An 86,467-nucleotide genomic window follows, 5' to 3' on the forward strand; every position below is an offset into this window, starting at 1 on the left:
GTGGACGGCGGTGCGAACGCGGGGCTCGTGTGCGTGCCGGTCGCGCACCGGCTGCGCGCGCGCGGCGGCCGCGTGTACGCATTCGAGCCGCAGCGCACGCTGTTCCATGCGCTCGGCGGCACCATCGCGCTCAACGAGCTCGACAACCTCCACCTGCTGAACATGGGGCTGGCCGCCGCCAACGGCACGATGAAGGTGCCCGATGTCGACTACGGGCAGGATGCCGATTTCGGTTCGGTGTCGCTCGTCGACGGGCAAACGTCAGGCGGCACGCCAACGCCGGTCGTCCGGCTCGATTCGCTCGGCCTGCCGCGCCTGGATTTCCTGAAGCTCGACATCGAAGGAATGGAGATCGACGCGCTGCGCGGCGCGCGGCGGCTGATCGAGACGCATCTGCCGTGGTGCTGGATCGAATACTGGAAAGTCGGCGAGGCGCCGATCATCGATACGTTCGCCGGTCTCGACTATACGTTCTACCGGATCGACGGACTGAACATGCTGTGCGTGCCGAACGCGCGCTGGGACCGGCAGCGCCTGCTGATCTCGGGCGACCCGCTCGCCGTCGGATCGGCGACCGGAAACGGCGCGGATCGCGCGGCGGCCGCGCCCGCCGACGCCGACGCGCCCGAAACGAACTGGAACCGCGCACTCGACCACGAGTCGCGCGGCGAGTGGGGGCATGCGATCGATCGCTGGCAACGCGCACGCGGCCGCGGGCTCGACGACGATGCGATCGCGTTGCAGCTTGCGTCGTGCTACGGCTTCGCCGGCGCACCCGAGGCCGGGCTTGCGGCACTCGACCATTTCGGGGACCCGGCCGCACTGCCCGACGCGGCGCGCGGGCGCATCGAACTGGCGCGCTCGGCACTGCTGCTGCGCGCCGGCCGGCGCGACGAGGCCGCGCGCGCCACCATCGACAGCGAAAACGTGCTGACGTCCGCACAGTTCGGGCTGCCGACGGAGCGGCTCTACCAGGGCCAGCCGCTGCACGGCAAGCGGCTGCTCGTGCTCAGCTACGGCGGCATCGGCGACCAGCTTCAGTACGCCCGCTACCTGCATGCGCTCGACGCGCTCGGCTGCGCCGGCGTGACCGTGGTCGTGCCCGACGCGCTGGCCGGCCTGCTGCGCCATACGTTCCCGCGTATCGAATTCGTCGGCGCGCACGGCGCGTGGGTCGACACATCGCAGATCGCACACGACTACTGGTGTTCGTTCCTGATGCTCGCCGCGCAGTTCGGCTACGCGCCGGCGCCGGACGGTGCGCCACCCGCTTACCTGGCGTGTCCGCCCGCGCATGCCGACGCATGGCGCGAGCGCGTGGCGCGCGACGGCCACGCGGCCGGTACGCGCCGCATCGGGCTCAACTGGCGCGGACGCGACGAAAGCGACGCACGCTTCCATCGCGCGGCCAGCCTGCGCGACTTCGCCCCGCTTGCCGGGATGCACGGCTACGCCGCGTACTGCATCAACCGCGACCTGTCCGCACAATCCGAACAGTCGGACCTGCCGGTCACCTTCCCGCATCAGGCGATCGGCGATTTCAGCGATCTGGCCGCGCTGATGCTCGCGATGGACGCCGTGGTGACCACCTGCACCGCGCACATCCATCTCGCCGGCGCGCTCGGCGTACCGGCCGTGCTGCTGCTCAGCCCGAAAGCCGACGCCCGCTGGGAAACCGGTTCGCGCAGCGCGCTCTATCCGGGCATCCGGATCGTGCGCGCCGCGCACGTCGGCCGATGGGACGATGCAGTCGACCGCGCGATGGCGCTGGTGCTGGGCGGTTTCGGAAAGGATTGACCGGCTTGACTGGCCGCGCGACCGAGCCGCCGCGGCGCAGCGGGCCCGCACGCGCGGCGGCTGCCCTACACCGGCACGCGATCGCCGCTTTGCGCGGCGAACACGCGGCCATGCCGCCGTCCCATGCGGGCGAGCACGGCAAAACAACGGACCGCCTGCCCGCTTGCACTGCCGGATTGCCTGGCGAGGCTGTCGGACACGCCGCGCGCGATCGCCGAATCGTCGCCGCACGCGCCGGCGATGACGCCCGCGTAATAGTGCCGCGCCGCCAGCTCGCGGCCGTTGGCATCGATCGGTTTCATCCGCTGAATGCGACGCGCGACGGCCTTCAGGCCGTCGAGGTACGGCGCGACATCGATCGGCACATCGGTCGACTCGGCGCCGAGTTGCCACAGCATGTCCGCCAGTTCGGCGATCGCGACCAGGTCGCGCGCATCGGTTGCCTGCGTGCCCGTTCCGGCTCCGGCCTTCGTCCCCGCCATGCCACACCCCTTTGCGATTCGTCTCACCCTCGCCCGGCACCGGCGCGTCGTGCACGCCGCCCCGCCCGTTCCCGCGCCGTCACACGGCGGCCGGCGACCGCCATGAAAAGCGGATGCCCTGCGCCCAGGCGACACCGGCATCCACAATGATCTGCCGGTCGATCTCGCTCTCCACGCCTTCGACGACGACGTGCCGCGCGCCTTCGTGCGCGAACGCGATCAGCCTGCGGAACTGGTAACGCCCGATCGCGTTGCGCTTGATCATCGACAAGACCGACCGGTCGAGCTTCACGATGTCGGGATTGCCGACCACCAGATTGTTCAATGCGCTGAAACCGACGCCGAAATCGTCGATCGCGATCCGGCAACCGGCCTGCCGGAAGCGGTTCACGAACGACCGGCCCGCGACGGGGTTCAGCGGCCCCGTCTCCGTGATCTCGACCACCAGCCGCGCCGCCACCGACGGCTCGCGCTCGAGCCGCCTGAAAATCGCCAGCCACGCGTCGTCGACGACCGCGCTCGCCGCCGCGACGTTGCAACCGAGCACCGCGGCCGGATCGGCGCGCAGCGCGTCGATCGTCCGGCCGACCACCAGCCGGTCGAACCAGCGCATCAGCCCGAGCGCCTCGAGGCGCGGCAGGAATGCGAGCGGCGGCAGCGCATCGCGCTCGCCCCAGCGCAACCGCGCCAGACGCTCCTGATACAGCACACCGCCCGACAGGTCGGCCCGGCACACCGGTTCGTGCGCGAACCCGAGCCGGCTTTCCACGAAACTGCGTACCGACGCGAGGTCGGCATGATCGTCGGGGGCGCCGAACACGAGATCGATTTCGTCACGATTCGCTTCCCGATTCGCCTCCAGGCGAGCTTCGACCGCATTCATCCGGCGCTCCGGCAAATGGCGAGCCGCCGATCGCGGCTCGACCTCAACAAACACGCGGAGCAAACCTACCCTGACGCGCTCCGCCGCCTACCCGGCCCATCCTGTTATGACGATTTTTTCCGGGAGCGTACTTTTCGCTTCGGCGCGCCGTCAAATTCGATATTTTCAGTGATATTCAACTACTGCCAATACACCATGCACGCATCATGCCGACAGTGCGACAGGTTACACAACACAAAATACGGAACCTCGAATCCAGCTCGCTTATCTTCATCGCCCGGACAGTTTTATCCGAATCGATTTCTTTCACGACATTACGGGACTGCAAATCGAAAAATCGTTAATTGATCAGACTAAAGCAGATGCACGAATCACCGTTTTCCATTGATGCACGGGCCCGCGACGCAGGCCCTCGACCCGGGCAGCCATCCGCCGGAAACCGGCCGCCGCGCATCATTCGATCACCGCAGCATTCAATTTTCTCGCTGCAAACGACATTATTTAATCTCGAAACAGAATTCACCGCGTCAAATCAATAATATCAAGTTTTATTTATATGATGATTATGAATTGAACCATATTTAACAATCTTAAAGACTTGTTAACCTATAAAATTGTTTCCGACGGACTTCCCTCGGAGCCGTCAATTTCGTGCCTTCAAAACCGTCGAACCGATCGGGTTCGGCGGTTTCTTTTTTAACGGCACCATTTCGTCAGACATTAGGGCGGGACAACCCCGATGGCGGCCGACGGCGTCATGAAAGTACGCCGTGGAAAATCGGGCCTTATGCGGCCGGCGTGCCGATCAGGTTCGCGAGCAGCGCGTCGTACTCGGCGACGAGCGCCGGATTCGCCGACGTATAGCGGCCGAGGATCTCCCGCTGGCGCCGCGTGTATGCTTCCCAGTCGTCGTCGTGCGTATGCAGCGCACGCAGCAGCGCGTCGGCGCCCTGCTGCACGTCGTTGTCCGGATAGTAGTAGCCGAGGTCGGGCGCGAGGCTCGCGTTGTGCACGAGCGGATAACCCTGCCAGCACACGTCGAAATAGAAGTAGTTCAGCGGGTTCGACCATTGGTGCGACACGACGATGTCGGTCAGGTCGGCCAGGAACACCGGCGTGTCGAAGCGACCGACGAAGCTCGCCTTGCCCGCGCGCACGATGTCCAGGTAATTCATCAGCATCACGAACTCGGGGCTGTCGTGCGCGAGGCGATCGGCGTTCGTCACGTGCGTGAAGCAGATCGCGTCGGGGTCGCGCCGATACGCTTCGTCGATGATCAGCATCGGATACACGCAGAACTTCACGACGTTGTGGTTCGGCTCCATCACCGTCAGCCGCTTGCCGGGCTCGCTGCGTGGCCGGTATTCGCCGTGCTCGGGCAACGTCTGCGCGCGTGCGGTGAGGAACATCGGATCCCACACGAACGGCACGACGCGCCCCGGGCAGCGGCGCAGCGACTGCAGGAACGGCAGCGACGAAGGCGCGATCTGCGGAATCGCCCATACCTCGTCGTAGCCGCGGTTGATGAACAGCGAATCCCACAGCCGGCGGCCGAACAGCATCGACTCCATCGCGTTGATGTACTCGACGCCGCAGCAATAGCTGACGAGCTTCGCGCCGCGTGCTTTCAGGTAGGCCGTCTGCTCGCCGTCGATCTGGCCGCCGAGCTCGATCACCACGTCGAGCGCATCCTTCATGTCGGCGAACGCGCGCGTGTCGTACACGTTGCGGTCCCACGGCAGCGCGTCGGTGAGCGGCACGTCGGTGGTGTTGACCAGCGTCACGCGGTAGCCGTGCGGCGACGCCATCAGCAGCTTCGCGAGAAACAGCGCGTTCTGCTTGATGCCGTTGATCCACAGGCTTTCGTCAGGGGCACGCAGTCCGATCGTGATACCGATGCGCAGGCCGTTCAGGACAGGAGACGTCATCGTCGGCAGGATGGAAGGTTGAATGGGAGCGGCATGGCGCAGTGTAGCGCGCGGAGCGCCGCCCGCGTCAAGCGGCGGCGGCCAACCCGGCATTCTAGCGGAGCGCCGTCCGCACACTGTCAGACATGGTCAGCGCCCGCCGCGGCCGTGCAAATCCGCCGGATCGTTATGCGATACTCATGCCACCCGCTGCGCCACCGGCCGGCAGGCTTTTCCGGGGTATTCGAGCGGGCACGCACACGACCACGCCGCACCTCGATGACAAGAAAGGCTGACAGAATGGACCACGATGCCGCGCAAGTCTTCCAGAAGATCCACGACGAACAGGGGTGGCACTCGCAGGAAAGCGTGTCCGGGTGGGGTTCGGAGCTGAAAAACACCGTGCAGGTCATTCGCGAGCTGCCGGGATTGCTGCGCCGCTTCGGCGTGCGTTCGATGCTCGATGCGCCGTGCGGCGATTTCAACTGGATGCGCCATGTCGACCTCGACGGCATCGACTACATCGGCGCCGACATCGTGCAAAACCTCGTGGTGGCCAACCAGGCAACGTGGGCGGCGCCGAACCGCCGGTTCGTGCATCTCGACCTGTTGCGGGATCCGTTGCCGGATGCCGACCTGATCCTCTGCCGCGACTGCCTGTTCCACTTTTCGCACGCCGACGTGTTCCGTGCGTTCGAGCGTTTCGCCGCGACCCGCGCGCGCTATCTGCTGACCACGACCTTCATCTATCGCAGCTATCCGCGCAACGCGGCAATCGCGACCGGCCAGTGGACGCCCATCAACCTCGAGATGCCGCCGTTCGACCTCGCCCCGCCGCTGACGCTGCTCGTCGAAGGCAGCAACGAATGCATCATCTACGGGGGCGACATCGGCACCGTGCCGATGTCCGATCGCTGCCTCGGGCTCTGGAACATGGAGAGCGTTCGCGAACGCTTGCGGCGCAGGCCGCTTCCCGGCCTGCGGAGCGCGCGATGATCGTCCTCAGCCATTTCAGCCAACCCGCGCCCGCCAGTCTCGAGAATCACCGCTGGTACGCGCAGGCGCACGGCTATCGTCACGAGATCGTCGATGCGTCCGCGATGCCGCAGGCGCTGCCGTTGCGGCCGCTGTATCGCTACGAATCGCTGCTCCACGTACTGCGCGGCGCGCAGCCCGACGCACTCGTGCTGCTGCTCGGCGAAGACGCGGCGATCATCGAGCCCGTCGCGCTCGAACGCCTGATGGCCGGGCGCGACATGCTGCTGGTCGACGCGTTCGCGCCGCCGCTGCCGCAGGTCGACGTGCAGATCTGGCGCAACACGGCGGACGTGCGCGCGATCGTGATGCAGCTCGTGCAGCGCTGCAAGCTCGGCAGCGCGCCGAAGCTGACGTCGGAGGCCGCGCTGTTCGACGGGCTCGACACGCATCGCTACCTGGAATTGATCGACGGGTTGTACGCCGTCATGCCGTGCGGCCCCCATCTCGATCCGATGTGGAGCCGCGAGCCCACCTTCGCGATCAGCATCGACGACACGCCGCACGATCCCGCGCGCAAGGGCGCGACGCCGCGTTTTCGCGACACGCTCGTCGCGTACGTCAATCGCTGCCGCGCCGCCGGCCGGCCGATGTTCTCGTTCGATCATGCCGCGGCCGCACCGGACGAAGCCACCGAGCGCTGCACGTACAATCCCGGCCGGCCGATTGCGCTGATGATGCTGTACACGCCGAACATCGGCAGCTACGCCCGCGTCGCCGAACGCAATTTCCGGCGCTACTGCGACACGCACGGCTACACGCTCCACGTGCATCGCGACATCCCCGCGGAGATCGGGCTGAACGCAACGGGCAACTGGTTCAAGCCGTGGCTGCTGCACGCGTACCTGCAGCATCATGAATGGGTCGTGTGGCTCGATGCCGACGTACTGATCGCGAATCAGCAGCAGCCGCTGGAACCGTTGCTCGACGGGCGCGACTGGCTGCTCGCGCAGGATATCGGCCAGTGGGCGTTCAACTCGGGCGTGATGGCGTTCCGCCGCACCGAACGCAACGACGCGATGCTGCGCGACCTGATGACGACGATCGCCGCGCTGCACGACCGGTCGAGCGTCTACGCGAGCGACGGCGACCAGCTGCATTTCATTCGCGCGATGGAGCGCGACGGACAGCTGCACGGCGAAGGCGTGGCCGATCTCGTCAGCCTCAACACGCCCTGGCTGTTCCGCCGCGCGGACAGCTACATCGTGCACTACTACGGCATGTGGTCGGCGATGCGCGCGCTGATGATGGCGCATGACGACGGGCTGCCGGGCTGACACCGCCGCTTCGGCATCGAACCCGCAAGGACGACGCGCCGGCCGGCTCCTGCCGGCCGGTGCGTCGTCGCACCGGATACCGTCAGATCGGCGTGATCGTCGGCGCGACGGCCGCCGGATCGGTGACGCTGGCCCTGCCGGTTTCGACGTGCCCCGCGATGCGGCGCGTCCAGCCCGCGTTGCCGGCCACCGCGAACTGCAGGTCGTACCACTGGCTGCTGCACGACAGGTCCCAGCGCGCTTCGATGCGCTGCCCGGCGGGAATCGTCAACGTGCGCGCCGCGCCGCCGTACGCGACATCGGTCGCCGTGACCGTGAGCGTGCCGGTGCCCGCATTGGCGATCGTGACATAGACGTCGCCGTTCGCCACGTCGTAGCACGGCGTGATTTCAGGCTTCGCGGCGGCATCCGCGGCGGCCGAACCCGCAAAGCGCCGGAAATAGCCGTTCGGCCCCCACACGCTCACCAGGTAGTTGCCGTTCGCGTCGAGCGCCCACGTGTCGGTCAACTGCTTGCCGGCCTCGACCGTATAACGGCGCGGCATCGCGGTCGGATCGCCCGTATAGACCCAGAAGTGCGCGCCCTGCGTGCCCGAATTGGCGAACGTCACCGCATAACCTTGCGCCTGGAGCCGGCCCGTCACGTGCAGCTCGTACGGCAGCGCGCGAGCCGGCCGCGTGCCGGGTTCCTGCGCCGTCACGACCTGCTGCGCGGTGCTGGCCGGCGCCGTCTGCGACGACGCGCGCGAGCATTGCAGGTCCGCCTGCGCGACATATGCCTGCGTACTCGGCAACGTCGGCAGCGTGGCATCCGATCTGGAGAAATCGAGCGCCGACGTCAGGTCGCCGCAGATCGCGCGGCGCCACGGCGAGATGTTGGTTTCGATCACGCCGAAGCGCTTCTCGATGAATTGCAGCACCGACGTGTGATCGAAGACCTGCGAGCACACGAAGCCGCCCTTCGACCACGGCGACACGACGAACATCGGCACGCGCGGACCGAGGCCGTACGGCAGGTTGTCGGCCGTATACGTGCCGGCCTGCGTCGACGTCACGACATTGTGCCGCTCGAGCGACACGTCCACCGTGCTCATGCCCGAGCCCGGCAGCGTCGGCGCCGACGGCGGCACGACGTGGTCGAAGAAGCCGTCGTTCTCGTCGTACATGATCAGCAGGACGGTCTTGCTCCATACGTCCGGGTTCGACGTCAGCGCATCGAGGATCGTCGACAGGTAGTACGCGCCGTACAGCGGCGTGAACTTCGGATGCTCCGAATACGCGGCGGGCGGCAGCAGCCACGAGACCTGCGGCAGCGCGTTGGCCTGCACGTCGGCCTTCAGCTGCGTGATCGGGCGCGTGCTCATCCCGCGCGTCTGCAGCGACGAACCGGCCGGCGCATTCACGAAGTTGTTGAAGCACGCGAGCATGTTCGTGCCGTAGTTGCCGGTGAAGTTGTCGAACCCGGTGCCCTGCTGGTAAATCTGCCACGAGATGCCGGCCTTCTCGAGCCGCTCCGGGTAGGTCGTCCAGCTGAAGGGCGGCAACTGGACCTTGTCGAACGGGTTGTCGATGTAGTCGGTGTTGTCGAGCAGCGGGCCGCCGCCCGTGCCGAGCGGATCGACCATGCCCGTCATCAGGTACATGCGGTTCGGGTGCGTGTTGCCCGGAATCGAGCAGAAGTAGTGGTCGCACACCGTGAACGCATCCGCGAGCGCGTAATGGAACGGGATGTCGTCGCGAACGTGATAGCCCATCGTCATGTTCGACTTCTGTACGGCCCACTGATCCGCGCGGCCGTTGTCGATCGCGCCGTGCGTCGTCGCCCACGTATGCGGCAGGCCGCCGATACATTGCGCGTTGACGCCCGGGTTGGTCGTGTCGTAGCGGAACGGCGCGATCACGCTCGTCTTGTCCTCCTGCCGCGGCTGGAACCACACCGGCTTGCCGTTCGGCAGCGTGACGGGGAAGCGATCGTTGTAGCCGCGCACGCCGCTCAGGTGGCCGAGGTAGTGATCGAACGAGCGGTTCTCCTGCATGAACACGACGATGTGCTGCACATCCTGGATCGTGCCCGTCACGGAATTCGGCTCGATCGCCAGCGCCTTGCGGATCGACTCGGGAAGCAGTGCGGTGGCGGCGGTCGCGCCGGCGAGACCGGCGGAGAACTTCAGAAAATCGCGTCGCGAATGGTTGGCCATGCTGGTTGCTCGTGATTGGATTTCTGGTGAAAACAGCCGGTATCAGGAAGCGGGCGACGATGCCGGTGCGGTGAAACCCGGCGGGCAATGCATCTGCGCGGTGGCGACGACGGCGCCGCCGCACGCGGCCTTCTGCTGCGCGACGGGCGCGGCGGGTGCGGTCAGGTCGTCGTTGCAGGCGCCGAGGAGGGCTGTCAGCGCGATCAGGCCAACGACCGCGAAAGGCCGCAGGGCCGACTTTCGCATAACGGTTCTCCGTGGGGGTGATGACGTGACACGGACGCGAACCCGCGTCGGTCATATCGACGCCGAGATGCTATGTTCGACTTGTTACACGACGGTGTCGAGTAAAGGGAGATCGACGCGCACGCGGAGCGCGGCACGTGGTGGCCTGGCCGGAATGACGCGATTCGTAAGTCGTTCGAAAGATTGATGTTGGCTGAACGTGCGGCTTCGCGGGCCGACGACATCGGGGCGGCGCGGCCTAAACGGCGCGCGCACCGTGATTCGAGAAGCATTCTTGTGCGGGCCGGCCGCAGCGCGGCCGGCTTGCACACGGCGTGCAGACTGGCGTCAGCCTTCCGCCATCATCAGCAACTGCGCGCCATCCGCGACCTGGTCGCCGACGCCGTACAGCACTTCCGCGACGACGCCCGCGCTCGGCGCGCCGATCGTGTGTTCCATCTTCATCGCTTCCATCACGATCAGCGGCGTACCGGCTTCGACCTTCTGGCCCGGTTCGACCAGCACCGCGATCACCTTGCCCGGCATCGGCGCGGTCAAACGTCCGCCGCCCTGCTCCGCATCGCCCGCATGCGCGAGCAGGTTGCGCCATTCGAACGTCTCCGAGGTGCCCTGCGTGAACACATGGAACGTGTCGCCGTCCGCATACACGCGGCCGCTGCCGCGCACGCCACCGAGTATCACGTCGAAATCGAGCGGCGTGGCGCCGCGCGTCCATGCGAACGGTTGCGCGGCGTCATCGCCGGTCGCGAGTCGCGCGCCGGCGCCGTCGTCCTCGTAGGTGACCGTCACGTCCGCTTCGCGATCGGCCGCATGCCATTCGAGCGTGCGGCGATAGCCGCCGTTCAGCCGCCAGTCCGGCAAGGCGCCCCACGGCGACGCACCTTGCGCGGCCGCGCCGCGTTCGCGCGCGAGCAATGCCGCGCACGCAAGTGCAAGCGCCGCGCGCGGCGGCTGTTGCGGCGCGAACAGCGCATCGTGGTTGCGCTCGATCAGCCCCGTGTCGAGATCGGCCGTCGCGAACGGTTCGCACGCGACGATCCGCTGCAGGAACGCGGCGTTCGTATGCAGGCCGACCACCTCGCACGCACGCAGTGCACGCAGCATCAGGCCCAGCGCTTCCGCACGGTCCGCGCCGTGAACGATCAGCTTCGCGATCATCGGATCGTAGAACGGCGTGATCGCATCGCCTTCGCGCACGCCGCTGTCGACGCGCACCGCCGCGCCGATGTCGAACTCGACGCCGGCCGGCAGCCGCAGGTGCTTGAGCGTGCCCGTCGACGGCAGGAACCCGCGCGCCGGATTCTCCGCATAAAGACGCGCCTCGAGCGCATGGCCCCGCACGCGCAGATCGTCCTGCTGCAGCGGCAGCGGCTCGCCGGACGCGACGCGCAATTGCCATTCGACGAGATCGAGCCCCGTGACCATTTCGGTGACCGGATGCTCGACCTGCAGGCGCGTGTTCATTTCCATGAAGTAGAACGCGTCGCCCGTCATGATGAATTCGACGGTGCCCGCGCCGACATAGCCGACCGCGCGCGCTGCCGCGACGGCCGCTTCGCCCATCGCGCGGCGCACGTCGTCGGGCAGGCCCGGCGCCGGCGCTTCCTCGAGCACCTTCTGGTGACGGCGCTGCACCGAGCAGTCGCGGTCGAACAGGTACACGGTATTGCCGAGCGTGTCGCCGAACACCTGCACTTCGACGTGACGCGGGCGCGTCAGGTATTTCTCGATCAACACGCGGTCGTTGCCGAAGCTGCTCGCGGCCTCGCGCTGGCACGACGCAAGCGCCGCCGGGAAATCGTCGGAGCGCTCGACCACGCGCATCCCCTTGCCGCCGCCGCCCGCGCTCGCCTTCAGCAGCACCGGATAGCCGATTTCGTCGGCTTCGCGATGCAGGTTGCCGGCATCCTGGTCGTCGCCGTGATAGCCGGGCACGAGCGGCACGGCAGCCGCATGCATCAGCGCCTTCGCGGCGGCCTTCGACCCCATCGCCGCGATCGCGTCGACCGGCGGCCCGATGAACACGATGCCGGCCGCTTCGCACGCGTGCGCGAAATCTTCGTTCTCCGACAGAAAACCGTAGCCGGGATGGATCGCCTGCGCGCCGGTCGCGCGAGCGGCTTCGATGATGCGCTCGATGCGCAGATAGCTGTCTGCCGCTGCCGATCCGCCGATGTGCACGGCTTCGTCGCACGCGGCCACGTGTTTCGCGTTCGCGTCCGCGTCGGAATAGACGGCGACGCTCGCGATCCCGAGACGTTTGCACGTCGCGGCGACGCGGCACGCGATTTCGCCGCGGTTGGCGATCAGAATCTTGTCGAACATGGCTTCGATGTCGTCCGGAGAGTGGGGGTCACGCGATCATTCACGCCACGACGGCGTGCGCTTTTCGAGGAAGGACGCGATCCCTTCGCGCGCTTCCGCGCCGGCACGGGTCCGCGCGATCCAGTCGGCGGTCTGCTCGATCAGCGTCGCGTCGAGCGGGCGGCCGGCCACGTCGGCGACGAGCCGCTTGCACGCCTTCACCGCGTCGGGACCGTTCGCGACGAGCGTCGCGGCCAGCTTCGCGACCGTTTCGTCGAGCGCATCGGCCGGTACCGCGTCGTGAATGAAGCCGAGCGACGCGGCCCGCGCGCTGTCGAACACCTCGGCCGTCGTGAAATAACGGCGCGCCGCGCGTTCGCCCATCGCCCGCACGACGTACGGCGCGATCGTCGCGGGGATCAGCCCGAGCCGCGCTTCCGACAGGCAGAACTTCACGCCGTCGGCGGCGATCGCGATGTCGGCCGCCGCGACGAGGCCCACGCCGCCCGCATAGGCGTCGCCGTGCACGCGCGCGATCACCGGCTTGCCGCAGCGATGGATCGCCTCGAGCATCCGCGCGAGCTTGCGCGCATCGGCACGGTTCTCGTCGTCCGAGTAACCGGCCATCTTCTTCATCCAGTTCAGGTCCGCGCCCGCGCAGAACGCGGCGCCTTCCGCCGCGAGCACGATCGCGCGCACGCCTTCGTGCGCATCGAGCCATTCGAACGCGGTGGTCAGCTCGGCGATCGTCGTCTCGTTGAACGCGTTGCGCACGTCGGGGCGTGCGAGCGTGACGGTCGCCACGCGGCCGGCTTCGCTTACCTTGATCGTTTCGTATCGCATCGGTCGGTCCTCCCGGGCGTTACATGCGGAACACGCCGAAGCGCGTGTCTTCGATCGGCGCGTTCATCGATGCGGCCAGGCCGAGGCCGAGCACGTCGCGCGTCTGCGCCGGGTCGATCACGCCGTCGTCCCACAGCCGCGCGCTCGCGTAATACGGATGGCCCTGGCGCTCGTACTGGTCGCGGATCGGCTGCTTGAACGCTTCCTCTTCGTCGGTCGACCACGACCCGCCCTTCGCCTCGATGCCGTCGCGACGCACCGTCGCGAGCACCGACGCGGCCTGCTCGCCGCCCATCACCGAGATGCGCGCATTCGGCCACATCCACAGGAACCGCGGGCCGAATGCGCGACCGCACATCCCGTAGTTGCCGGCGCCGAACGAGCCGCCGATGATCACCGTGAACTTCGGCACCTTCGCGTTCGACACGGCCGTCACCATCTTCGCGCCATGCCGCGCGATGCCTTCGTTCTCGTACTTGCGCCCGACCATGAAGCCCGTGATGTTCTGCAGGAACACGAGCGGGATCTTGCGCTGGCAGCACAGCTCGATGAAATGCGCGCCCTTCACGGCCGATTCGGAGAACAGGATGCCGTTGTTCGCGACGATCCCGACCGGATGGCCCCAGATGTGCGCGAAGCCCGTGACGAGCGTCGTGCCGTAGCGCGCCTTGAATTCGTCGAATTCCGAATCGTCGACGATGCGCGCGATCACCTCGCGCACGTCGAACGGCTTGCGCGTATCGACGGGGATCACGCCGTACAGGCTCTTCGCATCGTAGCGCGGCGGCTTCGGCTCGCGCAGCGCCACCGGCGACGCGATCTTCGGCGCGAGATGATCGACGATGTTGCGCGCGATCGACAGCGCATGCGCGTCGTTCTGCGCGAGATGGTCGGCCACGCCCGACAGGCGCGTGTGCACGTCGCCGCCGCCGAGATCCTCGGCGCTCACTTCCTCGCCCGTCGCGGCCTTCACCAGCGGCGGGCCACCGAGGAAAATCGTGCCCTGGTCCTTCACGATGATCGACTCGTCGCTCATCGCCGGCACGTAGGCGCCGCCGGCCGTGCACGAGCCCATCACGACGGCGATCTGCGCGATCCCCGCCGCCGACATCGTCGCCTGGTTGAAGAAGATGCGGCCGAAGTGGTCGCGATCGGGAAACACGTCGTCCTGGTTCGGCAGGTTCGCGCCGCCCGAATCGACGAGGTAGACGCACGGCAGCCGGTTTTCCGCGGCGATTTCCTGCGCGCGCACGTGCTTCTTCACGGTGATCGGGTAGTAGGTGCCGCCCTTGACCGTCGCGTCGTTGCACACGATCACGCATTCGCGGCCGGCGATGCGGCCGATCCCGGTGATGACGCCCGCGCCCGGCGCGTCGTCGTTGTACATGCCGTTCGCCGCGAGCTGCGACAGCTCGAGGAACGGCGCGCCCGGATCGAGCAGTTGCGCGATGCGATCGCGCGGCAGCAGCTTGCCGCGCGACAGGTGCTTGTCGCGTGCGGCCTGGCCGCCGCCCTGCGCGAGCTGTTCGATCTTCGCGCGCAGGTCGGCGACGACCGCCTCGAGCGCGGCGGCATTCGCGCGGAAGTCTTCCGAACGCGGGTTCAGTTTCGATTCGATGATCGGCATCGACGAGGCTCCGTTCGCGTGACGTGGGGCGTTACATCGTTTCCGCGAACAGCTCGCGGCCGATCAGCATCCGGCGGATCTCGCTCGTGCCGGCGCCGATCTCGTACAGCTTCGCATCGCGCCACAGGCGGCCGACCGGATATTCGTTGATGTAGCCGTTGCCGCCGAGGATCTGGATCGCCTCGCCGGCCATCCACGTCGCCTTCTCGGCCGTGTAGAGGATCACGCCCGCGCAATCCTTGCGCACCTGGCGGATATGGTCGCTGCCCGCCGAGTCGAGATGGCGGCCGACCGCGTACAGGTACGCGCGGCACGCCTGGAACGTGGTGTACATGTCGGCGACCTTGCCCTGGATCAGCTGGAATTCGCCGATCGACTGGCCGAACTGCTTGCGGTCGTGGATATACGGCACCACGGCGTCGAGGCACGCGGCCATGATGCCCGTGGGGCCGCCCGACAGCACCGCGCGCTCGTAGTCTAGGCCGCTCATCAGCACCTTCACGCCGCCGTTCAACTGGCCGAGGATATTCTCTTCCGGCACCTCGACGTCCTGGAACACCAGCTCGCCCGTGTGCGAGCCGCGCATGCCGAGCTTGTCGAGCTTCTGCGCGACCGAGAAGCCCTTCATCCCCTTCTCGACGATGAACGCGGTGATGCCGCGCGAGTGGGCTTCGACGTCCGTCTTCGCGTAGACGACGAGCGTGTCGCAATCCGGGCCGTTGGTGATCCACATCTTCGTGCCGTTCAGCACGTAACGATCGCCGCGCTTGTCGGCACGCAGCTTCATGCTGACGACGTCGGAACCGGCGTTCGGCTCGCTCATCGCGAGCGCGCCGATGTGTTCGCCCGACACGAGCTTCGGCAGGTATTTCCGCTTCTGCGCTTCGGTGCCGTTGCGGTGGATCTGGTTCACGCACAGGTTCGAGTGCGCGCCGTACGACAGGCCGATCGACGCCGAGGCGCGCGAGATCTCCTCCATCGCGACCATGTGCGCGGTGTAGCCCATGTTCGCGCCGCCGTATTCCTCGGCGACCGTCATGCCGAGCACGCCGAGATCGCCGAACTTCTTCCACAGATCCATCGGAAACTGGTCGGTGCGGTCGACCTCCGCCGCGCGCGGCGTGATTTCCTTCGCCGCAAACGTCGCGACGGCGTCGCGCAGCATCTCGATGTCTTCACCGAGCATGAATTGCACGCCGGGCAGGTTGATCATGTCTCCTCCGTCTCCAGAAAGTGTGTCGCACTCATCTATTTCTGAGTTTCGCTCAAATCGAATGAATGCACCAATTCATTAACCAATAAAGCGGAAATTTTGCACAGTTTCGCGCCTCGCCGGGTTCGGCGTCAATAGTTTTTTGAGTGACACTCAGATATCATGCGGACATGACAGCCGCTCCCGCCGACACCATGACCGACACCGCCAAAGCCGATCGCGCCGACGCGCCGCGCGCGCCCGCCGGGCGCAAATCCCAGCAGCGCGTGCAGGACATTCTGCGCGTCGGCCGTGAAGTGTTCGCCGAAAAAGGTTACGAGCATGCGACGGCCGCCGAGATCGCGCAGCGCGTGGGCGTGTCGGAGGCGACGGTGTTCAGCTACTTCCGCGGCAAGCGCGAGCTGTGCGCGCGCGTGATCGCGGACTGGTACGACGAAATCATCGCGGCGTTCGAGCACGGCATGCCGCGGGATGCATCGGTGCAGCAGCAGTTCGCGTTCATCGTGCGCACCCACCTGCGGCTGATGCTGGTGAACGGCACGGGGCTGTGCGCGCTGGTGCTGTCGGAAGGCCGCGCGAAGCAGCATGCGCTGAGCGACGAGCTGACCGCACTGCAGCGCCGCTACACGGCGCCGCTGATGGACGTGCTCGCGCGCGGCCAGGCGGCCGGGCAGGTGCGTGCGGACCTGCCGCTGAGCCTGTTGCGTTCGATGGTGTTCGGGCCGATGGAGCACGTGCTGTGGGATGCGATCCTCGGGCACCGCAAGCTCGATACGGAAACGACGGCCGCGCAGCTGATCGACATGCTGTGGGCCGCCATGCAGCCGCCGGCGCCGGAACAGGCGGCGCTCGTGCGTTTCAGGAATGAAGTCGTGGAAGCCGTGCGGCGGCTGGAAGACGAAAACGCGCGCGCGTGACGCGCGGCGGGCGGCGCGCCCCCCCCCCGGTGCCGCGCGCTGCCGGGCGAGCTCGGCGCCGCTACGACTCCTCGCCGACGCGCAGCGGCGCCCGGCTTTGCTCGTTGTTCAAATGGACGAATTTGCGCAACAGGCGCATCAGTTCCTGCGAATCGTCCTCTCCCATTCCGTCGAACAGGCCGGCCCGCAGCTCCTTCACCGACGGAATCAGGTGCGTGAGCAGTTCGACGCCCGCCGGCGTCAGCAACAGGCGGCGCTGACGTCGCGGCAGCACTTCGCGCACGATCAATCCTTTCGCTTCGAGCCGGACCGCGAGATCCGCGGTCGTCGACGTATCGAGCGCCACCCGCTGCGCGAGCGTCACCTGATCGAGCCCCGGGCTCTCGTAGAGCATCCGCAGCACCGCGTACTGCACCGGCGTCACGTCCCGGCCCAGCTTCTCGTAGAACATCGCAACCGCGATCTGGTGTGCGCGCCGGATCAGGTGCCCGGGTTCGTCGTACAGATCGAGCGGGAAAGCCGGCGCGACGGCGGGATTCGTTTTTTCCATGAATGAGTCGATGACATAGGCGACGCGCGCCGGTTGCGCGCGCCGACGGCATGGCGCTGCCTCGCGCCATTTCCCGGGAAAACCAGTATACCGCCCGCCTTGCTCCAGCCAAGCTCGATGAGTACACTGAATCTCATTCAGTACACGGAATGAAGAGATGCCGCGTACCCGCGGCATCGACCTGAAGGAGACGACGAACGTGTTTCTCAAGAATGCTTGGTACGTGGCGTGCACGCCCGATGAAATCGACGGCAAGCCGCTGGGCCGCACGATCTGCAACGAGTCGATGGTGTTTTACCGCGCGGCGGACGGCCAGGTCGCCGCGCTCGAGGATTTCTGCCCGCACCGCGGCGCGCCGTTGTCGCTGGGTTTCGTGCGCGACGGGGTGCTCGTGTGCGGCTATCACGGGCTGGAAATGGGCTGTAACGGCAAGGCGGCCGGCATGCCGGGCCAGCGCGTCGGCGGCTTCCCGCCGATTCGCAGCTTTCCGGCGGTCGAGCGGTACGGCTTCATCTGGGTCTGGCCGGGCGATGCGGCGGCGGCCGATCCGGCCAAGCTGCCCGCGCTGGCGTGGGCCGAGGATCCGGCCTGGGCCCACGGCGGCGGCCTGTATCACATCCGTTGCGACTACCGGCTGATGATCGACAACCTGATGGACCTCACGCACGAAACCTACGTGCATGCGACGAGCATCGGCCAGAAGGAAATCGACGAAGCGCCGCCGAAGACGACCAGCCACGGCGACGAAGTCGTCACGCGCCGCTTCATGGAGAACGTGATGCCGCCGCCGTTCTGGCGGATGGCATTGCGCGGCAACGGGTTGGCCGACGACGTGCCGGTCGACCGCTGGCAGATCTGCCGCTTCTCGCCGCCGAGCCACGTGATGATCGAAGTCGGCGTCGCGCATGCGGGCCACGGCGGCTACGACGCGCCGGCCGACCTGAAGGCGTCGTCGATCGTGGTCGACTTCATCACGCCCGAGACGGACACCTCGATCTGGTACTTCTGGGGCATGGCGCGCAACTTCCGGCCCGACGACCCCGCGCTGACCGCCGAGATCCGCGAAGGCCAGGGCAAGATCTTCGCCGAGGATCTCGAGATGCTCGAGCGCCAGCAGCGCAACCTGGAGAAGTGGCCCGATCGCACGCTGCTCAAGCTCAACATCGACGCCGGCGGCGTAATGTCGCGCAAGGTGATCGAGCGGCTGCTCGCCGACGAGAACGCGTCGACCCCGCAGCGGCCCGTGATCCCGGTCGCGCCCGTCAAGGCGGCGTCATGAGCGCCGCGACCCTGACGGTGCGCGTCGCGCGCAAGTGGCAGGAAGCGCGCGACATCTGCGGCTTCGAATTCGTCAGCGACGACGGTGCGCCGCTGCCCCGCTTCGACGCCGGCGCCCATATCGACGTGCATCTGCCGGGCGGCCTCGTGCGCCAGTATTCGCTGTGCAACCACCCGGAGCACGGTGATCGCTATCAGATCGCCGTACTGCGCGACGCCGACGGGCGCGGCGGGTCGCGCGCCATTCACGACGAAGTCCGCCAAGGCGACATCGTACGGATCGGCGTGCCGTGCAATCAGTTTCCGCTCGCGCCCGACGCGCCGCACCACCTGCTGCTCGCGGGCGGGATCGGCGTCACGCCGATCCTCAGCATGGCGGAACGGTTGTTCTCGTCGGGCCAGCCGTTCGACATGCACTACTGCGCGCGTTCGACCGATCGCATGGCGTTCGTCGCGCGAATCCACGCAGCCGGGTTTCACGATCGCACCCGCTTCCACGTCGACGACGGCGACCCCGCGCAACGCTTCGATCTGGCCACCGTGCTTGCCGCCGCGCCGGAAGGCACCCACCTGTATGTATGCGGCCCGCGCGGCTTCATGGACGCGGTACTGAACGCCGCGCGCGCGCGCCACTGGGACGAAGCGCGGCTGCACTACGAGTTCTTCGGCGGCGCGGTTGCGTCGTCCGGTGCGGACCGCGCGTTCCAGGTCCGGATCGCGAGCAGCGGCCAGGTGATCGACGTGCCGGCCGAATGCACGGTCGTCGCGGCGCTGGCGGCGAACGGCGTCGACGTGCTGACGTCGTGCGAGCAAGGCGTATGCGGCACCTGCGTGACGCGCGTGCTGCAAGGCGAGCCCGATCATCGCGACTCGTATCTGACCGAAGAGGAACAGGCGGCCGGCGACCAGTTCATGCCGTGCTGTTCGCGATCGCGAAGCGACCTGCTGGTACTCGATCTGTAGACGGACCGCCCGATCCGCGGCGGCCAACCACAATACTGGAGACGATCCATGGAGCAACGTGCCCGGCCACCGGTCACTACCACGCCCTTCCCGCTCGACCGATGGTGGGTCGCCGCGCTGTCGTCCGAACTGACGGACCAACCCGTTGCCCGCACGCTGCTCGGCCGTCCGGTCGTCCTGTTCCGGTTGCCGTCCGGGGAAGTCGGCGCGCTGGAGGATCGCTGCTGCCACAAGTCGCTGCCGCTGTCGTGCGGCTCGCTCGAAGCACGCGGCCTGCGCTGCGGCTATCACGGCCTGCTGTTCGACCGCGGCGGTGCATGCATCGAGATCCCCGGCCAGGACCGGGTTCCGGCGAAAGCGTGCGTGTCGTCGTATCCGGTGCAGGAGCAGGATGCGATCGTGTGGATCTGGATCGGCGCCGACGCGCACGCGAAACCGGCCGGCGCACCGCCGCGCTACGCGTTCCACGCGGATCCGCAATACCGGTTCGGCGGCGGCAACTACCATTACGATGCGCCGTATCAACTGATTCACGACAACCTGATGGACCTGAGCCACCTCGGCTATGTCCATCTGAAAACGATCGGCGGCAACGCGTCGCTGCACATGGGCGCGGAAACCCGCGTCAGCAGCGACGGCGACACGGTGACGCTGGTTCGCCGGATGCCGGATTCCGACCCGCCGCCGACCTACACCGCCGCCTGGCCGTTCGCGGGCCGCGTCGATCGCTGGCAGGAAATCGAGTTCCACGTGTCGCACATCCGGATCTGGACCGGCGCGATGGACGCCGGCACCGGCGACCTGCACGATCCGGCGCGCGGCGGCTTTCACATGCGCGGCTTCCACGGCATCACGCCCGAGACGGAAACGACGACGCACTACTTCTGGACCGTCGCGACCAACCCGCAACACGACGTGGAGCGCGTCGCGCAAACGGTCATCGAGCAGTCCGCGGCGACGTTCGACGAAGACAAGACCGTGATCGAAGCGCAATACCGGAATCAGCTGCGCTTTCCGGGCAGCCGCCAGATCGACATTCATGTCGACGCGGGCCCCAATCGCGCGCGGCGCGTGATCGAGCGGCTGCTGCAACCGGAACCCGCGTAAGCGTCGCGCCGGCGCGCGAATCACGCCTGCCGGACACAACGGGCGTTCGCCGGAAGGCTCGTCCGCCCAGGCATTCGCTTTCGTCCCATTCGTTGCCGCCGGTTTCGATTTCATCCCATTTAATTAGTCATACTATTTTTCAAGGATCTTTGACGTGAGCGCAAGTATCCGCAATACGATCGACGAATCTCCGATGAGCGTGTTCCAGACGATGGCGGTCACGGCCTGCGTCGTGCTGAACATGCTCGATGGCTTCGATGTGCTGGCCATCGCGTTTGCCGCACCGCATCTGGCGGCCGAATGGAAACTGAGCGGCAAGGAAATCGGCCTGCTGCTGAGTGCCGGGCTGGCCGGCATGGGAATCGGCTCGGTGCTGATCGCGCCGTTGGCCGACCGCGTCGGCCGCCGCCGCATCATCCTGCTCTGCCTCACGGTGATCTCGACCGGGATGCTCGCCTGCGCGGCCACCCACAGCACGCTGCAGCTCGCCGTCGCGCGCGCGTACACGGGGCTCGGCATCGGCGGCATGCTGGCGAGCCTGACCGTCATCAGCGGCGAGTACGCGTCGAACAAGTGGCGCAGCGCCGCGATCGGCATGCAGTCGACCGGTTATGCGATCGGCGCCACCGCCGGCGGCGTCGTCGCCGGCTACCTGCTGTCGACGTGGGGATGGCGCAGCGTGTTCGCGTTCGGCGGCATCCTGACCTTGCTGGCGATCCCGATGGTGCTCGCGATGCTGCCGGAATCGCTCGACTTCCTGCTGGCGCGGCGTCCGGACGACGCGCTGCGGAAAATCAACCGCATCCTCGCGCGAATGAAGCGCTCACCGATCGCCGCGCTGCCGCCCTCGTCCATCGACACGGCAAGCCCCGCGTCGGGCTGGACCGCCGTGCTGCGCGCACCGCTCGCGCGCCGCACGATCGCGTTGTGGATCGCGTTCTTCCTCGTGATGGGCAGCTTCTACTTCGTCGTGAGCTGGACGCCGAAGCTGCTGGTCCAGGCCGGGCTGTCGACATCGCAGGGCGTCACCGGCGGCGTCCTGCTCAACCTCGGCGGCATTGCGGGCGCGTCGCTCTTCAGCCTGCTGTCGACAAGGTTCGGCCTGCGCAACCTGCTCGCCGCGACCCTGCTGCTCGGCGGCGCGCTGATGGTCGTGTTCGGCGCGAACACCGGCTCGCTCGGCATCGGGATGATCGTCGCGGTGTTCCTCGGCGCCGTGATCAATGCGTGCGTGGCCGGCATGTATGCGCTGTCGCCGACGCCGTACCCCGCGGAAATCCGCACGACCGGCATCGGCCTCGCGGTCGGCATCGGCCGCCTCGGCGCGATCCTGTCGCCGATGACCGTCGGTGCGCTGCTGGACGACGGCTGGTCCGTCTCCCATCTCTACCTCGCGTTCCTCGTACCGATGGCCGGCGCGGCGATCGCCGTCGCCGTGGCGGGCACGCGCGCCGCGGCACCGCGCCGGCAACGCGACCCGGCGCTGTCGTAACACGGAACGCCCGCAGTCCTGCCGATACCCGTCGGCCTCCCGGACACGCCCGGGGCACTCAAAAAATCGATAAGCATATCTACATACTGTTTGGAGACAGCCATGAAAACGAAACTGGGCGGCGCACTCGCGACGGTGATGGCGCTGGCCGGGCCGGCCTGCGCGCAAAGCAGCGTCACGCTGTACGGGATCATCGATACCGGTGTGTCCTACTACAACAACGCCGCGCACGGCGGATCGTTCACGGGCATGCCGACGCTGACCGGCGAGGTGCCGTCACGGTGGGGGCTGAGAGGCACCGAGGATCTCGGCGGCGCCTACCAGGCCTTCTTCGTGCTCGAGAACGGCTTCCAGCCCGGCACCGGCGCGCTGAATTACGGCGGGCGCCTGTTCGGGCGACAGGCGAACGTCGGCGTGAGCGGCCCGTTCGGCGCGCTGACGCTTGGCCGCCAGATGAACATGTCGATGATCGTGCTGACCAATGCCGACGTGATTGGCCCGTCGATTCACTCCATGGCGGATTTCGACTCCTATCTGCCGAACGCGCGCAGCGACAATGCGATCGGCTACAAGGGCACGTTCCACGGCGTGACGCTCGGCGCCACCTACAGCTTCGGCCGCGACGCGGCCGGGCCGGCAGGGCCGTCGGCGACAGGCTGCGCCGGGCAGGTGCCCGGCGACATCGTCGCCTGCCGCCAATACACGGCGATGCTCGCGTACGACGCGAGCCATTTCGGGCTCGCCGCATCGCACGACGTGATGCGCGGCGGCGGCGGCGCACTCGCGCCGCTGAGCAATCCGGCGTACACCGACACGCGCGACATCGTCGCCGGCTACGTGAAGATCGGCCCCGCGAAACTGGGCGCCGGGTGGATCCGCCGCAACCTCGCGGCGGCCGAGCACCTGCAGGCCGATATCGTGTTCGCTGGCGGGACGTATTACGCGACGCCCTACCTCGCGCTCGATCTCCAGGGCGTACGCTACCTGCAACGCCGCGAAAACAGCGAAGGCGGCACGAATGCGACGCTGCTCGTCGGCCGCGCGAACTATTTCCTGTCGAAGCGGACGACCGTCTATACGTCGGTGGGCTACATGTTCAACAGCGCGCTGGCCGCGAACGCGGTCGCCGCCGGCGGGACGGTCGGTACCGGAATGAACCAGCTCGGCGTGATGGCCGGCATCCAGCAGAAGTTCTGAACGCCGGACGCCGCACCGGCGCCTCGTCAATCGGCGAGCCGGCAGTGCGAGAGCTTCAACCCCGGCAATACGGGCGCATCGATATAGCCTTCGTTCACGCAGCTGAACCGGAACGCCGCCGACGTGACGAACGGCTTGATCTCCCCGCCGGGGAATTTCGGCTTCAGCGCGGCCTGGTCGGCCACGTCGAAATGCGTATCGAACTGCTCGCCGTCGGCCGTCAGCGCGCCGAAGTACGTGCCGGCCGGGTCGCTGCCCATCCGGATCACGGCGCCGACGAACACGAGGCGCCGGCCGTCGTATTTCGTCTTCGCGGCGGCCATGTCCTGCGTATAGGCCTCGATCACGGCGCCGTAATGCGCATCGATCGCGGGTTCGGCGGCCGAAGCCGCGCAAGCGGCCTCGTGAACGCCCGCCAGCAGCGCGCAGGCCGCAAGCGCGGCCGCCGCGAACGGCGCGGAAATCTTCTTCATCGGTGGTCTCCCGTCCAGCGTGGTGGTTGAAGTCGTCGAAGCCCGGCGCTTGCGCCGGTTGCATTCGCTTTCGTTGCTTTAATCGTTCGAATGGCGGAACACGGCTGCGATCACTTCATCACGCGCAGGGTCGTGCGCGGTGCACGGCGCCGCGCGGAACGCGACGTGACTGGAAGATGACATGGTGCGGCCCCCGGCTCTCTCGTTGATTTTTACTGCGTCTGATTTTGGCCGCTACGGTAGCAGACGGTCGATGGCCCGGCAACTGGGTCCCGTGCGTTGCCGGCCATCCCATTACAATTGCAAATGATTCTCATTAAATATATCATGCGCAACCTGGCCGCAACCAAACGCCGCGGCCCGCAACACGATCCTTGGTATTCCTCCTGCCTCGATTCATGCCATCCCGTCGAACGCCTCGCCGTGCCCCGACCCAGCGTCCGTGGCGCACCCGCCTGCCTGCCCTGCTCACCCTTTGCGTCGCGAGCGGCGTGCATGCGGCCAACGCCGAACCCGTCACGCCCGCATCGACTCCCGCGACGCCAACCGAACACGAACTCCCGGCAATCAGCGTCAACGCGTCGGCAACGGCCGATCCGACGGTCGGCTATCAGCCGCGCACCACGCGCATTGCGGGCGGCGACGACCGTTCGCTGAAGGAGATTCCGCAATCGGTCGCGGTGGTCAGCAGCAGCGTGATGCAGGACCAGCAGGCGCGCTCGCTCGACGACGTGCTCGGCAACATCAGCGGCGTCACGCAGACGAACACGCTCGGCGGCACGCGCGACGCGTTCATCAAGCGCGGCTTCGGATCGAACAACGACGGCTCGGTGCTCGTCGACGGCGTGCGCACGCCGGTGCTGCACAGCTATCTCGCGACGATCGATCGCGTCGAAGTGCTGAAAGGGCCCGCGTCGCTGCTGTACGGGATGCAGGATCCGGGCGGCGTGATCAACCTCGTCACGCGCAAGCCGGAAGACACGTTCGGCGGCTCGATCTCCGCGTCGCGCACGAGCCATGGCGGCAGCAGCGCGCAGTTCGACCTCACGGGCCCGCTCGGCAAGCCGGGCCAGGTCGCGGGCGGCACGCTCGCGTTCCGGCTGACCGGCGAATACGACACGAGCCGCTACTGGCGCAGCTTCGGCCGCGAACGCAATGCGCTGATCGCGCCCGCGCTGTCGTGGCACGACGCGAACACGTCGATCGACGTCAGCTACCAGTACGTCGACTACACGACGCCGTTCGATCGCGGCACCGTGCTCGTGAACGGCCAGCTCGACGATACGCTGCGTTATCGCCGCTACGAGGAAGCGTGGTCGCAAAGCAGCGGCATCCAGGAAACGCTGCGTACGCGCATCGAGCACCGCTTCTCCGACGCATGGCGTGTACGCGCGACCTACGGCTGGGGCCGCGACCGCTACGATCAGTACATTACGCGCGCCACCGCGTTCAACAGCAGGACCGGCGCGCTGACGCGCTCGTCCGACGCGAACCTGGGGCGCAACGATTCCGACCAGATCGCGACGCTCGGCCTGCTCGGCAACGTGACGCTGGCGGGGATGAACCACGCGCTCTACATCGGCGGCGAATACGAGCGGCAGCGCAGCTTCCGCGGCGACACGATCCGCGGCAAGGCGACGACCGGTTTCAATCTCTACGATCCCGTGTACGGCCTGCTCGCACCGGGCGGCACGCCCAACGCGAAGCAAAGCGATTCGCGCTCGGTCGTGCATGCGTATTCGACGATCGTTCAGGATACCGTGAAGATCTCCGACCGCCTCACGGCAGTGGGCGGGCTGCGCTGGGAAAACTGGCAGCAGGAATCGGGCATGGGGCGCCCGTTCGTGTTCGCCGACCGGTCGCGCGGCAGCGTCTGGCTGCCGCAGTTCGGGCTCGCCTATGCGCTCACGCCCGAGCTGACCGCGTATGCGAACGTGAGCCGTTCGTTCAAGCCGAACGTCGCATCGAACGTCGCGGCACCGCTCGCGCCGGAATACGGCCGCGTGCTCGAGGCCGGGCTGAAGTTCAGCCTGAAGCCCGCGATCACCGGCACGCTCGCGGTCTACCAGATCGACAAGCGCAACGTCGCGGTCACGGTCGGCGACCTCACGTCGACGATCGGTACCGCGCGCTCGCGCGGGATCGAGCTCGACGTCGCCGGGCAGATCACGCGTCACCTGAGCGTGATCGGCAGCTATGCGTATACGAACGCGAACGATCGCGACGGCAACACACCGCTCGTCAACGTCGCACGCCACACGGGCAGCCTGTTCGCGGTGTACGACACGGCCATCGCGAACCTGCCGGGCCGCTGGCGCTTCGGCGGTGGCGCGCGCCTCGTCGGCGCACGCCCCGGCGATACGGCGAACAGCTTCACGCTGCCCGGCTACGTGACCGTCGATGCGTTCGCCGCCTACGAAACGACGATCGGCAAGTTCCCGACGCGCTTCCAGCTCAACGTGAAGAACCTGCTCGACAAGACCTACTACTCGTCGAGCAACAACAACCTGATCGTCGCGGTCGGCGAACCGCGGCTCGTCACGTTGACGACGACGGTATCGTTCTGACGCAACGGGATGGCCGGCGCGGTCACGGGCGCCAGCGATAAACGACGATGTTCGACCCGTTGTAGTTGTCCTTCGTGATCACGTACTCGCCGGTCGAGCGCAGGTAGGCACGCACGCCGTACATCGAATCGACGTCGTTGCCGACGTCCATCGCCGACGTGTTCGAATTCGTCAGCGTCGTGACGAGCGCGCCGGTGTTCAGGTCGAACACGTCGATGTTCGGCACCGTGTGCACGTAGCCGACGAACAGGTAGTGGCCGGCCGCCGCGATCGATTTCGGGTTCGCGCTCGTCAGGTTGATCACCGGGTTCGGCGCGCTCGTGTTGCCGCTCTTCCAGCCGTGATAGACCTCGATGTGCCCGTTCATCGCGGTCCAGTCCCAATTGCCCGCGAGGCCCTGCGCGAGGATCATCGTGTCGCTGTCGGCCTGGTAGATGATGCGCGTGACCGGCGCGACGCCGGTCGGCACGGGCGTCGTCGTCGGCTTGCCCCACGACGGCTTGCCGGTCGCGTCGAAGCCCGTCATCGGGTAGCGCGCGATCACGTTCGATCCGTTCAGCCCGGCCCACACGTCGCCGTTGCCGTCGATGTCGAAACCGGCCGTCACCTGCAGCGTCGTGTTGAACGGCTTGCCCGGCAGCGAACCGGCCGGGATCGCGATGTAGCCGCTCGCGGTGTTGAAGTAATAGAAGTTGAAGTTGCCCGGGTTCTGGCCCGACGCGACGAGGATCCGGTTGCCGCCGACGTTCACAAGCTGGCCGAAGTGCTGGCCGCGCTGATAGTCGTTCATGTCGAGGCGCGGGTCCTTCGGGTAGGTGAACGGGTCGACCGTGTTCGCGACGAACGTGCCGCCCGCGGTGCCCGTATACACGTTGTTGCCGCTGAAGAACAACGTGCCGTCCGTCACCGGATCGGGCGCGGCGATTCCCTCGAAGTTCAACGCCTGCAGCTTCCATTGCAGCGTGCCGACCGGGCTGTACGAATGCAGATCGGTGCTGCCGTTGCGGCCGAGATCCCAGCCGCCGCCCCACGCGTTGTTCAGCACGTACAGGTTGCCGGCCGCATCCTTGCCGAGCGCCGCGACGCGCGTGAAGCGCTTGTCGCCGACCTGCCCCTTGATGCCCGTCGTCGTGTCGAGATAACCGCCCTGCACGCCGAACGTGCCGACCTGCACCGGCATCCCGGGCAGCCCGCCGTACACCTTGATGTTCATGTCGGGCCCTTCGTCGCCCACCATCAGCTGGCCCATCGACGCATCGAAGTACAACGACGCCGGCCGCGCGCCGGCCGCCATCTGAAGCGTGTTCATCGCCGCCCCGGCCGCGCTGAACTGCGCGACGACACCCGCGCTCTTGCGCGCGACCCACAGATTGCCGGCCGCATCGAGCGCCAGCGCGCCCGGCCCCGATACGCCGATGTCGCGCTGCCACACGCCGTCGGTCGTATAGACGCGCACGCGGTTGCCGTAGAAGTCGCTCACGTACAGCAGGTTGCCGCCCGTCGCGAGGCCCGTGATCACGTCCGCGTACTGGATGCCCGTCCACGTGCTGACCGGGATGCGCAGGTCGCGCTGGTTCGAGCTTCGGTTGTAGCGCCCCACCGAGCCGCTGCCGAACGTGCGGTTGTAGCCGAGCGCGACGAACAGCGACGTGGCATTGCCGGTGATCGCTCCGCCCTGGAATTCGTCGTGGATGCCGATCGTGCCGAGCGGCTGGCCGTTCTGGTAGATCGCGACGCCGCCCGCGTTCTCGTCCCAGCGCGACGCCGTGTAGATCACGCCTTCGGGCGCGACCCACATCGAGCGCGCGCCGTTGCCGACGTGGGCGGCCAGCGTGCCGTACGTGTTCGCAAGCCAGTCGGTCGAGTATTGCGCCTGCGCGTGGCCCGCCGGCGCCAGCAGCGCCATGCACATTCCCAGCAACGCCGCGCGGATTTGTTTCATTGACATGAATAATGCTCCCAGACGAACAATGGTCGACACTGTAAATCGCGGCGCATGAAATATTGGTGATTCAGGCAAATGCGCATTCGCCGTTACTCCGAATTATTCACTCCACGCCTTTTGCCGTCCGGCGCTTTTTCGTCAACGATCGCAAAATCTGCAAAACCGCGCCACGACGGCCTGACGGTCACGCGATCTCGACGTATGCGCCGGCATTTTCTTCCGGGTCATCCGATACAAATGCGTCATTTTTTCTTATATGACCGTATTGCCTTTTCATCCCGGAATTCTTTTCGATTATTACAAATGGAAATTAAAATGAAAGGAGAAAAATATTATTCGACGCGATCGGCTGTTCGCGATTTCGCGCGCGGAAGGGAAAGCGGGAGGGAAAGGAGGAATGCGGCGGGAAAAACCGCGCGCCGGCCGGACCGGCACGCGGCGGCGATCGCTCAACTTGCCGGGTCGAGCGTCAGGCCGCCCCAGCCGTCGACGTATTTCGGCAGCGCGTCGGCGACGTCGATCACGCGTGGCCCGTAGAACAGGGGCATCGACGGTTGCAAGTGGTCCGGCAGCGGCCCGCCATGCGCACGCGCGGTCAAGCTGTTCGGCACGACGCGCATGCCGGGCCGGTTCGTCCCGAACACGATCTCGCCGCGCGATGCGCACCACGCCCGTGACATCGACATCGACATCAACGGATGCGGGAACGTCGCGTGACCGCCGTCGATCGTCACCTGCTCCGGCGGCCATGCAGTAGCCGACAGCATCGGCGTGCCGTAAAAATCGCGGCACGTCGCGCAATGACAGTTCGCGCGCGCCGCCGGCTCGCCGCACAGCGTGACCGTCACGGCACGCACAGGCAGCGCGCGGAAAGCGTTCGGGTCATGTCGTCTCCTCGAAAAGGGAGGCGACGGTATAGGAGCATGCCGGCAACGATGCCCGCAGCAGCAGCACGCCCCGTTGCACGCGCAACGATCGCCGCGTCAGAACTTCTGGCGCAGCCCGAGGCTCACGATCGCCTGCGATCGCGAATCGGACGAATGACCGTTCGCCTTGTCCGACACCGACGCGGTCGCGGCCACCGGCCGGCCGAGTGCGTCGAGCGTCGTGCCGGACGCATGCTGGTACGCGCCGAGCAGGTACACGCTGGTGCGCTTCGACAGGTCGTACACGGCGCCGAGCGTGACGTTGTGATACTGCGCACGGTTGTCGATGCCGTCGACGTCGCTGCCGCGCGTGTAGCTGTAGCCGGCAAACAGCTGCGTCTGCGGCTGCACGTTCCAGCGCGTGAACACGCCGGCGACGTTGAACGTCGCATGCCCGGAGAACAGCGACTGCGCGCCGCCGCGGTACTGCACGTTGCTGTAGTTCACGCCGACGACGGCCGGGCCGAAGTCGTACGTCGCCCCCGTCGCGATCACCTGCTGCGATTGCGCGCTCGCATAACCTTCGTTGATCGACGAATTGAACAGGCCGTCGTCGGTGCTCTGCCACTTGCCGGCCGTCGGGTCGGTCGCGCCCGTCTTGCTGTTGTCCGAGCGCTCGTAGCCGACGCCGACGCGCAGCGGGCCAGCCGCGTACGCGGCGCCGACGCTCCACGTGTTGCGCTGCTTCATGCTCCCCGGCTGGCCGCCGAAGCCGTACAGCGCGCCGAACGTGAAGCCCGAGTAGTTCGCGCTCGTGTACTTGATCGAGCTGTCGACGCGGGCGGTCTGGTCGAGATCGTCGATGTCGCCCGGGTGCGCGCCGAAGCCGCCGATGAACGACGATGGGCCGACCGGGCTCACGAAATCGTCGAGCGACGTGTACTGACGGCCGAGCGTGATCGTGCCGTAGCGGTCGCTGCCGACGCCGACGAACGCCTGGCGGCCGAACTGGCGGCCGCCCTGGCCCGACGTGCCGTTCGCGATGTCGAAGCCGTTCTCGAGCACGAACAGCGCGCGCATGCCGCCGCCGAGATCCTCGGAACCCTTGATGCCCCAGCGGCTGCCGGACAGGTTGCCGGTCGTGAGACCGACGCTCGAATGGCCGGTGTACGCCCCCGCCGAGCCAACCCGTTCGTTGCTGCGGTAGGTCACGCCCGCGTCGACGATGCCGTACAGCGTGACGGAGCTTTGCGCGGCGGCGATACCCGCGAGCGAGAGCAGCAGCGGCGCTGCGATCAGTTGCTTGTTCATGATGTTATGTCTCCGGGCGTCGAACCCGTTGTTCTGGCTGACTGTTGCGAGTAGCGCGCACGGGCGCCGACATCCGCCGGCGGTGCGAGGCCGGCCGCGTCCGCGCGCGACGACGCGGCGGGCATGCCCGCTGCGGCCGCCATGGTAGTTGGAACCGGTTCCGACCCAAAGCGGAATAATGACAACAGTTTTTTGCCAAAATCGAGATAGTCGCGACACGGCCGTCGTTGATCGCTGCCGCGCCTGTACAGCACGGGGCGGCGCCCCCGATAATCGAACGCACCCTTTCCCCAGGAGTGCCGTCATGCATGAAACGACCCTGCTGATCTTCGCCGCCGTCGCGTTCGTCGGCATCGCGACACCCGGCCCGACCGTGCTGCTCGCGCTGACCAACGGCTCGCGTTACGGCGTGCGCCGCGCGGCCTATGGCTTCGCGGGCGCGATGCTGTCCGATGTCGTGCTGATCGTCGCGGTCGCGCTCGGCCTCGGCGCGCTGCTGATGGCATCGGCGTTCTGGTTCTCGGTGGTGAAATGGCTCGGCGCCGCGTACCTCGCGTATGTCGGCATCCGGCTGCTGATGTCGAAGGGTTCGCTCGACGTCGCCGCCGCGTCCGCCGGCGCGGCGCCCGATCGCAACGCGTCGATCTTCGCGAAGAGCTTCCTGACCGCTGTCACGAATCCGAAGGGCTATCTGTTCTTCTCCGCGTTCCTGCCGCAGTTCCTCGATCCGTCCGCGCCGCTCGCGCCGCAGTACGTCGCGCTCGCGGTCACGTTCGCGCTGCTCGACGGCGCGGTGATGTTCGGCTACGCGCTGCTCGGCGCCCGCGCGGTGCGGCTGCTGAAACGCGCGGGCGCGCTGTGGCTCGAACGCTCGTGCGGCGCGATGCTGCTCGCGCTCGCCGGGTCGCTCGCGCTGTACCGGCGCCATGCGGCATAGAAGCCGGTTGCGATGAAAATCGATCGACCGCCCCGCTCCGGCTTCCCCGGCCTGTCGCTCCGGCAACTCGACCGCGCGGACCTCGACGCGTGGTACGCGTACCTGTCCAACCCCGACGTCTTCCGCCACACGAGCTGGAACCTGCGCGCACCCGACGATCTGCTGCCGCTGTTCGACAACATCGAATCGGCCGACCCGGATTCGATCCGGCGTCTCGCGATCGTCGACACCGCATCGGGCACGCTCGCCGGGACGGTCGGGCTGCATACGGTGTCCACCGTGAACCGCTCGGCGGAGATCGCGTACGACCTCGCGCCGTCGCACTGGGGGCGCGGCATCGCGAGCGCCGTGTGCGAAGCCGTCACCGCATGGGCGTTCACCACGGGCGGCTTCATGCGGATGCAGGCCGTCGTGCTGACCAGCAACGCGGGCTCCGCGCGCGTGCTGCAGAAGTGCGGCTACCGCTACGAAGGACTGTTGCGCGCCTACAAGATGGTGCGCGGCACGCCGGGCGATTTCGCGATGTACGCGCGCCTCGCGACCGACTGACGCACCGTACGCGGCATCGCGCGCCGGTGCCATGATGCGATTGTTGGACGACCCGCGCCGAATTGGCGACAATCGCCGTTCCCCTCATCGACGCTCCGCCATGAAGATCGCCGCGCTTTCCGACATCCACGGCAACCTCGCCGCGCTCGACGCGGTGCTCGACGACGTCCGCCGCCGCGGCGCCGACGTGATCGTCAATCTCGGCGACATCGTGTCGGGCGCGCTCCATCCGGCCGAAACGGCCGACCGCCTGATCGCGCTCGATCTGCCGACCATCAAGGGCAATCACGAGCGGCAGTTGCTCACCTGCGACCGCGCAGCGATGCGGCTGTCCGATCGCTGGGCGCACGACACGCTGCGCGACGACCAGCTCGACTGGATCGCCGCGCTGCCCGAACGCATGATGCTCGACGACGACGTATTGATGGTGCACGGCACGCCGGCCAGCGATCTCGTCTACTTCCTCGAGACGGTCACGCCCGACGGCTGCCGCGCGGCCACGCCCGACGAAGTCGCGCGGCGCGCGGGCCACGAAGCGGCGTCGCTGATCCTGTGCGGCCACACGCACGTGCCGCGTACCGCGAAGCTCGACGACGGCCGGCTGATCGTCAACCCGGGCAGCGTCGGGCTGCAGGCGTACGAGGACGACCTGCCGCATCCGCACCGCATCGAAACAGGCTCGCCGCATGCGCGCTACGCGATGGTGTCGCGCACGGCGGCCGGCTGGAGCGTCGAATTCCATGCGGTCGAATACGACTGGCACACGGCCGCCGTCACCGCGGCCTCGCGCGGGCGCGACGACTGGACCGTCGCGCTGCGCACCGGCCGGTGCTGAGACGCACGCGCCGCGCCGCCCTGCTTCACGTCCCTTTCAGGAAAACCGAACGCCATGCCCGTTCCGTCGCAACTGCTCTTCCTGCCCGGCGCATCGGGCAGCACCGCTTTCTGGCAGCCGCTGGCCGGCCTGCTCACGCATCCGGCCGAACGGCGCATCGTCGCCTATCCGGGCTTCGGCGACACGCCGCGCGATCCGGCCGTCGACGATTTCGACGGCCTCGTGCGCGATGTCCTCGAGAAGATCGACCGGCCGACCGCCGTGATCGCCCAGTCGATGGGCGGCGTGATCGCGATGCGCGCGGCGCTCGACAAGCCCGGGCTCGTCACGCACCTCGTGCTGACGGTCACGTCCGGCGGGCTCGACATGGAAGGGCTCGGTGCGCAGGACTGGCGGGCCGGCTTCGCCGAAGCGAACCCGCAGTTGCCCGACTGGTTCCTGACGTTCCGCGCGGACTTCTCGCGGGACATCGGCCGCATCGCACAACCGACGCTGCTGCTGTGGGGCGACGACGATCCGATCAGCCCCGTCGCGGCCGGCCGGCGCCTGCTCGAACGGCTGCCCGATGCGCGGCTGCATGTCGTGGCGGGCGGCCGGCACGACCTCGCGGCCGTGCATGCGCAAGCGCTCGCCCCGCTCGTCGACGCGCATCTGCAGCGCACGTAACGTCGCGCGCGCCGGCATCCGCTTCCATCCACGCTTCAGCTTCGGCGCGCACCCGGCACCGCGACGCTCACGCGCCGCGTCGGCTCACCCCGCGCGCCTCAGCGTGAGCCGTGCTTCGAGCCCGCCGCCATCGGGCCGGTTGTTCAGCGTCAGCGTGCCGCCCATCGCGAGCGCGAGTTGCTTCGCGATCGCCAGACCCAACCCCGTGCCGCCCGTGTCGCGGTTGCGCGACGTCTCCACGCGCCGGAACGGCTCGAATACCGCGTCGAGCTGATCGGCCGGAATGCCGGGCCCGCGGTCGAGCACGGCAATCACCGCGCCGCCGTCCGGCGCGGCCTGCACGTCGATCTCGGCCGCGCCCGCGAACTTCAGCGCGTTGTCGACGAGGTTGCCCACGATGCGGCGCAGCGCCTTCGGCCGCGTGACGAGCGCGAGCGGCGCGCGGCTGTGCAGCGCGACGTCCTGTCCCGCATCCGTGTAGTCGCACACGATGCTGTCGAGCAGCGCGTCGAGATCGATGCGGCGCGCGGCTTCCTCGGTGCCGTGCAGCGTCCGCGCGTACGCGACGCCCTCCTTCACCAGGTGCTCCATCTCGATCAGGTCCTGGCGCAGCTTCGCGCCCTGCGTGTCGTCGTCCATCACGTCGACCCGCAGCCGCATGCGCGTGATCGGCGTCTGCAGGTCGTGCGAGATCGACGCGAGGATCTGCATGCGCTCGGCCATGTACTGCGCGATGCGGTCCTGCATCGCGTTGAATGCCCGGGCGGCACGCGCGACCTCCGACGGCCCGCCTTCGTCCAGCCGCTCGCCCTTCAGGTCGGGGCCGAGCGCGTCGGCGGCCTGCGCGAGCTGCTTGAGCGGCCGCGTCGCGAGCCGCACCGCGAGCCAGCAGCACGCGGCCAGCACCGCGAGCTGCAGCACGAGCACGACCGGCAGCCAGCCCGACAGCGGCACCGTCGACATCGGATGAATGTCGATCGTCAGCGGCGACCCGTCGGTCAGGCGCAGGTGCACCTGCAGATGTTCGCGATCGCCGGGGATCGCGTTCGCGGTCAGCGGGTAGTCGCCGCCGATGCCGTCCGAGATCGAACGCTCGACGCGCGCCGACAGCCGCGCTTCCGGCGGCGTGCCCGTCTCGCCGGGCCCGAGGATGAACGCATAGCTGCGCCGCGCGAGACGCGGCAGCCACGCGGCGCGCTCGGCCGGCGGCAAGTGGTCGAGCAGCGCGACCGAACTCGCGACCTCGCGCTCGATATAGCCCATCATCAGGTTGGTGGTCGCCTGGTCGCGCTCGGTGACGGTGAGCCAGAACGACAGCGTCTGCGCGAGCGCGAGGCCCACGCACAGGATCAGCGCGAGCCGCGCGAACAGCGAGCGCGGCCAGTGCCACGGCGTACGCGCGCTCATGGCGTACCGTCGACGGCGGTCACGGCCGACGAGAACACGTAGCCCTCGTTACGCAGCGTCTTGATGTAGCGCGGTTCGCGCGCGCCGTCGCGCAGCCGCTGGCGCAACCGGCTCACGAGCAGGTCGATCGAGCGGTCGAACGGGTCGGACTGCCGCCCCTGCGTGAGGTTGAGCAACTGGTCGCGCGTCAGCACGCGCTGCGGGTTGTCGAGGAACACGCGCAGCAGCCGGTATTCGGCGCCGCTCAGCGCGACCAGCGTGCCTTCGGCGTCGAGCAGGTGGCGCCCGGTCGTGTCGAGCCGCCATTCGCCGAACGCGAGCATCTCGGCCGTTTCCGTCACCTGCATGCCGGGCGGCAGCATGCGCGCGCGGCGCAGCACCGAGCGGATCCGCGCGAGCAGTTCGCGCACCGCGAACGGCTTGGCCAGGTAATCGTCGGCGCCCATCTCGAGGCCGATGATGCGGTCGGTTTCCTCGCCGCGCGCGGTCAGCATCAGCACGGGTACCGTGCGGAACTTGCCGGCCCGCAGGTCGCGGCACAGCGTGAGACCGTCCTCGCCCGGCATCATCAGGTCGAGCACGATCAGATCGGGCGCGCCGTCGTCCAGCACGTTGCGCATCTCGCGGCCGTTCGCGGCCAGCGACACGCGCATGCCGTTCTTCTCCAGGTAGTCCGCGATCAGTTCGCGGATCGCGCGATCGTCGTCGACGATCAGCACGTGGTCGATCTTGTCCATGAGTCGTGGTCGGTGTCGTGGTTCGGGCAGGCGATGTCCGCTGTTATACCGCATGGCAGGCGCGCGTTTGTATCCCAATGTATCGCGCGGCCGCGGCGACACACAACATTGCACACGCGCCGCCGGCCGGACACATCGCGGATACGTCGGCGCCGCCTAATGGGGCCTGTCGAAACCCGTCCGGCCGCCGCCGTCCAGCCGCGGCCACCCCGCTCAGGAGAACGCCATGCTGCCCCGACTCAAGACCGCCGCCATCGTCATCGCCCTCGCCGCCACGGCCGGGCTCGCCGCCTTCGGCGGCACCCGCGACGATGCGGGCATGCCGGCGTCGCTGGCCGGCACGCCGGCCCCCGATTTCACCGGCATCGACCGCTGGCACAACAGCGCGCCGCTGACGCTCGGCCAGTTGCGCGGCAAGGTCGTGCTCGTCGATTTCTGGACGTACTCGTGCATCAACTGCATTCATACGATTCCGTACGTGAAGGAATGGGACCGGAAGTATCGCGACCAGGGGCTCGTCGTGGTCGGCGTGCACACGCCCGAATATCCGTTCGAACGCGATGCGAAGAACGTCGCCGAGGCGGTCAAGCGCTTCGGCATCTCGTACCCGGTCGCACAGGACAACCGCTACGACACGTGGCGCGCATACGGGAACCAGTACTGGCCCGCGCTGTACCTGATCGATGCGAACGGCAAGGTCGTCTATACGCGCTATGGCGAAGGCGGGTACGACAAGACCGAGGCCGCGATCCGCGGGGCGCTCGCGCAGGCCGGCACACCGGCGAAGGATGCGACGCGCACGCAGTGACCGGCGCGGCGGGCGCGGCGCGCATCTGCACATGCGTGCACGCCCGTCATGCGCTCACTCGCTCACGTGCGTTTCGCGTCCGCCGCCGCGAGCATCGCCTCGCCGATCGCGAGGTTGCCGTCCGCGATCAGCGCTTCACCGGCGCCCCGGATATCGGCCCCGGCCTTGTTCTGCCCGAGCTTGCGCTTGCCGACGAGCCGCGTGATCTCGATCCGCAGCCCGACGATCGACTGCACCATCGTGTCGATGTAGTCCTTCGGCGCGTCGCCCATCTTCCACGGCACCGGCTGCGACGCCTCGTGCGTGCGCGTCAGCCGCGCGACCACGCCGCGCACGAACTTCTCGTCGTCGCGCACCGTGATGCGGCCGTGCGCATGCACGACCACGTAGTTCCACGTCGGCACTTGCCGGTGCGCGACGTGCTTGCTCGGGTACCAGTTCGGCGAGATGTACGCGTCGCCGGCGCGGAAAATCACGAGCACCTCGTCGCCGTCCGCGACGTCCCGCCAGACCGGATTCGCGCGGGCGACGTGCGCATGCAGTTCGCCGAGCCCGCCATCGTCGGGCAACAGCTCGAACGGCAGGTGGTTCGCGTCGAGCCCGTTCTTGCCCTGCGTGATCAGGCTGCCGAACGGACGCTGCACGATCAGCTCGCGCAGCGCGTCGGGATCGGGCTCGTTGAAATCGGCGGGGACGTACATGTCGGCTCCACGGTCGAACGGGATGGGAAATGGCGCGGGCGCAGGCCCGTCATGCGGCGATTGTGACGCCAAACTGGTTTATGCTGTAGAGCCGGTTTGGAACAATTTCAGCAGACCAGAATCATGGCAAGAACGGCCCGGATCGTCGAAATCCCGTCGCTCGGCACGCTCGACCGCGCGGCCGGCGACCTGAGCCGTCAGCTCGCGCAGGCGCTGCGCGACGCCGTGCGGCGCGGCGACGTCCGGCCGGGCGACGCGCTGCCGTCCACGCGGCTGCTGGCGGCGGCGCTGCAGCTTGCGCGCGGCACGGTGGTCGATGCGTACGCGCAGCTCGTCGCCGAGGGCTTTCTCGAGTCGCGCGGCGGCGCGGGCACGCGGGTCGCGAACGCGCTCGCGGAACCGCCGTCCGGCGACGCGCCCGCACCGCCCGCGCGACGCCAGCGCCCGACGCACGCCGGCCTGCCCGAGCCCGCCGCCACCTTCGCGCGGATCGCCCGCGAATTCAGCCCGCTGCCGGCCATGCCGTTCGCGATCTCGGTGCCGGTCGGCCTCACCGCCCCCGACGACATCTGGCGCCGGCTCGGCAACCGCCTGCGCGCCCGCGGCGCCGGTGCGCCGTCCGGCTATGCCGATCCGCAGGGCGCGCTGCCGCTGCGCGAAGCGATCGCCGACTACGTGCGCCGGTCGCGCTCGGTGCGCTGCGATGCCGGCCAGGTCGTGATCACGAGCGGTACGCAGCAGGGGCTGCATCTCGCGCGCCAGGTGCTGCTCGGCGACAACGACCGCGCATGGGTCGAGAATCCCGCCTATCGCGGCATCACCGCGCTGCTCGAAAGCACCGGGCGGCGCGACGCGATGGTGCGCGTGCCGGTGGACGCCGACGGCCTCGACGTCGACGCCGGCATGCGGCTCGCGCCGGAGGCGCGCGCCGCGTTCGTCACGCCGTCGCACCAGTACCCGCTCGGCATGCCGTTGAGCATGGCGCGGCGCAACGCGCTGCTCGCCTGGGCGCGCGCGCAGCGCGCGTGGGTCGTCGAAGACGACTACGACAGCGAGCTGCGCTATGAAGGCTACCCGTTCCCGTCGCTGCAAGGGCTCGCCCCCGATCGTGTGATCTACCTCGGCACGTTCAGCAAGATCCTGTTTCCGTCGCTGCGGCTCGGCTACGTGATCGCGCCCGAGGATCTCGTGCCCGCGTTCTGCGGCGCGCGCGTGCTGATGGATCGCCATGCGCCGACCGCCGATCAGCACGTGCTGGCCGCCTTCATCGCGGAAGGCCATCTCGACCGCCACATCCGCCGTGTGCGCGGCGTGTATGCGGAACAGCGCACGCTGCTGATCGACACGCTCGGCGCGCGGCTGCCACGCGAACGCGCGTGGGTGCAGCCGGGCGACCAGGGCATGCACGTCGTGCTGTGGCTTGCCGAAGGCATCGACGATCTCGACGTGGTCGCCCGTGCCGCGCAGGCCGGCGTCGCGGTGCGCGCGGTGTCGCCGATGTTCGCGCCCGGCACGGCCCGCCCGGGGCTCGTGCTCGGCTTCGGCGGGTTCGACCGCGCGCAGATGGAAGCCGCCGCGCAACGGCTCGCGGACGTGGTTTCGTCGGCGCAATCGCGGCCGCGCGCACCTTAAAAGGTTGTCGGCGGGCAACAAACGTAATCGTCTGTAAATCCTGCAAGCAAACGGCCGTTTCTGCCGCCGGCGTGCGGGCGCCGTTTGCTAGGATCGCGCGTCTTCCATCCGCCCTTGCCGCCTTGAATCGCTTCGTGCCGTTTCTCCGAGATGCGTGGCTCCGTTGCCGCGCCCGTGTCGCACCGCTCGCCGCCGCCTGCCGCGCGCGCCTGCGCACGCTGTGCGCGGCCGTGCTGCATCGCCTGCGCCATCCGACGCGGCGCGGCGTGGCGCTGACGCTCGCCGCGATACCGGTGCTGGGCCTGCTGGTCCTGCTCGCGTTCGTCCCGTTCACGCCGAGCATCGGCGACATCCGCAAGGCGCGCATCGACCGCCCGGCGCGTGTGCTGTCCGCCGACGGCCAGCTGATCGCCGAGTTCCGGCCCGTGAACCGCGAATGGGTGCCGCTCAAGCAGATCTCGCCGCACATGGTCGACGCGCTGATCGCGACCGAGGACCATCGCTTCTATTCGCATCACGGCATCGACTTGCGCCGCACGCTCGCCGCCGGGCTGCATACCTTCTCGGGCAACCGCCAGGGCGGCTCGACGATCACGCAGCAGCTCGCACGCAACCTGTATCCGGACGAAGTCGGCCGCGCGCCGACGCTCACGCGCAAGGTGAAGGAGCTGATCACCGCGTTCAAGATCGAATCGGTGTACAGCAAGGACGAGATCCTCGAAACCTACCTGAACACGGTGCCGTTCCTGTACAACGCGTACGGCGTCGAAATGGCCGCGCGCACCTACTTCGGCAAGTCGGCGGACCAGCTCGACATCGCGGAAAGCGCGACGCTCGTCGGGATGCTGAAGGGCAACAGCTACTACAACCCGGTGCTGAATCCGGAGCGCGCGGTCCAGCGGCGCAACATCGTGCTCGGCCGGATGGCGCAGATGGGCATGCTCACGCCGCCGCAGCTCACGAAACTGCAGCGCCAGCCGCTGCGCGTCGACTTCGAACCGCAGACGGCGCAGCCGAGCCTCGCGCCGCACTTCGCGGTACAGCTGCGCAAGTGGCTGATCGCGTGGGCCGACCGCAACAACTACGATCTCTACGCCGACGGCCTCGTCGTGCGCACGACGCTCGATGCGCAATTGCAGGACATGGCCACGCAGGCGCTGACGCGGCAGACCGAGCGGCTGCAGGCGGTCGCCGACGGCGCATGGCGCGGCCCGTCCGGCTGCGGGTTGCGCAACGACCTGTTCCGCGGCTTCATCCGCCAGACGCCCGAGTATCGCCAGGCCCGCGACACCGGGCTCGCCGACGTGCCGGCGCTGAAGCAGCTCGGCGCCAACCGCGCGTTCATGCGCGCGCTGTGCGAACGCAAGACGCAGGTGCAGGCCGGTTTCGTCGCGATCGATCCGCGCAACGGCGCGATCCGCGCGTGGGTCGGCAGCCCCGATTTCGGCAGCGAGCCGTTCGACCACGTCTTCCAGGCGCGGCGCCAGCCGGGTTCGACCTTCAAGCCGTTCGTCTATGGCGCGGCGTTCGCGGACGGCATGCGGCCCGACGATACGTTCGTCGATCGTCCCGTCGCGATTCCGGTCGACGGGCGCGCCGTGTGGCGCCCGACCGATGCGGAACCGCCGACCGGCGAGCCGATGACGCTGCGTGACGCGCTCGCGCTGTCGCGCAACCGCGTCACCGCGCAGGTGATGCAGCACGAAGGCGCCGCGAAGGTCGCGCAGCTGGCGCGCGCGATGGGCGTGCGCGACAGCCCGCTCGATGCGGTGCCGTCGCTCGCGCTCGGCACGAGCCCCGTGACGCTGAAGGAGATGGTGTCCGCATACGGCACGATCGCGAACCGCGGCGTGTACGTCGCGCCGCAGATGATCACGCGCATCGAGGACCGCGACGGCAAGGTGCTGGCCGCGTTCGGCAGCGCGCAGCCCGAACGCGCGCTGCCGGCGCCGGCCGCGCAGACGCTCGTCGACGTGATGCGCGACGTCGTCGATCGCGGCACCGGCGCCGACATCCGGTCGCGCTACGGGATCCGTGTCGACGTCGCCGGCAAGACGGGCACGACGCAGGACAACGCGGACGGCTGGTTCATCCTGATGCATCCGCAGCTCGTGGCCGGCGCGTGGGTCGGCTTCGACGACGGCAGCGTGACGCTGCGCAGCGACTACTGGGGCGCGGGCGCGCACAGTGCGCTGCCGATCGTCGGCTCGTTCTACGAGGCGGCGCTGCGGGCGCGCGCGATCGATCCGCACGCGCAGTTCTCGCCCGATTTCCGGCCACGCAGCGCGCCCGCGCCGAGACGGCGCGTGCAGCATCCGGGCCTGTTCGACTGGCTGAGATTCTTCCGCTGATCGCGGCGCCCGCGGCCCGTTTTACCGGCGCGTCGTCAGCGCCCGGCGACCGGCGTCACGGCGCCGGCGGCGACTCGCCGCTGCGCGCGACCGGATGAAGCTCGATGCCGTCGACCTGAAAGCCTTGCACGATCAGCAGCAGGACGCCCGTGGTCGAATGCTTCGTCGTGAAACTGCTGCCGGTGATCGACGTGACCTGATAGGGCGAGCCGATCGGCATCCGGATCAGTTGGCCGCCCGGCACGTCGAGCACGCACGCGTCGGCGGGCGGCTTCTCCGGACCGTCCATGTCGAGCTCCGCCACCTGCGCCGGGGCCGTTTCGACGCTCCAGCGGCCGGCTTCACGCGCGCGCAGCACGAAGTCGTCACCCGCCTTCTCGACGCGCAGGGTCGCGGGTTTGCCGGCGGCCCGCGCGTAATCGCCGAGCAGCCCATCGCAGGCACTGCCGGCTCGCGCGGACAGCGAGACGCACAACATCAGACAGAAAACGGGAATGCGCACGGCGGGCCTCTCAGCGTTCGTATTGTTGTCGGAATGCCGGCGCGGGCGCGCGCGGCGGCGGCGACACGATCGGGCGCCGCCGGGCGCCAATATAGCGAACGCGACCGAGGTATGCCAGCCCGCGGCGCACAGCGGCCCGGGAAGACGCCGGGACACGTGCGCGGCATCCTGCTTCGGCCGGGCACGGCCTGAACCCATCCGGACGAAGCGCCGACCGGTCGAGCTACCGGCCGAACAGCGTGCGCGCGCGTACTCAGCCCGCCGCGAGCGTGGCGGCCAGCGCGTCGAACTCCGGCGCCCATGCGGCGCGCCACGCAGCCTTCGTCACGTCATCGACCCACGCGCCGTCGATCCCGTTCAGCATGAACTGCTTCAGGTCGGCCACGGTGAAGCCGAAATGGCTGAGCATCAGTTCCCACGCTTCGCTCGGATTGACCTTGTGAAGCGTCGGGTCGTCGGTGTTCGGATGGATCTTCAGCCCGAGGCCCGGCATCTTGCGCATCGGATGCCGTTCCGCCCATTGCTCCGGCGGCAGCGTGCGCAGATAGTACGAATTCGTCGGCACGACGGTGAAGACGATCCCGCGCTCCGCATAGCGCGCACACAGGTCGGGGTTGTCGACGATCGTATAGCCGTGATCGACGCGATCGACCTGCAGCAGATCGACGGCCGTCTCGACGTTGCGCCACGGCATCCCGAACTCGCCCGCGTGCGCGGTCGTGCGGAAACCGGCCGCACGTGCATTGCGGTACGCCTTCCAGAACAGTTCCGGCGGCCGGTCGTTCTCGCGATAGTCGATGCCGACCCCCGCGACTTCGTCCGCGCGATTCGCCTTCATCCACTCGACGATTTCGACCGCCTCGTCGGGATCCTGCTCGCGGTCGATGCTCGGGATCAGGCGCGCGCCGATCCCGAAATCGCGCGCGGCATCGCGGATCGCCGTCACGATCGCGGCCTGCGCATCGGCATACGCGATGCCCGACACGCGCACCGTACCTGTCGGATTCCAGAAGAATTCCGCATGCCGGACATGGTGCGCGGCCGCATCTTCCAGATACTCGTAAGCGATCCGCCGCAAATCGTCGGGCTGCGTGAGCAGATACTTGTCGAGCGCCCGCAGCACGTGCAGCACGCCGACCGGCTTCTCGCCGCGTGCGTAGAACGCATCGATCTCCGCGCGCTCGATCGGCGCGCCGCTGCGCGCCGCGAGCGCGACGAACGTGTCGTGCCGCACCGCGCCGAGCAGGTGGCAATGCAGCTCGACCTTCGGCAGCGCGTGGAAGAAGGCCCGGTGGGCCGGCGTGATCTCGATGCCCGTGCGCGCGGGCGGGACGTTGCCTGGTGTTCCCTTCATGTCAGTCTCTTTTTTTCGGTAGTGCCTGTGCGTCGCGAAAGCCGTCCCTCAGTGCGGCTTCACGACGGTCCAGAAGTAATAGCCGAGCGGAATCGCGAGCACGACGAGCCCCCACGACACGTCGCGCCAGCGGCCGGCCAGCAGCTTGACGAGCACGTAGCACAGCAGCCCGCCCGCGATGCCGGTGCCGAAGCTGTTCGACATCAGCGTGAGCAGCACCATCGACATCACGGGCAGCGCATCGGTGAAATCGTCGAAATGCGTATGGCGGATCGTCGCGAACATCGACAGCCCGATCAGGATCAGCGCCGGCGCCGTCGCCTCCTTCGGGATCGCGAGCGCGACCGGCACGAACAGCAGCATCGCGGCGAACAGCACGGCAGCGGCCAGCGACGACAGCCCGCTGCGGCCGCCGGCCTCGACGCCCGCGGCCGATTCGATCAGCGCCGTGAGCGCCGGGATGCCGAATACGGGCCCGAGCGTCGCGGCGAGCGAGTCGACGAGGAACGGCCGGTTGATGTTCGGCAGGTTGCCCTGCTCGTCGAGCAGGTTTGCCTTCGCGCCGACCGCGAGCGCGGTGCCGAGCGTCGAGAAGAATTCCGCCGCGAAAAACGCGAACAGGTACGGCGCGGCCGCAAGGCTCAACGCGCTGCCGATATCGAGCTTGAACGCGATCGGCGCGATGCTGTGCGGCAGCGACACGAACGACGCGGGCAGGTGCGTGACGCCCAGCGGCACGCCGGCCGCGGCCGCGGCGAGGATCGCGATCAGGATCGCACCGGGCACCTTGCGCGCCTGCAGCACGATCGCCACCGCGAGGCCGGTCAGCGCGACGAGCGCGCCCGGCCGCGAGAAGTCGCCGAGCGCGAACGCGTTGGTCTTCGCACTCGCGACGACCATCCCCGCGTTGCGCAGCCCGAGCATCGTGACGAACAACCCGATCGACGCGCCGAGCCCGAGCTTGATCTGCACCGGAATCAGCCGCACCACCACGCCGCGCGCGCCGAGTATCGTCAGCAGGAAGAACAGCACGCCCGACACGCATGCGATGCCGAGGCCCGTCTGCCAGCCGACGTGTTCCGTCGTCGCGAGCGTCACGCCGATGATCACCGAGCCGCCGATGCCGGGGCCGACGAGGAACGGCAGGTTCGCGTAGAGCCCCATCAGCGTCGTGAACAACACGAACACGACGATGGTCGCCGTCGTCGCCGCGCCGCGCTCCATCCCGCCGGTCGCGAGCAGCGACGGAATCACGACGAGCAGGTACGCGGCCGCGAGGAACGACGTGACGCCGGCGATCGTCTCGGTGCGCACGCTCGTGCCGCGCGCGGCGAGCGCGAAGCGGCGTTCGAGCCAGTTGGCCGGCGCGCGCGCCGGGATCGTGTCAGTCGCTGACATGGTGGTTCTCCTGTGATTCCGAATATTGTCCGGTGTCGGTTCCCGCGGCGCGGTCTTATACTGCCGCGTACCGCATCCCGACCGTTATTGCCCGATGTCGTCCGACCGCTCGTCGCTGCTGCCCGCGCTCACGCTGCGGCAGGTCCAGCACTTCGTCGTGCTCGCCCACGCACGCAGCTTCACGCAGGCCGCGCAGGCGCTGTCGCTCACCCAGCCCGCGCTCACCGCGTCGATCCGCCAGATCGAATTCCTGCTCGGCGGGCGCCTGTTCGCGCGTACCGCGCATCGCCTTACGCTCACCACCGCGGGCGAAGCCGTGCTGCCGCTCGCCGAACGACTGCTCAACCAGGCCCGCGGCACCTTCGACGACATGACGCGGCTCATCGGCGAACGCATTCAGACCGTGCGCATCGCGTTCATCCCGTCGGTCGCGGGCCGCCTGCTGCCCGCGCTCAACACGCTGCGCGGCACGCGTCCGACGCTGCGCTTCACGCTCACCGACCTGCCGAACAGCGCGCTCGTCGAAGCCGTGCGCGACGGCGTCGCGGATCTCGGCATCGGCGTGCGCGAGCCGGACAGCGACGACGGCACGCTGCGCTACCAGCAGCTGTTCGAGGACGAGATCGTGATCGTCGTGCGGCACGACGATCCGCTCGCCCGCGCGAAGAGCGTCACGTGGGCGAAGCTCGTCGATCGCGAGCTCGCGGTGTTCGTGCGCGGCAGCGTCAGCGAATCGCTGCATCGCACCGGCGGCGCCGGCAAGTTGCGCCTGAACGTCACGTACCGGATGGAATACACCGAACCGCTCTACGCACTTGCGCGCAACGGCCTCGCGACCGCCGTGCTGCCGAGCCTCTACACGATGCATCTGCACGATCCCGAACTCGTCGCGCTGCGCGTGGACAAACCGCGCGTCACGCGAGCGATCTCGCTGATCTCGCTCGCCGCCGACGATCGCGGCCCGCATGTGCGCGCGTGCCGCGAGTGGATTGCGAAGCACATCTGATCGCGTTCACCGCGCGGCGCCCTGCGCGCTGCGCTCAAGGCAGCTTCGCGATGCGCTCGACGAGCGTCGCGTAGAAGCGGTCCGCATCGACCTCGTTGATCCACGTTGCATTCGCCGCACGGCCGCTGCGCCCGTTCCAGTCGACGATCGTCTCGCCGAGCGTCCACTGCCCGGTCGTCTCGACCACCACGTTCACCTTGCGCCCGCCGAACAGCGTCGGATCGACGAGATAGCCGACGGCCGTCGGGTCGTACATCGGCGCCTCTTCGACGCCACGCCGCTTCTTGTTGTATGCGAGCTCGGCATCCATGATGTCCGCGACGATCGCGCCGCAGCGGTTGCCGAGCGCGCGGAACGGCGCGACGCGCGCCGGCGTGATCGGCGCCTTCACCGCGACGTCGCGCGGCAGCACGACGATCGGCACGCCGCTGCCGAACACGACTTCGGCCGCCTGCGGATCGACGTAGATGTTGAACTCGGCGGCCGGCGTGATGTTGCCGCGCTCGAAAAACGCGCCGCCCATCAGCACGATTTCGCGCAGCGCGCCGCGAATCCGCGGCGCCTCGACCAGCGCGGTCGCGAGGTTGGTCAGCGGGCCGAGCGCGCACAGCGTCACGCTGTTCGGCGCCGCGCGGCTCAGCGTATCGACGAGGTACGACACGGCGTGGCCGGCAGCAAGCGGCGCGCGCGGCTCGTGCAGTTCGACGCCTTCGAGCCCCGTCCTGCCGTGCACGTTCGCGGCCGTCACGAGATCGCGCACGAGCGGGCGCGGGCAGCCCGCATAGACCGGCAGCGTCTTCGTGCGGCCGGCCCAGTCACGGATGATCCGCGCGTTGCGTTCGGTCAGGTCGAGCGGCACGTTACCCGCGACGGCCGTCAGCGCTCGCACGTCGAGCCGGTCCTGCGCGCCCAGCGCGAGCAGGATCGCGATGGCGTCGTCCTGCCCCGGGTCGGTATCGATGATCACCGTGCGGCGCGCAGCGTCGCCGCCGGCCGCGAACGCGCCCGCCTCGGGCAGCAGCGCGGTGCCGGCCAGCGCGGCGGACAGTTTCAGGAAGGTGCGGCGGGATGCGATCGGATGAGTCATGGTCGGGCTCTCGAGAAAACGCCGGGCCGCCCCACGTTTTCCTGCCTCCGGGGGGGGCCAGGCGCGAGGCGGCAGGATTGGGGGCGCTCAAAATACGTGCCGGACGCCGAGCGTCGCCATCATCTGGCGCGTGCCGGTCGAGCGCGCGTACGCGAAGATCTGCGCGTGGTCCGCGTCGCCGGCCGCCTGCTGCGCGATCACCGTCAGCGCGACGTCGGTGCGTTTCGACAGGAAGTAGTCGGCCTGCAGGTTCACCTGATGCCATTTCGGACGCTTGTCGATCACGTCGTACTTGCCGTTCGTGAACGCGTACGCGGCGCCGAGGAAGAGCTGCGGCGTCATCGTGTAGACGACGTTCACCCCCAGGTTCTGCAGGTGCAGATGCGAATTGTCGAGGTAATCGTAGCGCACGTCGGTGAACATCGCGGCGAACTGCGCGCGGCCGATCGTGTAGAAACCGCCCGTGCCCGCGATCCGCTGCCGGCTGGCATACGCGGCCGGCGACATCGCGCTCTTGCTGAAGATCAGCAGCGGCGACGCATAGTCGTTCGCGATCGCGCCGTCCTGGTTCGTCGCGCTGTACGGATGGTTATACTGCGCATAGACGGCGCTCCAGCGCAGCGCGCCCTGCTCGTAGCCGAGCCCGAAGCTGTACGCGCTGTTGTTCGCGAAGCCGGTCGCGTTGCTGAAGCCGTACAGCGCGGTGAATTTCAGGCCGTAGTAGACGGGACTCACGTACTTCACCGAGTTCTGCACGCGGATGTCGTTGTAGCCGTTGTCGTTGTCGCCGATGTTCACGCCGTTGCTCGCGATGATCACCGGCCCGATGTAGTCGTGGATCGCATCGTACTGGCGGCCGAACGTCAGCGAACCGTAGGTGCGGTCGGCGAGGCCGACATAGGCCATGCGCCCGAACTCGCGGCCGTTCTGCGCGGCCGTGCCCGTCATCACGTTGAAGCCGTTCTCGAGCTGAAAGACCGCGGACAGCCCCTGCCCCAGATCCTCCTTGCCCTTCAGCCCCCAGCGCGGGTTCTGGTTCGTGCCGGACAGCGCCTGCCAGGCGTTCTTGCCGCCCTGGTTGGTCGCGAACCCGACGCCGGCCGAGATGAGACCGTACAGCGTGATGCTGCTTTGCGCACCGGCATGGGTCGCGAAGGCGCCGAGCATCGCGAGCGGAGCGAGCTTGTAGAGAGTTTTCATGCGGGTCGTGTGGTCGGTGGTGGGCCAGGCGCGGCGGGGTTCCGCGAAACTGGACTCGACTATACGAACCCGGATCGGATAATAAAAGTTTGCTTTTCTTATGTATCAATAAAACGGATTTATTCTCATCCCTGCATTCCCTCCGCGTTCGGCGGCCGGCGATCAGTCCGCCGTGTCGCCGCCCTTCGGCACCTTCGACCATGCGTTGCGCCCCGGCATCGGCGCCCAGGCCGGGCGCGCCTTGCGCGCGCTGTCGATCACGACCAGATAACGACCCGCGATCGGCGTGATGTCGCGATCGCGCGGCAGCACCCACAGCGACTTGCCGGCTTCGACACGCGCCTGGTAATCGTCGTCGAGCAGGCCGTGGTGGTCGAAAAATGCGTTCAGCGACGCGGGAATCCGCACGCAGCCCTTCGAATGCCGGATGCCGAGCAGCGCTTCGAGGCGGTCGGGATCGGTCGCATGCATCTGGAAGCGCATCGGCGACACGCCGCCCTTGCCCCAGCCGCGTTCTCCGTCCACCCAGCCGAAGTCGTAGATGCGCATGTCGCGGCGGCCATAACCGCGAATGCCGTTCTCGTTCGTCGTGCCTTCGGCGCGGAAATCCATGTTGTCGGGCGAGTGATGGAACACGCCGAGCGGCGTCAGGAAATGGTCGTACTTGCCCGGCAGCCCCGTGCCGACCGGCGAGGCGCCGATCATCAGCCACGCATTGGCCGGCGTGGCGCGGAAGTAGATGAACAGCGCCTGCACGTTCGGTGCGCGGTCGACCATCGCGACGTATTCGCCGGCGAGGTCGCCGAGGTCCGCTTCGGCGAGCGCCTTCTGGAGCCGCTCGCCGTAGGCGCGCTGTTCGCTCGCGGGCACGTTCAATCGGCGGGTGACTTCCTGCGTGAAGCGCTTGCGCATGTCGACGGCGCGCGCCGTCGCGTTCTTCGCTTCCTCGGCCGATAGGGGCGGATGCCGCCGCGGCGGGGTCGGCGCGGGGGCTTCGGCCTCGCTGGCGGTGGTGGCGGATGCGGCCGATGCGGGTTCGGCTGTAGAAGCTGCGGAAGAAGCGCCGGAAGCGGCCGATGCCGCGCTGGCCGGCGCTGCATGATGCACGTGCGATGCCGCGGGGGCGGACGGTGCGGGCGATGTACCTGGCAACGCATGCGCGGACGAGCCCGGGTGCGCATGAGAAGCCGTCGACGCGGGCGATGCCACTGATGAGGATGACGGAGCAACGGACGACGAAGCGTCGGATGCGGCGAAGGCAGGCAACCCGGCAAGACTGGAAACGGGCAGCACGACAGCGAGCGACGCATACGCGGCGACTGTGCGGGTACGACGGCGCGACTTCGAAATTCGCCGCGACAAGCTGGAAAGCATCATACGTTCGAAGCCATCGGCCGATCCGGCCGCCGCGTGGTGCTGTTGCGAGCGGCGCATCTTCCGCGCAAGCCATCGACACGTCTGGCGCATCATGCGCGCCCGGCGCCGACGCCTCTTCGCGGCGGAGCCGTTCGCTGATGCAACGCGTGCGGTCCGATGGCGGCTAATGAGTCGTCAGGCCCTTCATTTTACGCGCCGACGGAAGAATCGGCAGCGACGGAAGTCGTGGTTTGGCGGTGGATTTGCGCTTCGTCACGCTTTGTTTCAACTCGTTGCCGTTTGCGGCTTCGTTGCGTGTCACGCTTGTGAATTCGGCGGTTCGGCGCGTTCGATATGAAACGACTCCCCGTCAAATCAATTTGCATGCCAAATCATCCCGGCGACGCGTTGTCCCCATCGAAACCGTATTGCACGCATGTCGCACAAACGAAGCGACACGCGTGCGTACCTGCCGACTACTTCGAAATGGTTTCGAGCGCGATGCCCTTCGTGCGCGGGCCCATGAACCCGATCGCGACCATCACGATCACCATCGCGCCCGCGATGAACGCGAACACGCCGAACGTGCCGAAGCCTTTCAGCACGGCCGCGATCACGAACGACGAGAAGATCGCCGAGAAGCGGCTCCACGAATAGACGAAGCCGACTGCCCGTGCGCGAATCGACGTCGGGAACAGCTCGGCCTGGTATGCGTGGAAGCTGTACGACATGATGTTGCTCGCGAGCGTGAGGCCAATGCCGAGCACGATCAGGAACGCGCCCACCGTCGTCTGGCTGAACAGCAGCCCGCAGACGACGATCGCCGCCGCCATCGCGACGATCACCGACTTGCGCTCGAAGCGGTCGGCGATCACGAGGCCGATCAGCGGGCCGATCGGCGCCGCGAGCGCGATCACGCTCGAATACATCAGGCTCGACGTGATCGTGATGCCTTGCTTGATCAGCAGCGTCGGCACCCAGTTCGCGAAGCCGTAGAAGCCGACCGTCTGGAACACGTTGAAGATCGTCATCATGATCGTGCGGCTGCGATACGGCTGCACCCACATGTCGCGGAAGCTGCCGCGCGGCGGCACGGGTTCGGCCGGCGCGGGCGGCGGCAGCGGCCGCCCGTATTCGGCTTCGACCTTCGCCTCGAGCGCGCGCATGATGCGGTCGGCTTCGTCGACGCGCCCCTGCTGCGCGAGCCAGCGCGGGCTTTCCGGCAGTTCGCGGCGGATCCACCACACGAACAGCGCGCCGTGCGCGCCGATCAGCACGACCCAGCGCCAGCCGTCGAGGCCGAGCGGCGCATGCGGCACGAGCAGGTACGCGAGGAACGCGACCACCGGCACCGCGACGAAGCCGACCGCCTGTTCGCACGCGAACGCGCGGCCGCGGATCTGCTTCGGCACGAGCTCGGAGATGTACGTGCCGATCGTCACCATCTCGACGCCGAGGCCGAGACCGACGACGAAGCGCCAGAAGTTCAGCCCGGCCGCGGTGTCCTGGAACGCCATCACGACGTTGGCGGCCGTGTACCACAGCAACGACCACGTGAAGATCGCGCGGCGGCCGAAGCGGTCGGCGAGGAAGCCGCATGCGATCGTGCCGATGAACAACCCGGAGAACAGCGCGGCGATGAAGCTCGCGACGCCCGTGGTGCCGAACAGGCCGTGCGTCGTCGCCGACAGGATGCCGCTTTTCACGAGCCCGGGCGCGACGTAGCCGCTGTACAGCAGGTCGTAGAGTTCGAAGAAGAAGCCGAGGCTCAGCAGCACGACGAGCTTCCAGACGCTGCGGGTCGGCGGCAGGCGGTCGAGGCGCGCCGAGATGGAGCCGGGGTCGATCGCCGCGGGGCGGGCGGCGCCTGCTGCCGTGAGCGGGTCGGGCTGGGTGGATGCCATGGTGGCGAGTCTCCGGATTCTTGATTGTCGTTGGCGCCAGCAGAGGGGAACTGGCGAGCGGCTTCGCGCATTTTAGCGAGGCGGGGGGCTGAGCACATCAATCAATTGACGCACGGGCGCATCGGCCGCATTGGAACAGATGTAGCGAGCCGGTTCGTTATAGCTGGCTGACCGGGCACAACGTCGAACAAGATTCCCTATCGTCCAATCGACGTTGCCAGAAGCGGCCGCGCCGTGAGGCGCATGGGCGCCAGTACGGGCGGAAATGGAATCACGCCGATCAGGTTGATCGCGAGTCCGAGATAGTCGAGCAGTTCGCCGCCTCGCTTGCGGATGATCGAGACGATGTCGGTGAGCGCATCGGCCAGCGCCATCAGGTTGTGGAGCACCGGAATCATGCTCGCGACCGTTTTCAATCGATCGACGTCCACGTAGCCATGCGTCACGCTGATCAGCCACGCGTTGAAACCTTCACCGGATGCGACGACGTCGTCCGGATGAACATCGGTCAGCCATGCTCTCAGGATTTCTTTTCGTTATTCGTTTTTCGCCGCGCGGCAGGCGGCCCACCCTTCTCATGTCCCGGACGCCTGCCAGCGACCCGCGGCATTTTACCGACGATGAAGCGACAGGGAAATGAAAGCTCAGCATCGGCAGCGTATGCCGCCATGACTCGCGCCCCAATTAGCACGAACCGCCGTCGGGCCAACTTCATGTAAATTTCGTAACCATCTGTCCGGCCGCCTGCCGCGGCTGAACGGCAACATCGCGCGGTTTCGGACGCGATTCGGTCGGCACACCCTTAACAAGACAGGGGCGAGCAGGATTTCCCGCGGTCGGCCCCTCCTGCCCGGCGCCGAAACGTCGCCCATGCGGATTCGGAAATCGATGGCCCGCGCCCCGGTAACATGCAGTCGGGCCAACCACCGGCTTCCGGCTGCTTTTCGGCATCCGGCATTGTCGGCAAATCGTAAGAATCCATGTCCATACAACGACTATCCACGTACGCCTGCCGAATCGCGCTGATCGCGCTGCTGCAGTTCGCGGCGGTCGCGACCGCGTCGGCATTTCCGTCGGCCGCTTCGGCCCCCGGCGCAAGCGGCGTCGGCGCCCCCGTCCCGGCCATCTCGCTGAACGACGCCATCGCGCAGCTCAAGCAGATGCAGGTCGAACTGGACCGCATCAAGCAGCAGACCTCGACGACGTCCAACAGCAAGGAACTGGACGCGCTCGACGACTCGGCCCAGGAACTGAGCACCGATATCGCGAAACTGCAAAGCGATCTCACGCCGCAACGCGCGCAGATCCAGGCGCAACTCGACGTGCTCGGGCCGCCGCCTGCCGAGGGCGCCGCGCCGGAAACGGCGGCCGTCGCCAAACAACGGGCCACGCTCGACGCACGCAAGACGCAGATCGATGCGGCGCTGAAGCAGGCGGCCGACCAGAAGGCCAGCCTCACGAACCTGACCGAGCAGTTCGCGAAACTGCATCGCAGCCTGCTGAAGAACCAGCTCGCGTTCCGTTCGGGCAGCATCTTCAGCGCGCAGTTCTGGCTGCCGCTGTTCCACCTTTCGCCGGACGATCGCCAGCGGCTCCAGGATTTCGACGACGAGCTGCTCGACATGCTGCATTCGTCATGGGTACCCGGGCAGCGGGCGCTCACGACGGTGCTGCTGATCGCCTCGTTCGCGGCGTGGCTCGGCGGCCGCCGGCTCATCGAGCGCGGGCTCGCGTGGATCGCGCTGAACCGTCTGCCGCCCACGCGCCTGCGCCGCAGCGCGCTGGCGCTGTCGACCGTGCTGTCGACGTTCCTGGCCACGGCCATCGCCGTTCAGATCCTCTACCTCGCCGTCGCGCGCCGCTACGAGCTCACGCCGTCGCTGACCGATCTGTGGGACCAGTTCGCGAAGCTCGCCGCAACCTGCGCGCTGATCGCCGGACTCGGCCGCGCCCTGCTCTGTACGAAGCATCCGTCGTGGCGACTGCCCGCGCTCGCCGATCCCGTCGCGCTCGCGATGAAACCGTTCCCCAGCATCCTGGCCGCGCTGCTGCTGGTGTCCGGCACGCTCGAATCGATCAACCGGATCGTCGACACGAGCCTGTCGGTCACGCTGTTTGGCCGCGGCATCGTCTCGCTCGTCGTGGCGCTGACGGTCGGCGCGTCGCTGTTGCGCGCGAACCGCGCACGCAGCGCGCTCGCGGCGGCCGGCGAAGCGCCCGAGCAGCGCTCGACGCTCGCGGGGCTGATCCATGCGGGCGTCACGCTGGCGATCGTCGTATCGTTGATCGCACTCCTGATCGGCTACATCACGGTCGCGCGCTTCATCACGTACGAACTCGTGTGGTTCGAGATCGTGCTGTGCGCGACCTACATCCTGATCCAGCTGACGCGCGATGCGAGCGAAAGCCTGTTCTCGTCGGGCCTGTCGACGGGCCAGCAGATCAAGCACCTGTTCGCGCTCGAGGACCGCCACCTCGATCAGGCGCGCACGGTCCTGTCCGGCTTCGGCACGAGCCTGCTGATGCTGATCGCGGCCATCGCGCTGGTGACGGGCGGCTTCGGCACGACGCCGGGCGACCTGCTCGACAGCGCGGTCGCGATGATCGGCAGCCAGCGGCTGCAGAGCCTGAACATCATGCCCGACCGGATCCTGAACGCCGTGATCGGGTTCGCGATCGGCTTCTACCTGCTGCGCTCGCTGCGCCGCTGGCTCGACAGCGAGTTCATGCCCGCGCTCGGCATGGATACGGGCATGCGCGTGTCGCTGATCACGCTGTTCACCAACGTCGGTTACGTGCTGCTCGTGCTGATGACGCTCGGGCTGCTCGGCGTGCGGTGGAGCAACCTCGCGTGGATCGTCAGCGCGTTGTCGGTGGGGATCGGCTTCGGCCTGCAGGAGATCGTGAAGAACTTCGTGTCGGGGCTGATCCTGCTGACCGAACGCCCCGTCAAGGTGGGCGACATGGTCAGCATCGCGGGCGTCGAAGGCGACATCCGCCGCATCAACGTGCGCGCGACCGAGATCCAGCTCAGCGACCGCTCGACCGTGATCGTGCCGAACTCGCAACTGATCTCGCAGAACGTGCGCAACGTGACGATGGGCAACAGCACGCAGGGCGTCGCGACGCTGGTGCTGACGTTCCCGCTGAACACCGATCCCGAGCAGGTGCGCGACCTGCTGCTCGACGCGTATCGCGAGCATCAGGCGATTCTCGAGAAGCCGGCGCCGTCGGTGACGTTCAGCCAGCTCACGCCGGACGGGATCACGCTGAGCGTGACGGGCTACGTGTCGAGCCCGCGGATCGCGAGTTCGACGAAGAGCGATCTGCTGTTCGAGATCCTGAAGCAGCTGCGCGCGGCGGGGATCACGCTGTCGAGCCCGCAGATGCTGGTCGTGCAGAACATGCCGGCGGCGGAGCAGTGAGCACGGCCTGAGCGGGCTTGTCATCGACGATGGCACCGCCTGCGCCGAAACACGAAGGGCCGGTTACCGCATCCGCGGCAACCGGCCCTTCTCACTCATACATGGTGCCCCATTCGGGCAACCGACATCAAACGTCGAACTTCACGCCCTGCGCCAGCGGCAATTGCCGGCTGTAATTGATCGTATTCGTCGCGCGGCGCATATAAGCCTTCCATGCATCCGAACCCGACTCGCGCCCGCCGCCCGTTTCCTTCTCGCCGCCGAACGCGCCGCCGATTTCCGCGCCGCTCGTGCCGATGTTCACGTTGACGATCCCGCAATCGCTGCCCGCCGCCGACATGAACTGCTCGGCCTCGCGCATGTCGTTCGTGAAGATCGCCGACGACAGCCCTTGCGGCACCGCATTGTGCAATTCGATCGCATCGTCGAAGTTGTCGTAGATCATCACGTACAGGATCGGCGCGAACGTTTCGCGCTCGACCACCGCCGACTGCTTCGGCATCCGCACGATTGCCGGACGCACGTAGTACGCATCCGCATGACCGACGTCGACGCGCTCGCCGCCCTTCACTTCGCCACCCTGCTCGCGTGCATCGGCCAGCGCCTTCTGCATCGCGTCGAACGACGCACGATCGACCAGCGGGCCGACCAGCGTGCCTTCTTCCAGCGGGTTGCCGACCTTCACCGACGTGTAGGCCTTCTCGATGCGCGGCAGCAGTTGCTCGACCAGGCTGCGATGCACGATCAGGCGGCGCAGCGTCGTGCAGCGCTGGCCGGCCGTGCCGACCGCCGCGAACGTGACCGCGCGCACGACGAGATCGAGATCCGCGCTCGGCGCGACGATCATCCCGTTGTTGCCGCCGAGTTCGAGGATGCCGCGCGCGAGACGCTGGCTCAGCACCTTCGCGACTTCCTGGCCCATCCGCACGCTGCCCGTCGCGCTGACGACCGGCACCTTCTTCGACGCCGTCAGCACCTCGCCGACATCGCGCATGCCGAGCACCAGCTGGCTCAGTTCCGCCGGCGCGACGCCCGGATGAGTCTTCTCGAACTCGCGGATCGCCTTCTGGAGCAGCACGTGGCACGCGATCGCGGTGAGCGGCGTCTTTTCCGACGGCTTCCACACGACCGAATCGCCGCACACGAACGCGAGCGCCGCATTCCATGCCCACACGGCAACCGGGAAGTTGAACGCCGAGATCACGCCGCACACGCCGATCGGGTGCCACGTTTCCATCATCCGGTGGCCCGGGCGCTCGGATGCGATCGTCAGGCCGTAGAGCTGGCGCGACAGACCGACCGCGAAATCGCAGATGTCGATCATTTCCTGCACTTCGCCGAGGCCTTCCGACGTGATCTTGCCGGCCTCGAGCGTGACGAGACGGCCCAGTTCGGCCTTGTGCTCGCGCAGGACATTGCCGAACACGCGCACGAGTTCGCCGCGCACCGGCGCCGGCACCGTGCGCCACTTGAGGAATGCGTCGTGCGCGGCATCGATCTTGCGCTCCGCGTCGGCCGGCGTGTCGACAGCCAGCGTCGCGAGCGTCGCGCCGTCGAGCGGCGAACGCGCGGTCAGCGCATTGCCTTTCCACTGGGCGAGATCGATATCGAGCGCGGCAAGAATGTCGTTGAATTGCATCACTTCCTCTTCAGGGACAGATTGATCGGTGCGGCGGCAGCGCCGCCCGCGTGATTCGATTGGAGCGCGTTCGCGCGCCCTGTGCAAGCGGATGGGCCGCGTGGCCGGCCCGGTGCGCCGCATACGGCGCATCGCGCCGCGCCGCCGCCGGAAGCCCGGCCGGACGGCGCGCCCCAGCCTCGCGAGGCACGATCCATGAAACACATTGTCGGTGGCCACAAGTCGGGCCGCTATTGATATTAACTCACGACTTCATTCCCAAAACGCAACACCCTGGCAGGAAGAACGCGTGCGCTCCCGTCCCGATACGAGACTTTTCCAAGGCTCGTGACCGGGCCATGGGACGCGTCCCGACGTGGCGCGAGTTGATGACGAAGCTGCATCACCCTGTTCGGAAATATCGTTTGCCGCCCGTACATCGGGCACCCACAATCGGGGCGGCGTCGAGGTGCCATGCACCCGGCGCGCCGCCGGCCGCCATGACAAGCGGCCGGACGCCCGACGAAGGCGACACGCCCCGCGGCCCGGCTCATCGGGCCCCCGGCGGCCCGTTTCGCACCGCATCACCGCTGCCCCGGCCCGCGTCCGGCAACGCGTCGCGCTTCGTCACCGAAAAAACAATCCCGGAGACAGCGCCCAGCGCCCGCCATGCATTCAGACGCCCGCCCCGATTCGCCCCGTCCGTCCGGCTCGCCGCCCGCGAAGCCGTCCCTTCACCGTGCGCTGCAGGCCCGTCATCTGCGGATGATCGCGATCGGCGGCTCGATCGGCACGGGCCTGTTCGTCGCATCCGGCGCGTCGATCTCGCAGGCCGGCCCCGGCGGCGCGATGATCGCGTACATGGTGATCGGCCTGATGGTCTATTTCCTGATGACGAGCCTCGGCGAAATGGCCGCGTTCATGCCGGTGTCGGGCTCGTTCGCGACCTACGGCGCGAAATTCGTCGACGAAGGCTTCGGCTTCGCGCTCGGCTGGAACTACTGGTACAGCTGGGCCGTGACACTGGCGGTGGAACTCGTCGCCGCGCAGCTCGTGATGCACTACTGGTTCCCGCATGTGCCGGGCGTCTGGTGGAGCGCGCTGTTCCTCACGCTGATCTTCGCGCTCAACGCGTTGTCGGTGCGCGGTTTCGGCGAAGCCGAATACTGGTTCGCGCTGATCAAGGTGCTGACGGTGCTCGCGTTCGTCGGCGTCGGCCTGCTGATGATCTTCGGGATCATGCAGGGCGGCCCGAGCGCCGGCTGGAGCAACTTCACGATCGGCGACGCGCCGTTCGCCGGCGGCTGGGCAACGATGCTCGGCGTCGCGATGATCGCGGGCTTCTCGTTCCAGGGCACCGAAATGATCGGCGTCGCGGCCGGCGAATCGGAGAACCCGCGCACGACGATCCCGCGCGCGGTGAGCCAGATCTTCTGGCGCATCCTGCTGTTCTACGTGCTCGCGATCTTCGTGATCGGCGTGCTGATTCCCTACACCGACCCGAGCCTGCTGAAGAGCGACGTGACCGACATCGGCGTAAGCCCGTTTACGCTCGTATTCCGCCACGCGGGCCTCGCGTTCGCGGCCGGCGTGATGAACGCGGTGATCCTGACGGCCGTGCTGTCGGCCGGCAACTCGGGCATGTACGCGTCGACGCGGATGCTCTACACCCTCGCGGTCGAAGGCCGTGCGCCGAAGATCTTCGCGAAGCTGTCGCGGGGCGGCGTGCCGCGCAATGCACTGTATGCGACGACGGCCGTCGGCGCGCTGTGCTTTCTCACGTCGCTGTACGGCGACAAGACCGTGTATCTGTGGCTGCTGAACACGTCGGGCATGGCCGGCTTCATCACGTGGCTCGGCATCGCGGTCAGCCACTACCGGTTCCGCAAGGGTTTCCTGAAGCAGGGCTACCGGCTCGATCAGCTGCCGTACCGGTCGAAGTGGTTCCCGTTCGGCCCGCTGTTCGCGTTCGCGCTGTGCGCGGTCGTCGCGCTCGGCCAGGACTACCAGGCGTTCCTCTCCGACAAGATCGACTGGGCCGGCATCGCCGCGACCTACATCGGCCTGCCGTTCTTCGTCGCGATCTGGCTCGGCTACGCGCTGGTGCGCAAGTGCCGCCTCGTACGCTACGAAGACATGGAGATCGCGCCGTGGATCGAACGCAACGCTCCGCCCGAAACGGCCCCGCAGGCCGACATCGGCTACGCGGGCTACGTCGCGCGCCCGGCCAACCCGACGCCGGGCGCCTGAAGCCTGAAGCCTGACGTCACGCATTGCGCCGGCTGCCGCCCGAACGCGGTGGCCGGCGCCCTGACAAGCGCCATTCGACGCGGCGCACGCGTTCAGGCAAGATCGACGCGCGCCGTCCGTTTTCCCGTCGTCACGAATCAACGAAATCGCATGCAGAACTTCTACGAAGCCACCGTTACCCGCCAGCCCTACCCGCAACTGACCGGCACGATCGACACGCAGGTCTGCATCGTCGGCGGCGGCCTCGCCGGCCTGTGCACGGCGCTCGGCCTCGTCGAGCGCGGCGTGCGCGACGTCGTCGTGCTCGACGGCGAACGGGTCGGCTTCGGTGCGTCGGGCCGCAACGGCGGCTTCGTGTTCGGCGGCTACAGCCTCGACAATGCCGACCTGCTGCGCACGCTCGGCCGCGACGAAGGGCGCCGGCTGTACCGGCTCACCGTCGATGCGGTCGACCTGATCCGCGCGCGGATCGCCCGCTACGGGATCGACTGCGACATCGTCGACCAGGGCGTGATGCTCGCGAACTGGTTCGACGATCCGTCGCGGCTCGACGGCGTGCGCACGCTGATGAAGCAGGAACTCAGCGTCGACTGGGCACCCGTCCCGACCGGCGCGCTGCGCGAGCGGTTGAAGACGCAGCGCTATTACGGCGGCCTGTTCGAGCCGAACGCCTTCCACTTCCATCCGCTCAAGTACGTGCTCGGCGTCGCGGCGGCCGCCTCGCGCGGCGGTGCCCGCGTGTACGAACGCTCGGCCGCGCTCGGCATCGCGCGCGAAGGCGCCGGGTACGTCGTGCGCACGGCGCAGGGCGCGGTGCGCGCGAAAGACGTCGTGTTCGCCGGCGGCGGTTACGCGCGCGGCGTGTCGCCGCGCATCGAGCGCGCGGTGCTGCCGATCGCGACCTACGTGATCGCGACCGAGCCGCTCGGCACGCGGCTGCCCGACGCGATCGACGCGCCGTACGCGATCTACGACACGCGTTTCGCGTTCGACTACTACCGGCCGCTGAAGGACACGCGCATCCTGTGGGGCGGCCGGATCTCGGTGCTCGACCGCGGCCCCGATGCGATCGCGCGCCTGCTGCGGCGCGACCTGCTGCGCGTGTATCCGCAACTGGAAGGCGTGAAGGTCGACTACGCGTGGGGCGGGCTGATGAGCTACGCCCGGCACAAGATGCCGCAGATCGGCCGCGACACGGACGGCGTATGGCACGCGATCGCGTTTGGCGGCCACGGCATGGCGCCGACCACGGTGGCCGGCGAAACGCTCGCCGCCGCGCTGGCCGAAGGCCGGCCGGTGCCGGACGGCTTCGCCGCGTTCGGGCTCACGCGTACGTTCGGGCTGGCCGGCCTCGCCGCCGCGCAGCTCACGTACACCGCCTACCAGGCCCGCGACGCGCTCGCATCCTGCCGCCGCCGAGCGGGCGCGGCGGCCGAAACGGCCCCGCCGGACGGCGTGGCCGATTAGAGCGGAAGGTCGGCCGGGCGGGCATTTCCCACATGCTAGAATGCCTTTTCCTAGCCGCCGCGAACCCAAAACAAAGTCACATGAAAGCAGGAAGCAAGGCCGCCACGTCCGACACCCGAGCGCTTGCGTCCGAAGCGCGGCGCAAATACGATCCCGAGCAAACCAAGCGCAACATTCTCGACGTCGCCACGCAGGAATTCTCCGCGATGGGCCTCGCCGGTGCGCGCGTCGACGCGATCGCCGAGCGCACGAACACGACGAAGCGCATGCTCTATTACTACTTCGAAAGCAAGGAAGGCCTGTACGAGGCCGTGCTGGAGAAGGTGTACGGCGACATCCGCGCGCTCGAGCAGGAACTGCACGTCGGCGACATGGAGCCGCGCGAAGGCATGCGCCGCCTCGTCGAATTCACGTTCGACTATCACGACAAGCATCGCGACTTCGTCCGCCTCGTGTCGATCGAGAACATCCACGGCGCGAAGTATCTCGAACAGCTGAAGTCGTTCAAGAACCGCAACGTCAGCATCATCAAGACGCTCGAGGAACTGGTCGAGCGCGGTGCGGCCAGCGGCGCGTTCCGCAAGGACATCGATGCATTCGACCTGCACCTGCTGATCAGCTCGTTCTGCTTCCACCGCGTGTCGAACCGCTACACGTTCGGCGCCGCGTTCGGCCGCGATCCGTCGGCGCCGCGCCTGCGCACGCGGCATCGCGACACGATCGCCGACGCCGTGCTGCGCTACGTCGCCGCGTAAGCGGCGGCGGCCGGCCGGGGCACGCACCTGCCGTGCCCTTCGCACTTCGGTGCGTCAGTTGGTCGGCGCGGTCGACGCCAGTGCGATCCGCGCCTTTTCTTCCGGGCTTCCCTGCACGTAATACTTCCTCGCCCAGCGCGAATCGGGCGCGAGCGCGAGCCGCGCATGCGCGCCCGTCCCCGCGTCCGGGCCGTGCCGCTGCGCATCGATCGCCAGCGCCCGTGCGCGATAGTGCTCGTAAAGCCGCAGGAATTCCGCGAGATAGATCGCCGCGACCCGCGTGTCGCGGATCTCGAGCAGGTTCTCGTCGTTGTACTGCTCGGAATTGCGGCTCATGTTCGCCGAGCCCGTGTACACGACCGGATTCGCGCCTTCCGCATCGATCACGATGAACTTGTGATGGATCACGACGGGCGGAAAGGCCGGCGCCGGCTCGCCCGGAAAGAGCCGCAGTTCCGGCGTGAAGCCTGGCGGCACGGTGGCCGGCGAGAAATACGCGGCATCGATCACGTCGCGGTTGTCGCGACTGCGATGGTACAACTCGAGGTTCGCGAGCGTGGCCGCATCGAGCGTCTGGCCTGCCTGCCGCGCGGTATCGGCCTTCGTCGCGCTGCCGACGCTGATCCGGTTCACCAGCCCGAACATCATCAGCCCGCGGTCGCCGGCCGCGAAACAGGCATCGCGCAGCGCCGCGTCGGTCGGCATGAACAGGCAGAACGACACCGAATGCTTCGCGGCCGCGATCGCGGCGACGATCGTGTCGATCTCCGTACGCTGCCCCGCCGGCTCCGGCGAAAACGCGACGCGCACCTGCGCGCTGCCGATCGTCATCGGCGCCGACCAGCCCGATGTCAGCTGCGCCGTCTCGGCAATCGAAGGATTGCTCGCGAGCGCATGCGCGCGGTCGTTGTACAGCGCGGCGAGCACGGACGAGTCGAATGCGTGCAGCACGTTGGCCTGCTCGGTCAGCCCCTCGGTCGTGAAGTTCGCGGAACCGGTCAGCACGCGCGCGGGCGCGGGGTTCGACGGCGCGTCGGTCACGATGAACTTGTCGTGCATGATGTGCGTCCTGTCGCGCGGCGCGAGCGTCGCGAGGCCCTGCAGCGCGTCGACGGCCGGCTGGTTCGGTGACGGCAGCGGCGGCTTACCCTTGCGCGCCGTCGTGTGCGCGTCGTAGACGATCGCGAGCGACGCTTCGCCGTGCTTGCGGCCGAACGCTTCGAATGCGGGCAGCGCCCACAGCGTGTCGGTCAGGTGATAGACGGCCGACGCCGCGCGCGACGCCGGGTCGAGCATCTCCGCGAACACCTGCTCCATGTCGTTCGCGAGCCACGTGCGCAACTTCAGCGCCTGTGCGTCGCTCGGCGCCTCGTTCGGCGCGAGACTCAGCGCCGCGACCTGCCTGGCAAACGCCTGCGAGCTGACCACCGCGCGGTTGAACCACGTGCCGATGCCGTCCTCGATGTGCGCGGGCAGCACGACGTCGCATACGCCGGCCTCCGCGTCGAGCACCTGCAGGTTCGCCGGCGTGCCGACGACCGGATAGACGTCGTAGCGGAACGATGCGTCGCGGTCCTGAGGATCGATGCGCGCATCCCACCACATGAATTTCTGGATCGGCGCCTGGTCGGTCGGCGCATCGCCCTGCGTGTCGGCGGCCGGGCCGTCGAACGTCAGGCGGTTCGGCAACCAGCTGTCCGGCGCACGCGTCTTGCCGTCGGCCGACCAGAAGCCCGGCGTGCGCCGGATCGCGAAGCCGAGGAAATCGGGCCGCGCCGCCGCATCGGGCCAGTCGAAGGCCAGCAGGACCAGGGTGGGGGAAAGATAGCTGCGCACGCTGACGGTCATTCATTGCTCCCTGGCCTGACGGCCGGTCGAGGTGAATGGGTCAGTGTCGGCGGCGGGTCTTCCCGTGGAATGACGCTTCGATGAACCTTGTATGTCGGACGCGCGTCAGTCGCACACGAGCAGTTCGATCCCGCGCGCGGTCAGCGCACGGCGCACGGCCTTGTCGGGCGCGCGCTCGGTCACGAGATAGCGGGCGGCGGCCGTGCCGTTGATGCGCACCGGCGTCACGCGGCCGAATTTCGAATGGTCGGCGACGATGATCGCCGTGCCGGCCGCCGCGATCATCCGGCTGCGCACCTCGGCCGCGAGCCGCGAGTAGTCGGTACATTCGCCGTCGGGCGTGATGCCGCCGGCGCCGACGAACGCGAAATCGACGTGGTATTGCGCGAGCTGGTGGATCGTGTCGAGCCCGAAGGTCGCATCCTCGTCGTCGGACAGCTCGCCGCCGAGCAGCGTCACGCGGTTGCCGTTGCGCCGCGCGAGCACGAACGCGGTACGCCAGTCGTTCGTGTAGATCGACAACCGGTGCCGGTCGGTGAGCGCGAGCGCGACCGCATGCGGCGTGCTGCCCGAATCGATCAGCACCGATGCATCGTCGGGCACGAATTCGGCCGCGCGCCGCCCGATCGTGCGCTTCGCTTCGGCATTCGCGGCTTCGCGCTCGGACAGGCTCGGCTCGCGGCGATCGGCGGCCAGCGCGCCGCCGTGCGTCATCACGAGCAGGCCGCGCGCGGCCAGCGCATTCAGGTCGCGCCTTACCGTCTCGCGCGACACGTCGAGCGAACGGACGAGTTCCGCGACCGACAGCGCGCCCGACCGCCCGAGCTCCGACAGGATGTATTGATGACGTTGTTCCGCCAGCATCGCGTGTGCGCCCGAGGCGACTGTAATGGGTGAGCCGGCCATTGTATTACGGCCGTTTGACCGGCATTTGACGGCGGCGGGAAACGCGGCTGGCCGCGTTTCCCGAAAGCGAAATTCTGTATTGCCTCATGCGCGCGAATCGGCGCGACGCCGGTTGCTACACTCTGCGTTTCGCCGAATGACGGATCAAGCAAAGGGGCTCGCGCCATGTATCGCAAAGGCAGTGTGATCGAAATCCAGTTTCCGCCCGAACGCCTCAACGACGCGGCCGGCGATCCGTACTGGATCGACCTGACGCTCGACGAGGCACGCCGGCTCTATGAACAGCTCGCCGCGCGCTTCGCGACGGATGCGCGCGCCAACCAGCCGCTCGACACGTTCTCGATCGACTGATCCGGCCGATCGCCGCAGCTTCACGCCCGGCCGCGCCGCATCGCGCCGCGCGGCCCCCTCCCTTTCCGCGCCGCAAACCCGGCGCACGTTGACGACCGGCACGGCCACGCCTCGCCCGGCATGAGTGCAGGATTCGACAAGACGCCGGCCCCGCTTCCCCCGATACTGGCCGACTTTCCGATTCTGTCCGGCCAGCTCGTGGCCCGTCACGCATGCTTACCTCGATCGTCGCCGCCGCGTTCGTCGCGCTGTGGTCCACCGGCTTCATCGTCGCGCGGGCCATCAAGCCCTACGCCGATCCCAACCTGTTCCTGCTCGCGCGCTTCGCCGGCACGGCCGCGCTGTTCGGCGTCGTGGCGCTCGCCGCGCGCGCACCGTGGCCGGCCCGCCGCGAATGGCCGCGCCATCTGATCGCGGGCGCGCTGCTGCAGGGCGTCTATCTGGGCGCCAGCTACTGGGCCGTCGCGCAAGGATTGAACGCGGGCGTCATGGCACTGCTCGGCGCGCTGCAGCCGCTCGCCACCGCCGTGCTCGCGGTCCCGCTGTTCAACGAGCGCCTGCCCGCGCGCGGCTGGCTCGGGATGGCGCTCGGGCTCGTCGGCGTCGCGCTCGTGCTGGCGCCGAAGGTCGCGGGCGGCGTCGCGTCGCCGCCGGGTGCGGCGCCCGAGTGGCTGGTCGTCGCCGTATCGGTGCTGGCGGTCGGATCGATCACGGCCGGCTCGCTGTACCAGAAAGGCAAGCTCGCGCAGAGCGACCTGCGCACGGCGGTGGCCGTGCAGAATTTCGGCGCGGCGATCGTCGCGACCGGCTTCATCGCGCTGCTTCACGAAACCCGCTGGATCGGCGCGCCGGCGCTATGGGTGTCGCTGGTGTGGGGCGTCGTGTTCCTGTCCGGCGGCGCGGTCACGATGCTGATGTGGATGCTGCGCCGCGGCAACGCGGCGCGCGCGACGTCGCTGCTGTTCCTCGCGCCGCCGCTGGCCGCGCTGCAAGGCTACTGGCTGTTCGGCGAAACGCTCGCGGCGATCCAGCTCGCCGGCTTCGCGCTCGCGCTGGTGGGCGTCGTGCTGGCGCGGCGCTGACGCCGGCCATCCGGCGCGCATCCCGTCGGCGGGGCGAGCGCGCATGCCGTTCGCCCGGCATCCCGCACCCGCCCGGCGCACCGTGCACCACGGCGACGCAGTACGTCTCGCCGAAGCAACGCGAAGCCTCCGGAACGCACGCCCGGCGCGGCACCGCGCCGCGATTGCGCTTATGATGGGCGCCTTGCATTTCGTTCCGGAACTTTCTTCATGACATCCGCCGATTACGCCAGCCGCCAGCGCGCGATCATTGCCGAACTGAACGTTGCCCCGCACTTCGACGCCGAGGCCGAGATCGACCGCCGCATCGATTTCCTCGCGCACTATCTTCGTTCGACCGGCCTGCGGTCCTACGTGCTCGGCATCAGCGGCGGCGTCGATTCGTCGACGGCCGGCCGGCTCGCGCAGCTGTCGGTCGAGCGCCTGCGCGCCGACGGCTACGATGCGCGCTTCATCGCGATGCGCTTGCCGAACGGCGTGCAGAACGACGAAGCCGATGCCCAGCGCGCGCTCGCGTTCGTGCGCGCGGACGAGGTGCTGACGGTCGACGTGAAGCCGGCCGCGGATGCGATGCTGCGCTCGCTGGTCGCATCCGGCCACGCATTCGACACGCCGGCGCAGCAGGATTTCGTGCACGGCAACATCAAGGCGCGCGAACGCATGATCGCGCAGTACGCGGTGGCCGGCGCGCGGCGCGGCATCGTGATCGGTACCGACCATGCGGCCGAGTCGCTGATGGGTTTCTTCACGAAGTTCGGCGACGGCGGCGCGGACGTCCTGCCGCTCGCGGGCCTGAGCAAGCGGCGCGTGCGCGCGGTCGCGCGTGCGCTCGGCGGCGAGGAAACGATCGTGATGAAGGTGCCGACGGCCGACCTCGAGGAACTGCGTCCGCTGCGGCCCGACGAGCACGCGTACGGCGTGACCTACGACGAGATCGACGATTTCCTCGAGGGCAAGCCGGTCGAAGACCGCGTGTACGAAACGGTGCTGCGCTTCTTCGACGGTTCGCGCCACAAGCGCGCGCTGCCGTACACGCCGTTCGACTGGCGGCCCGCGTAAGCCGGCCGCCGCAACCGGCATACCGCGCGCGAGCCGTCGAGGCCGCGCGCGGCACGCCCACCACGGGCAGCGCTATGCGTGCCCGCCCGCCTTCTTCGCCTGCAACGCGCGAATCCGCAGTCGCGCACCCGTATCGCTGACCGTCGCGTCGTACATCGTCGCGAGGTCGCGCTTGAGCGCGGTGCGCGAGCCGCCGTCGAGATACACCATGTGCCCCGACGGATAGAACCGCGCCGACAGGTTCTGCCGCACCTTCAGATCCTCCAGCGGCATCTGCTGCAGGTCGATCACGGTCTGGTAGAACGGCGTGACGAAATCGTACAAGCCGTTCGCCGACAGCACCTTCAGGTCGACGTTCAGCGCCATCACCGCGGCGAGATCGCCGGCCGTATAGAGAATCACGTTCCCCTGCGCATCGATGCCCTGCTGCGCGCCGGTCGGGTCGATGTGGCCGAAGTCCCAGTTCCGGAACGCCTGGTCGTTCAGGTCGGTGAACGCGGAATTCGACGTGAACTTCAGCTGCTCGTTCAGGTAGCTGTTCCACATCGCCGTATAGACGCCCGTCACGGCCGTCATCGTCGGATCGTTGCCGCCCGAGTTCGGATCGATCTTGCCGGCGATGCCCGACGAGATTCCGGTCACGCGGCCGTCGTACGAACCGAGCGCGAGCCCCTGCGCATGCAGCAGCGTCGTCAGGAACAGCGAATTGCCGCGCGTGTCGTAGCCGGCGATATCGAGGCTCCACGATTGCAGCGTCGCCGCATCGATGCCCGTGTATTGCGACAGTTTCTGCACGGCCGCCGGATCCGCATGCGGAAGCGTGCGCAGCGCCTTCAGGTAGTCGGTGCGCGCGAACTGCGCGACCTCCTCGACGAACGCGCCGAGATCGGTCGGCGCGGGCGTGACGCCGAGCTTCTTGTGATACCACGCGTCGGCCGCGGCGGTCGGCAGCGCGCCGACCGGGTTGCCGGCCTGCCGGTAGTCGAGGATCGACGACTGCAGCGTGACGCCGTTCAGGTCGACGCCGTCCTCGTGCAGCTTGTACGCGAGCACGCAGCTGCGCGCTGTGCCGTACGATTCGCCGAACAGGTACTTCGGCGAATTCCAGCGGTTGTTCTTCGTCAGGTAGCGCTTGATGAACTGCTTCAGCGAATCCGCATCCTGGTCGACGCCCCAGAAATTGCGGTTCTTGTTCGGCGCGACGGCCGCCGAATAGCCGGTGCCGACCGGATTGATGAACACCAGGTCGCTGTGGTCGATCATGCTGTCCGGGTTGTCTTCGATCTGGTACGGCGCGGGCGGCGTGAAACCCGGCATCGACGTCTTGATGCGCTTCGGCGCGAACGAGCCGAGCAGCACGAACACCGACGACGAACCGGGGCCGCCGTTATAGAAGAACGTCACCGGGCGCGTTTCTTCCTTCGCGCCGTCGGCCGTGAACGCCACGTAGAAAAGCTTCGCGGCCGGCTGCGAACTGCTCGGGTCGACCGTCACGAGATGGCCGGCCGTCGCCGTGTACGCGATGCGCTTGCCGTCGATCAGGATGGTGTGATGCGTGATCGCGGCCGCCTCGGTCGTGTCGGTCACCGAGTCGTCGGGGCCGTTGCCGTACGCGACCGGGTCGAAGAACGGCTGGTCGCGGCCGCGGCTCAGCGCGACCGGGTTGACGGTCGGCGGCACGCCATGCGAATTGTGGTCGCCGTGATGCAGCGGATACACGCCGCCGGAAGATGCGGAATCGATGCCCATCGTGCTGCTCCTGGAGGTGAAAAAAGACGCGGGCAGGACACCCGCGTCGAACGGAAAGGCGTGGGCCCGCGCGTCAGCTCGACGGCTTGCGCGCGAGGATCGCGGCGAGCTGCGCGCCGTTCGGGCTGCCGAGCCCCGTGCACGCGTCCCAGCCCGAAGCGGCCGCATAGGTGCCGTTCGATCCTTTCGTGATGTCGCGCAGCGCGCCCGGATGCTTGTACAGCACCGGATTGACCCAGCCGGCCGACGCGCCGGCCGCCGCATTGATCCGTGCGATCAGCGCGGCCCACAGCGGTGCGACCGCGCTCGTGCCGCCCATCACCGCGGCGGTGCCCGCGACCGATACCTCGTAGCCCGTCTGCGGCGACGCATCGCCGGCTACGTCGGGCACGCCGCGTTTCGCGAGCGGCGTGCGGCTGCCGTCGGCGAGCGTCACGGCAAGCCCCTGCTGCCACGCCGGCACGTCGAACAGCGTGCTGACGCCGCCGCCGCCCGCGCCGCCGCCGGCCGCCTCGTCGTTCCACGTGACCTCGCTGCGGATGCCCTGCCCCGGCAGCGCATCGAGCTGCGTGCCACCGCAGCCGAGCACGTACGGGCTCGACGCGGGGAAATCGACGTGATCGGTGCCGTCCTGCAGCCCGTCGCCCGAGCCGCTGTCGCCCGACGCCGCGCACACGGTAATGCCCTGCGCGGCGGCCGCCTGCAGCACGCGGTTGAACGCCTGCGCCGACTGCGCCTGCCAGATGGCTTCCGGGCCTCCCCAGCTGATCGAGATCACGGAAGGTTGGTTGGTCTTGTCGGTCACGGCCGCGTTCACGGCCTGGATGAAACCCGCGTCGCTGTTCGGCGCGAAGTAGATGGCGAGTGTCGCGGCGGGCGCGATCGCGCCGGCGATCTCGATGTCGAGCGCGACTTCGCCGTCCGGGCCGTTCGGGTCGCCGGTCGGCGCATTGCGGCCGGCGCCGACGTTCACGTCGACGAGCGTCGGCGGCGTCTTGAGCCCGAGCCCGTGGAAATATTGCTGGATGTCGGCCGCGCGATAGCCGCCGCCGAGTTCGATGATCGCGATACATTGGCCGGCGCCGTCACCGGCCGGAAAATCGTACAGCGACGCCAGCTGGACCGGCGTAAACGTCACGCCCGCGGCACCGCGCGCAGGCTTGAACGGCGGACGAAACCGGAAATGCGGCCGCGCCTGCGGGCGGCTGTCGAGGCCGAGCACGGCCGTGACGGCGTCGCCGAGATCGTCGGGTAGCGCGATCGGGCCCGAGCGGCCGCGATACTGGCCGATCGACCGATGCTCGAATCGTTCGAGCTTCACGCCGAATGCGGTTTCGAACTGTGCGATCGTCCCGGACAGCACGACGACGCTCTCGACCGGATCGACGCGATCGACCGTCAGCTGATGACGATGCGCGAAATCCTCGGTCTTGCGAATGTCGTCGGGATTGGCGGAGAAACGCTGCGCGAACGCTTCGCGCGACAGCGGCTTCGCCTGTGCGTCGCCGGTGGCGAGCTGGTGGACCAACGTATCGAGTTGCCCTTCTTCCTGCCGCCGCAACATGATCGTGACGTGGATGCGTTCTGCCGGATCGCACGCGCCGAGACATTTGGACTCGGCGACGATTCGGGGTTCACGGTCGGCGTGAAGATGCCTTGCCATGTTCAGACCCTCCTTGGTACCGCGTTGCACGGAACAGCCAGGAAATCGGACACAGCCGGCGGAAGTCGGTTCCGTTCGGTCAGTCGATTCGCTTGCGCGAAGTTAGAGGAAGTTTAGAACAGTCAGACGATTTGCGCGTCCCCCCTTCTGCAGCAAGGCACGCGCGCGAAGGCCGGCATTGCGCGCGGCCAGTCGGGCTGCGCGGCAACGGCGCGGGGCCTCGTTCAGTCCATTGAAAGGCGCAGCGCGAATCCGATCAGTGCCGCCGAAAACGTCCAGCGCTGCACGGTCTGTGCGAGCGGATGCGCACGCATCCACGCCGCGATGCGCGACGCGCCGAACACGCACGCGAGATCGAAGCACACGCCGGCCGCGACCAGCAGCGCGCCGAGCTCGAACATCTGCCAGACGACCGGCCCGGCCTCGGGTCGCACGAACTGCGGCAGCAGCACCGAGCAGAACAGCAGCGCCTTCGGGTTCAGCAGGTTCGTCAGCAGCCCCTTCACGAATGACTGCCGCAGCTCGCCGGCCGTCGCCGCATCGCCGTCGCCGAGCGCGAACACCGGCGAGCGGAACACCTGGATCGCCACATACGCGAGATACAACGCGCCGCCATAGCGGATCACCTCGTACAGCCACGGTGCGCCGCGGATCAGCGCCGCGACGCCGCAGGCCGACAGCGTCACGTGTGCGGTGCGCGCGAGCGACAGCCCGGCTGCCGCCGCCATCCCGGGCCGCACGCCACGGCCGATGCTGGTCTGCAGCACGAGCGCCATGTCCGGCCCCGGCACCGCATAAATGGCGGCCAGCGCGGCGAGATAAATCAACAGCAAATGCGTGGAAATCATGGTCTGCCCCGTCCTTCAATGACGATATGTTGCCGCTGAAGAAGGAGGGATTATTGGCCATCTTTGGCTCTGGATTGGCAATCCTTAGGGGAATCCGCCACAATCACGAAATCGATACAAGGATTCCGCCAACATGACCGAGCTCGACAAAACCGACCGCGCCATCCTCGCCGCGGTGCAGCGCGACGGCCGCATGCCGATCGCCCGCCTCGCCGAATCCGTCGGCCTGTCCGAGACGCCCTGCGCGCGGCGCCTCAAGCGGCTCGAAAGCGACGGCTACATCGAGCGCTACCGCGCGCAGCTGTCGCGGCAGGCGCTCGGCTTCGGCGTCGTCGCGTTCGTGCTCGTGCGGTTCGCGACGCACGACCGCAAGGTCGCCGACCGGTTCGAACGGGAAGTGCTCGGCATCGAGCGGATCCTCGCGTGCCACAACGTCGCAGGCACGGCCGACTACCTGCTGCAGGTGGTCGCGCGCGACCTCGACGACTACGGCACGTTCCTGCGCGACTCGCTGCGGATGCTGCCGGGCGTGACCTCGATCGAGTCGGCGCTGTCGCTACGCGAGGTGAAGCACGACGCGGGCTTGCCGGTACCGTGAGGCGCGGCTGCGCCAGCCGCCCCGGCGTAACGCTGGTTCACATGGTTGGCGCCCGCGGCGTCATGCCGCGTCGGGCGCCTGATGCGCGCGTTCGAGATCCTCGAGAAACGCCTCGACCAGCGGATTCCCGCGCCCGTTGCGCGCGACGACCATGTGGAACGTCACGTCGTAGCGCAACGCCTCCGGATTGAGCGGGGCAAGCAGCCCCTGCGCGACGTACGGCGCCGCGAAGTGTTGCGGCAGGTAGCCGAGGTGGTGGCCGGACAGGATCAGCAGCGCGACGGCTTCCATGTTGTCGGCCGTCGCGGTCACGCGGTCGGGCGTGGTCGACAACTGCGCCTCCGGCAGCGGATACGAGCGCCACGCCCATTCGAAGCCCGCGACGTCGGCCGGCGTCAGCATGCCGGCCCCGTCGAACAGCGGATGACCGCGCCCGCAATAGGCGACCTGGCGCTCGATGAACAGCGGCGTGTAGTGCAGCGACGGCACGCGGTGCCAGAAGTAGCCGACCGCGATCTGGATCTCGTCGCTCAGCAGCTTCTCCTCGAGATCGCCCGGCGCGCGCACCGAAATCGAGAAACGCACGGCTTCGTCGCGCGTGCGGAACGCGGCGATCGCCTCCGCGATCCGCGCATTCTGGCTCACCGGCGTATGGCCGATCAGGCCGATGTTCAGCGTGCCGACCAGCTGGCGGTCCATGTGCCGCGCGGCCATCCCGAATTCGTCGAGCGCCGCGAGCAGCTTGCGGCTCATCGCGTGGAACCGCTCGCCCTTCGGCGTGAGGCGGAAGCCGCTACGGCCGCGCTCGCAGAGCCGGTAGCCGAGCCGCGTCTCGAGCGACGACAGCTGCGCGCTGATCGTCGACTGCCCGACGTTCAGCACGGCCTGCGCGGCCGATACGCCGCCCGCGTCCGTGACCGCGAGAAACACGCGGATCAACCGTAGATCGAGGGTCGACAGATTCCCCAGCACGTTCATCCCCTTCCATACATCGATGAAAATCGATGTTTACGTCGATATCTTCGCATTCTTCTTTCCCGGCGGAGCGCGTAAAACTGTGCGCCAGGCCGCGTCGCATGATACGGCAACCCCACACCGGAAGAGACAGCCATGAACGACCACCCCCATTTCCAGCCGCTCGGCGGCAATGAAATGCCGCGCTGCGGCGGTATCGCGACGATGATGCGCCTGCCGCACGTGGCGAGCGCCGAAGGCCTCGACGCCTGTTTCGTCGGCGTGCCGTTCGATCTCGGCACGTCCAACCGCACCGGCGCACGCTTCGGCCCGCGCCAGATCCGCACCGAATCCGTGCTGCTGCGCCCGTACAACATGGCCACGCGCGCCGCGCCGTTCGATTCGCTGCAGGTGGCCGATATCGGCGACGTCGCGATCAACCCGTACAACCTGCACGATTCGATCGCGCGCATCGAAGCCGCGTACGACGCGATCCTCGAGCACGACTGCAAGCCGATCACGCTCGGCGGCGACCACACGATCGCGCTGCCGATCCTGCGCGCGATCCACCGCAAGCACGGCAAGGTTGCATTGATCCACGTCGATGCACACGCCGACGTGAACGACACGATGATGGGCGAAAAGATCGCGCACGGCACCCCGTTCCGCCGCGCGGTCGAGGAAGGCCTGCTGCACGGCGACAAGGTCACGCAGATCGGCCTGCGCGGCACCGGCTACGCGGCCGAGGATTTCGACTGGTGCCGCGAGCAGGGTTTCCGCGTCGTCCAGGCCGAGGCATGCTGGAACAAGTCGCTTGCGCCGCTGATGGAAGAAGTGCGCGCACGCGTCGGCGACACGCCCGTCTACATCAGCTTCGACATCGACGGCATCGACCCGGCCTACGCACCGGGCACCGGCACGCCGGAAATCGCCGGCCTCACGGTGCCGCAGGCGCTCGAGATCATCCGCGGCGCGAAGGGGCTGAACATCGTCGGCTGCGACCTCGTCGAAGTCGCGCCGCCGTACGACCCGTTCGGCACCACGGCGCTGCTCGGCGCGAACCTCGCGTACGAGCTGCTGTGCGTGCTGCCGGGCGTCGCGTACCGGGACTGATCCCGCCCCCCCTATTCCAAATCAGAGGATTCCAGAGGAGCACATATAAAGATGGGGACTTCCGTCAAGCAACCGAAGCGGGCGGCGCTCGCTTCGTTCGTCGGCACCACGATCGAGTGGTACGACTTCTATAGCTACGCGACCGCCGCCGCCATCGTGTTCGGGCCGCTGTTCTTTCCCGGCGAAAACCGCTTCATCAGCCTGCTCGCGTCGTTCGGCTCGTTCGCGGTCGGTTTCTTCGCACGGCCGCTCGGCGGCGTGATGTTCGGCTATCTCGGCGACCGCTTCGGCCGCAAGCGCTCGCTGCTTGCGACGCTGATGCTGATGGCCGTGTCGACTGTCGCGATCGGCCTGCTGCCGACCCACGCGCAAGCCGGCGTGATCGCGCCGATCCTGCTCGTGCTGATGCGCGTGCTGCAAGGCATCGCGGTCGGCGGCGAATGGGGCGGCGCGGTGCTGCTCGCCGGCGAGCATGCGCCCGAAGGCAAGCGCACGTTCTTCGCGTCGTTCGCGCAGCTCGGCAGCGCCAGCGGCCTGATCCTGTCGATGCTCGCGTTCGGCGCGATCAGCACGCTGTCGAAGGACGACATGATGAGCTGGGGCTGGCGCGTGCCGTTCCTCGCAAGTTCCGTTCTGCTGATCGTCGGCTTCGTGATCCGCGCGAGCGTGTCCGAGTCGCCCGAGTTCGAGGAGGTCAGGAAGAGCGGCAACATCGCGCAACAACCGCTGCGCGAGGCGCTCAAGTACTGGCCGTTGCTGCTGCTCGCGATCGGTGCGAACGTATACGGCATCGCCGGCGTGTATTTCAGCAACATCTTCATGATCAGCTATGCGACGCAGTTCCTGTCGCTCGACCGGTCGATGGTGCTGCATTGCATGACGATCGTCGCGGTGCTGCAGTTCGTCGTGCAGCTCGCCGCCGCATTCCTCGCGCAACGCTTCGGCACCACGCGCGTGCTGCTGATCACCGGCGCATGGGCCGCGCTCGTCCCGTTCGTGATGCTGCCGCTCGTGCACATGGGCACGCCGCTGTCGATCACGGTCGGCGTCGGCCTCGCGACGCTGGCGGAATCGGGCTACTACGCGGTCGTCGCGGGCTTCGTCAGCGGCATCTTCGTCGCGCGGATCCGCTACACGGCGATCTCGATCGCGTACCAGGTGTGCGGCGCGCTCGCCGGCGGCCTCACGCCGCTCGTGGCGACCATCATTGCGCAGAACACCGCGCCGCAATGGTGGCCGCTGGCGCTCCAGTACACGGGTGCGGCCGTGCTGTCGTCGCTGTGCGTGTGGCTGATCTCGCGCCGCGTCGGCATCGACGATGTCGGCGCGCCCGGCAAGACGAACGCGGCGCTGCCGCGCGGCGTGCGCACCGCGTAGCGTCCGCACGACGGGCAGGCGCTTCGCCTGCCCGTTTTTCATCGGGCGGCGCGTCGCACCGCCCGCTGCTTTCCCCGCCCTTGATTGCCTGCCGCAACGGCGTCGCGGCAGGCACGCGCACGCGGTCGCATCGAACGACCGCGCGACCCTGGAGACATTGCCGTCATGAACCGCCCCGACACCCTCGACGTCGGCCGCGCCGAACCGGCCGGCCTCACGATCGAGCACCATTCGATCGACTACATCCCCGAACACGAACGCCATGCGAAGCTCGCCAGCCAGGGCCCGTTCTGGTTTCTCGGCAACTTCCATTTCTTCACGATCTCGATCGGCTTCGTCGGGCCGGGCATGGGCCTGTCGGCGGGCTGGACGACGCTTGCGGGCGCGCTCGGCATCATGTTCGGCACAATCTTCATGGCGTTCCACGGCTCGCAGGGGCCGGAGATGGGCCTGCCGCAGATGATCCAGTCGCGCGCGCAATTCGGCTATCGCGGCGTGATCGTCGCGCTGCTCGCGACGCTGTTCGTGTTCGTCGGCTTCAATGTCGTCAACGTATCGCTGATGGTCGACGGCGTGCACAGCGTATTCGGAATCGACGGCGGCTTCGTCGCCGTCGCGGCCGTGGCAACCGGCGCACTGCTCGCGATCTACGGCCACGACCTGATGCACCGGACCTTCACGTGGGCGCTGATCGCGACGCTGCCGCTTTATGCGCTCGTCACGCTCGCGCTCGTGTTCGGCCATGCGGCGCCGCCCCATGCCGCCGTTGCGCCGGCCGCGCCGGGCTTCAACGGGATCGCCTTCGCGACGCAGTTCGCGATTGCCGCGAGCTACAACATCTCCTATGCGCCGTACGTGTCGGACTATTCGCGCTATCTGCCGAAGCACACGAGCCGCGCGAAGCTGATCGCCGTGATCTTCGCCGGCGCGTCGCTGTCGGGCACCTGGATGATCGGCCTCGGCGCATGGCTCGCGCAGAAGCTGCACGCGGCCGATGCGCTGGTCGCGATGAACGACGTCGGCTCGTCGCTGGTGCCGGGCCTCGGCAAGCTGATCGCGATCGTGTCGCTGGTCGGCTTCCTGCCGATCATCGCGCTCAATGCATACAGCGCGATGCTGACCGTCCTGACCGCCGCCGATTCGATCGTGCCGATCCGGCCGACACGCCGCGCGCGCGTCGCGTCGATCGTCGCGATCAGCACGTTCGTGCTCGCCTGCGTGTTCGCGATCCGCGGCAACGGCATCGCACTGCTGCAGACGTTCCTGACGCTGATGCTCTACTTCCTCGTGCCGTGGACCGCGGTGAACCTCGTCGATTACTTCTTCGTGCGGCGCGGCCGCTACGCGATCGCGCACTTCTTCACGCCGGACGGACTCTACGGCGCGTGGCAGCCGCGCGGCATCGTCGCGTACCTGGCCGGCTTCGCCGCGATGGTGCCGTTCTTCTCCATCTTCGATGCCGAAGCGAACCGCGAGGTCTTCGTCGGCCCGTTCGCACGCATGCTGGGTGGCGTCGATATCGCATGGCTCGTCGGGCTGGCCGTCGCGGGTGCCGTGTATGCGGTGCTGTCGCGTTCGCTCGATCTCGAACGCGAACGACGCGTGATCGCCGACGCACGGTCTCCCGAAACGCTCGCCGACACGCCCCGTCACGAACACGCGTGACGGCGCGCGCGGCGCATCGCGGCGCGCAGGTTGCCTGCCGGGTCATCGATCCCGGCGGCAAGCGCGCAGCATGCGCTACGTTACCGCGCCTGGGCGCGCAACGTCTTCGCGGCGGCGACCATGTTCGTCAGCGCCGGAATCACCTCCGCCCACTGCCGCGTTTTCAGCCCGCAATCCGGGTTCACCCACAGGCGTTCCGCCGGAATCCGTTCGGCCGCCTTCTTCATCAACCCGACGATATGATCCTGCGTCGGGATGTTCGGCGAATGGATGTCGTACACGCCCGGCCCGATTTCGTTCGGATACCTGAAATCGTCGAACGCGTCGAGCAGCTCCATGTCCGAGCGCGACGTCTCGATCGTGATCACGTCCGCATCCATGTCGGCGATCGACGCGATGATGTCGTTGAACTCCGAATAGCACATGTGCGTGTGGATCTGCGTATCGTCCCGCACGCCGTTCGCGGTGATGCGGAACGACTCGACCGCCCACTTCAGGTATTCGCCCCACTGCGCGCGGCGCAGCGGCAGCCCTTCGCGCAGCGCGGCCTCGTCGATCTGGATCACGCGCACGCCGGCCTTCTCGAGATCGAGCACTTCTGCGCGGATCGCGAGCGCGAGCTGGTAGCACGACACCGAGCGCGGCTGGTCGTCGCGCACGAACGACCAGTTGAGGATCGTCACGGGGCCGGTCAGCATGCCCTTCATCGGCTTGTCCGTCAGCGACTGCGCGTACGTGATCCATTCGACCGTCATCGCCTTCGGGCGGCTGATGTCGCCGAACAGAATCGGCGGCTTCACGCAGCGCGACCCGTACGACTGCACCCAGCCGAACTGGCTGAATGCATAACCGTCGAGCTGCTCGCCGAAGTATTCGACCATGTCGTTGCGTTCGGCTTCGCCGTGCACGAGCACGTCGAGTTCGAGCGATTCCTGTTCGCGGACGCTGCGTTCGATCTCGGCCTGCATCGCCGTGCGGTAGCCGGCTTCGTCCAGCGCGCCGGCCTTGAACCGGCTGCGCGCGTGGCGGATTTCGGCGGTCTGCGGGAACGAACCGATCGTCGTCGTCGGGAAGGCCGGCAGGTTCAGGCGCGCCGACTGCTTCGACGCACGCTGCGGATACGGGCTCGCGCGGTTGCCGAGCTGCGCATCGATACGCGCGATCGCGGCCTTCACCGCCGGGTTGTTCACACGCGGCGAGCGGCGGCGCGAAGCGATCGCGGCGGCGTTCGCGGCGAGCGCCCCGGCCACCTTGTCGCGGCCCTCGTTCAGCGCGGTCGCGAGCACCTTCAGCTCATCGAGCTTCTGCAGCGCGAACGCGAGCCACGAACGGATTTCCGCATCGAGCTTGTCCTCGCTCGCCAGATCGACCGGCACGTGCAGCAGCGAGCACGACGGCGCGAGCCACAGGCGATCGCCGAGCTGCTTCGCGAGCGGCTCGAGCCAGTCGAGCGTCGCATTCAGGTCCGTCTTCCAGATGTTGCGGCCGTTGATCGCGCCCACCGACAGCACGCGTTCGGCCGGCAGCTCACGAACCAGCGCGTCGATTTCGGCGCGGGCGTTGATCGCGTCGACATGCAGGCCGTCGACCGGCAGCGACGCCGCGAGCGTCAGGTTGTCCTGAAGCTGGCCGAAGTACGTCGCGAGCAGCAGCTTGATGCGGCGCGTTTCCAGCACCGCGTAGACGGTGCGGAAGGCCTGGCGCCATTCGGCATCGAGTTCGGTCACGAGAATCGGCTCGTCGATCTGCACCCATTCGACGCCCTGCGCGGTCAGCGTGTCGAGCAGCGCGCCGTACACGGGCAGCAGCTTCGGCAGCAGCGCGAGGCGATCGGAATCGTCCTTCGCCTTGCCGAGCCACAGGTACGTGACGGGGCCGAGGATCACCGGCTTCGCGTTCACGCCCTGCGCGGTCGCCTCGGCCAGTTGCCGCAGCAGGCGCGACGGATCGAGCGAGAAGTTCGTGTCGGCGTGGAATTCCGGGACGATGTAGTGGTAGTTCGTATCGAACCACTTCGTCATTTCACCGGCCGCGACGCCGCCGCAGCACGCCGCGTGTTCTTCAGCCGATTGCGCCGACCGGCCGCGCGCGACGCGGAAGGCGTTGTCGAGCGCGTCACCGTGGAAGTCCTGCACGCGCTTCGGCAGATTGCCGAGCGTGAAGCTCATGTCGAGCACCTGGTCGTAGAACGAGAAATCGCCGATGGGCGCCAGGTCCAGGTCGCGCTGGTCGTGCCAGTGGCGCCGGCGCAGCTCGGCGCCGAGCGCCTTCAGCGCGTCGCGCGACGATTCGCCCTTCCAGTAGCGCTCGAGACCGAACTTGAGTTCGCGCTTCGCGCCGATGCGCGGGAAACCGAGATTGTGTGTCGTGACCATGAAGCTGCCGTCCAGAGAAAAATTGAAGATCCGGCAGTCATCATAGGGATTTCAACACATGAAATAAAATGGCATTATTTCATTCATCCATCAAATTTGTTCATGCATTCATTGCGTGACCCCCATCCATGCTGGAACGATTCCATCTCGTCGTCATTCGTGAAGTCGAGCGCCAGGGCTCGCTGACCGCGGCCGCCAATGCGCTGCACCTCACGCAATCGGCGCTCAGCCATACCGTCCGGAAGATCGAGCAGCAGCTCGGCACGCCGATCTGGGACCGCGAAGGCCGCGGCCTGCGGCTCACGCAGGGCGGGCACTACCTGCTGAAACTGGCGAACCGGCTGCTGCCGCAGTTCGAACTCGCCGAGGAGCGGATGAAGCAGTACGCGAAGGGCGAGCGCGGCACGCTGCGCATCGGGATGGAATGCCACCCGTGCTACCAGTGGCTGCTGAAGGTCGTGTCGCCGTACCTGTCGCGCTGGCCCGACGTCGACGTGGACGTGAAGCAGCGCTTCCAGTTCGGCGGCATCGGCGCGCTGTTCGGCCATGACGTCGACGTGCTCGTGACACCCGACCCGTTGAACAAGCCGGGGTTGCGCTTCGATCCCGTGTTCGATTACGAGCAGGTGCTGGTGGTCGCCGACTCGCACCGGTTCGCGAACGCCGACTACGTCACGCCCGAGCAGCTGACCGACGAGATCCTGATCACGTACCCCGTCGAAACCGACCGGCTCGACATCTACAACCAGTTCCTGACGCCGGCCGGCATCGTGCCGAGGCGGCACAAGTCGATCGAGACGACCGACATCATGCTGCAGATGGTGGCGAGCGGGCGCGGCGTGGCCGCGCTGCCGAGATGGCTGGCCGACGAGTACGCCGACCGGATGCCGGTCGTGCCGGTCAAGCTCGGCAAGAAGGGAATCGCGAAGCAGATCTTCCTCGGCATCCGCGAGGCGGATGCATCGATCGACTATCTGGCCGCGTTCGTCGCGCTGGCGCGCGAATCGACGTGGAGCGCGCCGCGCATGCTGCGCTAGGCGCGCTCGTCCGGCATGCGCGTCAGGTGGCGCGCATCGCGATGCGTTCGCTGCGTTCGACCCAGGCGCCGAACAGCAGGCCGATCGTCGTCCACATGATCGCCTGCATCCCGAGCGCGGCGACGCGGAACTTCCACAGCAAGGCAGCCGGGAATGCGGCCGGTACCTCGTCGAACGACGGCAACCCCAGCTGCACGGCCGCGATGATCGCGACGAACACGAGGCCCGCGACGATTGACGCGTTCCATTGACCGAGCTTCGCCAGCAGGTGGCGGCGCACGCCGACCGAGAACACCATCGTCGCGATCGAGATCGCGATCATCAGGAAGAACAGGCCCGTGCGCTGGCCGATCGTATCGGGGTCGCCGACCGCCGGCGGATTGGCCGGGTACTTGATGTTCGGCACGATCACGAGGGCGATGAACGCCCCCAGCGCGAGCCACGCGGCGAGTTGCCGTGCCGGCAGGCGGCCGCCGCGCCCGTACGCATAGGCAAAGACCAGCGAGAACAGTCCGCCGAAAGCCGCGCCATAGGTCACGACGCCCGTCAGCAGGCCGAGGCCGGCCTGGGTGTGGCGGCTGACCAGTTCGACCTCGTGATCGTGATCGTGCCCGGGCTCGTCGCCCTTGGCGGCATCGAGTTTTTCTTCAAGGGAGATCGCCCGATCGACTTGCGGTTCGCCGACGATTTTCGCGAAACCGAACGTGATGAGGCCCGCGGCGATGCCTGCGAGCATCCCGCGCATGAGCAGCTTTCCGACCATCGTGTGCTCCGCGTCAGTGGCAGGGAAAGCCGAGCAGATGGCGGCCGTCGTGGACGAACTCGTGGACATACATGCCCGGCACGAGCGACGTCGCGCCTTGTTCCGCGCCGACGAAATACAGGGCGAGCAACAGGATCAGGCCGACGAATACGGCCCAGGGCAACAGTTCACGGACGGGGATGGGGGCCGGCACGACCGCCGGCTTCAGCACTGCTTCGCTCATGGATGCACCTCAGGGGAATCGCGCCCCGACAAATGATGGATGGGTACGAAGGCAGGTCTGGCTTCCGGGATCGTCGATTCTCCGGTTACAGTGGCGCGACCGCGCCGGAATTGCACCGGCTTCCGCGTTTCGTATCGGGCGAATTGTACGCGCGAACGGGCGCGTATTGAAGTGATCGCGCGGTGACAATCACGTCCCGTTCCGGATCATCCGACCATCGACATGACCCTGCATGCCTCGCTGCGCCTGATCGCACACGCATCGACCCGGGCGATGCGCACCGGCACGTTCCCCGACGACGATCCGCTCGACGCGCGCGGGCTCGCCGAAGCTGCCGCGTGGCGCGGCCGGTGGTCACGCGCCGGCGGATCGCTCGTCGTGCTGTGCAGCCCTGCATGCTGTGCGCGGCAGACCGCCCATGCGCTCGGGCTGCGCGCCGACGTCGACGACGCGCTGCGCGACATCGACTACGGCAACTGGCGCGGCAAGCGCCTGAGCGACCTCGCACGCGATCTGCCGGGCGAACTTGCCGCGTGGATCGGCGATCCGTCCGCCTCGCCGCACGGCGGCGAATCGTTCGCAGCCGCCGCGCATCGGGTCGGCACATGGTTGAACGCGCTGCCGCCCGGTCGCGACGTGATCGCGATCACGCACGCGCCGCTCGTCCGCGCGGCCCTCGCGCATGTGCTGCGGATGGATCCGGCGGCGGCCGTGCGTCTCGACATCGCGCCGCTGTCATGCACGACGTTCGCCGCTTCGCCGGACGGCTGGTCATGGGTCGCGCCGGATGACGACCGACGCGATGCCGGTGCGTCAACCACCGTTGCGCCCACTATGTGAGCGATCAGGGCGATGCAGCGCCGAGCATTCGGCCAATCAGCTTACATCCCGTAAGACACGCCGTTCGTGGTCCCGACTGTCATCAAACTGACTGCTGGTCACCGCTAGGATCGGACGCGGTTCCCTCACGAGATGCCGTCATGAATCAACCTGCTTCGTCCGCCCCGAACAACGCCGGCTCCATCGAACGTACCAGGCAGATCGGCTATGCCGTGTTCCTGCTGGTGCTCGTGCTCGGCGCCCTCTATATCGGCACGCACCTGTTCGACGATCTGTCGCCGGTCCGCGAAGGCTCGCTGTTTCCGTACCTGTTGCTCGGCGCGGCATTGCTGATCGCGCTCGGCTTCGAATTCGTCAACGGCTTCCACGACACCGCGAATGCGGTCGCCACCGTGATCTATACGCATTCGCTGACGCCGAACGTCGCGGTGATCTGGTCGGGCATGTGGAACTTCCTCGGCGTGATGGTCTCGAGCGGCGCCGTCGCGTTCGGGATCCTGCAGTTGCTGCCCGTCGAGCTGATCCTGCAGGTCGGCAGCGGCGCGGGCTTCGCGATGGTGTTCGCGCTGCTGATCGCCGCGATCGTGTGGAACCTCGCGACCTGGTATTTCGGGTTGCCCTCGTCGAGCTCGCATACGCTGATCGGGTCGATCATCGGCGTCGGGCTGATGAACCAGCTGATGCACGGGCCGTCCGGCACGAGCGGCGTCGACTGGGGTCAGGCGCTCGGCGTCGGCAAGTCGCTGCTGGTCTCGCCGATCGTCGGCTTCCTGTGCGCGGCGCTGCTGCTGCTCGTGCTGAAAGCGCTCGTGCGGATTCCCGAGCTGTACAAGGAGCCGCCGAAGGATCAGCCGCCGCCGTTCTGGATTCGCTGCCTGCTGATCCTGACCTGCACGGGCGTATCGTTCGCACACGGGTCGAACGACGGACAGAAAGGGATGGGCCTCATCATGCTGATCCTGATCGGCACGGTGCCGACCGCGTATGCGCTGAACAAGGCCGTCACGCCGGCCGAATCGCAAACCTTCGTGGCGGTCGCGAACCAGGCGGCCGCGACGTTCGGCAAGTACACGAACGGCGTCGCGCCGTCCGCGAACCCGCGCGCCGACGTCGAGCACTACGTTCAGCATCGCGAACTGACGCCCGCCGTGCTGCCGGCCGTGCAGCAACTGTCGACGTCGCTCGCGACCGCGGTCGGCGCGTCGGGCTCGATGGCGGCCGTGCCGCAGCGCGACGTCGACAACGTGCGCAACACGATGTATCTCGTCTCCGAAGCCATCCGCCTGATCGAGAAGTCCGGTCAGCCCGCGTTCGCCGCCGACGACAAGCTCGCGATCGACAACTATCGCAAGCAGCTCGACCACGCGACCAAGTTCATCCCGACCTGGGTGAAGGTCGCCGTCGCGATCGCGCTGGGCCTCGGCACGATGGTCGGCTGGAAGCGGATCGTCGTGACCGTCGGCGAAAAAATCGGCAAGCAGCATCTGACGTATGGACAGGGCGCATCGGCCGAACTCGTCGCGATGCTGACGATCGGCGCCGCCGACGTGTACGGCCTGCCCGTGTCGACGACCCACGTATTGTCGTCGGGTGTCGCGGGCACGATGGCGGCGAACGGCTCCGGACTGCAATGGAGCACGGTGCGCAGCCTCGTGCTCGCGTGGGTGCTGACGCTGCCGGCGTCGATCGCGCTTGCCGGCGGGCTCTACTGGTTGTTCCGGTCGCTGGCTTGATTCGGGTTGCGACGGGTGGCCGGTATCAGCCGGCCGCCTGTCATGGAAGATTCACCGCTCGCCTCCGCGCCTCTCCGCACCGATCCGCCGCAGCGTTCGAATGTCCGTGCGCGCACCATGCCGTCCCCTCCTCGTTCCGAATTGAAGCGCAAGATCTGGAGCGCATCCGCACACGAACGTCGTTAGACTGGGTTCGTCGACTTTCTCCGTGGCCGCAACCATGCACGCAATGCTTCCGGGCGTTTCGCGCGACCCGGCGCCACATCGCTGACGAACCGAGGGACGCCCGTGAACATCGCCGATCTGCAACCTGCCATCGCATCGCCGGACATCGCGCGACGCGTCGACACCCTCGACTGGCCGACTGTCGGCGCCGAACTCGATCGGTACGGATGCGCGCATGTGCCGGGCCTGATTTCGACGGACGAGTGCGATGCGCTCGCGGCGCTGTATCCGCGGGATGCACTTTATCGTTCACGCGTGGTGATGGCGCGGCACGGGTTCGGTCGCGGCGAATACAAGTATTTTGCGTATCCGCTGCCAGCGGTCATCGCCGAGCTGCGCGCGACGCTCTACCCGCATCTCGCGCCGATCGCGAATCGCTGGAACCAGGCACTCGGGATCGACGTCCGCTATCCGAAAGACTCTACGACCTTCCTCGATCGCTGCCACTCGGCGGGACAGACGCGACCGACGCCGCTGATCCTGCAATACGGTCCCGACGACTACAACTGTCTCCATCAGGATCTCTATGGCGAGCACGTGTTTCCGCTGCAGGTCGCGATCCTGCTGTCGGCGCCGGGCCGCGATTTCACGGGTGGGGAATTCGTGCTGACGGAACAGCGGCCGCGCATGCAATCACGCGCGGAAGTGGTGCCGTTGATGCAAGGCGACGCGGTGATTTTCGCCGTGCATGGCCGGCCCGTGCAGGGGACGCGCGGCGTCTATCGCGTCAACCTGCGCCACGGCGTGAGCCGGATTCGCAGCGGCCACCGTCACACGTTGGGCCTCATCTTTCACGACGCGCAGTAGCAAGAATCGGGATGACGCTGATGAGAGCGTGCCGATCGTCACACACAGGATTCAAACCGGACACGCCGCGCGCCATTGCCCTGCGCCGCCAAGCCAGGCCCCGCCCGATCCGGCGCGGGCTTTTGCATTTCGGCGGCGTAAATGCGTGCGATGTGCAGCGTTACCCGGCTATCCGCGTTACCCTGCCGCCCGCGTCACGATCCAGCATTGCTCCTCGGTCCGCTCACTCACCCTCGGCGACAGACGATCGATTGTGATAACCGTCAGGCCATCTCAGCCATGACGAATCGGCACTCGAGGTGAACGACGGGGAACCGGCATGCTCACCTGTCGCAACGCAATGCGACTTGAAGTCCGGGCCTATCCTCGCGCCACGTTCGCCCGCAGCCGGTCGCCTGCGTCCGAGGCCAGCCGCGCATAGCCCGGCAACGTCAACAGCGCGAGCACGCCTGCCGCGACGAATGCCCAGCGGAAGTCGTCGAGCACGTAATGCATGCCGGCCGCATCGCCGCGCGCCAACGCCGCGACCCGCAGCGACAACGCACCGAACGCGATCCCCATCCCGATCGTCATCTGCTGCGCGGCGCTCCACAGCGTGCTGGCCGCGCTCGTCTGATGAGCCGGGATATCCGCATAGGCAAGCGTCGCGAGCGTCGTGAACTGCATCGACCGCGTCAGCCCGTAGACGAATACGACGAGCAGCGTGATCGCCAGCGGCGTCGACGCGGTCAGCCAACCGCACGCGATCGTGAAGACGCCGACGATCGTCACGTCGACGAGTGCAACGCGCCGGAAGCCGTATCGGTCGAGAATCCACGACGTTCCCGCCTTCATGCCCAGATTGCCGAGCGCGCTCGCGAGCAGCAGCAGGCCGGACTGGAACGGCGACAGCCCGAAGCCGATCTGGAACAGCAGCGGCAGCAGGTACGGCACGGCATTGATCGCCATCCGCGTGACCGAACCGCTGATCACCGTCACCGAGAATGTCGGCACCTTCAGCGTCGTGAAATCGAGCAGCGGATGTGCGTGACGTCGTGCATGCAGCCATGCGGCCAGGCCGAACAGCACGCTTGCACCCACCAGGACGCCCGCACGCGTGAAGTCGACATCCTGCTGCCCAGCCGCCTCGGTGCCGATCAGCAGACAAGTCAAGGCGCCGCCGGCCAGCACGAATCCAACCCAGTCGAGCGGCCGTTGTTCGTCGGCCCGCGTATTCCGGACGATCAGCCAGGTACAGACGAGCGCGGCAATGCCGAACGGAACGTTCAGCAGGAAGATCCAGCGCCATGACGCATAGGTCGTGATGAAGCCGCCGATCGGCGGCCCGACCACAGGCGCGACGATGCCCGGCCACGTGATCGTCGCGATCGCACGCATCAGCTTGGCCTTCTCGGTGCTGCGCACGACGATCATCCGTCCGACCGGGACCATCATCGCCCCGCCGACGCCCTGCAGCAACCGCGCAGCCGTGAACGTCCCGACGCCGTCGGACAGCCCGCACAGCACGGACGCACCGGTGAAGACGACGATCGCACTCGCGAATACCGTGCGCGATCCATAGCGGTCCGCGATCCAGCCGCTGATCGGGATGAATACGGCCAGCGCCAGCATGTAGGCCGTCATCCCGAGGCTCAGCGCGTTCGGCCCGACGCCAAACGAGCGTGCCATCTGCGGCAGCGCGGTCGCGATTACGGTCGTATCGAGGTACTCCATGAAGAACGTTGCGGCCACGAGATACGGCAAGAAGTCGGTCGTCCGACCACTTTGAGCAGGGCTGTCAGTCATGAACGATGCAGGAAACGGAATGCGGGAGACCCCGATCGCCAGCGGATGCGAACGAGCGCCGCCGATCGGGACGAATGGCGATATTACCCCGAAGGGCCTGCTCTCCGCTCTGCAACGCATGTCGCAAAAATGGACTTTATGCGCATAGATTTTTATGACGAGTTCGTGATGCATTCGCCGACGGGCGCGCACGATCAATTCGACGGGGCGAGTCGAAAGTGGGTAGATGAAGCGGGGCTTTTTTCACCAGAAGCGGTATTTGTCGATTATTGTCGACGAATTTCGCCCATCATCGGCCATCAGACATTGCCGCCTGGTGTAGCGACATCGACCGGGCGCTGACTGAAGATGGATTGACGTGATCCCTAGAAGGACGTGCCGGGGGGATTCAAGAGGTGTCTGGCGGGCGGATTGCTCGAGGCCGGCAGATGCCAGATTCCAGATCATTGGCCGTCTCGGTTTCGGCCGCATTGCACGTGGCCGCGCACGTGCATTTCCGTCGCTGAAATGCAAAAACCCCCGCCTTTCGGGCGGGGGTTCCTGGCTTAGGGAGCCTGACGATTACCTACTTTCACACGGGAATCCGCACTATCATCGGCGTAGAGTCGTTTCACGGTCCTGTTCGGGATGGGAAGGGGTGGGACCGACTCGCTATGGTCATCAGGCAAAGAGGGTTGTTGTGCTGACTTCGCAGCACAACCAATCTTGGAAGAAGCAGTAATTTAGGTTGTGTGTATCACACACGAGAATCCAACATGTCGCTCTGGATCTTGCAGCCAGTGCTTTCACACGGCGCCGATCTACAAGGCAGACTTGTTATAGGATCAAGCCTTACGGGCAATTAGTATCAGTTAGCTGAACGCATTACTGCGCTTACACACCTGACCTATCAACGTCCTGGTCTCGAACGACCCTTCAAGGGAATCTAGTTCCCAGGGATATCTCATCTTAAGGCGAGTTTCCCGCTTAGATGCTTTCAGCGGTTATCTCTTCCGAACATAGCTACCCGGCGATGCCACTGGCGTGACAACCGGTACACCAGAG

Annotated in this window: 69 protein-coding genes, 2 rRNA genes, 1 pseudogene and 1 riboswitch (1 of these 73 only partly in view); of the genes and pseudogenes, 34 read left to right on the plus strand and 38 right to left on the minus strand. The window is 67.6% G+C overall.

Annotated features, from left to right (window positions below; translation table 11 throughout):
• Positions 1-1,797: the 3' portion of an FkbM family methyltransferase gene (locus AC0KUR_RS07925; RefSeq protein ID WP_473375652.1), read on the plus strand. 177 nt of this gene lie to the left of the window's left edge; the window shows 1,797 of its 1,974 coding nt (coding positions 178-1,974); its start codon lies beyond the left edge, outside the window; it ends in the stop codon at positions 1,795-1,797.
• Between the two features lie 65 nt (positions 1,798-1,862).
• Here the strand turns inward: AC0KUR_RS07925 and AC0KUR_RS07930 are convergent, their stop codons facing one another.
• From AC0KUR_RS07930 to AC0KUR_RS07940, 3 genes are all read right to left on the minus strand, one after another.
• Positions 1,863-2,279: a hypothetical protein gene (locus AC0KUR_RS07930; protein ID WP_034190569.1), complete on the minus strand. Its 417-nt coding sequence runs from the start codon at positions 2,277-2,279 to the stop codon at positions 1,863-1,865.
• A 79-nt stretch (positions 2,280-2,358) separates the two neighbouring features.
• Positions 2,359-3,162 (minus strand): EAL domain-containing protein, encoded by an 804-nt coding sequence (locus AC0KUR_RS07935; protein WP_034190570.1) that lies wholly within the window; start codon positions 3,160-3,162, stop codon positions 2,359-2,361.
• Between the two features lie 785 nt (positions 3,163-3,947).
• Positions 3,948-5,090 carry a DUF2827 domain-containing protein gene (locus tag AC0KUR_RS07940; protein ID WP_034190571.1) on the minus strand — a complete coding sequence of 381 codons (1,143 nt, stop codon included), beginning with the start codon at positions 5,088-5,090 and terminating at the stop codon, positions 3,948-3,950.
• Positions 5,091-5,369: 279 nt separating this feature from the next.
• Between AC0KUR_RS07940 and AC0KUR_RS07945 the strand changes: the two genes are divergently transcribed.
• Positions 5,370-6,065, plus strand: a complete 696-nt coding sequence (locus AC0KUR_RS07945; protein ID WP_185733127.1) for a class I SAM-dependent methyltransferase — start codon at positions 5,370-5,372, stop codon at positions 6,063-6,065.
• Entirely contained in the window at positions 6,062-7,381 is a 1,320-nt protein-coding gene (locus tag AC0KUR_RS07950; protein ID WP_473375653.1) for a glycosyltransferase family protein, read from the plus strand. The genes AC0KUR_RS07945 and AC0KUR_RS07950 overlap by 4 nt, the downstream gene beginning before the upstream one ends.
• A gap of 82 nt (positions 7,382-7,463) precedes the next feature.
• On the opposite strand, the gene AC0KUR_RS07955 is transcribed toward AC0KUR_RS07950, so the two are convergent.
• From AC0KUR_RS07955 to AC0KUR_RS07980, 6 genes are all read right to left on the minus strand, one after another.
• Positions 7,464-9,578, minus strand: a complete 2,115-nt coding sequence (locus tag AC0KUR_RS07955; RefSeq protein WP_059557471.1) for a phosphocholine-specific phospholipase C — start codon at positions 9,576-9,578, stop codon at positions 7,464-7,466.
• Positions 9,579-9,620: 42 nt separating this feature from the next.
• Positions 9,621-9,824 (minus strand): hypothetical protein, encoded by a 204-nt coding sequence (locus tag AC0KUR_RS07960; RefSeq protein WP_034190574.1) that lies wholly within the window; start codon positions 9,822-9,824, stop codon positions 9,621-9,623.
• Positions 9,825-10,151: 327 nt separating this feature from the next.
• Positions 10,152-12,149: an acetyl/propionyl/methylcrotonyl-CoA carboxylase subunit alpha gene (locus AC0KUR_RS07965; RefSeq protein ID WP_124609979.1), complete on the minus strand. Its 1,998-nt coding sequence runs from the start codon at positions 12,147-12,149 to the stop codon at positions 10,152-10,154.
• A gap of 36 nt (positions 12,150-12,185) precedes the next feature.
• A complete protein-coding gene (locus tag AC0KUR_RS07970; RefSeq protein ID WP_034190576.1) occupies positions 12,186-12,971 on the minus strand; it encodes an enoyl-CoA hydratase/isomerase family protein in 786 nt (261 codons plus the stop codon).
• A 19-nt stretch (positions 12,972-12,990) separates the two neighbouring features.
• Positions 12,991-14,598 (minus strand): carboxyl transferase domain-containing protein, encoded by a 1,608-nt coding sequence (locus AC0KUR_RS07975; RefSeq protein ID WP_124609980.1) that lies wholly within the window; start codon positions 14,596-14,598, stop codon positions 12,991-12,993.
• A gap of 31 nt (positions 14,599-14,629) precedes the next feature.
• Positions 14,630-15,811 carry an isovaleryl-CoA dehydrogenase gene (locus tag AC0KUR_RS07980; protein WP_034190578.1) on the minus strand — a complete coding sequence of 394 codons (1,182 nt, stop codon included), beginning with the start codon at positions 15,809-15,811 and terminating at the stop codon, positions 14,630-14,632.
• 170 nt (positions 15,812-15,981) lie between these two features.
• Between AC0KUR_RS07980 and AC0KUR_RS07985 the strand changes: the two genes are divergently transcribed.
• Positions 15,982-16,728 (plus strand): TetR/AcrR family transcriptional regulator, encoded by a 747-nt coding sequence (locus tag AC0KUR_RS07985; RefSeq protein ID WP_124609981.1) that lies wholly within the window; start codon positions 15,982-15,984, stop codon positions 16,726-16,728.
• Positions 16,729-16,789: 61 nt separating this feature from the next.
• Here the strand turns inward: AC0KUR_RS07985 and AC0KUR_RS07990 are convergent, their stop codons facing one another.
• Positions 16,790-17,278: a MarR family winged helix-turn-helix transcriptional regulator gene (locus AC0KUR_RS07990; protein WP_034190580.1), complete on the minus strand. Its 489-nt coding sequence runs from the start codon at positions 17,276-17,278 to the stop codon at positions 16,790-16,792.
• A gap of 199 nt (positions 17,279-17,477) precedes the next feature.
• Between AC0KUR_RS07990 and AC0KUR_RS07995 the strand changes: the two genes are divergently transcribed.
• The 5 genes from AC0KUR_RS07995 (at position 17,478) to AC0KUR_RS08015 (ending at position 23,315) form a co-directional block, all read left to right on the plus strand.
• Positions 17,478-18,557 carry an aromatic ring-hydroxylating dioxygenase subunit alpha gene (locus AC0KUR_RS07995; RefSeq protein WP_343728074.1) on the plus strand — a complete coding sequence of 360 codons (1,080 nt, stop codon included), beginning with the start codon at positions 17,478-17,480 and terminating at the stop codon, positions 18,555-18,557.
• Positions 18,554-19,519 (plus strand): PDR/VanB family oxidoreductase, encoded by a 966-nt coding sequence (locus AC0KUR_RS08000; RefSeq protein ID WP_124609982.1) that lies wholly within the window; start codon positions 18,554-18,556, stop codon positions 19,517-19,519. Before AC0KUR_RS07995 ends, AC0KUR_RS08000 begins: the two co-directional genes overlap by 4 nt.
• Positions 19,520-19,567: 48 nt before the next feature.
• A complete protein-coding gene (locus AC0KUR_RS08005; protein ID WP_034190582.1) occupies positions 19,568-20,626 on the plus strand; it encodes an aromatic ring-hydroxylating oxygenase subunit alpha in 1,059 nt (352 codons plus the stop codon).
• Positions 20,627-20,780: 154 nt separating this feature from the next.
• Positions 20,781-22,118 carry an MFS transporter gene (locus AC0KUR_RS08010; RefSeq protein WP_069706705.1) on the plus strand — a complete coding sequence of 446 codons (1,338 nt, stop codon included), beginning with the start codon at positions 20,781-20,783 and terminating at the stop codon, positions 22,116-22,118.
• Between the two features lie 102 nt (positions 22,119-22,220).
• Positions 22,221-23,315 carry a porin gene (locus tag AC0KUR_RS08015; protein ID WP_473375654.1) on the plus strand — a complete coding sequence of 365 codons (1,095 nt, stop codon included), beginning with the start codon at positions 22,221-22,223 and terminating at the stop codon, positions 23,313-23,315.
• 26 nt (positions 23,316-23,341) lie between these two features.
• On the opposite strand, the gene AC0KUR_RS08020 is transcribed toward AC0KUR_RS08015, so the two are convergent.
• The gene (locus AC0KUR_RS08020; RefSeq protein ID WP_034190585.1) at positions 23,342-23,788 is read right to left on the minus strand and encodes a hypothetical protein; all 447 of its coding nucleotides are present in this window, start codon (positions 23,786-23,788) and stop codon (positions 23,342-23,344) included.
• Positions 23,789-24,186: 398 nt separating this feature from the next.
• Here AC0KUR_RS08020 and AC0KUR_RS08025 point away from each other — a divergent pair, with 398 nt between their 5' ends.
• Positions 24,187-26,355 carry a TonB-dependent siderophore receptor gene (locus tag AC0KUR_RS08025; protein WP_473375655.1) on the plus strand — a complete coding sequence of 723 codons (2,169 nt, stop codon included), beginning with the start codon at positions 24,187-24,189 and terminating at the stop codon, positions 26,353-26,355.
• A 22-nt stretch (positions 26,356-26,377) separates the two neighbouring features.
• Here the strand turns inward: AC0KUR_RS08025 and AC0KUR_RS08030 are convergent, their stop codons facing one another.
• The 3 genes and pseudogenes from AC0KUR_RS08030 to AC0KUR_RS08040 all read right to left on the minus strand — a co-directional run bounded on the left by AC0KUR_RS08030 (position 26,378) and on the right by AC0KUR_RS08040 (position 30,477).
• Positions 26,378-28,303 (minus strand): SMP-30/gluconolaconase/LRE-like region family protein, encoded by a 1,926-nt coding sequence (locus AC0KUR_RS08030; protein WP_473375656.1) that lies wholly within the window; start codon positions 28,301-28,303, stop codon positions 26,378-26,380.
• A gap of 446 nt (positions 28,304-28,749) precedes the next feature.
• A pseudogene (locus AC0KUR_RS08035) lies at positions 28,750-29,186 on the minus strand (GFA family protein).
• A 97-nt stretch (positions 29,187-29,283) separates the two neighbouring features.
• Positions 29,284-30,477 (minus strand): porin, encoded by a 1,194-nt coding sequence (locus tag AC0KUR_RS08040; RefSeq protein WP_034190589.1) that lies wholly within the window; start codon positions 30,475-30,477, stop codon positions 29,284-29,286.
• Positions 30,478-30,781: 304 nt separating this feature from the next.
• Between AC0KUR_RS08040 and AC0KUR_RS08045 the strand changes: the two genes are divergently transcribed.
• The 4 genes from AC0KUR_RS08045 to AC0KUR_RS08060 all read left to right on the plus strand — a co-directional run bounded on the left by AC0KUR_RS08045 (position 30,782) and on the right by AC0KUR_RS08060 (position 33,464).
• Complete coding sequence (locus tag AC0KUR_RS08045) at positions 30,782-31,414, plus strand: LysE family translocator (RefSeq protein WP_226230305.1); 633 nt, start codon at positions 30,782-30,784, stop codon at positions 31,412-31,414.
• A 12-nt stretch (positions 31,415-31,426) separates the two neighbouring features.
• A complete protein-coding gene (locus AC0KUR_RS08050) occupies positions 31,427-31,963 on the plus strand; it encodes a GNAT family N-acetyltransferase (protein WP_049035485.1) in 537 nt (178 codons plus the stop codon).
• Positions 31,964-32,063: 100 nt separating this feature from the next.
• Positions 32,064-32,798: a metallophosphoesterase family protein gene (locus tag AC0KUR_RS08055; RefSeq protein ID WP_049035484.1), complete on the plus strand. Its 735-nt coding sequence runs from the start codon at positions 32,064-32,066 to the stop codon at positions 32,796-32,798.
• Between the two features lie 54 nt (positions 32,799-32,852).
• Positions 32,853-33,464: an alpha/beta fold hydrolase gene (locus AC0KUR_RS08060; RefSeq protein WP_034190593.1), complete on the plus strand. Its 612-nt coding sequence runs from the start codon at positions 32,853-32,855 to the stop codon at positions 33,462-33,464.
• An 84-nt stretch (positions 33,465-33,548) separates the two neighbouring features.
• Here the strand turns inward: AC0KUR_RS08060 and AC0KUR_RS08065 are convergent, their stop codons facing one another.
• Together AC0KUR_RS08065 and AC0KUR_RS08070 are read right to left on the minus strand one after the other, a co-directional pair.
• A complete protein-coding gene (locus AC0KUR_RS08065; RefSeq protein WP_034190594.1) occupies positions 33,549-34,871 on the minus strand; it encodes an ATP-binding protein in 1,323 nt (440 codons plus the stop codon).
• The gene (locus AC0KUR_RS08070; protein ID WP_034190595.1) at positions 34,868-35,608 is read right to left on the minus strand and encodes a response regulator; all 741 of its coding nucleotides are present in this window, start codon (positions 35,606-35,608) and stop codon (positions 34,868-34,870) included. The genes AC0KUR_RS08065 and AC0KUR_RS08070 overlap by 4 nt, the downstream gene beginning before the upstream one ends.
• 226 nt (positions 35,609-35,834) lie before the next feature.
• Here AC0KUR_RS08070 and AC0KUR_RS08075 point away from each other — a divergent pair, with 226 nt between their 5' ends.
• On the plus strand, positions 35,835-36,416 hold the full coding sequence (locus tag AC0KUR_RS08075) for a thioredoxin family protein (RefSeq protein WP_473375657.1): 582 nt from the start codon (positions 35,835-35,837) through the stop codon (positions 36,414-36,416).
• A gap of 62 nt (positions 36,417-36,478) precedes the next feature.
• On the opposite strand, the gene AC0KUR_RS08080 is transcribed toward AC0KUR_RS08075, so the two are convergent.
• Positions 36,479-37,117, minus strand: a complete 639-nt coding sequence (locus AC0KUR_RS08080) for an FMN-binding negative transcriptional regulator (protein ID WP_473375658.1) — start codon at positions 37,115-37,117, stop codon at positions 36,479-36,481.
• A 123-nt stretch (positions 37,118-37,240) separates the two neighbouring features.
• Between AC0KUR_RS08080 and pdxR the strand changes: the two genes are divergently transcribed.
• Positions 37,241-38,749, plus strand: coding sequence for a MocR-like pyridoxine biosynthesis transcription factor PdxR (gene pdxR, locus AC0KUR_RS08085; RefSeq protein WP_473375659.1), 1,509 nt, complete (start codon positions 37,241-37,243; stop codon positions 38,747-38,749).
• 122 nt (positions 38,750-38,871) lie between these two features.
• Positions 38,872-41,100 (plus strand): penicillin-binding protein 1A, encoded by a 2,229-nt coding sequence (locus tag AC0KUR_RS08090; RefSeq protein WP_473375660.1) that lies wholly within the window; start codon positions 38,872-38,874, stop codon positions 41,098-41,100.
• Between the two features lie 55 nt (positions 41,101-41,155).
• Here AC0KUR_RS08090 and AC0KUR_RS08095 read toward each other — a convergent pair whose 3' ends face one another.
• The 3 genes from AC0KUR_RS08095 to AC0KUR_RS08105 form a co-directional block, all read right to left on the minus strand.
• On the minus strand, positions 41,156-41,758 hold the full coding sequence (locus tag AC0KUR_RS08095) for a hypothetical protein (protein ID WP_226104067.1): 603 nt from the start codon (positions 41,756-41,758) through the stop codon (positions 41,156-41,158).
• Positions 41,759-41,855: 97 nt separating this feature from the next.
• The gene (add, locus tag AC0KUR_RS08100) at positions 41,856-42,956 is read right to left on the minus strand and encodes an adenosine deaminase (RefSeq protein WP_473375661.1); all 1,101 of its coding nucleotides are present in this window, start codon (positions 42,954-42,956) and stop codon (positions 41,856-41,858) included.
• 48 nt (positions 42,957-43,004) lie between these two features.
• Positions 43,005-44,354 carry an NCS2 family permease gene (locus tag AC0KUR_RS08105; protein ID WP_473375662.1) on the minus strand — a complete coding sequence of 450 codons (1,350 nt, stop codon included), beginning with the start codon at positions 44,352-44,354 and terminating at the stop codon, positions 43,005-43,007.
• A gap of 94 nt (positions 44,355-44,448) precedes the next feature.
• Here AC0KUR_RS08105 and AC0KUR_RS08110 point away from each other — a divergent pair, with 94 nt between their 5' ends.
• On the plus strand, positions 44,449-45,360 hold the full coding sequence (locus tag AC0KUR_RS08110) for a LysR family transcriptional regulator (RefSeq protein WP_034190603.1): 912 nt from the start codon (positions 44,449-44,451) through the stop codon (positions 45,358-45,360).
• 34 nt (positions 45,361-45,394) lie between these two features.
• On the opposite strand, the gene AC0KUR_RS08115 is transcribed toward AC0KUR_RS08110, so the two are convergent.
• The 5 genes from AC0KUR_RS08115 to AC0KUR_RS08135 all read right to left on the minus strand — a co-directional run bounded on the left by AC0KUR_RS08115 (position 45,395) and on the right by AC0KUR_RS08135 (position 51,353).
• Positions 45,395-46,447 (minus strand): nucleoside hydrolase, encoded by a 1,053-nt coding sequence (locus AC0KUR_RS08115; RefSeq protein ID WP_175028841.1) that lies wholly within the window; start codon positions 46,445-46,447, stop codon positions 45,395-45,397.
• A gap of 87 nt (positions 46,448-46,534) precedes the next feature.
• Positions 46,535-47,647 carry a porin gene (locus tag AC0KUR_RS08120; protein WP_034190605.1) on the minus strand — a complete coding sequence of 371 codons (1,113 nt, stop codon included), beginning with the start codon at positions 47,645-47,647 and terminating at the stop codon, positions 46,535-46,537.
• Positions 47,648-47,809: 162 nt separating this feature from the next.
• Positions 47,810-49,114 (minus strand): hypothetical protein, encoded by a 1,305-nt coding sequence (locus tag AC0KUR_RS08125; protein ID WP_473375678.1) that lies wholly within the window; start codon positions 49,112-49,114, stop codon positions 47,810-47,812.
• 365 nt (positions 49,115-49,479) lie between these two features.
• Complete coding sequence (locus AC0KUR_RS08130; protein ID WP_226254204.1) at positions 49,480-50,907, minus strand: MFS transporter; 1,428 nt, start codon at positions 50,905-50,907, stop codon at positions 49,480-49,482.
• Positions 50,908-51,104: 197 nt separating this feature from the next.
• Entirely contained in the window at positions 51,105-51,353 is a 249-nt protein-coding gene (locus tag AC0KUR_RS08135) for a hypothetical protein (RefSeq protein ID WP_473375663.1), read from the minus strand.
• Positions 51,354-51,887: 534 nt separating this feature from the next.
• Here AC0KUR_RS08135 and AC0KUR_RS08140 point away from each other — a divergent pair.
• Positions 51,888-54,332: a DUF3772 domain-containing protein gene (locus AC0KUR_RS08140; RefSeq protein ID WP_049033790.1), complete on the plus strand. Its 2,445-nt coding sequence runs from the start codon at positions 51,888-51,890 to the stop codon at positions 54,330-54,332.
• Between the two features lie 127 nt (positions 54,333-54,459).
• On the opposite strand, the gene amaB is transcribed toward AC0KUR_RS08140, so the two are convergent.
• Positions 54,460-55,971, minus strand: a complete 1,512-nt coding sequence (gene amaB / locus AC0KUR_RS08145) for an L-piperidine-6-carboxylate dehydrogenase (RefSeq protein WP_049033787.1) — start codon at positions 55,969-55,971, stop codon at positions 54,460-54,462.
• A gap of 648 nt (positions 55,972-56,619) precedes the next feature.
• Between amaB and AC0KUR_RS08150 the strand changes: the two genes are divergently transcribed.
• The 3 genes from AC0KUR_RS08150 to AC0KUR_RS08160 all read left to right on the plus strand — a co-directional run bounded on the left by AC0KUR_RS08150 (position 56,620) and on the right by AC0KUR_RS08160 (position 60,422).
• On the plus strand, positions 56,620-58,200 hold the full coding sequence (locus AC0KUR_RS08150; RefSeq protein ID WP_473375664.1) for an amino acid permease: 1,581 nt from the start codon (positions 56,620-56,622) through the stop codon (positions 58,198-58,200).
• A gap of 150 nt (positions 58,201-58,350) precedes the next feature.
• On the plus strand, positions 58,351-59,667 hold the full coding sequence (locus AC0KUR_RS08155) for an NAD(P)/FAD-dependent oxidoreductase (protein ID WP_473375665.1): 1,317 nt from the start codon (positions 58,351-58,353) through the stop codon (positions 59,665-59,667).
• Positions 59,668-59,747: 80 nt separating this feature from the next.
• The gene (locus tag AC0KUR_RS08160; protein ID WP_034190612.1) at positions 59,748-60,422 is read left to right on the plus strand and encodes a TetR/AcrR family transcriptional regulator; all 675 of its coding nucleotides are present in this window, start codon (positions 59,748-59,750) and stop codon (positions 60,420-60,422) included.
• A 54-nt stretch (positions 60,423-60,476) separates the two neighbouring features.
• On the opposite strand, the gene AC0KUR_RS08165 is transcribed toward AC0KUR_RS08160, so the two are convergent.
• On the minus strand, positions 60,477-62,270 hold the full coding sequence (locus AC0KUR_RS08165) for a phospholipase D-like domain-containing protein (RefSeq protein WP_226230336.1): 1,794 nt from the start codon (positions 62,268-62,270) through the stop codon (positions 60,477-60,479).
• Between the two features lie 105 nt (positions 62,271-62,375).
• Positions 62,376-63,134 carry a DeoR/GlpR family DNA-binding transcription regulator gene (locus tag AC0KUR_RS08170; RefSeq protein WP_034190614.1) on the minus strand — a complete coding sequence of 253 codons (759 nt, stop codon included), beginning with the start codon at positions 63,132-63,134 and terminating at the stop codon, positions 62,376-62,378.
• 207 nt (positions 63,135-63,341) lie between these two features.
• Between AC0KUR_RS08170 and AC0KUR_RS08175 the strand changes: the two genes are divergently transcribed.
• The 3 genes from AC0KUR_RS08175 (at position 63,342) to nadE (ending at position 65,668) form a co-directional block, all read left to right on the plus strand.
• Positions 63,342-63,527: a hypothetical protein gene (locus tag AC0KUR_RS08175; protein WP_006480515.1), complete on the plus strand. Its 186-nt coding sequence runs from the start codon at positions 63,342-63,344 to the stop codon at positions 63,525-63,527.
• A gap of 212 nt (positions 63,528-63,739) precedes the next feature.
• Entirely contained in the window at positions 63,740-64,609 is an 870-nt protein-coding gene (locus tag AC0KUR_RS08180; protein ID WP_473375666.1) for a DMT family transporter, read from the plus strand.
• Between the two features lie 210 nt (positions 64,610-64,819).
• Positions 64,820-65,668, plus strand: coding sequence for an ammonia-dependent NAD(+) synthetase (gene nadE / locus AC0KUR_RS08185; RefSeq protein ID WP_034190616.1), 849 nt, complete (start codon positions 64,820-64,822; stop codon positions 65,666-65,668).
• 72 nt (positions 65,669-65,740) lie between these two features.
• Here nadE and AC0KUR_RS08190 read toward each other — a convergent pair whose 3' ends face one another.
• The 3 genes from AC0KUR_RS08190 to AC0KUR_RS08200 all read right to left on the minus strand — a co-directional run bounded on the left by AC0KUR_RS08190 (position 65,741) and on the right by AC0KUR_RS08200 (position 69,928).
• Positions 65,741-67,417 (minus strand): S10 family peptidase, encoded by a 1,677-nt coding sequence (locus tag AC0KUR_RS08190; protein WP_473375667.1) that lies wholly within the window; start codon positions 67,415-67,417, stop codon positions 65,741-65,743.
• Positions 67,418-67,490: 73 nt separating this feature from the next.
• Positions 67,491-69,080 (minus strand): S53 family peptidase, encoded by a 1,590-nt coding sequence (locus tag AC0KUR_RS08195; RefSeq protein ID WP_124671070.1) that lies wholly within the window; start codon positions 69,078-69,080, stop codon positions 67,491-67,493.
• Between the two features lie 224 nt (positions 69,081-69,304).
• Positions 69,305-69,928 carry a LysE family translocator gene (locus tag AC0KUR_RS08200; protein ID WP_049029964.1) on the minus strand — a complete coding sequence of 208 codons (624 nt, stop codon included), beginning with the start codon at positions 69,926-69,928 and terminating at the stop codon, positions 69,305-69,307.
• A gap of 133 nt (positions 69,929-70,061) precedes the next feature.
• Here AC0KUR_RS08200 and AC0KUR_RS08205 point away from each other — a divergent pair, with 133 nt between their 5' ends.
• Positions 70,062-70,526, plus strand: a complete 465-nt coding sequence (locus AC0KUR_RS08205) for an Lrp/AsnC family transcriptional regulator (protein ID WP_034180918.1) — start codon at positions 70,062-70,064, stop codon at positions 70,524-70,526.
• A 60-nt stretch (positions 70,527-70,586) separates the two neighbouring features.
• On the opposite strand, the gene AC0KUR_RS08210 is transcribed toward AC0KUR_RS08205, so the two are convergent.
• Entirely contained in the window at positions 70,587-71,498 is a 912-nt protein-coding gene (locus tag AC0KUR_RS08210; RefSeq protein WP_034190634.1) for a LysR family transcriptional regulator, read from the minus strand.
• 138 nt (positions 71,499-71,636) lie between these two features.
• Here AC0KUR_RS08210 and speB point away from each other — a divergent pair, with 138 nt between their 5' ends.
• From speB to AC0KUR_RS08225, 3 genes are all read left to right on the plus strand, one after another.
• Complete coding sequence (gene speB, locus AC0KUR_RS08215; protein WP_059557429.1) at positions 71,637-72,593, plus strand: agmatinase; 957 nt, start codon at positions 71,637-71,639, stop codon at positions 72,591-72,593.
• 51 nt (positions 72,594-72,644) lie between these two features.
• Complete coding sequence (locus tag AC0KUR_RS08220) at positions 72,645-73,970, plus strand: MFS transporter (RefSeq protein WP_473375668.1); 1,326 nt, start codon at positions 72,645-72,647, stop codon at positions 73,968-73,970.
• A 165-nt stretch (positions 73,971-74,135) separates the two neighbouring features.
• The gene (locus tag AC0KUR_RS08225; RefSeq protein ID WP_069706724.1) at positions 74,136-75,635 is read left to right on the plus strand and encodes a purine-cytosine permease family protein; all 1,500 of its coding nucleotides are present in this window, start codon (positions 74,136-74,138) and stop codon (positions 75,633-75,635) included.
• Positions 75,636-75,715: 80 nt separating this feature from the next.
• Here AC0KUR_RS08225 and metE read toward each other — a convergent pair whose 3' ends face one another.
• Complete coding sequence (gene metE / locus AC0KUR_RS08230; RefSeq protein WP_473375669.1) at positions 75,716-78,010, minus strand: 5-methyltetrahydropteroyltriglutamate--homocysteine S-methyltransferase; 2,295 nt, start codon at positions 78,008-78,010, stop codon at positions 75,716-75,718.
• Positions 78,011-78,138: 128 nt separating this feature from the next.
• On the opposite strand from metE, the gene AC0KUR_RS08235 reads away from it, so the two are divergent.
• Positions 78,139-79,047 (plus strand): LysR family transcriptional regulator, encoded by a 909-nt coding sequence (locus AC0KUR_RS08235; RefSeq protein ID WP_034190624.1) that lies wholly within the window; start codon positions 78,139-78,141, stop codon positions 79,045-79,047.
• 22 nt (positions 79,048-79,069) lie between these two features.
• On the opposite strand, the gene AC0KUR_RS08240 is transcribed toward AC0KUR_RS08235, so the two are convergent.
• Both AC0KUR_RS08240 and AC0KUR_RS08245 read right to left on the minus strand, forming a co-directional pair.
• Positions 79,070-79,810, minus strand: a complete 741-nt coding sequence (locus tag AC0KUR_RS08240; protein ID WP_473375670.1) for a CbtA family protein — start codon at positions 79,808-79,810, stop codon at positions 79,070-79,072.
• 13 nt (positions 79,811-79,823) lie between these two features.
• Positions 79,824-80,033: a CbtB domain-containing protein gene (locus AC0KUR_RS08245; protein ID WP_006488502.1), complete on the minus strand. Its 210-nt coding sequence runs from the start codon at positions 80,031-80,033 to the stop codon at positions 79,824-79,826.
• 33 nt (positions 80,034-80,066) lie between these two features.
• A riboswitch (cobalamin riboswitch) is annotated at positions 80,067-80,205 on the minus strand.
• 50 nt (positions 80,206-80,255) lie between these two features.
• Between AC0KUR_RS08245 and AC0KUR_RS08250 the strand changes: the two genes are divergently transcribed.
• The 3 genes from AC0KUR_RS08250 (at position 80,256) to AC0KUR_RS08260 (ending at position 83,638) form a co-directional block, all read left to right on the plus strand.
• The gene (locus tag AC0KUR_RS08250) at positions 80,256-80,873 is read left to right on the plus strand and encodes a histidine phosphatase family protein (protein ID WP_069706727.1); all 618 of its coding nucleotides are present in this window, start codon (positions 80,256-80,258) and stop codon (positions 80,871-80,873) included.
• A 140-nt stretch (positions 80,874-81,013) separates the two neighbouring features.
• The gene (locus AC0KUR_RS08255; RefSeq protein ID WP_034190627.1) at positions 81,014-82,606 is read left to right on the plus strand and encodes an inorganic phosphate transporter; all 1,593 of its coding nucleotides are present in this window, start codon (positions 81,014-81,016) and stop codon (positions 82,604-82,606) included.
• A gap of 288 nt (positions 82,607-82,894) precedes the next feature.
• The gene (locus tag AC0KUR_RS08260) at positions 82,895-83,638 is read left to right on the plus strand and encodes a 2OG-Fe(II) oxygenase (protein ID WP_034190628.1); all 744 of its coding nucleotides are present in this window, start codon (positions 82,895-82,897) and stop codon (positions 83,636-83,638) included.
• 360 nt (positions 83,639-83,998) lie between these two features.
• Here the strand turns inward: AC0KUR_RS08260 and AC0KUR_RS08265 are convergent, their stop codons facing one another.
• Positions 83,999-85,423, minus strand: coding sequence for a DHA2 family efflux MFS transporter permease subunit (locus tag AC0KUR_RS08265; protein ID WP_473375671.1), 1,425 nt, complete (start codon positions 85,421-85,423; stop codon positions 83,999-84,001).
• Between the two features lie 45 nt (positions 85,424-85,468).
• Between AC0KUR_RS08265 and AC0KUR_RS08270 the strand changes: the two genes are divergently transcribed.
• Positions 85,469-85,765, plus strand: a complete 297-nt coding sequence (locus AC0KUR_RS08270) for a hypothetical protein (protein WP_154233800.1) — start codon at positions 85,469-85,471, stop codon at positions 85,763-85,765.
• 210 nt (positions 85,766-85,975) lie between these two features.
• Here AC0KUR_RS08270 and rrf read toward each other — a convergent pair.
• Together rrf and AC0KUR_RS08280 are read right to left on the minus strand one after the other, a co-directional pair.
• Positions 85,976-86,088 (minus strand): 5S ribosomal RNA (gene rrf, locus AC0KUR_RS08275).
• 155 nt (positions 86,089-86,243) lie between these two features.
• Positions 86,244-86,467, minus strand: a 23S ribosomal RNA gene (locus tag AC0KUR_RS08280); the annotation flags it as partial.

The sequence above is a fragment of the Burkholderia sp. YHN3-13 genome (assembly GCF_055810675.1).

Coding starts and splice junctions, on each gene's coding strand:
- AC0KUR_RS07930 (WP_034190569.1), bottom strand. CDS start 2,279: ATGGCGGGGACGAAGGCCGGAGCCGGAACGGGCACGCAGGCAACCGAT.
- AC0KUR_RS07935 (WP_034190570.1), bottom strand. CDS start 3,162: ATGAATGCGGTCGAAGCTCGCCTGGAGGCGAATCGGGAAGCGAATCGT.
- AC0KUR_RS07940 (WP_034190571.1), bottom strand. CDS start 5,090: ATGACGTCTCCTGTCCTGAACGGCCTGCGCATCGGTATCACGATCGGA.
- AC0KUR_RS07945 (WP_185733127.1), top strand. CDS start 5,370: ATGGACCACGATGCCGCGCAAGTCTTCCAGAAGATCCACGACGAACAG.
- AC0KUR_RS07950 (WP_473375653.1), top strand. CDS start 6,062: ATGATCGTCCTCAGCCATTTCAGCCAACCCGCGCCCGCCAGTCTCGAG.
- AC0KUR_RS07955 (WP_059557471.1), bottom strand. CDS start 9,578: ATGGCCAACCATTCGCGACGCGATTTTCTGAAGTTCTCCGCCGGTCTC.
- AC0KUR_RS07960 (WP_034190574.1), bottom strand. CDS start 9,824: ATGCGAAAGTCGGCCCTGCGGCCTTTCGCGGTCGTTGGCCTGATCGCG.
- AC0KUR_RS07965 (WP_124609979.1), bottom strand. CDS start 12,149: ATGTTCGACAAGATTCTGATCGCCAACCGCGGCGAAATCGCGTGCCGC.
- AC0KUR_RS07970 (WP_034190576.1), bottom strand. CDS start 12,971: ATGCGATACGAAACGATCAAGGTAAGCGAAGCCGGCCGCGTGGCGACC.
- AC0KUR_RS07975 (WP_124609980.1), bottom strand. CDS start 14,598: ATGCCGATCATCGAATCGAAACTGAACCCGCGTTCGGAAGACTTCCGC.
- AC0KUR_RS07980 (WP_034190578.1), bottom strand. CDS start 15,811: ATGATCAACCTGCCCGGCGTGCAATTCATGCTCGGTGAAGACATCGAG.
- AC0KUR_RS07985 (WP_124609981.1), top strand. CDS start 15,982: ATGACAGCCGCTCCCGCCGACACCATGACCGACACCGCCAAAGCCGAT.
- AC0KUR_RS07990 (WP_034190580.1), bottom strand. CDS start 17,278: ATGGAAAAAACGAATCCCGCCGTCGCGCCGGCTTTCCCGCTCGATCTG.
- AC0KUR_RS08000 (WP_124609982.1), top strand. CDS start 18,554: ATGAGCGCCGCGACCCTGACGGTGCGCGTCGCGCGCAAGTGGCAGGAA.
- AC0KUR_RS08005 (WP_034190582.1), top strand. CDS start 19,568: ATGGAGCAACGTGCCCGGCCACCGGTCACTACCACGCCCTTCCCGCTC.
- AC0KUR_RS08015 (WP_473375654.1), top strand. CDS start 22,221: ATGAAAACGAAACTGGGCGGCGCACTCGCGACGGTGATGGCGCTGGCC.
- AC0KUR_RS08020 (WP_034190585.1), bottom strand. CDS start 23,788: ATGAAGAAGATTTCCGCGCCGTTCGCGGCGGCCGCGCTTGCGGCCTGC.
- AC0KUR_RS08025 (WP_473375655.1), top strand. CDS start 24,187: ATGCCATCCCGTCGAACGCCTCGCCGTGCCCCGACCCAGCGTCCGTGG.
- AC0KUR_RS08030 (WP_473375656.1), bottom strand. CDS start 28,303: ATGTCAATGAAACAAATCCGCGCGGCGTTGCTGGGAATGTGCATGGCG.
- AC0KUR_RS08040 (WP_034190589.1), bottom strand. CDS start 30,477: ATGAACAAGCAACTGATCGCAGCGCCGCTGCTGCTCTCGCTCGCGGGT.
- AC0KUR_RS08045 (WP_226230305.1), top strand. CDS start 30,782: ATGCATGAAACGACCCTGCTGATCTTCGCCGCCGTCGCGTTCGTCGGC.
- AC0KUR_RS08050 (WP_049035485.1), top strand. CDS start 31,427: ATGAAAATCGATCGACCGCCCCGCTCCGGCTTCCCCGGCCTGTCGCTC.
- AC0KUR_RS08055 (WP_049035484.1), top strand. CDS start 32,064: ATGAAGATCGCCGCGCTTTCCGACATCCACGGCAACCTCGCCGCGCTC.
- AC0KUR_RS08060 (WP_034190593.1), top strand. CDS start 32,853: ATGCCCGTTCCGTCGCAACTGCTCTTCCTGCCCGGCGCATCGGGCAGC.
- AC0KUR_RS08065 (WP_034190594.1), bottom strand. CDS start 34,871: ATGAGCGCGCGTACGCCGTGGCACTGGCCGCGCTCGCTGTTCGCGCGG.
- AC0KUR_RS08070 (WP_034190595.1), bottom strand. CDS start 35,608: ATGGACAAGATCGACCACGTGCTGATCGTCGACGACGATCGCGCGATC.
- AC0KUR_RS08075 (WP_473375657.1), top strand. CDS start 35,835: ATGCTGCCCCGACTCAAGACCGCCGCCATCGTCATCGCCCTCGCCGCC.
- AC0KUR_RS08080 (WP_473375658.1), bottom strand. CDS start 37,117: ATGTACGTCCCCGCCGATTTCAACGAGCCCGATCCCGACGCGCTGCGC.
- pdxR (WP_473375659.1), top strand. CDS start 37,241: ATGGCAAGAACGGCCCGGATCGTCGAAATCCCGTCGCTCGGCACGCTC.
- add (WP_473375661.1), bottom strand. CDS start 42,956: ATGAAGGGAACACCAGGCAACGTCCCGCCCGCGCGCACGGGCATCGAG.
- AC0KUR_RS08105 (WP_473375662.1), bottom strand. CDS start 44,354: ATGTCAGCGACTGACACGATCCCGGCGCGCGCGCCGGCCAACTGGCTC.
- AC0KUR_RS08110 (WP_034190603.1), top strand. CDS start 44,449: ATGTCGTCCGACCGCTCGTCGCTGCTGCCCGCGCTCACGCTGCGGCAG.
- AC0KUR_RS08115 (WP_175028841.1), bottom strand. CDS start 46,447: ATGACTCATCCGATCGCATCCCGCCGCACCTTCCTGAAACTGTCCGCC.
- AC0KUR_RS08120 (WP_034190605.1), bottom strand. CDS start 47,647: ATGAAAACTCTCTACAAGCTCGCTCCGCTCGCGATGCTCGGCGCCTTC.
- AC0KUR_RS08125 (WP_473375678.1), bottom strand. CDS start 49,114: ATGCGCCAGACGTGTCGATGGCTTGCGCGGAAGATGCGCCGCTCGCAA.
- AC0KUR_RS08130 (WP_226254204.1), bottom strand. CDS start 50,907: ATGGCATCCACCCAGCCCGACCCGCTCACGGCAGCAGGCGCCGCCCGC.
- AC0KUR_RS08140 (WP_049033790.1), top strand. CDS start 51,888: ATGTCCATACAACGACTATCCACGTACGCCTGCCGAATCGCGCTGATC.
- amaB (WP_049033787.1), bottom strand. CDS start 55,971: ATGCAATTCAACGACATTCTTGCCGCGCTCGATATCGATCTCGCCCAG.
- AC0KUR_RS08150 (WP_473375664.1), top strand. CDS start 56,620: ATGCATTCAGACGCCCGCCCCGATTCGCCCCGTCCGTCCGGCTCGCCG.
- AC0KUR_RS08155 (WP_473375665.1), top strand. CDS start 58,351: ATGCAGAACTTCTACGAAGCCACCGTTACCCGCCAGCCCTACCCGCAA.
- AC0KUR_RS08160 (WP_034190612.1), top strand. CDS start 59,748: ATGAAAGCAGGAAGCAAGGCCGCCACGTCCGACACCCGAGCGCTTGCG.
- AC0KUR_RS08165 (WP_226230336.1), bottom strand. CDS start 62,270: ATGACCGTCAGCGTGCGCAGCTATCTTTCCCCCACCCTGGTCCTGCTG.
- AC0KUR_RS08170 (WP_034190614.1), bottom strand. CDS start 63,134: ATGCTGGCGGAACAACGTCATCAATACATCCTGTCGGAGCTCGGGCGG.
- AC0KUR_RS08175 (WP_006480515.1), top strand. CDS start 63,342: ATGTATCGCAAAGGCAGTGTGATCGAAATCCAGTTTCCGCCCGAACGC.
- AC0KUR_RS08180 (WP_473375666.1), top strand. CDS start 63,740: ATGCTTACCTCGATCGTCGCCGCCGCGTTCGTCGCGCTGTGGTCCACC.
- nadE (WP_034190616.1), top strand. CDS start 64,820: ATGACATCCGCCGATTACGCCAGCCGCCAGCGCGCGATCATTGCCGAA.
- AC0KUR_RS08190 (WP_473375667.1), bottom strand. CDS start 67,417: ATGGGCATCGATTCCGCATCTTCCGGCGGCGTGTATCCGCTGCATCAC.
- AC0KUR_RS08195 (WP_124671070.1), bottom strand. CDS start 69,080: ATGGCAAGGCATCTTCACGCCGACCGTGAACCCCGAATCGTCGCCGAG.
- AC0KUR_RS08200 (WP_049029964.1), bottom strand. CDS start 69,928: ATGATTTCCACGCATTTGCTGTTGATTTATCTCGCCGCGCTGGCCGCC.
- AC0KUR_RS08205 (WP_034180918.1), top strand. CDS start 70,062: ATGACCGAGCTCGACAAAACCGACCGCGCCATCCTCGCCGCGGTGCAG.
- speB (WP_059557429.1), top strand. CDS start 71,637: ATGAACGACCACCCCCATTTCCAGCCGCTCGGCGGCAATGAAATGCCG.
- AC0KUR_RS08220 (WP_473375668.1), top strand. CDS start 72,645: ATGGGGACTTCCGTCAAGCAACCGAAGCGGGCGGCGCTCGCTTCGTTC.
- AC0KUR_RS08225 (WP_069706724.1), top strand. CDS start 74,136: ATGAACCGCCCCGACACCCTCGACGTCGGCCGCGCCGAACCGGCCGGC.
- metE (WP_473375669.1), bottom strand. CDS start 78,010: ATGGTCACGACACACAATCTCGGTTTCCCGCGCATCGGCGCGAAGCGC.
- AC0KUR_RS08235 (WP_034190624.1), top strand. CDS start 78,139: ATGCTGGAACGATTCCATCTCGTCGTCATTCGTGAAGTCGAGCGCCAG.
- AC0KUR_RS08240 (WP_473375670.1), bottom strand. CDS start 79,810: ATGGTCGGAAAGCTGCTCATGCGCGGGATGCTCGCAGGCATCGCCGCG.
- AC0KUR_RS08245 (WP_006488502.1), bottom strand. CDS start 80,033: ATGAGCGAAGCAGTGCTGAAGCCGGCGGTCGTGCCGGCCCCCATCCCC.
- AC0KUR_RS08250 (WP_069706727.1), top strand. CDS start 80,256: ATGACCCTGCATGCCTCGCTGCGCCTGATCGCACACGCATCGACCCGG.
- AC0KUR_RS08255 (WP_034190627.1), top strand. CDS start 81,014: ATGAATCAACCTGCTTCGTCCGCCCCGAACAACGCCGGCTCCATCGAA.
- AC0KUR_RS08265 (WP_473375671.1), bottom strand. CDS start 85,423: ATGACTGACAGCCCTGCTCAAAGTGGTCGGACGACCGACTTCTTGCCG.
- AC0KUR_RS08270 (WP_154233800.1), top strand. CDS start 85,469: ATGCGAACGAGCGCCGCCGATCGGGACGAATGGCGATATTACCCCGAA.